Annotated in this window: 83 protein-coding genes and 1 pseudogene (2 of these 84 cut by a window edge); 39 read left to right on the forward strand and 45 right to left on the reverse strand. The window is 35.9% G+C overall.

Going from position 1 to position 115,343, the window contains the following annotated elements; all coding sequences use genetic code 11:
- On the reverse strand, positions 1 to 1,472 hold the 5' portion of the coding sequence (locus tag ABD692_RS11910) for a WG repeat-containing protein (protein WP_344767228.1). The gene continues 325 nt to the left of window position 1, outside the view; the window shows 1,472 of its 1,797 coding nt (coding positions 1–1,472); it begins with the start codon at positions 1,470 to 1,472; its stop codon lies beyond the left edge, outside the window.
- 90 nt (positions 1,473 to 1,562) lie between these two features.
- A complete protein-coding gene (gene kbl, locus ABD692_RS11915) occupies positions 1,563 to 2,753 on the reverse strand; it encodes a glycine C-acetyltransferase (protein ID WP_344767229.1) in 1,191 nt (396 codons plus the stop codon).
- 243 nt (positions 2,754 to 2,996) lie between these two features.
- On the opposite strand from kbl, the gene ABD692_RS11920 reads away from it, so the two are divergent.
- The 10 genes from ABD692_RS11920 to ABD692_RS11965 all read left to right on the forward strand — a co-directional run bounded on the left by ABD692_RS11920 (position 2,997) and on the right by ABD692_RS11965 (position 22,456).
- Positions 2,997 to 5,444: a DUF5686 and carboxypeptidase regulatory-like domain-containing protein gene (locus tag ABD692_RS11920; RefSeq protein ID WP_344767230.1), complete on the forward strand. Its 2,448-nt coding sequence runs from the start codon at positions 2,997 to 2,999 to the stop codon at positions 5,442 to 5,444.
- A gap of 60 nt (positions 5,445 to 5,504) precedes the next feature.
- Positions 5,505 to 6,458 carry an oxygen-dependent tRNA uridine(34) hydroxylase TrhO gene (gene trhO / locus ABD692_RS11925; protein ID WP_344767232.1) on the forward strand — a complete coding sequence of 318 codons (954 nt, stop codon included), beginning with the start codon at positions 5,505 to 5,507 and terminating at the stop codon, positions 6,456 to 6,458.
- A gap of 157 nt (positions 6,459 to 6,615) precedes the next feature.
- A complete protein-coding gene (locus ABD692_RS11930; protein WP_344767234.1) occupies positions 6,616 to 9,498 on the forward strand; it encodes a ligand-binding sensor domain-containing protein in 2,883 nt (960 codons plus the stop codon).
- 334 nt (positions 9,499 to 9,832) lie between these two features.
- A complete protein-coding gene (locus ABD692_RS11935; protein WP_344767236.1) occupies positions 9,833 to 12,862 on the forward strand; it encodes a SusC/RagA family TonB-linked outer membrane protein in 3,030 nt (1,009 codons plus the stop codon).
- A gap of 11 nt (positions 12,863 to 12,873) precedes the next feature.
- Positions 12,874 to 14,346 (forward strand): RagB/SusD family nutrient uptake outer membrane protein, encoded by a 1,473-nt coding sequence (locus ABD692_RS11940; RefSeq protein ID WP_344767238.1) that lies wholly within the window; start codon positions 12,874 to 12,876, stop codon positions 14,344 to 14,346.
- A 59-nt stretch (positions 14,347 to 14,405) separates the two neighbouring features.
- Positions 14,406 to 16,076, forward strand: coding sequence for a glucoamylase family protein (locus tag ABD692_RS11945; RefSeq protein WP_344767239.1), 1,671 nt, complete (start codon positions 14,406 to 14,408; stop codon positions 16,074 to 16,076).
- Between the two features lie 15 nt (positions 16,077 to 16,091).
- Positions 16,092 to 17,456, forward strand: a complete 1,365-nt coding sequence (locus ABD692_RS11950; RefSeq protein ID WP_344767241.1) for a glucoamylase family protein — start codon at positions 16,092 to 16,094, stop codon at positions 17,454 to 17,456.
- An 80-nt stretch (positions 17,457 to 17,536) separates the two neighbouring features.
- Positions 17,537 to 19,282, forward strand: a complete 1,746-nt coding sequence (locus ABD692_RS11955; RefSeq protein WP_344767243.1) for a discoidin domain-containing protein — start codon at positions 17,537 to 17,539, stop codon at positions 19,280 to 19,282.
- Positions 19,283 to 19,309: 27 nt separating this feature from the next.
- Positions 19,310 to 21,607 (forward strand): beta-glucosidase BglX, encoded by a 2,298-nt coding sequence (gene bglX, locus ABD692_RS11960; protein ID WP_344767245.1) that lies wholly within the window; start codon positions 19,310 to 19,312, stop codon positions 21,605 to 21,607.
- A gap of 66 nt (positions 21,608 to 21,673) precedes the next feature.
- Entirely contained in the window at positions 21,674 to 22,456 is a 783-nt protein-coding gene (locus tag ABD692_RS11965; protein ID WP_344767247.1) for a carboxylesterase family protein, read from the forward strand.
- A 298-nt stretch (positions 22,457 to 22,754) separates the two neighbouring features.
- Here the strand turns inward: ABD692_RS11965 and ABD692_RS11970 are convergent, their stop codons facing one another.
- Entirely contained in the window at positions 22,755 to 23,483 is a 729-nt protein-coding gene (locus ABD692_RS11970; RefSeq protein WP_316756724.1) for a YebC/PmpR family DNA-binding transcriptional regulator, read from the reverse strand.
- A 117-nt stretch (positions 23,484 to 23,600) separates the two neighbouring features.
- Positions 23,601 to 24,548: an NAD-dependent epimerase/dehydratase family protein gene (locus ABD692_RS11975; RefSeq protein ID WP_316756723.1), complete on the reverse strand. Its 948-nt coding sequence runs from the start codon at positions 24,546 to 24,548 to the stop codon at positions 23,601 to 23,603.
- 181 nt (positions 24,549 to 24,729) lie between these two features.
- On the opposite strand from ABD692_RS11975, the gene ABD692_RS11980 reads away from it, so the two are divergent.
- From ABD692_RS11980 to ABD692_RS12045, 14 genes are all read left to right on the forward strand, one after another.
- Positions 24,730 to 25,296 (forward strand): RNA polymerase sigma factor, encoded by a 567-nt coding sequence (locus tag ABD692_RS11980; protein WP_316756721.1) that lies wholly within the window; start codon positions 24,730 to 24,732, stop codon positions 25,294 to 25,296.
- Between the two features lie 97 nt (positions 25,297 to 25,393).
- Positions 25,394 to 26,413 (forward strand): FecR family protein, encoded by a 1,020-nt coding sequence (locus ABD692_RS11985; RefSeq protein ID WP_344767251.1) that lies wholly within the window; start codon positions 25,394 to 25,396, stop codon positions 26,411 to 26,413.
- Between the two features lie 192 nt (positions 26,414 to 26,605).
- The gene (locus ABD692_RS11990; protein WP_344767253.1) at positions 26,606 to 29,536 is read left to right on the forward strand and encodes a TonB-dependent receptor; all 2,931 of its coding nucleotides are present in this window, start codon (positions 26,606 to 26,608) and stop codon (positions 29,534 to 29,536) included.
- Between the two features lie 50 nt (positions 29,537 to 29,586).
- On the forward strand, positions 29,587 to 30,492 hold the full coding sequence (locus tag ABD692_RS11995; RefSeq protein ID WP_344767255.1) for a sugar phosphate isomerase/epimerase family protein: 906 nt from the start codon (positions 29,587 to 29,589) through the stop codon (positions 30,490 to 30,492).
- A gap of 277 nt (positions 30,493 to 30,769) precedes the next feature.
- Positions 30,770 to 31,354: a gluconate 2-dehydrogenase subunit 3 family protein gene (locus tag ABD692_RS12000; protein WP_316756713.1), complete on the forward strand. Its 585-nt coding sequence runs from the start codon at positions 30,770 to 30,772 to the stop codon at positions 31,352 to 31,354.
- Between the two features lie 26 nt (positions 31,355 to 31,380).
- Positions 31,381 to 33,081: a GMC oxidoreductase gene (locus ABD692_RS12005; RefSeq protein ID WP_316756711.1), complete on the forward strand. Its 1,701-nt coding sequence runs from the start codon at positions 31,381 to 31,383 to the stop codon at positions 33,079 to 33,081.
- An 83-nt stretch (positions 33,082 to 33,164) separates the two neighbouring features.
- A complete protein-coding gene (locus tag ABD692_RS12010) occupies positions 33,165 to 34,322 on the forward strand; it encodes a Gfo/Idh/MocA family protein (protein ID WP_344767259.1) in 1,158 nt (385 codons plus the stop codon).
- A 6-nt stretch (positions 34,323 to 34,328) separates the two neighbouring features.
- On the forward strand, positions 34,329 to 35,381 hold the full coding sequence (locus ABD692_RS12015) for a sugar phosphate isomerase/epimerase family protein (RefSeq protein ID WP_344767261.1): 1,053 nt from the start codon (positions 34,329 to 34,331) through the stop codon (positions 35,379 to 35,381).
- 30 nt (positions 35,382 to 35,411) lie between these two features.
- Positions 35,412 to 35,795 carry a c-type cytochrome gene (locus ABD692_RS12020; protein ID WP_344767263.1) on the forward strand — a complete coding sequence of 128 codons (384 nt, stop codon included), beginning with the start codon at positions 35,412 to 35,414 and terminating at the stop codon, positions 35,793 to 35,795.
- A 30-nt stretch (positions 35,796 to 35,825) separates the two neighbouring features.
- Positions 35,826 to 37,283: a Gfo/Idh/MocA family protein gene (locus ABD692_RS12025; protein ID WP_344767265.1), complete on the forward strand. Its 1,458-nt coding sequence runs from the start codon at positions 35,826 to 35,828 to the stop codon at positions 37,281 to 37,283.
- A 54-nt stretch (positions 37,284 to 37,337) separates the two neighbouring features.
- Complete coding sequence (locus ABD692_RS12030) at positions 37,338 to 38,018, forward strand: 3-keto-disaccharide hydrolase (RefSeq protein ID WP_344767268.1); 681 nt, start codon at positions 37,338 to 37,340, stop codon at positions 38,016 to 38,018.
- 110 nt (positions 38,019 to 38,128) lie between these two features.
- Positions 38,129 to 39,364 (forward strand): nucleoside permease, encoded by a 1,236-nt coding sequence (locus tag ABD692_RS12035; protein ID WP_316756699.1) that lies wholly within the window; start codon positions 38,129 to 38,131, stop codon positions 39,362 to 39,364.
- A gap of 71 nt (positions 39,365 to 39,435) precedes the next feature.
- Positions 39,436 to 40,308, forward strand: a complete 873-nt coding sequence (locus ABD692_RS12040; protein ID WP_316756696.1) for a sugar phosphate isomerase/epimerase family protein — start codon at positions 39,436 to 39,438, stop codon at positions 40,306 to 40,308.
- A 17-nt stretch (positions 40,309 to 40,325) separates the two neighbouring features.
- Complete coding sequence (locus tag ABD692_RS12045) at positions 40,326 to 41,195, forward strand: sugar phosphate isomerase/epimerase family protein (protein ID WP_316756694.1); 870 nt, start codon at positions 40,326 to 40,328, stop codon at positions 41,193 to 41,195.
- 52 nt (positions 41,196 to 41,247) lie between these two features.
- Here ABD692_RS12045 and ABD692_RS12050 read toward each other — a convergent pair whose 3' ends face one another.
- Entirely contained in the window at positions 41,248 to 43,848 is a 2,601-nt protein-coding gene (locus tag ABD692_RS12050) for a lamin tail domain-containing protein (protein ID WP_344767273.1), read from the reverse strand.
- 48 nt (positions 43,849 to 43,896) lie between these two features.
- Here ABD692_RS12050 and ABD692_RS12055 point away from each other — a divergent pair, with 48 nt between their 5' ends.
- From ABD692_RS12055 to dacB, 3 genes are all read left to right on the forward strand, one after another.
- A complete protein-coding gene (locus ABD692_RS12055) occupies positions 43,897 to 44,886 on the forward strand; it encodes an aspartate-semialdehyde dehydrogenase (protein ID WP_316756690.1) in 990 nt (329 codons plus the stop codon).
- A gap of 16 nt (positions 44,887 to 44,902) precedes the next feature.
- Positions 44,903 to 45,541, forward strand: a complete 639-nt coding sequence (locus ABD692_RS12060; RefSeq protein WP_344767276.1) for a CDP-alcohol phosphatidyltransferase family protein — start codon at positions 44,903 to 44,905, stop codon at positions 45,539 to 45,541.
- Between the two features lie 341 nt (positions 45,542 to 45,882).
- Complete coding sequence (gene dacB, locus ABD692_RS12065; protein WP_344767278.1) at positions 45,883 to 47,292, forward strand: D-alanyl-D-alanine carboxypeptidase/D-alanyl-D-alanine endopeptidase; 1,410 nt, start codon at positions 45,883 to 45,885, stop codon at positions 47,290 to 47,292.
- 155 nt (positions 47,293 to 47,447) lie between these two features.
- Here the strand turns inward: dacB and ABD692_RS12070 are convergent, their stop codons facing one another.
- Positions 47,448 to 49,811 carry a mechanosensitive ion channel family protein gene (locus ABD692_RS12070; RefSeq protein WP_344767280.1) on the reverse strand — a complete coding sequence of 788 codons (2,364 nt, stop codon included), beginning with the start codon at positions 49,809 to 49,811 and terminating at the stop codon, positions 47,448 to 47,450.
- A 637-nt stretch (positions 49,812 to 50,448) separates the two neighbouring features.
- Here ABD692_RS12070 and eno point away from each other — a divergent pair.
- Complete coding sequence (gene eno, locus ABD692_RS12075; RefSeq protein ID WP_344767282.1) at positions 50,449 to 51,744, forward strand: phosphopyruvate hydratase; 1,296 nt, start codon at positions 50,449 to 50,451, stop codon at positions 51,742 to 51,744.
- A 178-nt stretch (positions 51,745 to 51,922) separates the two neighbouring features.
- Positions 51,923 to 52,222 carry an FtsB family cell division protein gene (locus tag ABD692_RS12080; protein WP_010599472.1) on the forward strand — a complete coding sequence of 100 codons (300 nt, stop codon included), beginning with the start codon at positions 51,923 to 51,925 and terminating at the stop codon, positions 52,220 to 52,222.
- Positions 52,223 to 52,323: 101 nt separating this feature from the next.
- Here ABD692_RS12080 and ABD692_RS12085 read toward each other — a convergent pair whose 3' ends face one another.
- Positions 52,324 to 52,944: a trimeric intracellular cation channel family protein gene (locus ABD692_RS12085; RefSeq protein ID WP_316756673.1), complete on the reverse strand. Its 621-nt coding sequence runs from the start codon at positions 52,942 to 52,944 to the stop codon at positions 52,324 to 52,326.
- On the reverse strand, positions 52,931 to 55,015 hold the full coding sequence (locus tag ABD692_RS12090) for a hypothetical protein (RefSeq protein WP_344767286.1): 2,085 nt from the start codon (positions 55,013 to 55,015) through the stop codon (positions 52,931 to 52,933). Before ABD692_RS12090 ends, ABD692_RS12085 begins: the two co-directional genes overlap by 14 nt.
- A gap of 191 nt (positions 55,016 to 55,206) precedes the next feature.
- Between ABD692_RS12090 and ABD692_RS12095 the strand changes: the two genes are divergently transcribed.
- Positions 55,207 to 55,941 (forward strand): L,D-transpeptidase family protein, encoded by a 735-nt coding sequence (locus tag ABD692_RS12095; protein ID WP_344767288.1) that lies wholly within the window; start codon positions 55,207 to 55,209, stop codon positions 55,939 to 55,941.
- 218 nt (positions 55,942 to 56,159) lie between these two features.
- On the opposite strand, the gene fabG is transcribed toward ABD692_RS12095, so the two are convergent.
- The 22 genes and pseudogenes from fabG to truA all read right to left on the reverse strand — a co-directional run bounded on the left by fabG (position 56,160) and on the right by truA (position 83,050).
- Positions 56,160 to 56,903, reverse strand: coding sequence for a 3-oxoacyl-[acyl-carrier-protein] reductase (fabG, locus tag ABD692_RS12100; RefSeq protein ID WP_344767290.1), 744 nt, complete (start codon positions 56,901 to 56,903; stop codon positions 56,160 to 56,162).
- A gap of 114 nt (positions 56,904 to 57,017) precedes the next feature.
- Complete coding sequence (locus ABD692_RS12105) at positions 57,018 to 58,094, reverse strand: agmatine deiminase family protein (protein ID WP_344767292.1); 1,077 nt, start codon at positions 58,092 to 58,094, stop codon at positions 57,018 to 57,020.
- Positions 58,095 to 58,176: 82 nt separating this feature from the next.
- The gene (locus tag ABD692_RS12110; RefSeq protein WP_344767294.1) at positions 58,177 to 59,052 is read right to left on the reverse strand and encodes a carbon-nitrogen hydrolase; all 876 of its coding nucleotides are present in this window, start codon (positions 59,050 to 59,052) and stop codon (positions 58,177 to 58,179) included.
- A 439-nt stretch (positions 59,053 to 59,491) separates the two neighbouring features.
- Entirely contained in the window at positions 59,492 to 59,710 is a 219-nt protein-coding gene (locus tag ABD692_RS12115; RefSeq protein ID WP_316756661.1) for a cysteine-rich CWC family protein, read from the reverse strand.
- Between the two features lie 133 nt (positions 59,711 to 59,843).
- Positions 59,844 to 62,228: a ribonucleoside-diphosphate reductase subunit alpha gene (locus tag ABD692_RS12120; protein ID WP_316756658.1), complete on the reverse strand. Its 2,385-nt coding sequence runs from the start codon at positions 62,226 to 62,228 to the stop codon at positions 59,844 to 59,846.
- A gap of 139 nt (positions 62,229 to 62,367) precedes the next feature.
- The gene (locus tag ABD692_RS12125) at positions 62,368 to 63,339 is read right to left on the reverse strand and encodes a ribonucleoside-diphosphate reductase small subunit (protein ID WP_109931222.1); all 972 of its coding nucleotides are present in this window, start codon (positions 63,337 to 63,339) and stop codon (positions 62,368 to 62,370) included.
- Between the two features lie 455 nt (positions 63,340 to 63,794).
- Complete coding sequence (locus tag ABD692_RS12130; protein ID WP_316756653.1) at positions 63,795 to 64,175, reverse strand: septal ring lytic transglycosylase RlpA family protein; 381 nt, start codon at positions 64,173 to 64,175, stop codon at positions 63,795 to 63,797.
- Between the two features lie 119 nt (positions 64,176 to 64,294).
- Complete coding sequence (locus ABD692_RS12135; protein WP_344767301.1) at positions 64,295 to 65,269, reverse strand: DUF6624 domain-containing protein; 975 nt, start codon at positions 65,267 to 65,269, stop codon at positions 64,295 to 64,297.
- A 116-nt stretch (positions 65,270 to 65,385) separates the two neighbouring features.
- Positions 65,386 to 65,889, reverse strand: coding sequence for a methionine-R-sulfoxide reductase (locus ABD692_RS12140; protein ID WP_316756649.1), 504 nt, complete (start codon positions 65,887 to 65,889; stop codon positions 65,386 to 65,388).
- A 192-nt stretch (positions 65,890 to 66,081) separates the two neighbouring features.
- Positions 66,082 to 66,473, reverse strand: a pseudogene (locus ABD692_RS12145) (GxxExxY protein).
- A 272-nt stretch (positions 66,474 to 66,745) separates the two neighbouring features.
- A complete protein-coding gene (gene sucD, locus ABD692_RS12150) occupies positions 66,746 to 67,618 on the reverse strand; it encodes a succinate--CoA ligase subunit alpha (protein WP_290240883.1) in 873 nt (290 codons plus the stop codon).
- A 358-nt stretch (positions 67,619 to 67,976) separates the two neighbouring features.
- Positions 67,977 to 68,978 (reverse strand): 23S rRNA (adenine(1618)-N(6))-methyltransferase RlmF, encoded by a 1,002-nt coding sequence (gene rlmF / locus ABD692_RS12155; RefSeq protein ID WP_344767306.1) that lies wholly within the window; start codon positions 68,976 to 68,978, stop codon positions 67,977 to 67,979.
- Positions 68,979 to 69,234: 256 nt separating this feature from the next.
- On the reverse strand, positions 69,235 to 70,503 hold the full coding sequence (gene dctA / locus ABD692_RS12160) for a C4-dicarboxylate transporter DctA (RefSeq protein WP_316756643.1): 1,269 nt from the start codon (positions 70,501 to 70,503) through the stop codon (positions 69,235 to 69,237).
- 135 nt (positions 70,504 to 70,638) lie between these two features.
- On the reverse strand, positions 70,639 to 71,472 hold the full coding sequence (locus ABD692_RS12165; RefSeq protein WP_344767309.1) for a cyanophycinase: 834 nt from the start codon (positions 71,470 to 71,472) through the stop codon (positions 70,639 to 70,641).
- On the reverse strand, positions 71,472 to 72,497 hold the full coding sequence (locus ABD692_RS12170) for an isoaspartyl peptidase/L-asparaginase family protein (protein WP_344767311.1): 1,026 nt from the start codon (positions 72,495 to 72,497) through the stop codon (positions 71,472 to 71,474). The genes ABD692_RS12165 and ABD692_RS12170 overlap by 1 nt, the downstream gene beginning before the upstream one ends.
- Positions 72,498 to 72,505: 8 nt before the next feature.
- Positions 72,506 to 73,603, reverse strand: a complete 1,098-nt coding sequence (locus ABD692_RS12175; protein WP_344767313.1) for a cyanophycinase — start codon at positions 73,601 to 73,603, stop codon at positions 72,506 to 72,508.
- A gap of 69 nt (positions 73,604 to 73,672) precedes the next feature.
- On the reverse strand, positions 73,673 to 75,064 hold the full coding sequence (locus ABD692_RS12180) for a RagB/SusD family nutrient uptake outer membrane protein (RefSeq protein WP_344767315.1): 1,392 nt from the start codon (positions 75,062 to 75,064) through the stop codon (positions 73,673 to 73,675).
- A gap of 11 nt (positions 75,065 to 75,075) precedes the next feature.
- Positions 75,076 to 78,474: a SusC/RagA family TonB-linked outer membrane protein gene (locus tag ABD692_RS12185; RefSeq protein WP_344767317.1), complete on the reverse strand. Its 3,399-nt coding sequence runs from the start codon at positions 78,472 to 78,474 to the stop codon at positions 75,076 to 75,078.
- 70 nt (positions 78,475 to 78,544) lie between these two features.
- Positions 78,545 to 79,723 (reverse strand): FecR family protein, encoded by a 1,179-nt coding sequence (locus tag ABD692_RS12190; protein WP_344767319.1) that lies wholly within the window; start codon positions 79,721 to 79,723, stop codon positions 78,545 to 78,547.
- Between the two features lie 80 nt (positions 79,724 to 79,803).
- Positions 79,804 to 80,385 carry an RNA polymerase sigma factor gene (locus ABD692_RS12195; protein ID WP_344767321.1) on the reverse strand — a complete coding sequence of 194 codons (582 nt, stop codon included), beginning with the start codon at positions 80,383 to 80,385 and terminating at the stop codon, positions 79,804 to 79,806.
- A gap of 36 nt (positions 80,386 to 80,421) precedes the next feature.
- Entirely contained in the window at positions 80,422 to 82,188 is a 1,767-nt protein-coding gene (locus tag ABD692_RS12200; RefSeq protein ID WP_344767323.1) for an ABC transporter ATP-binding protein, read from the reverse strand.
- 109 nt (positions 82,189 to 82,297) lie between these two features.
- Positions 82,298 to 83,050 carry a tRNA pseudouridine(38-40) synthase TruA gene (gene truA / locus ABD692_RS12205; RefSeq protein ID WP_344767325.1) on the reverse strand — a complete coding sequence of 251 codons (753 nt, stop codon included), beginning with the start codon at positions 83,048 to 83,050 and terminating at the stop codon, positions 82,298 to 82,300.
- Between the two features lie 83 nt (positions 83,051 to 83,133).
- On the opposite strand from truA, the gene ABD692_RS12210 reads away from it, so the two are divergent.
- From ABD692_RS12210 to ABD692_RS12240, 7 genes are all read left to right on the forward strand, one after another.
- Positions 83,134 to 83,589, forward strand: a complete 456-nt coding sequence (locus ABD692_RS12210; protein ID WP_344767327.1) for a DUF4293 domain-containing protein — start codon at positions 83,134 to 83,136, stop codon at positions 83,587 to 83,589.
- A 7-nt stretch (positions 83,590 to 83,596) separates the two neighbouring features.
- On the forward strand, positions 83,597 to 84,385 hold the full coding sequence (locus ABD692_RS12215) for a hypothetical protein (RefSeq protein ID WP_344767329.1): 789 nt from the start codon (positions 83,597 to 83,599) through the stop codon (positions 84,383 to 84,385).
- 145 nt (positions 84,386 to 84,530) lie between these two features.
- Positions 84,531 to 86,465 (forward strand): DEAD/DEAH box helicase, encoded by a 1,935-nt coding sequence (locus tag ABD692_RS12220; protein ID WP_316756627.1) that lies wholly within the window; start codon positions 84,531 to 84,533, stop codon positions 86,463 to 86,465.
- A gap of 164 nt (positions 86,466 to 86,629) precedes the next feature.
- Positions 86,630 to 88,144: a peroxidase family protein gene (locus ABD692_RS12225; RefSeq protein WP_344767332.1), complete on the forward strand. Its 1,515-nt coding sequence runs from the start codon at positions 86,630 to 86,632 to the stop codon at positions 88,142 to 88,144.
- Positions 88,145 to 88,463: 319 nt separating this feature from the next.
- On the forward strand, positions 88,464 to 90,308 hold the full coding sequence (locus ABD692_RS12230) for an alpha-L-fucosidase (protein WP_344767334.1): 1,845 nt from the start codon (positions 88,464 to 88,466) through the stop codon (positions 90,306 to 90,308).
- Positions 90,309 to 90,377: 69 nt separating this feature from the next.
- The gene (bshC, locus tag ABD692_RS12235; protein ID WP_344767336.1) at positions 90,378 to 91,964 is read left to right on the forward strand and encodes a bacillithiol biosynthesis cysteine-adding enzyme BshC; all 1,587 of its coding nucleotides are present in this window, start codon (positions 90,378 to 90,380) and stop codon (positions 91,962 to 91,964) included.
- 105 nt (positions 91,965 to 92,069) lie between these two features.
- Entirely contained in the window at positions 92,070 to 93,155 is a 1,086-nt protein-coding gene (locus ABD692_RS12240; protein ID WP_344767338.1) for an Ldh family oxidoreductase, read from the forward strand.
- Between the two features lie 193 nt (positions 93,156 to 93,348).
- Here ABD692_RS12240 and ABD692_RS12245 read toward each other — a convergent pair whose 3' ends face one another.
- The 9 genes from ABD692_RS12245 to ABD692_RS12285 form a co-directional block, all read right to left on the reverse strand.
- Complete coding sequence (locus ABD692_RS12245) at positions 93,349 to 94,773, reverse strand: alpha-L-fucosidase (protein WP_344767340.1); 1,425 nt, start codon at positions 94,771 to 94,773, stop codon at positions 93,349 to 93,351.
- Between the two features lie 54 nt (positions 94,774 to 94,827).
- The gene (locus ABD692_RS12250; protein ID WP_344767342.1) at positions 94,828 to 96,423 is read right to left on the reverse strand and encodes a SusD/RagB family nutrient-binding outer membrane lipoprotein; all 1,596 of its coding nucleotides are present in this window, start codon (positions 96,421 to 96,423) and stop codon (positions 94,828 to 94,830) included.
- A gap of 18 nt (positions 96,424 to 96,441) precedes the next feature.
- Positions 96,442 to 99,678: a SusC/RagA family TonB-linked outer membrane protein gene (locus ABD692_RS12255; protein WP_344767344.1), complete on the reverse strand. Its 3,237-nt coding sequence runs from the start codon at positions 99,676 to 99,678 to the stop codon at positions 96,442 to 96,444.
- A 122-nt stretch (positions 99,679 to 99,800) separates the two neighbouring features.
- A complete protein-coding gene (locus ABD692_RS12260) occupies positions 99,801 to 100,991 on the reverse strand; it encodes an ROK family protein (protein WP_344767346.1) in 1,191 nt (396 codons plus the stop codon).
- Between the two features lie 140 nt (positions 100,992 to 101,131).
- Complete coding sequence (lepB, locus tag ABD692_RS12265) at positions 101,132 to 102,328, reverse strand: signal peptidase I (RefSeq protein ID WP_344767348.1); 1,197 nt, start codon at positions 102,326 to 102,328, stop codon at positions 101,132 to 101,134.
- A gap of 102 nt (positions 102,329 to 102,430) precedes the next feature.
- A complete protein-coding gene (dapB, locus tag ABD692_RS12270; protein WP_344767350.1) occupies positions 102,431 to 103,165 on the reverse strand; it encodes a 4-hydroxy-tetrahydrodipicolinate reductase in 735 nt (244 codons plus the stop codon).
- A gap of 31 nt (positions 103,166 to 103,196) precedes the next feature.
- Positions 103,197 to 103,916, reverse strand: coding sequence for a DUF5683 domain-containing protein (locus tag ABD692_RS12275; protein ID WP_344767352.1), 720 nt, complete (start codon positions 103,914 to 103,916; stop codon positions 103,197 to 103,199).
- Positions 103,916 to 104,821, reverse strand: coding sequence for a ParB/RepB/Spo0J family partition protein (locus ABD692_RS12280; protein ID WP_316756598.1), 906 nt, complete (start codon positions 104,819 to 104,821; stop codon positions 103,916 to 103,918). Before ABD692_RS12280 ends, ABD692_RS12275 begins: the two co-directional genes overlap by 1 nt.
- A gap of 8 nt (positions 104,822 to 104,829) precedes the next feature.
- Positions 104,830 to 105,633 carry a ParA family protein gene (locus ABD692_RS12285; RefSeq protein ID WP_056870038.1) on the reverse strand — a complete coding sequence of 268 codons (804 nt, stop codon included), beginning with the start codon at positions 105,631 to 105,633 and terminating at the stop codon, positions 104,830 to 104,832.
- 183 nt (positions 105,634 to 105,816) lie between these two features.
- Between ABD692_RS12285 and ABD692_RS12290 the strand changes: the two genes are divergently transcribed.
- Positions 105,817 to 106,338 carry an NADPH-dependent FMN reductase gene (locus ABD692_RS12290; protein ID WP_344767357.1) on the forward strand — a complete coding sequence of 174 codons (522 nt, stop codon included), beginning with the start codon at positions 105,817 to 105,819 and terminating at the stop codon, positions 106,336 to 106,338.
- Positions 106,339 to 106,783: 445 nt separating this feature from the next.
- On the opposite strand, the gene ABD692_RS12295 is transcribed toward ABD692_RS12290, so the two are convergent.
- Together ABD692_RS12295 and ABD692_RS12300 are read right to left on the reverse strand one after the other, a co-directional pair.
- Positions 106,784 to 107,854 (reverse strand): DUF2891 domain-containing protein, encoded by a 1,071-nt coding sequence (locus tag ABD692_RS12295; protein ID WP_344767359.1) that lies wholly within the window; start codon positions 107,852 to 107,854, stop codon positions 106,784 to 106,786.
- 91 nt (positions 107,855 to 107,945) lie between these two features.
- Positions 107,946 to 108,398: a substrate-binding domain-containing protein gene (locus ABD692_RS12300; protein ID WP_344767361.1), complete on the reverse strand. Its 453-nt coding sequence runs from the start codon at positions 108,396 to 108,398 to the stop codon at positions 107,946 to 107,948.
- Positions 108,399 to 108,607: 209 nt separating this feature from the next.
- Between ABD692_RS12300 and ABD692_RS12305 the strand changes: the two genes are divergently transcribed.
- Positions 108,608 to 110,077: an ABC transporter substrate-binding protein gene (locus ABD692_RS12305; protein ID WP_344767363.1), complete on the forward strand. Its 1,470-nt coding sequence runs from the start codon at positions 108,608 to 108,610 to the stop codon at positions 110,075 to 110,077.
- 86 nt (positions 110,078 to 110,163) lie between these two features.
- Here ABD692_RS12305 and ABD692_RS12310 read toward each other — a convergent pair whose 3' ends face one another.
- The 4 genes from ABD692_RS12310 to ABD692_RS12325 form a co-directional block, all read right to left on the reverse strand.
- Positions 110,164 to 112,590: a TonB-dependent receptor domain-containing protein gene (locus ABD692_RS12310; RefSeq protein ID WP_316756581.1), complete on the reverse strand. Its 2,427-nt coding sequence runs from the start codon at positions 112,588 to 112,590 to the stop codon at positions 110,164 to 110,166.
- A gap of 221 nt (positions 112,591 to 112,811) precedes the next feature.
- A complete protein-coding gene (locus tag ABD692_RS12315; protein WP_344767366.1) occupies positions 112,812 to 114,050 on the reverse strand; it encodes a class I SAM-dependent methyltransferase in 1,239 nt (412 codons plus the stop codon).
- Between the two features lie 17 nt (positions 114,051 to 114,067).
- The gene (locus tag ABD692_RS12320) at positions 114,068 to 114,871 is read right to left on the reverse strand and encodes a DUF1365 domain-containing protein (RefSeq protein WP_344767368.1); all 804 of its coding nucleotides are present in this window, start codon (positions 114,869 to 114,871) and stop codon (positions 114,068 to 114,070) included.
- A gap of 226 nt (positions 114,872 to 115,097) precedes the next feature.
- On the reverse strand, positions 115,098 to 115,343 hold the end of the coding sequence (locus ABD692_RS12325) for an NAD(P)/FAD-dependent oxidoreductase (protein ID WP_344767370.1). Its footprint extends 999 nt past the window's final position; only the last 246 of its 1,245 coding nucleotides appear in the window; its start codon lies beyond the right edge, outside the window; it ends in the stop codon at positions 115,098 to 115,100.

Raw genomic sequence — 115,343 nt, forward strand, 5'->3', positions numbered from 1 at the left:
ACTGAATTAAAACCTTGTATATGGAATAACAATCCATTTTTATAATCGACAATGAGTTTCAAAACGCAATAAGGCTTATAAATGTTTTCTTCAGTAATTTCTTTAAAAAACGTATTTACAGGAACATCGAACAATACATTTAAATCTTCAATTTTATAACATTCAAAACCTAAAGCTGATTTACCGTCCGTTTTGTAAAGACCAAATTTGTTGTTTTTTCGAATCAATAAAAGGTCAGTATAAAATTCAATAATCTCTTGGTAACCATCAATTAACACGAGTGCGTTATCAGAAATTAATAGATTTGCTGCTGCATTTTGATGCTTTTTAACCTCATAAACGATGGTTTCCTCCATCTCAATTACGTTGATGAGTTTTGGATCGTATCGCCCTAGTAAGAGAAACTGATGAGCATAAACCAAGCTATTCTCACTATCATTTTCCCTTACGTAGAAAAATTTGCCCGATTCATCAGCTTCAAATTTGTTATTAAAATCAAAGGGTAAAATGCTGTTACTATTAACATCAATAATTCCGTATTTCTCCTCTAACTTGGCGCAGTAAAATATGTTGGGAGCAGAAATAAGATATATATCGTTATATATTGGCGCCATCTTTATCTGCCCATCCAAATTGACTAAGCCAAATTTACCATCCAGTTTTACGATGGCGCAGTCACCCTCAAAATCAAAACCATCATCATAAGATAATGGAATAATTATTTTACCTGTTTTGTTGATGTAACCAAATTTACCAGCCTTACTTACAACGGCAGTAGTACCCTGTTCGAAACCATAAAATTCATCAAAAAAAGGTTCGAATAATACGTTTCCCTCTTCAGATTTTAAACCCCAAAGACCATCTATTTCGAAAATCTCTACATCAGCCTCTTCTTCAAATTTTTGCCAAATGTGAGCCCAACCATATTCGTAATCAGGATAATTCAACAGCGCTTTAAAGCTATCGAAACCTAGGGTAGCATTTTTATTAAAAGCATTAAAATCGATTAAAGAAACATCATCTGCTTCTAGTGCTCTGGTAAATACGGCATTGTTTTGTTTAATATCAAGAAGTAATTGCTTGGCTTGTGCTTCGTGACTTTTATTGGTCATGTTGAATACATCCCAGGCATCTAAGTGAAAATGAACCTCTTCCAACTTATCTAAATACGCGAATAATTTTTCTTTGGCCGATAGAAAAGTCTCCAAATTATCCACCAATCCATGATGCTGATTTTCGATAAGTAAGTAAATCTTTTTAATATGATCGATACAAGGTTTTGCATTGAAATACAAACCTTGGTTATTGAAGTTAACGTGGTTGTTGTAAGTATTATCATCAATAAAACCTCCATCTACCAGTAAGGCTTGCAATAAAAGTGGCACATCGTAACCCCACTCGCTAACCATTACATCAGTTTGCTGACTCTGAGTCGGCTTGGCGACATTATAAATATAGATTCTGTGCGACATTTTGATCAATTTTAAATTGATGTTGCAAAGACACAGATAACAATAGAGAAAAACGGAACATCGATTTACAATGTTCCGTTTGAAAAAATTTTATTTAATTACGCCAAGTTCTTTACCAACTTTGGTAAATGCGGCAATGGCTTTATCTAAATGATGTTGCTCGTGGCCAGCTGATAACTGAACGCGAATCCTTGCTTTTCCCTGAGGAACAACTGGATAGAAAAACCCAATTACATAAATACCCTCTTCCAACATTTTAGCTGCAAAGGTTTGTGCAATTTTAGCATCGTACAGCATAACAGGCACAATTGGATGAAAACCAGGTTTAATATCAAAACCAGCTTCAGTCATTTTTTCACGGAAGTATTTAGTATTGCTTTCCAACTTATCTCTTAAAGAAGTCGTTTCGCTTAACATATCTAAAACAGCGATAGATGCACCTGCAATTGCTGGCGCTAATGTGTTTGAGAAAAGATAAGGACGAGAACGTTGGCGCAGCATATCGATAATTTCTTTTTTACCAGATGTAAAACCTCCAGATGCACCACCTAAAGCCTTACCTAAAGTCCCGGTGATGATATCAATACGATCCATCACATTAAAATGCTCATGTGTACCGCGACCAGTTTTACCTATAAAACCTGAACAATGAGATTCATCAATCATGATCAAAGCTTCATATTTATCAGCTAAATCCGCAATTTTATCTAAAGGTGCAACCGAACCATCCATAGAAAAAGCACCATCAGTTACAATAATTCTATGTCTGCAATCTTTAGCAGCAATTAATTGCTTTTCCAAATCTTCCATGTCTGCATTTTTATAACGGAAACGTTGTGCTTTACACAAACGGACCCCATCAATAATCGATGCATGATTTAATTCATCAGAAATAATCGCATCTTCAGCGTTAAATAATGGTTCAAAAACGCCACCGTTCGCATCAAAAGCTGCCGCATATAAAATGGTATCTTCCGTACCTAAAAAAGTAGAAATTTTCGCTTCTAATTCCTTATGTACATCTTGTGTTCCACAAATAAAACGTACCGAAGACATTCCATAGCCATGATCATCAATTGCTTTCTTTGCCGCTTCGATCACCTTTGGATGAGAAGAAAGGCCTAAGTAATTATTTGCACAAAAATTTATAACTTCTGCACCACCGCTTACTTTAATATCTGCACCCTGTGGAGTAATAATTATGCGTTCACGTTTAAATAATCCTGCGTTTTCAATTTCTTCAAGCTCTTTTTGAAGAACAGGTTGTAATGTTTTATACATGGCTTTTTATTGGTTGATTTTGTTATCAAAGTTATAAAAAAAACTACTCACGGCTGTAATTTGAAGCATTTAATGCTGAAATTATGAAAACAAACGTTTGACGATTTGATAAAACCAAGCATTTTCAGAGGTAAAATCTGCAACGTACAGCGAATTTTTATTCACCTTAACAAACTTTAACACCTAACTATATGTATAGTGTAAAAACTTATTCGATATTTATAGCGTAACTAGTCAACACTCATGATCAGAATCTTCAGCCTCATAATCTTTTGTTTCCTTTATAATTTTGCCTCTGCACAACAATTTACCGTAAATGGTATAATAAAAGATATTAGTGGACAAGTTGTTCCTTTTGCTTCTGTTTCTATTAAAGGCACCACAAAAGGTACATCGGCAAATGTTGATGGTAAGTATGAAATAAAATTAAATAAAGGCGAAACCACCTTAAATTTTAGAGCAATTGGTTACAAACAACAAGAACATACCCTTAATTTAATTGCTTCAAAAGAGCTAAACATCTCTTTAACTTCAGAAAGTTACACGCTAAATAATGTTACTATTAAAGGTAATGCCGAAGATCCAGCATACGAAATTATCCGCAAAGCGATAAAGCAAAGAAAAATTCATTTGGAAGAAGTGAACGCTTTTACTTGTGATGTTTACATTAAAGGAGTACAACGCTTAAGAAGTGCACCTAAAAAATTTATGGGTCAGGATATTAGAAAGGTAATGGAGCTTGACACCAACAGACAAGGGATTATTTACCTTTCAGAGTCGCAAAGTAAATTCAGTTTCAAACGACCAAACGAAGTACACGAAGAAATGATTTCATCGAAAGTTGCGGGCAGAAACAATGCTTTCAGTTTTAACAAAGCATCGGATTTAATTATTAATTTTTACGATAACTATTTACTTGAAAACACATTAAGTTCGAGAGGCTTTATTTCGCCTATTGCAGATAATGCAATGTTTTATTACAAATACAAATATTTAGGCGAAACACGCGAAAACGGTGAAGTTGTTAATAAAATAGAGGTAATTCCCCGTCGCCAAAACGATCCAGTTTTTAGAGGTATTATTTATATTATAGAAGATAGCTGGAGAATTTACAATACCGATTTATACTTAACAAAAAGCGCTGGTATTAATTTTATTGATACTTTAAACATCAATCAACAATTTACAAAGGTTAAAGAGGTTTATATGCCTACGAGTATAAATTTCCAGTTTAATGGAAATGTTTTAGGCTTTAAATTTGCTGGTTATTACGTTGGCGTTTACAGCAATTACGACATCTCACCTGTTTTCCCGAAGAAATTTTTTAGTGGAGAAATTTTGAAAGTGACCGAAATGGTTAACAAGAAAGATTCAATTTACTGGACAAACAACCGCCCAATACCGTTAACACCTGATGAGAAAATTAATTATGTTGTTAAAGATAGTATTGCCAAAAGGAAAGAATCTAAAGCCTACTTAGATTCCCTTGAAAAGGATAATAATAAATTCGGAATCGGAAAACTCTTACTTAGAGGTTATAGTATTAACGATCGTTTTGATAAAGAATACATTTCTTTCGACCCAATTTTACGTTCTATATTTTACAATACTGTTGAAGGCTTTGCAATAAAATATGGTGTAACTTATCGAAAAGTGTTCGAAAATCGTCGTAATTATAGTATCCGACCTGAATTGAGATATGGGTTTGCTAATCAAAAGCTTACAGGAAGTTTAACGGGCAGTTATTACTACGACCCGTTAAAAAGAGCAACTGTTGGTGCATCTTTTGGAAATGGTATTTTCGATTTGAATAATCTCGGCTCGATGACCGCCTTGGGAAACACGATTAACTCTTTACTTTATGAAAAGAATTTCCCTAAATTTTATGAAAAAACCTTTGTTAATTTGAATACAACCCGCGAATTAGCGAGTGGATTACAAGGTTCTTTGAGTTTAGATTACGCTAGAAATCATACTTTAACAAACTCATCTGATTTTAAATTTTTCGATAACAAGGAACGAGAATTTACCTCGAATAATCCGTTTACACCGACAACCGAAACACCACTTTTTCCAACTTATACATCGGTTAGTGCAACCGCAAGCTTAACTTATACAATAGGCCAGCAATATATTACCCGTCCAGATGGTAAGTTTTATACCGAATCGAAATATCCAAGAATAACGGTACTTTATAAAAAAGGGTTTAAAGATTTATTAGGAAGTAATGTAGATTATGATTTCGTGAAAGCAGAAGTTTATCAGGATAGAATTAGCTTAGGCTTATGGGGCTATTCATCGTTTTTAGTTGGAGCTGGAAAATTTATAAATAATAATCAATTGTATTACCCAGATTTCAAACATTTTGCAGGTAATATTTCAACCATTTTCCCACCAAACTTAAGAAAGTTTCAATATCTCGATTTCTATCAGTTTAGCACCAACCAGCAATACTTCGAAGCACATGCAGAACATAATTTTGCAGGCTTTTTCTTAAATAAAGTACCACTTTTACGCAAGGCGAAGCTCGAAGAGTTTATTGGTGGTGGTTATTTATCTTCGCCAGAAAAGAGAAACTATAAAGAGTTTTATTTTGGCTTACAACGTTTAGTATTAAGAGTAAGTTATGGTTTTGCTTACGATGGTGGTAGAAAACTAACACAAGGGTTTAGAATTTCTTACGGATTTTAAGCTTAATTTCTTATCTTTGCCCCCGCTTTAAACGCCGTTTGCAACGGTATCAACAGCGTTATGAAAAAATATCAAACACTACTTTACTATTGCTATAGTTACATAGCAGAGGCAGAACAATTTGCTGCCGATCACTTAAAATTCTGTAAATCGTTAGGTTTAGTTGGCCGCATTATCGTTGCCAATGAAGGTTTAAATGGCACAGTTTCTGGCTCTGCTGAATCTTGTAAAGCTTATATGGAAGCCATTCATGCTGATGAAAGGTTTGCAAAAACAGAGTTCAAAATTGATGATGTAGAAGAACTTTCTTTTATTAAAATGCATTGTCGTTATAAATCTGAAATTGTGCACTCGGGTTTAAGAGATACCTCCATCATCAATCCAAACGAAAAAACTGGTAAGCATTTAGAACCTGTCGATTTCATGAAAATGAAAGATGATGAAGATGTTATTATTTTAGATGTTCGCTCTAACTATGAGCACAATTTAGGCAAATTCAAAAATGCAGTTACTTTGGATATCGAAAATTTCCGCGATTTTCCAGAGCAGATTAATAAACTTGCAAAATATAAAGACAAGAAAATTTTAACCTATTGTACTGGTGGAATAAAATGCGAAAAAGCATCTGCCCTACTTCTACATCATGGCTTTAATGATGTTTACCAGCTTCATGGTGGGATTATTAAATATGGTAAAGAAGCTGGAGGTAAGGATTTCGAAGGTAAATGTTATGTTTTCGATAACCGAATTGCTGTTGATGTTAATGAGGTAAATCCAACAATTGTTTCCGTTTGTTTTAATTGCGGAAAAACCACTCCAAAAATGATTAACTGTGCAAATCCAGAATGCAATGAGCACATTACCCAATGCGATGAGTGCGGAGATGAATTGCAAGGCTGTTGTTCAGTTCCATGTACAACTAATCCTCGTAAACGACAATACGATGGCACTGGTTACTACGTAAAAGTTCCCCAGCAAGTTAGTGCTAAACAAGTTAAAAATGCAGTGGTTTAGATAACAACTGCATTTTTAATTTTATTATTTCTTGTGCAGATAAGTATAAAAAATCAGCATTTGATAAACTTCCATTTTATCGCGAAATAATTCAATTTAAGATCTTCGATTTATTTTTCTTTAACTTCGTGTAAAAAAACGACTACCAAATTTACACATGCAAAAATTTTTACGCTGCGTTTTCTTCCTTATTATCTATACTTCTTTAAACTTATATGCCGCTGATATAAAAAGTATCGGAGTTCCGTATATAGAGAATTTTTCGAAAGCGCTTTATGCTTCTGGTAACCAAAACTGGAGTGTAGCAAAAGATAAGGATGGCGTAATGTATTTTGGCAATGCCGAAGGTTTGCTTACTTATGATGGGAAATACTGGCAGCAGTACAAAATGCCGAATAACCAAATTGTTCGCTCGGTTGCTGTAGATAATAATGGTAAAATTTATACTGGCGGTTTTGGAGCTTTTGGATATTGGTCTTTTAAAAAAAATAAACTAAAATATACCTCGTTAACTAATTTAATTCCAAAATCCGACCAACTTAAAGATGAAATCTGGAAAATCCATATTTATGGCAATAAAATCATTTTTCAGTCTTTTAGCACCATTTATATTTATGTAAACGGAAAGATTTCAATATTAAAAAATGCAAGTAATTTTTTATTCTCTTACAAGATAGGCAATCGCTTTATTGTAGAAAACAAAGGCCTATACGAGCTTAAAGGCAATAAATTAGAATTTATACCAGGTAGCGACGTTGTGTGCAAAACAGGGGTTTTATCGATTTTACCTTTTAAAGAAAATATCTTATTAATTGGAACGGGTAAAGACGGATTGTTTCTATTTGACGGGAAAACATTTACACCGTTTAATACAGCAGCAAATTCCTTTCTTTCGGCCTTTCAGTTAAATAATGGAGCAAAAATTCTCGATAAATATTATGCTTACGGAACCATTCTTAATGGAATTATCATTATTGATGAAAATGGTAAAATCATCCAGAGGATAAACAAATCGAGCGGTTTACAGAACAATACTGTTTTAAGTTTATATGCCGATAATGAGCAAAATTTATGGGCTGGGCTGGATAATGGTATCGATAGAATTGAACTCAACTCACCTTTGTATTTCTATCTTGATAAAACAGGTATTTTTGGAACAGTTTATTCTAGCGTAATCTTTCAAAATAAAATCTATTTAGGAACTAATCAAGGTCTTTTTTATAGCGATTGGAATCAAAACGACCAGTTTTCGAACTTAAATTTTAAACTCATACCAAATTCGCAGGGGCAAGTTTGGGAGCTTACTATAATCGATGGTCAGCTTTTATGCGGCCATAACAACGGAACTTTTAACGTTGTAGGCAATAAAATTGAAAAACTAACGGGTTACAGCGGCGGCTGGACAATAAAAAAGCTAAATAGCAATCCGAACATATTAATTCAAGGAACTTATACAGGTTTATTATTATTTAATAAAAATAGTAGTGGAAGATGGCAATTCTATAAAAAAATAGCCAATTTTAGCGAGCCTTCGAGATATGTAGAACAAGATAACAAAGGCGAAATATGGGTTAGTCATGCTTATAAAGGCTTATATAAATTAAAACTAAGTAGCGATTACAGCACCGTTATTTCGAACAAGTATTATGATGAGAAAAATGGTTTACCAACGAACTACAACCTTAATCTATTTAATTTAGAAGATAAAATTGTTTTTGCGAGTGAATCTGGATTCTTCACTTATGATAATATAAGCGATCGGTTTTCTAAATATAACGTACTCAATAAAACGCTTGGCTCTTTTGCCTCCTCTAATAAAATTATTAATGCTGGTTCTAAAAAATACTGGTTTATTAATCATGGTAAAACTGCTTTGGCTAATTTCGGTGAGGCAGGAAAAATCTCTATAGATTCAAATCGTTTCAGCATTTTGGATGGAAAGATGGTTCAGTATTACGAAAACATCAGCCGAATAAGTGATTCTATTTATTTAATAAGTGTTGATGATGGCTTTGTTTTTTACAATGCAAGTCAGAAAATCCAATCATCTTCAAGTAAGATTCAGCAAAAGGTTTTAATTCGTAGAATCGAAGATATTACAGATAAGTATTCCATAATCAGTGAAAATGGTAATGGTGGTTCTGAAATTGAAATTAGAAATAGCAGAAACAATATCCGCATTTCTTTCTCGCTACCGCATTACAGGCAGGCTAAAATCAAGTTTCAGTATTATTTAGAAGGTTATTCAAAAGATTGGTCTGATTGGAGTTATGCCACTCAAAAAGATTTTACCAACTTAAGCAGCGGTAAATACCAATTTAAGGTAAGAGCGAAAATCGATGATTCGCAAGTTAGTGATATTACGACCTTTGAGTTTACTGTTCTTAGGCCATGGTATCTGAGCAGCTGGGCTATAATCCTGTATTCGATTATGTTTGTGATTATTTTAATCATGGGTAAAAAAATCTATGAGCGTAAACTTCAAAAAGATAGTCAGAAAATAACAGATAAATTGCAAGCCGAGCAAGATGAAATTTTAAAGCAAGAATCTGAAGCGAACGAAAAAGAGATTCACAAGCTGCAAACAGAAAAATTACAAGCAGAGCTGGCTTCTAAAAACCGTGAGCTTGCTAATTCTGCTATGACGTTGGTTTACAAAAACGAATTACTTCAAAAATTAAGCGATGATATTTTAAAGCTTAAGGATGAAAATGGAAAAAAACTTGCAGATGAACAAATACGTAGAATTCAGAAAGTAATAAATGACGGGATGAATGACGAGCGTGACTGGCATTTATTTGAAAATAGTTTCAATGAAGCACACGAAAGTTTCTTCAAAAAGCTTAAAGCGGGCCACCCTGATTTGGTACCAAACGACCTTAAATTATGTGCTTATTTAAGAATGAATATGAGCAGTAAAGAGATGTCTTCTTTACTTAATATCACCCTGAGAGGAGTAGAAATTCGCCGTTATCGTTTGCGTAAAAAGCTTAACGTTCCACACGATAAAAACCTCACCGAATTTTTAATGGAACTGTAATTTTAAACTACACACGCTTGCCAGAAAATGTACATAAAATTGGTTTTTAACCATTTATTACTACTCACCACTTCTTCGGGACTACATCATTACCTCTCATAAGCAATATTTAACGTACTCAAAAAGCTTTGTGTAAATTATACACTTTGTGTGTACGTAATCATCTAGTTACAATTCAAAAAACTGCGTTTTCAGTCCAATTTCGCAATTGGTATGCAGCCTTGAGATACTACTCTTTTCTTAATGATGTATTAATGTAGAGGTAATACAGCTTGCACAAGAGCAAAAACAACCTCACATTAGATTAACAATTAAACTAAATTTATAATAAAGCATGAAAAGAATCTTTACAAGACTTTCTGTTCTAGCTGCTATTTGTCTACTAACAATTAACGTAGCATTTGCGCAAAACATTACTGTAAAAGGTAAGGTAATTGATGGAGGTGATAAATCATCTCTACCAGGCGTAACTGTATTAGTTAAAGGTACACAAACTGGTACGCAAACAGATGCAAACGGCAACTACTCCATTAGTGCGCCCGCAAACGCCACTTTGGTATTTAACTTTATCGGTTATGCAGCATTAGAGCAGGCTGTAGCAAATCAAACAACTCTTAATGTATCGTTAGCTTCACAAGATCAACAATTAGAGCAGGTTGTAGTTGTTGGTTATGGTACTCAAAGAAAAATCGATGTTACAGGTTCTGTAGCAACAGTTAAAGGAGAAGATATTTCTAAACAAGCATCAGTAAACCCAGTAAGTGCCTTACAAGGTAAAGTTGCTGGTGTTTCAATTACGAACGTTGGTACGCCAGGTGCAGCACCAACAATTACAATTAGAGGTACAGGTACTATTTATGGCAAAACTGGACCGTTATATGTTGTTGATGGTGTTTGGTATGATGATATTAACTTCTTAAACCCAGCAGACATTGCAAATATCAGTATCCTGAAAGATGCTTCTAGTCAATCTATTTATGGTATCCGTGCCGCAAATGGAGTTGTTCTAGTAACGACTACAAAAGGTAAAAAGGGTGATGCAGTTATTAACTATAATGGATCAGTTGGTATCCAAACAGTTACCAATGCTGTTAAAATGGCAAACGCAACTGAATACGCTTTAGCAGTTAACGAAGCTTACAAACTTCAATCTACTTTTTCAGGTTCAGGACCATCATTTCTTTTTGCTAACACAAACTTAGGTGAAGGTACTGATTGGTACGATCAGATTTTAAGAAATGCTATCGTTACTAATCATCAATTATCTGTAAGCGGTGGAACAGAAAAATCTACTTATAACTTATCATTAGGTTATTTAGATCAAGATGGTATTGTTAAAAACAACAACTACAAACGTTATACTGCAAGGCTATCTAACGATTTCCAAATTTTTGCTCCATTGAAAGTTGGATATAATGTTACTGCAACTTCAAGCAAATCTAATGATGCACCAAGTACAATTTTCAGAGCATTATATGCTGCATCTCCAGTAATTCCGGTATATAAAGCAGATGGTTCTTATGGAGATCCTAACGATTTTCAATTGGGTAATGGAAGTAACGTAAATCCTCAGGCTACTTTAGATTACTTCAATCAAAAAACAACAAATTACAAAGTAACTGGTAATGTTTATGCAGAATTAAAATTTGCAAAGGATTTTACTTTTAAAACTAGTATTGGTGGTGATTTTGGTCAGCAAGAAGTTCGCGGTTATGTACCAGTTTACAGAGCAAGTAGTACACAATTAAATACAAATTCTAAATTAGACATCGATAGAATCGAAGATAGAAACTGGATTATTGAGAATACTTTAACTTACGATAAAAAATGGAACGACCACAGCTTAACTGTTTTAGTTGGTCAAACTGCACAACGTAGAAAACAATATACATTAAATGCTGAAGCACAAAATGTACCTTATAGCTCGGATAGCGATTTATACCTTGCTTTAGGTGATGCTGCATCGAGAAGTGTAATTGATGCAGGTAATTTAAACACATTCTCTTCTTATTTTGCAAGAGCAAATTATGCTTTCAAAAACAGATATTTGTTAAATGCATCTTTTAGAAGAGATGGTGCATCTCAATTCTTTGGTGGCGATAACTTATGGGGTAATTTCCCTTCAGTTGGAGCTGGCTGGGTAATCAGCAATGAAGACTTCATGAAAGACCAGAAAATCTTCAGTAACTTAAAGCTTAGAGGTAGCTGGGGTAAAGTTGGTAATGGTGGTGTGCCATTCAACCCAACTACTTTAACGGTTGATCAATCTGCTGCTTTAATTGCATTCTTTGGTGGTTTACCAAATACTGGTGCAAGTATCAGAACAATAGTACCACCTTCTATTTTCTGGGAGAGAAGTGCAGGTACTGATGTTGGTTTAGAAATGGGTTTCTTAAATAATCGCTTAAGTATTGAAGCTGATTATTACAACAGAACAACAGAAAAAGCCATTTTTGACATTCCAGTTCTTGGAAGTATAGGAACGACAAACAGTAGTATTATTGCAAATCAGGCTGATATCCAAAACCGTGGTTTTGAGTTTATGGCTACATGGGCTGATAAAACTGCTGGTGGTTTAAGCTATTCAATCAGTGGTAACGTTGGTATCAATAATAACAAAGTTTTAAATGTTACTTCTGGAGATAATCCAATCTACAAAGGTGGAGCAGGTATCACTAGTGGATATGTTTCAACCAGAACTGTTAATAACAGACCAGTAGGTGAATTCTTCGGATACCAGGTTGTTGGTGTATTCCAAACCCAAGCTGAAGCGAGTGCTTGGACAAACAACAGTTTTATGGTTGGTGATTTCAAATACGCAGACACTAACGGCGATGGAACCATCGATTTACGTGACCGTGTTGTACTTGGTAATCCTAATCCTAAATTCACTTACGGTATAAATACAAACTTTGCCTACAAAAACTTCGATTTAACTTTAGATATACAAGGTGTTGCTGGTGTTGATGTATTCAATGCCAACTTAAGTAACAGATTTGGTAATGAAAACTATACGAAAGATTTCATCGATAACCGTTGGAATGGCGCTGGTACTTCAAATACTTATGCATCTGCAAGTTTAGCAAGTGGATTAAACAATGCTCCAAACTCATTTTATGTAGAAAAAGGCGATTATATCCGTTTGAGAAACATTCAGTTAGGTTACTCACTTCCACAATCTATTATGACTAAATGGAAAATGCAAAAACTTAGAGTTTTTGTAAACGCTCAAAATGCTGCTAACTTCTTTGGATACAAAGGTTTTAGTCCTGAAGTAGGTGGTACGCCAACCAATGCAGGAATTGATACGAATGTTTATCCATTGTATGCAACGTATAATTTTGGGGTTAATCTTACTTTTTAATCGAATTTAAAATGAAAAAACATATAAATATTCAGTCGTGTTTTACTGCTGCAGCGCTAAGTGCCATTTTACTTACAGCGTCTTGCAAAAAAGACTTTTTAAATGTTGCACCACAAGCACAGCAGCCAGCAACTGAGTTCTGGAAAACATCTGCGGATGCCACAAAAGGTGTAAATGCAATTTATGCACAATTGCGTAGCTGGGATAATGTTGCTTTTAATGCTTTATGTATTGAGAGTACTGGTTCTGATGAGGCCGATAAGGGCAGTACACCAACAGATGCAACCTTCTTCAATCTTTACGATACTTTCACAGTAACATCTACACAAGGTGCTTTACAAGGATTCTGGACTGGCCAATATCAAAACATCAATCTTTGTAATCAAGTTCTTGATAATATTCCAAACATTACGATGGATGCTACATTAAAATCAAGATATCTTGCGGAAGCAAAATTTGTTAGAGCTTATTCTTATTTCAGATTAGTTCGCGCGTATGGTAATGTTCCGTTAAGATTACATGTTCCTAAAGATGCTTCGGAATATAACGTTCCGCAATCAGATAAAACTGCGGTTTATGCGCAAATTGAAAAAGATTTGACAGAAGCTGCAGCTACCCTTCCAACTTCTTACGGAGCTACTGACTTAGGTAGAGCTACAAAAGGAGCTGCATTAGGTATGCTTGCTAAAGTTAGTATGTACGAGAAAAAATGGACAGAAGTTTTAGCACTAACCAACCAGGTAATGGGTTTAGGCTATGATCTTTTTCCAGATTTTGAAAAAGGTTTTAGAACACAGAATGAAAATAACATTGAATCTGTATTTGAAATCCAGGCAGAATTACTAGTTGGAAATGCTGATGCTTCGAACTCTCAGTTTAGCCAAGTTCAAGGAATTGCAGGTTTAATGGGATGGGGCTTCAATACACCATCAGCAGTATTGGCAGCGGCTTTTGAAACAGGCGATCCACGTAGAGACGCAACTATCCTTTTTAAAGGAGAAACAACTCCTCAAGGTGATCTAGTTCCTACAACTGTACCCAACGACAGGTATAACCAAAAATCTTATGTACCAGTAAGCATGAGAGTTTCTGGATATAACGAAGGTGCGCAACAGAATATCCGAGTTTTAAGATTTTCTGATGTGCTTTTAATGAATGCAGAGGCAGCTAATGAACTTGGTAACTCCGCTCAAGCTCTTACTTCTTTAAACAGAGTAAGAAAACGTGCAAGAGGTACAAATACCACAATATTAGCTGATGTTACAACTACCGATAAAGCAGCATTGCGTACAGCGATCTATAAAGAAAGACAGGTAGAACTTGCCATGGAAAGCGATCGTTACTTTGATGTTATCCGCCAGGGAAGAGGTGTTGAAGTTTTTGGAGTTAAAGGATGGAAAGCAAATAAAAACGAAGTTTGGCCAATTCCTTCGACCGAAATTGATCAGAGTGGTGGATTATTAGTTCAAAATCCAGGATATTAAAATAAATAACAAGTAATAAAGGTTGCCTTTAACAGGCAACCTTTATATTAAATTTTAACATGGCAAGAGTTTGTTTTTTTTTAGGAATAATAATCGCAACGCTTTTTTCATGTAAAAAAAGCAGTACACCTTCCCCAATAGAACCTCCTATTGTTCCTCCAACATCATTTCAATTTTCTGATTTAAAAGTTAACGGAAATTTTGCTGGCTTTACTTATTACGGATTGAATAACATACCTGTTGTAAAAATCACCTTTTCATCTCCCATCAATCTATCTTCCGTTGTAGGGAACATTACTTTTACCGATGCCGCGGGAACGGCAACTCCATTTACTCCAACTTTAGAAAACAACGATAATACGCTTGTAATAACGCCTTCAGCAGCATTACAACCAATTACAAAATATATTTTAACCACAAATACGGGTTTGCTTTCAAAAGCAGGCAACAAATTACAAAGCAGTGTTGCTGTAAATTTAATTACAGCTGTTGATGATACCGACAAATTTCCTCGAATTAGCGACGATGAGCTGTTAACATTAGTTCAAAAACAAACATTTAAGTATTTCTGGGATTTTGGTCACCCAACCAGTGGTTTAGCCCGAGAAAGAAATACATCTGGTAACACCGTAACTTCTGGTGGTTCTGGTTTTGGCATAATGGCTTTAGTTACGGGCATTAGTCGCAATTTCATTAGCAGAGCTGATGGGCTCACTCGAATGCAAAAAATTGTTTCCTTTCTTAAAACTGCTGAGCGCTTTCATGGTGCTTATCCGCATTGGTTAGATGGAAATACAGGAAAGGTAATTCCGTTTAGCACAAAAGATAATGGTGGCGATTTGGTAGAAACATCATTTTTAATGGCTGGTTTAATTACCGCTCGTCAATACTTTAACGGTGCAGATGCATCAGAAACTACCTTAAGAACAGACATTAACACAATTTACAATGGTGTTGAATGGAGTTGGTATCGTAAGGATAATGGCAATGTTCTTTATTGGCACTGGAGCCCTAATTACAATTGGGATATGAATTTGCCAATAAAAGGTTGGAATGAATCTCTTATTACTTACGTTATGGCTGCAGCCGCTCCTACTTATTCTATACCTAAAACCGTTTATGATAGTGGTTGGGCACAAAACGGTGCATTGAAAAACGGAAACTCTTACTATGGCGTTCAACTTCCTTTAGGGCCAGCTAATGGTGGACCTTTATTTTTTTCGCATTATTCATTTATGGGCATTAATCCGAAAGGCTTAACAGATACTTATGCCAATTATGAAACACAAACCAAAGCGCACGCTCAAATAAATTATAATTATTGCAAAGCAAACCCGACGGGTTATTATGGTTATGGGGAAAATTGCTGGGGCTTAACTGCTAGCGACATCAAAAATGGTTATACAGCAAGTTCTCCTGGTAATGATGTCGGTGTAATAGCACCTACCGCAGCACTTTCATCTTTTGCATATACACCGACTGAGTCTATGGCAGCTTTAAAATATTTCTACTATAAATTAGGCAACAAAACCTGGGGTAATTATGGTTTTTACGATGCTTTTTCACTTCAAGATCAATGGTTTGCTACTTCAACTCTTGCAATAGATCAGGGCCCGATTATCGTTATGATAGAAAATTATCGTACAAATTTAATCTGGAATTTATTTATGAGTGCTCCAGAGGTTAAAGCAGGAATGCGCAATCTGGGATTTAGTAGCCCAAATCTTTAATTACAATTTTACATAATGAAACTAACATTCCAAATCCTTCTTATTATTTCAATTACTTCTGGTCTAAATTGCACTAGCAATGCACAAGATTTCGAAGTTATAAAATTAGCTCCGCCGATAAAAAAAGGCTTATCAGATAATCAACTGCTCGATGTTGTACAAAAACAAACTTTCCAATATTTTTGGGATGGTGCAGAACCTGTTTCTGGCTTAGCAAGAGAGCGTTATCACGTAGATGGCGTATATCCAGAAAATGATAAAAATATAATTGCAACTGGAGCTTCAGGTTTTGGTTTAATGTCTATCCTTGTTGGTATCGATCGTAAATTTATCACTAAAAAAGAAGGCTATAATCGTTTAAATAAAGGTTTAAGCTTTCTGGCAAAAGCAGAAAGATTTCACGGCGTTTGGCCCCATTGGATGCTTCCTTCTGGAAAACCCAAAGCATTTGGAAAAAACGATGACGCTGGAGATTTAGTGGAAACTTCTTTTCTTGCACAAGCTTTACTTTGTGTGCGCCAATATTATGCTAACGGAAATACAGAAGAAAAAGCATTAGCAAAAAAAGCAGATGAGCTTTGGAAAGGCATTGAATGGAATTTTTATAGAAAGAATAACGAAAATGTATTATACTGGCATTGGTCGCCAACGGCAGGTTGGAAAATGAACTTTGCAATTACGGGCTATAACGAATGCTTAATAACTTATGTTTTAGCGGCATGCTCCCCTACCCACGGTGTACCAGCTGAGGTTTATCATCAAGGTTGGGCAAAAAATGGAGCTATTAACACAAATATTTCTTTATATGATCATCCAATAAAATTAAAACATAATGTTGTTGGTGAAGGCGTTGGACCTCTTTTTTGGGCTCAATATTCTTATTTAGGTTTAAATCCGAAGGGCTTAAAAGATAAATATGCCAATTATTGGGAAGAAAACAGAAATCAGGCATTAATAAATTACGATTATGCTATCGCTAATCCTAAAGGCTTCAAAGGTTATGGAAAAAACTCTTGGGGTTTAACAGCTAGCTACTCCGTAAAAGGATATGCTGCTCATAATCCTCAGGAAGATGAAGGAGTGATCAGTCCTACTGCGGCTTTATCATCGTATCCATATACTCCGAAAGAAAGTATGCAGGTAATTAGATATTTATATGAAAAATTAGGTGATAAAGTATGGGGTAAATATGGCTTTTACGATGCATATAGCGAAACTGAAAAGTGGTTTCCTGAGCGATATATAGGTATAGATCAAGGGCCGATTGTGGTGATGATAGAAAATGGAAGAACAGGTTTATTGTGGAATCTATTTATGAGTGCACCTGAAGTGAAAACTGGATTAACTAAGCTAGGATTTGAGAGTCTGGCTATAAAATAATTATCATTTCGAGTTGCAAAGTAATCTCATTTGTTGATTAGATTCTTTTGTACCTCGAAATGACTTTTCAAGTTTAAAACATGAAAAAAACAATACTTACAATATTAATATTAGGTTACATTTCTGCAGTTTTTGCGCAGAAACAAAAAACTTATTGTAACCCTATTAATGTTGATTATGGTTACACACCATTTGAATCCTTTACAGAATGGGGTAAACACCGTGCAACCGCTGATCCAGTTATAGTAAATTATAAAGGCGAATTCTTGTTATTCAGCACCAACCAATGGGGTTACTGGCACAGTTCTGATATGCTGAATTGGAAATTTATAGAACGTAAATTTCTTCGTCCGTGGAATAAAACCAAAGATGAACTTTGCGCACCAGGTGTCGGCATTATTGGTGATACAGTTGTCGTTTTTGGAAGTACTTATACTAAAAACTTCACCTTGTGGGGCAGTACAGATCCTTTAGGCAATAAATGGTTCCCATTAGTCGATTCGTTAGAAATTGGCGGCTGGGATCCTGCATTTTTTACCGATGATGATGGCAAGTTTTACATGTACAACGGAAGCAGCAACAATTATCCAATGTATGGTGTAGAACTAGATAGAAAAACATTTAAGCCAATAGGAACGCGTACACCGATGTACTTACTTCAAAGCTGGCGTTATGGCTGGCAACGTTTTGGCGAATATATGGACGATACTTTTCTTGATCCTTTTGCTGAAGGTGCGTGGATGACCAAACATAATGGCAAGTATTATTTTCAATATGGTGCGCCGGGCACAGAATTTAGTGGATATTCGGATGGCGTAGTAGTTGGATCCAAGCCGCTTTTTTACGATAGTCCCTATACACCTCAATCAGATCCACTAAGTTACAAAGGCGGTGGTTTCTCTCGCGGGGCTGGTCATGGTGCAACATTTCAAGATAATGCTAAAAACTATTGGCACATTTCTACCAGTATAATTTGTGTTAAAAATACTTGGGAACGTAGAATGGGAATCTGGCCTACTGGCTTCGATAAAGATGATGTGATGTGGACAAACACTGCATTTGGCGATTATCCGTTATATCTTCCATCTGAAAGAAAAGAGAACGGTCCTGCTGGCCCAGGATGGATGCTGATAAACTATAAAAAGCCTGTTACAGTTTCATCAACATTAGGATCATTTAATGCGAATAATGCTGTTGATGAAAGTATTAAAACTTATTGGAGCGCAAAAACAGCCAACAGCGGCGAATGGATTCAAACAGATTTAGGAAGTTTAGCAACAGTTAATGCCATTCAAATTAATTACGCTGATCAGGATGCGGAATTTATAGGAAAACAAACAGGAATCTTTCATCAATACAAAATTCTTTCATCGGTAGATGGCCAAAAATGGACTACTCTTGTTGATAAGAGTCAAAATAAAAAAGATGTTCCTCACGATTACATTGAACTAGAAAAACCTGTAAAAACAAGGTTTATTAAACTGGTTAACATACACATGCCAACGGGGAAATTCGCGATCAGTGGATTACGAGTTTTCGGAAACGGTAACGGACAGAAACCAGATGCTGTTAAAAACCTAATCGTATTACGAACCGAAAAGGATAAACGGAGCGCCTACATAAAATGGCCTTCGGTAGATAATGCTTTTGCATACAACTTGTACTATGGTACAGCGCCAGACAAGCTTTATAACTGCATTATGATACACGATTTTAACGAGTATTGGTTTAAGGCCATGGATAGTCAAAAAGCTTATTATTTCTCTATTGAAGCGATAAACGAAAATGGCGTATCGGCAAAAACTGAAGTTAAAAAAGTTGATTAATTTTTAAAAGAATAATACACACATATAATGAACAAAGCGAAATTCCTTTTTATTTTACTGACAATTATAGCAGTAAGTTCGAACGCACAAACGAAAAAACCTGTTTCTACCGATGAAGCAAAAATGAACACCTTTATCAGTAATTTGATGTCAAAAATGACTATCGATGAGAAAATCGGTCAGTTAAATCTGCCAAGTTCAGGTGACATTACAACTGGGCAGGCAAACAGTAGCGATATTGGTCAAAAAATAAAAGATGGTAAAGTTGGAGGGCTTTTCAATATTAAGGGCGTTGAAAAAATTAAAGCGGTACAAAAAGTAGCCGTGGAAAATAGCCGAATGAAAATTCCATTGCTTTTTGGTATGGATGTTATTCATGGCTACAATACAGTATTTCCAATTCCACTAGGTATGAGCTGCGTTTGGGATATGAACCTTGTTCAAAAATCGGCAAGAGTTGCAGCGATTGAAGCAAGTGCAAGCGGAATTAACTGGACATTTTCTCCGATGGTTGATATTTCCCGCGATCCGCGTTGGGGAAGAATTTCAGAAGGCAATGGAGAAGATGCCTATCTAGGTTCTCAAATTGCTGCTGCAATGGTTAAAGGTTATCAAGGCAAACTTCAAGCTAATAACGAAATTTTAGCATGTGTAAAACACTATGCTTTATATGGTGCAGCAGAGGCTGGAAGAGATTACAATACAACCGACATGAGTAAAGTACGCATGTACAACGAATACTTTCCACCTTACAAAGCTGCTATTGATGCTGGCGCTGCAAGTATTATGGCTTCATTTAACGAAGTTGACGGTATCCCTGCAACTGGAAGTAAATGGTTAATGACTGATGTTTTACGTAATCAATGGGGATTTAAGGGTTTTGTGGTAACCGATTATACTGGTATTCCTGAAATGATTGCACATGGCATGGGCGATTTGCAAACTGTTTCTGCTTTGGCTTTAAACGCTGGTATAGATATGGATATGGTTGGCGAAGGTTTCCTTGGAACATTAAAAAAATCACTTGCTGAGAAAAAAGTAAGCATCGATCAAATTAATAGAGCTTGTCGTTTAGTACTTCAAGCTAAATACAAATTAGGTTTATTTACCGATCCGTATAAATTCTTAAACACAGAAAGAGCCGAAAAAGAAGTTTTCAATGCAGAAAACCGTCAGGTTGCACGCGAAATTTCGGCAGAAAGTTTTGTATTATTAAAAAATAACAACAACATTTTACCACTTAAAAAAACTGGAACCATTGGTTTAATTGGTCCATTGGCTGATAATACTGCTAACATGTACGGTACCTGGAGTGTTGCTGCTTTATTTGATAAGTCGGTTACGGTTTTACAAGGTTTAAAAAATGCATTAGGAAACGATGCTAAAATTTTAACCGCTCGTGGCTCAAACTTTTTAGCCGATTCGGTAGCCGAACATCGTTACGTAAATATTCACAATCCTACTTACAAACGCGATTCTCGTACAGAAGAGGAAATGATTAAAGAGGCTTTAAAAGTTGCCGAAAAATCGGATGTTATTGTTGCTACAATTGGCGAAGGTTCGGAATTTACAGGCGAGGCAAGTAGTGTTACGGATATTCAAATTCCTGAAACACAAAAAAACTTGTTAAAAGCATTAGCTAAAACTGGCAAACCAATAGTTTTAGTATTGTTTACTGGTCGTCCATTGGCTTTAAAATGGGAGCAAGAAAATATTCCTGCAATTTTAAACGTTTGGTTTCCAGGTAGCGAAGCTGGAAATTCGATTGCCGATGTGCTTTTCGGAAAAGTGAATCCATCTGGTAAACTGAGTACAACTTTCCCACAAAACGTTGGTCAGGTGCCGCTTTATTATGCACACAAAAATACGGGTCGCCCGTTGGCTGAAGGCAAATGGTTCGAAAAATTCCGTTCTAACTATTTAGATGTAAGTAACGATCCGCTTTATCCTTTCGGATTTGGTTTGAGTTACACCACATTTGGCTACAGCGATGTTAAATTAAGTTCAAACACCTTAAGCAAAGGGAAATCCATTACCGCATCAATTACCTTAAACAATACTGGAAAATATGAAGGTAAAGAGGTTGTTCAGTTATATATTCAGGATTTAGTAGGCAGTATAACTCGTCCCGTTAAAGAGCTTAAAGGCTTCCAAAAAGTGAGTTTAAAGCCAGGTGAAAGCAAAAACATAACATTTACCATCTCAGAAAACGACTTGAAGTTTTATAATTCTGATTTGAAATTTGTTGCAGAACCTGGAGATTTTAAAGTTTTTATTGGTTCTAATTCGAGAGATGTAAAAGAAGCATCTTTCTTATTAAAATAAAAGTTAATATTGGTTGGTTACACCCCAGACTATTGCAAAGTAGCTGGGGTTTTTTAATTTTGCTTTATGAAGAAGATCATTCTAACCATATCCCTCGTTTCTTTGATATTGGCCTTAAAAGCTCAAGAGTTTAAACAATTTGAGAAAGGAAATTTCATAAAAGGTAGAGATTCAATTTATTACAGAATTCTTTTTCCCGAGAATTTTAACCCTGCTCAAAAATACCCAATCGTTTTCTTTTTGCATGGAAGTGGAGAAAGAGGAAATGATAACGAAAGCCAATTGGTGCACGGAGCTAAATTGTTTCTAAAAGACGAGAACCGTAAAAAATTCCCTGCAATAGTTGTTTTTCCACAATGCCCCGCTAATGATTATTGGGCAAATGTAAGCATTGGCCCTAACGAACAAGGTAAAAGAAGCTTTAGCTTTGTAAATGGTGGCGAACCCACAAAAGCTATGCATGCTTTGGTTGGCATGGTAAAAGATTTCTTAAAAAAACCATATGTAGATAAAAAGCAAGTTTACGTTGGCGGCCTTTCTATGGGTGGTATGGGTACATTTGAATTGCTGAGAAGAAAACGCAACACATTTGCCGCTGCAATTACCATTTGTGGTGGAGACAATACCAACAACATTAATAAATACAAATCGGTTCCGCTTTGGATATTTCACGGCGGCAAAGATGATGTAGTTGACCCAGCTTATTCAATTGCCGTTTCTGAGCGTTTAAAAACTCTTGGCGATGAAGTTAAATTTACACTTTACCCAAATGCAAACCATAACAGCTGGGATAGTGCATTTGCCGAGCCAGAGTTGTTGCAATGGTTATTTTCGCATAAAAAGAATTAGAAAAGCAGGTTTCAGTAATAATCGGCTTCAATAGCCCCGCCATTTGCTTTACTTGCCTCATAAAAATTCGGCTACGTGTTCGCTCCTGTCGGGTTTAACCAATTTAGGTTTACCTAAGTAACCTAGACCCGACAAAATGTAAAGCCCGGAAACCGAGGAACGAGGTTGAGGACTTGAAATGGTGGCGGGACTGATGAGAGCAATGAGCACAGGTTTTGCTCTTCAAATAAAAAATGATGAAAATAACAAAGGCCTGAAGAAAAATCTTCAGGCCTTTGTTATAAATAATAATTCGATTTTATTCGGCCATATTGTGATAAACCGCTTGCACGTCATCGTCTTCCTCTAATTTGTCAATCAGTTTTAAAACATCGGCAGCTTGTTCTTCTGTAACCTCGTGGTGCGATAAAGCAATACGCTCTAATTTTGAACTTTTTAACTCAATGCCTTTTTCTTCTAATGCTTTTTGTAAAGAACCAAAGTTTTCGAAAGCAGCTTGAGCAACAGCAATATCATTTCCTTCTTCATCGGCTTCAACGTATAATTCTTCCAAACCAGCATCGATTAATTCAAATTCTAATTCTTCCAAATCTAAGCCCTCTGCAGGCACAAACCTGAAAATAGATTTACGGTTAAAAATAAAATCTAGCGAGCCTGTTTTACCTAAAGAACCATCCGTTTTATTGAAGTAACTACGTACGTTAGCTACTGTACGGTTGGTGTTATCGGTAGCTGTTTCAATCAATACAGCAACACCATGCGGTGCGTAACCTTCGTAAACAATTTCCTCATAGTTAGCCATCGATTTATCCGAAGCACGTTTAATTGCTGCTTCTACCCTATCTTTTGGCATGTTTACAGCTTTTGCATTTTGCATGGCCGTACGTAAGCGAGAGTTGGTTTCTGGATGAGGCCCAGATTCCTTAACTGCCATCACGATATCTTTACCAATACGCGTAAATTGAACGGCCATTTTGGCCCAACGCTTAAATTTTCTTTCTTTTCTAAATTCGAATGCTCTTCCCATTTTTAGTATCAAGTATTTAGTATCAAGTATCAAGACATTGGTCTAGGATTTACTATCAACCTTATTTATTTTTTATTTTGCTTTGGTCTTTCAGCTTTTACTTTTTGCTTCAGGCCTTTAGCTTTTCTTTAAATTATTTAACATATCAATTGTAAGTTTCGATAAATCGAACTCAGGTTTCCAGTTCCAATCTTTTGTAGCATAACTATCATCAATAGAACGAGGCCAGCTATCTGCAATTTGCTGACGAGGATCTTTATCGCCGTAAGTTAATTTAAAATCAGGAATATGTTTCCTGATTTCTGCAGCTAAAATTTCTGGCGTAAAACTTACACCACCAAAATTATAACTGCTCCGAACCGAAATCTGATCCGCTGGGGCATCCATTAATTCAATTGTTCCTCTAATGGCATCATCCATGTACATCATTGGCAACTCAGAGCTTGCATTTAAAAAACTCTGGTAACTACCTTTTTTTAATGCATCGTGAAAAATATGAATGGCGTAATCTGTTGTTCCGCCACCTGGAGCAGCCTTCCAACTAATTAAACCTGGGTAACGAATACTTCGTACATCCAAGCCATATTTTTGATGATAATATTCGCACCATCTTTCTCCTGCTAATTTGCTAATTCCGTAAACGGTATTTGGATCCATGGTGCAATATTGCGGCGTATTATCTTTTGGCGAATTTGGACCAAAAACGGCAATAGAACTTGGCCAATAAACTTTTGCTGTTTTATACTCAAGTGCTAAATCCAAAACGTTTAATAATCCGTTCATATTTAAATCCCAGGCAAGTTTAGGGTTTTGTTCGCCAGTTGCCGACAACAAAGCCGCTAGTAAATAAACTTGTGTAGGCTTATATTTATGAAAAATGCCTTTAATCATTTCCTTATCGAGTACATTAACGAACTCAAAAGGTGCGGAGTTTTTGATATCATAATCGGGTCTGCGAATATCGCAGGCAACAACATGATCATCACCATAAATTTTACGTAACATGGTAACCAATTCAGTACCAATTTGTCCGTTTGAGCCTAAAACAACTATATTTTCTTGCATATTTTTTGTAGAGATTGAGCAAAGGTAAAAAAATGAGATAAAAGGGCTGTAAAATATTTAAACTAAGTGAATAGCTTTAAAAAGGTAAACCATAATAACACACTTCAATAGTATTTATGCGCTTGCAAATTGAAGCTAAAAGAAATTAATTATTACATTTACTTCTATTCCAAATATAAATATGGGTTCCATTCAGCCAGAAGAATCTCTTGATTTAATTAATCGCCTAAAACTGGGTGATGCGGCTGCGTATGAAAAAATTTATAACGGTTTTAGTAAAGAACTACTAGCGCTTGCTTACAAAAAAACGAGTGATAAAGTTATTGCCCAGGAGCTGGTTCAAAATATCTTCATATCCCTTTGGGAAAAAAGAGCGACTGCAGATATAAAAGATTTACGTAATTACCTTTTTGGTTCGTTAAAATTTGGTGTTATCAATCATATCCGTTCGGAAGTAGTTGCAAACCGATATATTGAATATGAACAGATTACTTATAGAACTAACTCAGAAGATACATCGAGTATGGTAGGCTTAAAGGATTTATCAGAAATTATTGAGAAAAGCCTAAATTCTTTACCCGAAAAAACTCAAGAGGTTTTTAGATTAAGCCGATATAATCATCAATCTACTAAAGATATTTCTAACGGTTTAAACATATCAGAAAAAGCTGTAGAGTATCACATTACGCGTTCCCTAAAACGCATAAAGGAATATCTTAAAAATTTTTACATATTTTTCCTACTGTAAATCAATTAATTACAATTATTTCAAAACAATTAACACTTTAGCTTTAGGGTATCACCTCAGTTAGGTTACTTGTATATATTAACCAAATATTTCTTTTATGAACAAACAATCGTTTTACGATTTACTTACCCGATACGAATCTGGAAATTGTACTGAAAGTGAAAAACTTTGGCTTGACCAATGGTATGGTTTATTAGGAGATAAAAATATTAGCAATCTTTCTTCAGCTGAATTAGATGAAATGAAAGATAATGCTTGGTTAAAATTAAAACAGAATACTCAACAGCCCAAAAAACGAAACACTTTAAAATTAATTTGGGTAAAAACTGCAATTGCAGCATCTGTAATTATAGCTTTTATTATTTCTGGAATTTATGTTTTCAGCGATCATGCCGAAAGTTCATTTATGAATGATAATAGCGATTTAACCTTAATCTCTAAAACTAACGAAACATCAAAACCAATAATTATTTCTTTAAACGATAATAGTGAAGTTACGCTTCAGCCGAAATCGAATATTATTTATCCAAAAGTTTTTGCAGCTAATAATCGTAAAGTTTACTTAAAGGGTGATGCTTTCTTTTCGATAACTAAGAATGCTAAAAGACCTTTTTATGTTTATAACAATAAATTAATTGTTAGAGTTTTAGGCACAAGCTTTTTCGTAAAACAATCGTTAAAAAACTTGCCTGCAGAAGTTGCAGTTAGAACTGGTAAAGTGCAGGTTAATGAAAATACTTGTAACGATATTATTAATTTACCTGGAGAGAAAATAGCAATTCCTGTTTTGCTAACACCAAATCAGAAAGGCTTATTTAAAGCGCATAATATAAAAACCACTTTGGTTGAAAAACCAATTCCTTTAGCCGAAGCTTATAATATAAAAAACAGCATCAATTATAACTTCAAGGAAGAAAATTTAAAAGCCATTTTTAAAACCCTTACAGATGCGTATGGCATTGAGATAAAATCTTATAATGAGGAGATTTTAGCTTATACGTTTACAGGTGACCTAAGCAAAAAAGGACTTTATGAGCAACTAGACCTGCTTTGTGGTTCAATATCGAGCAAATACCAAATAGAAGGAACCAGCATTGTGGTTTCAAACAAAAACTAACCAAACATATAAAATTATGAAGATAGAAATGATATCAAACAGCCCATAATCTCGGCTCAACTTCCATAATATATTCTTAAAAAACAAAGCCGACAATGTGGGGCATTGCCGGCGAGTTAAATACATCTGAATGTATCTATGGTATTTCCATGTCCAATAAATCCAATCATTTAATGAACAATAACCAAATTTATGAAAAAAAATCAACTTATTTCGCTGGCAATTTATGCAATGAGAGTTTCGATTTACCAATTACTTGCAATAACTATTTTTACTTGTTCTGCGTTCGCTAAAAATGCAGATGCTCAAGACTTTCTGAACAAACAAATTTCAATTAAAGCCGATCAAACGGATATTAAAACTATTATAGAGAAAACGGAGTTTCTTGCAAAAGTTAAATTCGTTTATAGTCCTCAATTAATCAATTCTGATAGAAAAGTTTCTATCAACGTTGTAAATCAAAAATTAAAATATTTTCTTGAGAATTCGCTAAAACGTTATGATGTGGGATATAGGATAGTTAAAGATCAGATTTTGCTCTATTCTATTCCCGCTAATAACAACTTAGAAATTCTAAAAGCTTTTGAAGGTGTTGTAACAGGTAAAGTTACCGATGGAAAAGGCAATCCACTTCCTGGCGTATCTGTATCAGTCAAAGGCAAAACTATAGGCACAACTACTGATGAGAACGGTTCATTTTCATTGAAAGGCCTAACGGTAGATAGTCGCATATTAGTTGTAAGATATGTTGGCTTTATTTCTAAAGAAGTAAACTTATCTCCAGGCAATGCAGACGAGAACTTAACAATTAGCCTATCAGAAGATAATCTTCAGTTAGAAAGTGTAATGGTTACAGGCGGTAATCCGAAGAAGAAATTAGAAAGTAGTGTTGCATTAACTTCAGTAAGCAGCAAAGATATTACCAACAGAGCACCTTTAAACAGTACCGATTTATTAAAAGCAATACCAGGCTTAACTGTAGAAAGTACAGGTGGTGATGGTCCGGGTAATGTTTGGGTAAGAGGGTTTCCTCAAGCAGGTGGCTACATTTTCTTAGGTATTCAAGAAGATGGATTACCATTACTTCCAACAGGATTTAACACTACACCATCAGTAGATCAATATTATAAAACGGATTTAACAATCCAAAACATCGAAGCCATTAGAGGTGGTAATGCTTCAATTATTCAGGCAAATACACCTGGAGCGGTAGTTAACAATCTAAGTTATGTTGGCGCTGATAAACAATATGGTCAGGTTAAATTTACAACTGGTTTTTCTCAAGGCTTATATCGTTTCGATGGAAATACTGGAGGCAAAATCAGTGATAATGTAAAATATAACATTGGTGGTTTTTACCGCACAGATAATGGTGTAGTTGATCAAGGTTTTAATCCTGCTAACCGCGGAGGACAAATTAAAGGTAACATGACTTTTAATTTCAAAAACAATAAAGGCTTCATTCGTGTGTATGGTAAATACTTAAATGATAAGGTTCAGTTTCTGTTAACCAGTTATTATCCTTATGATGGAACTGGAAAACCAACAACTTACCGCGATTATAATATTGCTACCCAATCTATTGTTCCAGTTCAAACGGAATGGAGTTACAACGACCCGGCAAATGGCATGCACAATTTTAGCCTAACTGATGGTATGCATACTAAATTGGGTTCGGGTGGTTTCCAGTTTAATTACTTAACCGATGGTGGATGGCAAATCGTAAACAACTTCCGATACCAAAATACCCATACCAATGTTACCTACACAGCACCTGGAGGAATTGCGGCTAGAACAGCAACAACACCATATTATTTACCAGGCGGTACAGTTTCTCCTTTTGTAGCTGGAGATCAAGTAATTACATCAAACGCACAAGGACAATTCAATACTGATGTTCAAATTATTGATTACTTAGATTTAAAGAAAACTATAAAAAATCATAGCTTAAACATCGGAGGTGGGATACATCAATATAATCGCGATGATTTACGTTATGCTTTTAGATCATTTACAGAATTCAAAGAACATCCAAGTATTATTTTACAATCTCCTACTGCTTTAGAAAGAACAATTACAACCAAAAACACATTCATTGGCGATACTAGAACATTATCTGTTTACGCAGGAGATGAAATTAAATTATCAGATAAATGGCGTGTAGATATTGGCGCCAGAATTGACAACCAAAATGTGCAAGGTGACAGACCTTACTATGCATTAAATGCTGATGGCACGGTAAATATTAGAGCAGCCGCTTCTCCAACTATTTTAGGTTATACCAGCTACGATGAAACATTAACTAACTGGGCTGCATCAATTGGTGCTAATTACAAAATCAGTTCAACATCGAGCGTATTTGCCAGAGCAACGAAAGCTTACAATGCACCAAACATTGGCGATTATAATGCATCGGCATATAATGGTGCTAACATTAAAAAACGCCCAGTTTACTTAGGTGAAGTTGGTTTTAAATATGCTAAAAACAACTTAGCAATTTTCGCATCGGGAAGTTATTCAGCAATTAAAAATGTATCGTTAAGCATTAATGTACCTACAGCAGCAGCTGGCCAACAGGCTTTGGTAGCCTTCGGTTCTACCCGTACATTTAGTGCTGAATACGAAATTTCATACAAAATCGCTAAACCTTTAAGTTTACGTTTTACGGGAACTTTACAAGATTCGAAATACACAGATTACGAAGCTAATACAAGTGGAAACGCAGCTGTTGCGGCAGAATTTGGTAACCGTGTTTACAGCTTTACTGGAAATAGAACTGAGCGTGTACCTGTTTTAAATACAGAACTAGGTGCTAACTACGATTACAAAAACTTTAATTTATATGTTGCAGCTAATTACGTAGGATCACGTTATACTTCACCAAGCGATAGTTACAAATTACCTTCTTACGTGGTAATGAAAGCAGGTGCAGGTTATAACTTCACTAAAAAATTAGCATTAAGAGTTTGGGCAGACAACTTGTTAGATGCAAAAGTGTTAACCGAAGGCGATGTTCGCGGAGATCAATTTAGAGACTTCGCAAATGTAGCTCCAGGTCAATTAATGATAGGCAGAACTTTACTACAACGTACTTTCTGGGGATCATTAGCTTATTCATTTTAACAATTAAAGCCGGGGTCTATGCTCCGGCTTTTTAATTAAAACATTTCATTATGACAAACAGAAGAGCATTTTTACAAAAAGCCGGCTTGGCCGCAGCAGCAGCTTATTTAAGTCCATCGTTTATTTCATCAGCATTAGCTAACCCAACAAAGATTTCGAAAATAGGCATTGGCCTTTTTACACTAAGAGATCAATTAGCAGCTGATGTAAATGCAACAATTCAAAAAGTTGCCAGCATTGGCTACAACCAGGTAGAAACTTATTACGGCTACCCGGGCAAATACGAAGTAAAAGGTTTTTGGGGTTTAGAAGCAAAAGACTTTTCCAAACTACTTAAAAACAATAATCTCACTACACCGAGCGGGCATTATAATGTTTCCGATTTCTTATCGGGAAAAGGTGATACCGTTCTAAAATCGCACATTGAAACGGCCGCAAGTGTTGGACAGAAATACTTTGTTATTCCTGCATTGCCAACTGAGGTTAGAAGTAATGGAACTTTAGATGATTATAAGAGAATGGCAGGTTTATTTAATCAGGCAGCAGAGTTATGCAAAAAATCTGGTTTAAAATTAGCTTACCATAACCACAACTTCGAGTACAAAGATCAAGGAAATGGTGCAACAGGTTATAATATTCTTTTAAATGAAACTGATGCAAAACTGGTCAGTTTTGAATTAGATATTTTCTGGGCCGTAAATGCAGGCTTAGACCCAGTTGAAATGTTTAAGAAAAATCCAGGTCGCTATAGCATGTTTCATGTTAAAGATATGGATAAAACAGACAAAGCAGTTTTTGCAGAAGTTGGTTCTGGTCAAATAGATTTCAAGAGCATTTTTAATGCTTCGAAAACAGCAGGTTTAGATTATATTTTTGCAGAACAAGATTTAGTTAAAAAAGACGTTTATCAAAGTATTACAGAGAGCTACAAATACATTAAAACTAACCTAATATAAAGCCAATTACTTGGAGCCAAGGTGATGGTTATTCAAATATAAATTTAAAGCTTACCAGTAAAAATACTTGAAAGAATTTAAATTTTATCAGGTTTAAAAAAACGTTTTAGTAAACTGGAAATGAGCATTAAAGATTATTATTTAGAATAATTCCACCAAGTAACAATCACATTGCATAGTGTTATTTATACACTGTTGATTTAATATTTACCGCAGATTTTTCTAATATTACTAATTCAATATATTATAACCAAAATATATAAAATACACAAAGACGATGCATAGAAGAGAAGCACTAAAAAATGTTGCATTCTTGCTGGGCGGAGCAATCTCAGCGAGTACAATGGGCGTTTTATTTGAAAGTTTTACGCTCCCAGAAAACGAAAAAAACTTCGTATCATTCTCTCTGCAGGATGAAAAGATTTTTGCCGAATTTGCTGATATTATTGTTCCGACTACCAAATCGTCTGCTGGTGCAAAAGCTGCAGGTTTAGGCAAGTTTATTCCAATGATGATGCAAGATTGTTATCCTAAGGAAATGCAAACCTCATTTGCTAAAGGTTTCAAAGCGCTTCAGGCTAAATCACTGGCAGATTTCAAGAAAAGTTATGTAACCTTGACTACCGCCGAACGAACTAAACTAATGGTCGATTTAAGAACGATGTCTTTAGCTCAGAAAGAAACTAAATCAGAAGAAAACAAAGATTTGGTATATTTCTTTATTACCGCCAGAGATTTAACTTTACTAGGCTACTACTCTTCGGAAATTGGTTGTACCAAAGCACGCGAATATGTTCTTATACCAGGAAGATATGACGGCAATGCGCCTTTAAAACCAGGCCAAAAATCTTGGGCAACTTAATTTCTAAACCTCAACTACAAAACATCATGAATTTAAATACAAATTTAAAAGCAGAAAATACTTACGATGCTATAGTTATAGGCTCGGGTATTAGTGGCGGCTGGGCTGCAAAAGAATTAACAGAGAAGGGCTTACGCGTTCTAATGCTCGAAAGAGGCATGAACATTGAGCACATTACAGGTTACGAAACTGCAATGAAAAATCCTTGGGATTTTAAACATGCGGGTAAGTTAACTGAAGAGCAAAAACGTACGCATCCTGTTCAAAAGAGAGATTATCCGTATAGCGAAGCGAACGAAAAATGGTGGGTTAACGATTTAGAATGCCCGTATACCGAAGATAAACGTTTCGATTGGTATCGTGGTTTTCACGTTGGAGGTAAATCTTTAATGTGGGGTCGCCAGAGTTACCGATTAAGCGATCACAATTTTGAAGATAATGCAAAGGACGGACATGGTTCTGATTGGCCTGTACGTTATGCAGAACTTTCACCTTGGTATGATTATGCAGAGCGATTTGCAGGCATCAGTGGTTCTAAAGAAAACTGGTCGACTTGTCCTGATGGAGAGTTTTTACCTCCAATGGATTTAAATATTGTAGAAAAATCAGTAAAAGCTCGAATTGAAGAGCACTATAAAAGAGAGCGTATTATGATGATTGGCCGTGTTGCCAATTTAACGGTACCTCATAAAGGTCGTGGTAATTGCCAGTACCGTAACTTGTGTAGCCGTGGTTGCCCTTTTGGAGCATATTTCAGCACACAATCTTCTACCCTACCAGCTGCAATGGCAACTAAACGCCTAACAGTAAGACCGTACTCTATCGTAAATCATATTATCTACGATAAGGATACTAAGAAAGCTAAAGGTGTAATGGTAATTGATGCGGAAACAAACAAAACGATGGAATTCTATGCGAAAATTGTTTTCGTAAACGGTTCTACTTTAGGTTCTACATTCATTTTATTAAACTCAACTTCAGAAGCGCATCCAAATGGATTAGGTAATGGAAGCGGCCAGTTAGGACATAACTTAATGGATCACCATTTCCGTTGTGGAGCATCAGGCGATGCCGAAGGTTTTGATGATAAATACACTTATGGCCGCCGTGCCAATGGTATTTACGTTCCTAGATATCAAAATATAGGTAACGATAAACGTGATTACTTGCGTGGCTTTGGTTATCAGGGTGGCGCAAGCAGATCGAATTGGCAGAATGATGTTGCTGAGTTATCATTTGGTTCTGGCTTAAAAGAAAAAATGACTAAACCAGGTAAATGGAGTATGGGCCTAGGCGGTTTTGGAGAAATGTTACCTTACTACGAAAACAAAGTTTACATCGATAAAACCAAAAAAGATAAGTGGGGACAGCCTGTATTAGCAATTGATTGCGAATACAAAGAGAACGAGAAAAAAATGCGTGTAGATATGATGAATGATGCTGCTGAAATGTTAGAAAAAGCAGGTATGAAAAACATCAAAACTTACGATAATGGTTGCTATCCTGGTATGGCTATCCACGAAATGGGAACTGCAAGAATGGGTAACGACCCTAAAACTTCTGTTCTTAATAAATGGAATCAAATGCACGAAGTTAACAACGTATTCGTAACAGACGGTGCTTGTATGCCTTCTATCGCATGTCAAAATCCATCATTAACATTTATGGCTTTAACCGCCCGTGCTGCAGATTATGCAGTAAAAGAATTAAAGAAAAATAATATTTAAATAAAAGGTTAAGCTAAAAGGTTTAAGGTGAAAGGTTACAACCCTTCCGCCTTAAACCTTTTAGTATATATCCTCTAATCGATATGCAAAGAAAACTAAGAATGGGCATGATAGGTGGCGGTAAAGACGCCTTTATCGGTGCTGTACATCGCCTTGCGGCAAACATGGATGGTTTAATCGAATTATCTGCGGGTGCTTTAAGTGTAAATCCGGAAGTTGGATATGAATCTGGGAAACTTCTATTCCTTCCAGATAACAGAATATACAAAAATTACGAAGAAATGTTGAAGGCAGAAAGTGAATTACCTGCCAACGAAAGAATAGATTTCGTAACCATCGTTACTCCAAATTTTGCTCACTTTGCGCCTGCAATGTTAGCGCTCGAACTTGGTTTTAATGTTGTTATCGAAAAACCAATGACTTTAACCTTAGAAGAAGCTAAACAGCTTAAAGCTAAAGTAGAAGAAACAGGTTTAACCCTTTGCTTAACGCATACTTATTCAGGTTACCCGATGGTTAAGCAAGCTAAACAAATGATTAGCGAAGGCGCATTGGGTGCTGTAAGAAAAATTATAGTAGAATACCCGCAAGGCTGGTTAAGCACACTTTCTGAAAGAGAAGGCAATGCTCAGGCGGCTTGGCGTACAGATCCCTCTAAAACTGGTAAAAGTGGAAGTATGGGCGATATCGGTACTCATGCAGCTCACCTTGCCGAATATATTTCAGGTTTAAAAATTGAAAAAATTTGTGCTGATTTAAGCATTGTAGTTCCTGGAAGAGCAATTGATGATGATGGAAATGTCCTTCTTAAATTCGATAATGGCTCAAATGGCGTATTGATTGCATCGCAAGTTGCAGCAGGCGAAGAAAATGCTTTAAAAATCAAAATTTATGGCGAAAAAGGCGGTATGGAATGGCATCAAATGGAACCAAATACATTAATTGTAAAATGGAGCAACGAACCTGCTCAAATTTACAGAACTGGAAACGGCTACATGGGTAGTTTTGCGAAACACAATACTCGTACACCAGGAGGCCATCCCGAAGGTTATTTGGAGGCTTTCGCAAATATTTACAAAAATTTTGCTCTAACAGTTGATGCTAAGCTGAATAACCAAAAACCAACTGCAGAAATGCTTGATTTTCCAAATGCTGAAGATGGGATTCGTGGAATGGCGTTCATCGAGAATGCGGTAAATTCAAGTAATTCTGATCAAAAATGGTGGGACTATAAAATTTAATCAACAATGACAACGATAAAAGGACCAGCGGTATTTTTAGCACAATTTATTAGCGATGAAGCGCCATTTAACTCTTTAGATAGCATTTGTGAATGGGCAAAAGGCTTAGGCTTTAAAGGGATCCAAATGCCAACACTTGATAACCGTTTTATTGATTTACAAAAAGCAGCGGAAAGTAAAACTTATGCTGATGAGTTAAAAGGTAAAATTGCATCATACGGATTAGAGATTACAGAACTTTCTACTCACCTACAAGGTCAGCTGGTTGCAGTTCATCCTGCTTATGACGATTTATTTGATGCCTTTGCACCAAAGGAAGTTCATAAAAACTCGAAAGCAAGAACCGAATGGGCTGTACAACAAATGAAGTATGCGGCTAAAGCTTCTCATAATTTAGGCTTAAATGCGCATGCTACTTTTAGCGGCTCGCTATTGTGGCAATACTTTCATCCATGGCCGCAACGGCCTGCTGGATTAGTTGAGGAAGGTTTTGCAGAATTGGCCAAACGCTGGACACCAATTCTAAATGAATTCGATAATTGCGGTGTAGATGTTTGCTACGAAATTCATCCAGGTGAGGATTTATTTGATGGCGAAACTTACGAAATGTTTTTAGCTGCAGTAAACAACCATCCTCGGGCATGCTTATTGTACGATCCATCGCACTTTGTATTACAGCAATTAGATTATATTCAGTATATCGACATTTATCACGAAAGGATTAAAGCCTTTCATGTTAAGGATGCAGAATTTAATCCAACTGGTAAGCAAGGTACATTTGGAGGTTACCAGAGTTGGGCAGATCGTGCAGGCAGATATCGTTCTCCAGGAGATGGCCAAGTTGACTTTAAAACCATTTTTAGTAAATTAGCTCAATACGACTTTAAAGGTTGGGCTGTTATGGAATGGGAATGCTGCATTAAAAATCAGGAAGATGGAGCAAGAGAAGGCGCAGAATTTATTAAGAAAAACATCATCAATGTAACAGATAAAGCCTTTGATGATTTTGCTGCATCGGGAAGCGATGCTGCTTTTAATAAGAGAATATTAGGATTATAATACAATAACAAAACACAAATAAACACACACATGAAAAAAACATTTTTAATTTTAGGCGCTGTAGTCATTTTTATGGCGTCATTTTCGAAAGCCGATTTAGAGAAAGAGAAAGTTGTTACAGCAACTGCAACTACAAGTAGCCATGCATTTTATCAAATATCTGCAGGTGAAAAATTAATTAACAAATCAGATTGTTTAGGATGCCACAACAAAACCAATAAAATCATTGGTCCTGCGTATGTAGAGGTTGCTAAAAAATACCCTAACAACGAAAAAAACATTAATTATTTAGCTGATAAAATTATTAAAGGCGGAACAGGAGTTTGGGGCACAATGCCAATGACTGCACATTCCACTTTGAAAAAAGAAGATGCTAAGTTAATGGCAAAATATATTTTATCGTTAAAAAAATAAATCAGAGTAACATCTAAACCTTATCTAATAATGAAAACAGAGCAAGAAAATAAAAATGCGAGTAACCGCCGTGATTTTATTAAAACCAGCGCTATTGCTGCCGCTGCATTTATGATAGTTCCTCGCCATGTACTTGGCGGAAAAGGATTTTTAGCACCAAGTGATCGCTTGCTTGTTGCCAGTATTGGTGTAGGTGGTAAAGGAGAAAGTGATGTAGCAATGTTTGCTAAAAGCGGCAAAGCAGATATAGCTTTCTTGTGCGATGTTGACGATCGAAGAGCTGCTAAGAGTGTTAAAGCTTTCCCAAAAGCTAAATATTATAAAGATTGGAGAGAAATGTTGGATAAGGAACATAAAAATTTCGATGCCGTTTCTGTTTCAACACCTGATCATAACCATGCGATTCAAACTTTGGCAGCAATGCAGTTGGGAAAACACGTTTATGTTCAAAAACCATTAACTCACGATATTTATGAGGCCAGAATTTTAACTCAGGCGGCAAAAAAATATAAAGTGGTAACTCAAATGGGTAATCAAGGTGCATCGAATGATGGAGCCCGTCAAATGAAAGAATGGTATGAAGCTGGTTTAATTGGCGATGTACACACCGTTTATGCGTGGACTAATCGTCCAGTTTGGCCACAAGGTATTCCCTGGCCAACAACAAAGGCCGAAATTCCGAAAGAATTAGATTGGAATTTGTGGTTAGGTACAGCTCCAGAAAAAGATTTCGTTGATAAATTGGTTCCTTTTAACTGGCGTGGATGGTGGGATTATGGAACAGGTGCTTTAGGCGATATGGGATGTCATTTAATTGAAGCTCCGTTTAGTGTATTAAACTTAAAATATGCCAAAGAGGTCGAAGCAAGTGTTGGCTCTGTATATGTTGATGAATTTAAACGCGGCTACTTCCCAGAAAGTTGCCCGCCATCAAGCCATGTAACTTTGAAATTCCCTAAAACCAACAAAACCAAAGGCGATGTAACTATGCATTGGATGGATGGTGGCATTCAGCCAGGACGCCCTGAAGAATTAGAAGCTAACGAAACTTTTGGCGATGGGGGTAATGGAACTTTATTTATCGGAACAAAAGGCAAAATGATGGCCGAAACTTATAGCGCTAACCCAAAACTTTTACCATTAAGCAGAAATAAAGACATTAAAGTTCCTGAAAAATATGCTCGTGTAAAAGATGGCGCTAATGGCCATTACGCACAATGGGTAGATGCTGCAATTGCAGGTTATGGAAAGCAAGAAGTGAGCTCTCCGTTCGAAATCGCTGGTCCGTTAACCGAAGCTTTATTAATGGCTAACCTTGCAATTAGAAGTTTCGATATTCAAAAAACGGTTAATGGTAAGGTTACTTACCCAGGCAGGTACACAAAAATGCTTTGGGATAATGATAACATGAAAGTAACCAACTTTGATGAAGCAAACCAGTTCGTAAAACGCGAATATCGTAAAGGCTGGAATAATTTAACTCTTTAATTAAAATCAAACCTCATAGGCTTAAAAACTGTGAGGTTTATTTATAAAACCATAATGAAAAAATACATCCTTTCTGCCTGTATTTTACTAGCAGTTACTCAAATATCACAAGCCCAAAAAGGATTTAAACCCTTATTTGATGGTAAAACGACTACAGGTTGGCATACCTACAATAAAACTACAGTTGGTAGTGCATGGCAAGTTCAAGATGGTGCACTTCATTTTGATTTAGCTGCAAAGGGCAAAGATGGCGGTGGCGATTTGGTTACCGATAAAGAATATGGCAATTTCCACTTAAAATACGATTGGAAAGTTGCACCAAAAGCAAATAGCGGATTAATTTTCTATGTGCATGAAGCCCCACAATATGGAGCTACTTATTCAACTGGCCTGGAAATGCAGGTTTTGGATAATGATGGTCATCCAGACGGAAAAATTACCAAACACCGTGCAGGAGATTTATACGATTTAGTAAAAAGTTCATCAGAACCTGTTAAACCAGTTGGCGAATGGAACAAGGCAGAAATCATCAGCAATAAAGGTAAATTAACATTAATTTTAAACGGTGTTACGGTTGTAAAAACTACCCTTTGGGATGATAACTGGAAAAAACTTATTGCAGGAAGTAAATTTGCAACCTGGAAAGACTGGGGAACTTTTAAAACTGGAAAAATTGCCTTACAAGACCATGGCGACGAAGTTTGGTACAAAAACATTTCAATTAAAGAACTATAAAATATGGATGATGTAAAAGGAGAAATGTGTAATGTGAATTACAAAATCCTCTTAACCGTTATACATCATCCACCTTACATCCTACATTTTACATATAACCAAATAAACTAATGAATAGCACAACTCGCTTTAAACTCTCTTTCATGATGTTCCTTGAATTTTTCATCTGGGGCGCATGGTTTGTAACACTGGGAACTTTCCTAGCTAACAACTTAAAAGCTTCTGGTTCTGAAACTGGAGCTGTATTCTCAACGCAATCGTGGGGAGCAATTATTGCACCATTTATTGTTGGCTTAATTGCAGATCGATATTTCAATGCAGAAAGAATTTTAGGTGTTTTACACATTGTTGGCGCAATTTTAATGTACCAAATGTATAATGCAACTGATGTAAGTGTGTTTTACCCTTATGTTTTAGGCTATATGATTTTGTTTATGCCAACACTGGCATTGGTAAATTCGGTTTCATTTAACCAAATGAAAGACCCAGAGAAAGAATTCGCAAACATCAGAGTTTTTGGTACTATAGGTTGGATTATCGCAGGTTTATTAATCAGTTTTGTTTTTCATTGGGATTCTCCAGAAGGAATTCAATCTGGTTTATTGAAAAATACATTCTTAATGGCTGGAATAGTATCTCTTGTTTTAGGTTTGTTTAGCTTTACATTACCAGCTACTCCTCCAAAAGTTTCAGAAGGTGGTGTAAAAGTTAAAGATATTTTAGGTTTAGATGCATTAAAATTACTTAAGGATAAAAACTTTGCAATTTTCTTCATTTCATCTATTTTAATCTGTATTCCATTGGCATTTTATTATCAAAATGCAGGGCTATTCCTGGCTGATATAAAAGTTTCTAATCCAACAGGTAAAATGGCAATAGGTCAGGTTTCTGAGGCCTTGTTTTTACTGGCAATTCCAGTTTTCTTCTCTAAATATGGATTTAAGAAAACTATTCTTGTTGGTATGTTGGCTTGGGCTTTACGATATGTGCTTTTTGCTTACGGAAATGCAGATAATTTAAGCTTTATGTTAATCATCGGAATTGCACTTCACGGCGTATGTTACGATTTCTTTTTCGTTTCTGGCCAGATTTACACAAACTCGAAAGCTGGCGAACAAGTTAAAAGCGCTGCACAAGGTATTATAACATTAGCTACCTACGGTGTTGGCATGCTTATTGGTTTTATGGTTGCAGGACAAATTACAGATATGTATAAATCTGGAGATATGACTGATTGGAAAATGGTTTGGATTATCCCGGCAGGAATTGCTGCTGTTGTTTTCTTACTTTTTGCATTACTATTTAACGATAAAACTAAATCCGAAGTTGAAGCTAAAACAGCATAATTCTAATTAAAAAATAAAATACTTACTAAGCAGGCTCATAAACAGCCTGCTTAGTTGTTAAAACAAAAAATATGTTAAACAGAAGAAAATTTTTAATTAATAGCAGTATGGCAACAGCGGCTGCTTTTTTAATTCCATCGTTTGCTTTTGCAGCTGATGAAAAAGTAGTTGGTTTACAGTTGTATTCTCTTCGCGATTCTCTTCCGAAAGATGTTAAGGGTGTTATAGAAAAAGTTGCTCAGGCAGGCTTTAAAGAAGTAGAAACTTATGGTTTTTCAGTTAAAGATCAATTCTGGGGATTAACTCCTCAAGAATTCAAAAGTATTTTAGATGCTAACGGTTTAAAAGCAGTTAGCGGACATTACAGTTTAGGAAGCTATTTGGTTGATGACAATACGGATGAATTGAAAGCTGCCATTGCTGCTGCAAAAGTTTTGGGTAGTGAATATGTAACTATTCCGTGGTTGGATCAGGGCATCAGAAAAAATGCTGATGATTACAAAAAACTGGCCATCAAAATTAATAAAGCTGGCCAAATGTGTAAAGATGCTGGAATAAGACTGGCTTATCACAACCACAATTTCGAATTTGATAAACAAGGCGATAGTAATGGTTATGAAATTTTATTGACAGGAACAGATAAAAGCTTGGTTGATTTTGAATTAGATTTATACTGGGTAGTTCGTTCGGGAAGAGATCCAATAAAATTATTTAAAGAAAATCCAGGGCGTTTTACCATGTGGCATGTTAAGGATATGGATAAATCGAAAAAGGAATTAAATACGGAAGTTGGAAAGGGTTCGATTAATTTCAAATCAATTTTCGCTGCGGCAAAACTTTCTGGTATGAAACATTTCTTTGTTGAGCATGAAACTAATTATCAGCCAAACCCAATCGAATCGGTAAAGGCAAGTTGCGAATACATCAAAAAAGAATTGATTTAAACCTAAAAATTTTTAACATGAACTCTAGAAGATCATTTATAAAACAAGCAGGGTTAGCAGCGGGTGCAGCACTTTTAATTCCGTCGTTTGCTTTTGATAAAGTAACAAAAAACGTTGGTATACAGCTATATTCTTTACGCAAAGATTTACCTGGGGATGTGAAAGGCATAATTGCTAAAGTTGCAGAAGCTGGATATAAAGAGGTTGAAACCTATGGTTTCGCTAATGGCAAATTTTGGGGATTAACACCGAAAGAGTTTAAAACTTTATTGAAAGATAATGGATTGAAAGCTCCAAGCGGCCATTATGGTATGGATGAATTTAGCAAAACGGGTAAAACCGATAAGTTGAAAGCAGACATAGAATCATCTGCAGCAATTGGCGGAAAGTATTTTACAATAGCTGGTGCCCATGTAGATATGGATAAAGGTGTAGATGGCTTTAAAAAAGTAGCTGATGATTTTAATAAAGTTGCCGAACTTGCAAAAGCCTCTGGTTTAAAATTTGCTTACCACAACCACGATTTTGAATTTAAAAAATTGGGCGATACTACTGGGTATGATGTTTATCTAACTGAAACAGATAAAAATCTGGTAAATTTTGAGTTGGATTTATATTGGGCTGTTCGTTCAGGCAACGACCCTATTGCATTGTTCAAAAAATATCCAGGACGTTTTCCAATGTGGCACGTAAAGGATATGGATAAAGCTAAACCAGAATGGAATACCGAAATAGGAAAAGGTTCAATTGATTTCAAGTCTATTTTTGCTGAAGCAAAACTATCGGGCATGAAGCATTTCTTTGTTGAACACGAAACAAATTACAACCCCACTCCTATCGAATCAATAAAAACAAGTTACGATTATATCAAAGCAAACTTAATATAGTTAGATCTCCCACAGATTAAATGAGAATACAATATTTAATCTGTGGGAGTATTTAATTCAACTTCGTAGCAATTACACAAGTATTTTTAAATCGTTTGGTGTTACCCTTTAAGTCAAAAACATCAAAAACCACTACATAAATACCCACCTTAGCAACATTCCCGCTATCAGCTAAACCATCCCAAATAATATTTCCGCTCGTTGCTATTGTTTGGTTCTTTAAAAGTTTCTTTATCAAAACGCCCTCATCCGAATAAATATTTATAGTTGCTAGGCTCGAGTTTTCTGCAAACTGATAATCCAAAGCTAAAACATCTTCAAATCCATCACCATCAGGAGAAAATGTTTTCGATCTTAAACTTACAACGTTTTCACTTCCTGTTAATTCCTGAGAGTTTTTATAAGTTGGTGTTGCAAAACCAACAGATGCTGCTGCCGATTTAAAATTATTAGGTTCATTTGTATCAACAGAAAATGAAACTCTTTCTATAGAAATTCCATCTTCATGTTGGATTAATGGATGATGGATTTTAGCATCGTAATTTAACCGATCAATCACCTCATTGCTACTCAAAAGAATTAAACTTCCCTTATCATTATTATAAGCGGATAATGAGCTTACTTGAGTAAAATGATCTGGATTTAAAGCAAAATAATTTTGTTTAATGTTTGAAGTATTACTGGTAATTACCCAATAAGTTTTTGGATTTAAAAGAAAACCTTTGGTAGAAATCGATTTCAAATTTGCAATCGCTCCTTTCGAATCTACACTTGCAACTTGCAAATCTTTTAAATCTAAAGGCTGAGTAGAATTATTGTAAATCTCTATAAAATCGACACCATTAGGTTTAGGATTAAACAATACCTCTGAAATAAGAATATCGTTCTTTAATATTTTCTTAGCAATAAATAATGTTACATAGTTTGCTGAAGCAGCCAGTTGCTTTCCAGCACAATCTGTAACATTATTTATCTCCGTAGTGCTTGTTACACCCCTTGATAATGAATTACCTAATTTTAAAGTTACTGATGAAAACTGAGGTGAAATTATTACTTCAGAAGGATTACCGATACCATTGTTTATCTTATAATTTTGAGTCTGATCAGCCGATAAGCTATCTAAAGCTTTTGAAAAATCAATTAAGATTGTCACACTATCAATAACTGTAGCATTAATAATTTTCGGAATTTCGGCACTTAATTGAGTACGGTAAATAGAATTTCTCTTCCCTGGCGTTCCGCCGCTGGCATCTAACGTTGCAGCCCAGTTCTGACTTCCTTTACATAAATTTTTTGCATCAATTAATTCAAGAGTAAAACCGCCTTTGGTTTTTAAATCATCTTTATACCAGCTATCATTATAACCTACTTTATCAATTAATAATCCTTTTTCATTGCTTAAGGTAAGTACATCTTTATCGTTATTCAAACTTGGCCAAGGCGCCAGTCCAATGGTTTTACCAAATGGTTTAAACTGATTTGTATCTGCGCTTGCGCACAATATAATATGCTCATTTGGTTTTATTGTGTCCGATAGAAATGTGTAAGTTGACGTTTGGTCAGCATATTTCCATCCTCGTGTTAATATATATTCATTAGAAGTATTCCATAATTCTACAAACTCCTTTTGCGGCAAACCAGGACTTCCTGGAGGGTTTGCAAAAATTTCATTAATTACTACATCACCATAATTGGCTAAGTAAGGCTTGATATAGAAAAAATTAATTAAGGAGTTAGGAGCAATAACATTATCCTTTTTATCTTTTACATTATTAATCACCAATGAATAATTATCTGAAATTAAAGGATTTTGAAACGTTAACTTACAACTACTTTGATTGTAAACCACAGACTTTGGATTACCGAAACCATTTGATATACTATAATTCAGCAAAGATGAGCTGGAAGTTTCATCAAGCGGTTCGGAGAACATGACTTCCAAATTATGTCCATCGATAACTGAAATTGCCTTAATGGTTGGTGGTGTAATATCAGCTGCTAAATCCTTTACTTCAAAATCATCGAAAAAAAAAAAAGTATTTCTTGATGCAGTGGCATATCTACAATAAACACCTGAAAATGCAGACGTTGTGTAAGTTTTATCAGTAACTGAACCTTCTAAAGTGAAACTCTGCCCGCCGTTAACATCGGTAAATAAATGCCATAAACCATTTTCGTTTCTTGTTACTTTAACTTTTGCGGTTAAAACGTTAGCATTTGCTCTGCTTTTTTGTGCTCCTGTTATTATTCTGGTTGTAGAAGTTCCTGTTTGTCTATATAAATGAAAGCCGTCTGTAGAGCCTGTTTCACCAATTTGGACAAAATATCCTCTCAAAGCAGATTTTAAATCGGCATTATCAGATGTTAAATAAACACGAGCATAATTAGTTGTAGTAGGGTTAAAATTTAACCTAACATAAAACTCCCAACTTGCATTTAAACTAGCCGAATTTACTGTAGACAATGATAAAATCTGCGACGCAACTGGTGGTCCATTTGCTTGTAATTGCCTTTGAGCGTTTACCAAAAAATAATTGCCATCGCCCTGCCACACAGGATTTCTAGAAAAATCTGCGTCATCAAAACGATCGGAAAACTGGGAAAATGCAATTTTAGAAAATAACAATAGGGATATAAGCAGAATTTTCTTCATATTTGGCTTATATCAAATGTTTAATAAATATAATAATTAAAAATTAAAATGAAAGTAGCAGTAGTAGGTGCAACCGGATTGGTTGGTACCGTAATGTTAAAAGTATTGGAGGAAAGAAATTTTCCCTTAACAGAGTTGATTCCCGTAGCATCAGAAAAGAGTGTTGGTAAGGAAATTACTTTTAAGGGTAAGAAGTTCCCAATCGTTAGCATGGATACTGCAATCGGAATGAGACCAGACATCGCTTTGTTCTCGGCAGGCGGAAATACTTCACTAGAACATGCGCCACGCTTTAAAGAAGCTGGGACAACAGTTATCGATAATTCTTCGGCCTGGAGAATGGATCCAGCTGTTAAATTAATTGTTCCAGAAGTAAATGCACACGAGCTTTCTATCGATAATAAAATTATTGCTAACCCGAACTGTTCTACTATACAAATGGTAGTGGTTTTGAAACCTTTGCATGATAAATACAAAATCAAACGCGTTGTTGTTTCTACCTATCAATCAGTTACCGGAACCGGTGTTAAAGCGGTAGAACAATTGATGAACGAACGTAAAGGCATTGACGGGCCAAAAGCGTATCCGTACGAAATCGACTTAAATGTTCTTCCTCATATTGATGTTTTCATGGATAATGGCTATACCAAAGAAGAAATGAAAATGGTTAAGGAAACGAACAAAATCATGAGCGATGACAGTATTAAAGTTACTGCTACTACCGTTCGTATTCCAGTTATGGGCGGTCACTCGGAGTCCGTTAACATCGAATTTGAAAACGATTTCGATTTAGCTGAAGTTCGCAGCATTTTAGAGAAATCGCCAGGCATTATCGTTGTTGATGATGTGGCTAATTTGAAATACCCAATGCCGAAAGATGCACACGAAAAAGATGAGGTTTTTGTTGGTCGCATTCGTAGAGATGAATCGGCTCCCAAAGCTTTAAACCTTTGGATTGTTGCCGATAATCTGCGTAAAGGGGCCGCAACAAATGCAGTTCAAATTGCAGAATATTTAATTCAGAAAGAATTAGTTTAAAAAAATTAAGCCTCCGATGAAAATCGGAGGCTTTTTTATGCGCTCTTCAATTATGAAAAATATTCCGATTGCATTAATATATTCCAGATTAATAATTGGTTTCCTTATTATTTTCATCAGTATTCTTCAGGTAAATCATTATCCAACCTACGCTATTTCATTGCTTTCTATTGGATTATTAACTGATATTTTTGATGGAATCATTGCCAGAAAGCTAAATATTTCTTCAGAAAAATTGAGGCGGCTGGATTCTAGCATCGATCAGATTTTCTTTATCTCTGTTGCTGTTGCCACTTATATTCAGTGTCCAGATTTTTTCAAAAATAATTTCATTAAGCTAGCCATTTTAACTGGCGCTGAAGTAATGATCTACTTAGTGAGTTACTTAAAGTTTAAAAAGGAGATTGCAACACATTCTATCGGCGCAAAAATTTGGACGATAATCTTATTTGCCACACTGATCGAAATCATCGTTCATTGCGAATCAGTTATATTATTTGAACTCTGCCTATGGGTAGGACTGATTACCAGACTGGAAATTTTAGCCATTGTTTTCACTTTAAAAAAATGGGCGAACGATGTACCAACAATTTACCATGCTGTAAAATTACGCCAAGGAAAAGAGATCAAACGCCACAAACTCTTTAATGGATAGTTTAAGCTACAGCAGATTTTATTTCAGATATTTTTTTGGAAAGCAATTTCAGTAGCTTTTAGGTAATATCAGCCCCGCTCCCGCTTCTGCCGATAGAAAAAATCGGCATCTCGCTTTGATCGGGTTTAAGTGGCTAAAATAGTAGCTCGAAACCGCGTAAACTAAACCCGACCGACTGGCAGCGGTATCCTGATCTTTCCATCAGGATTTGGCAAAAGGCGGGGCTACATAAACATGAAACCCACAGGTTTTGCTTTCCAAATAAAAATAGTTACAATCCATTATTATTGGTCAGGGTTTTCAAATAATTTTATATTTGTTCATCATCAAAAGATAAATCTATGCGTTTAAAAATACCTTTGCTTTTCATATCGATTCTTGCAGGCAACATCGTTGGTGCTCAAAACAGAATTCAAAACCTCGAAAAAGCATTTAATAATTTACTGGCTGATGAACAGGCAAAACACGCCATTACCTCACTTTGTGTTTTGGATGCCAATACAGGAAAAGTTCTGTTTGCCAAGAACGAGCAGATTGGCTTGGCTACAGCATCAACTTTAAAAACGATTACTGCAGCAACAGCATTCAGTATTTTAGGTAAAGATTTTCAGTTTCAAACTACATTAGCTTATACTGGAAATATTACGCCTGATGGAACTTTAAAAGGAAATTTAATCATCGCTGGTAGTGGCGATCCAACTTTGGGTTCTCCACGTTACCAAAACAAAGAAAATGCAGTTTTAACACAATGGGTTGCCGCAATAAAAGCAGCTGGCATTAAAAAGATTGAAGGCGCCATTATTGGCGATGATCGTATTTTTGGTACGCAAACCACTCCCGAAGGTTGGGTTTGGCAAGATATTGGTAATTATTACGGTGCTGGAACTTCGGGTTTGGCATGGAGAGAAAATCAATTTGATATTTATTTAAAACCAGGAACAGATACAGCTGATGAAGTTAGAATCATTAAAACCGTTCCTGAAACACCATATATTCAAATTGTAAATGAATTAAAAACGGGCAGTTCAGGAAGCGGCGATAGAAGTTATGCGTTTCTTCCTCCATACTCAAACGTGGCATATTTACGGGGCAGTTGGGGCATGGGAATTGGCAAAACAGGAATTTCTGTAGCGTTGCCTGACCCTACTTTTGATTGTGCTTATCGTTTGCAAGATACTTTGAAAAGATTAGGCATTTCGACCAATCAACACGCTACAACCACAAGGTTAATGGAATTGAATAAACAGGCAATCCCAGCAATTACTCAAAAAATAAGCACCATAAGCTCACCAACTTTGAGTGAAATTACTTATTGGTTTTTGAAGAAAAGCATTAATTTGTATGGAGAAACGTTGCTAAAAACCATTGCCTTAAAATCTGGGAAAACAGCCACCACCTCAAAAGGTGCCGAAACGGAAATTAATTATTGGGCAGCAAAAGGAATCGACAAATCGGCTTTAAACATTATTGATGGCAGCGGTCTTTCGCCTGGCGATCGGATAACAACATCGGCAATGGCTAGTATTTTATTTCAAGTTCAAAAAGAAAATTGGTTCTCTGATTTTTATAAAGGGTTGCCAGAATATAACGGTATGAAAATTAAAAGTGGTACTATAAATGATGTTTCGGCCTTTGCAGGCTATCATACCGATGGCGCTGGGAATAAGTATGTAGTAGTAATTAACATTAATAATTATAGCGGAAGTGGAATCAACAAAAAACTTTTTAAGGTTTTAGATGAGTTGAAATAAGTTTTAGGCAACTCGAATATCAACTATGGCTATTTTGCGTTAACGATGGAAGCGGCATCCTTTTTGGCTGTAATGCGGAGCGTAGTCGAAGCACAGCCAAAAAGATAGAGCGTACAGCGTGTTAAAACGCCCAAATCATCTTGCGGCATTTGTGCTTAACCTAAAGGCCTAACCTGAAGTTTAATTCCCGCTTCGGTTAGAACCGTTTTAACATCGTTCATTGCTTCAGTACGAACTTCGCCAGCAACTGATAAATCCGCAACCCATAACAATGTTCTAATACTAATTGCGTATTCGCCAAAATCTTGAATAATAATTACAGGCTTAGGTAATGATAAAACCCTTTCGTTTTTCGCCAATTTATCTCCTATTATTTTACGGGCAACCTCTATATCCGTTTCATAAGGTACGCTGATGTTAAATTCTATGCGTTTACTTCTGTCTTGCATGGTCCAGTTGATCAGATGCTGAGATAATAAATCGCCGTTTGGAACAATAATATCAGAACCTTCAGCACTGTGAATTTTACTCGAGCGTACTCCAATTTCTTTAACCACACCCGATTTTGTTCCTATTTCGATCTGGTCGCCTATTTGTATCGGGCGCTCAAAGGCGATGATAACACCCGAAACCAAATTATTTACAATATTTTGTAAACCAAAACCAATACCAACACCCAATGCGCCAAGCATTATAGAAAGTTTATCAATAGGGATACCAGCGGCCGCCACGGCAATAAAGAAACCGATTGTCCAGATAGCCAATCGAATCAGTAACATCATGGAATTTAATCCACTTCTCTTACCACCAGAAACTGCTTTCTCATGGCCAAAAAAGAAACTGATGAAACTTGAAATTACTGAGGAAAGCCAAAGAATACAGATAAAAATTGCAATGCTTGCAAAGGTGAATTTGTAACTGCCAATGCTTCTTGTTTCGTTAAAGAAATTAGATGTAGATGATGTAAGTAAATCGTATAGTGTAATGTTTCTAACAAAAGACACAAAAAATACCAATGCAGCAATTACCCATAAATAACGTTGGAGACGAAACTGCAATTCTTTATAATTGATAAAATCGGAAAACCTACTCGATTGATATGCTTCCGTTTGTAAATAAATGGCCTCTAAAACCATTGTACAAAAAACTTTTAAACTAATACCCAGCATTAAACATTGAATAGCACTAACGCCAAATATTTTTGCAAGCGATAATCTACCTGTGAGGTTGAATAATAATGATAATGCTACCTGAATAATGGTAAAGATGATTAAAGCCTTTGTTGCTGATGAGGATTCTAACTGAATAAATAATTTTGTTTTATTTCGAAGAACACCTAAACATATAACGATAAGCAAGATTCCAGCAATAAATAGTGTCCATCTTTCTCCATAGGATGAATCTAATAAAATATCATCCAGTGCATAAAAACACCACATAATAATTAAAGAATACCACATCAACTTTGCTTCTCGAGTTAAAAACGGAGGAATCAAGAAACATAATGCGGCAAGCCGAAGTAACTCAAATGTATGCAAGAGCGACATAGTCGGGTTGGCAAAAAGAAACGGAATGTATGTAAAAAATGCAAAAATTGAACTAATCAAAACACTACGTTTTAAGAAGTTTACTTGGTTTAAAATACTATCCTTATCCTCAAGCTTTTTAACTCTCCGCATGTTCGAGATCATCCAGGCGGTTAATAAGCCAAAGATAAAAAGGCCCAGTACCACAATTGATATTTTACCGCCCAAGAAAATTATAAGAATTCTACCTGAACGTTCTAATGCTTTAATTACCGTTTCAAAAAAGGAGCTATCATACTGACTTTGTTTAGAGCTAAACAATGGTGCTTCCTCTTGCGACCACATATTTATCCTTTTCGAAATTGATAAATAAACCATATCTGATGATAGGTTTTTGGTTTGCAAAAGATTAACAGATATTCGACTGCTTAATAAGTTAAGTTTAGTAAGAACTTGTTTTTGGGAAATATTAAGTTTTTTCCCATCGTTTAAAACTTCTGAAAGTTGGGTTTTAAGCGTCGAATCGGCAACCTGAGCTTTTAAGCCAGCATCGTCGAGCATTTTCTTTAAATCGCTGTTACTTTTATTTAATTGAGTTACGTATTCTGTTAAAACTGTTTTGTAACTAAGTAAATTATCAGAAACCTCTGCCAGCATAATTACGGCACTATTAAGACTCCTCAGGTTCATGTTTGCTCCGTTTTTTTCGAAGCGGGTTTTGAAACCTTTTACCTTCTTCGTTATATCTGGCAATGCGTTTTCGATTCGGCGAACATCATAACCTCGTTGTAATAGAAATTTATCTCGATCTATTTTAAAGTTGTAAGTCTCGATTTTTGTAACCAATAATGGAATTTGAGATTCATCAAGTAGCTTAATTTTTTTAACTGTTGTAGAATCTTTAGTTTGTGCAGATAGCAGTTGAACAGAAAATAAAACTGTTGCAAATAAAAGTATAAAAAAGCTTTTTTTATGGAGGCCAACGGAAGACATATTTATGTATTACTGTAAATTTTAAATAAAGACTGCAAAACTTTGGATTGGTTTGAATAAGGAACGATAAAGTTAAAGTTTTATTCGCATTTTCATCTAAATCTTATCAAGTCGATTTCGTTGTTTGGGTAGCCTCCAAGATTATGAAACTTGGTTTAGTGATTTGCTCATCAGGTAAGTTCCTTATCTGGCAATTTATATTTTATGTGATTTACATTTTTGGCTACCTTGAATTCCCCTCCTTTGGAGGGATGCCTGAAACACCCGGTGTTTTTTCTCTTGCAAAATTTAAGTTCTTTAAACCCGATTGAAGTGGAATACTTTTTTACCGCATTGCACTAGAATATATTGTCATGCTGAAGAACGAAGCAACCGATGAAAAAGATAATTTGTGCTTCAATATGACAGAATTTGAAAAAAGATTGCAACGAAAAGCGGGACAACAGGGATCGAAAAGCAATTACAATTGCTTTCCAAAAATTCTATATTAATTTAAAATTAACGCCAAATTACTAACGTAACATTAACCTCGAAAACGCTTTATTTATTTAAAAAATATATTAACTTTGATGTTACGCTTAGTAATTGTACTTTGTACACTAAGCGGGTTAAAAAATCAACAAAAAATCAAATAGAAATGAGCATAATTGTTAATGTCCATGCGAGACAAATCCTCGATTCAAGAGGCAATCCAACAGTAGAAGTTGAAGTAGTTACAGAAGCAGGCGCATTTGGTCGTGCAGCTGTACCGAGCGGTGCATCTACTGGCCAGTATGAGGCTGTTGAGTTACGTGATGGAGATAAATCTACATATTTGGGTAAAGGCGTATTAAAAGCTGTAGAAAATGTAAACACTAAAATTGCTGATGCATTGAGAGGTGTTGATGTTTTTGAGCAAAACGCAATTGACAAATTAATGTTGGAGCTTGATGGTACTGAAAACAAAGGTAATTTGGGTGCTAACGCAATTTTAGGTGTTTCTTTAGCTGTTGCTAAAGCTGCTGCTGATGAAATTGGTCAGCCTTTATACCGTTATATTGGTGGCGTTAACGCAAACACTTTGCCAATCCCAATGATGAATATCATCAACGGTGGTTCTCACTCTGATGCGCCTATCGCTTTCCAGGAGTTTATGATTATGCCAGTTGGCGCACCATCTTTCTCTGAGGCTTTACGTTGGGGAACTGAAGTTTTTCATAGCTTGAAGAAAATTCTTCACGATAGAGGTTTATCTACTGCTGTAGGTGATGAAGGTGGTTTCGCTCCAACTTTTGATGGTACTGAAGATGCAATTGAAACGGTTTTAAAAGCAATTGAAACTGCTGGTTACAAACCAGGTTCTCAAATTTGTTTAGCCTTAGATTGTGCTTCATCTGAGTTTTACAAAGATGGCAAATACGATTATACTAAATTTGAAGGCGCTACTGGCGTAATTCGTTCTAGCGAAGAGCAAGCACAATATTTAGCTGATCTTTCTGCAAAATATCCAATTATCTCTATCGAAGATGGTATGGATGAGAATGACTGGACGGGTTGGAAAAGCTTAACTGATAAAGTTGGAGACCGTGTTCAATTAGTAGGTGATGATTTATTTGTTACGAACGTTACGCGTTTACAACGTGGTATTGATGAGGCTACAGCAAACTCAATCCTGGTAAAAGTAAACCAAATCGGTTCTTTAACTGAAACGATTAATGCGGTAACCTTAGCTCAAAACAACGGCTACACTTCGGTAATGAGTCACCGTTCTGGCGAAACTGAAGATGTTACTATTGCTGATTTAGCGGTTGCTTTAAACTGTGGTCAGATTAAAACTGGTTCAGCTTCTCGTTCTGACAGGATTGCAAAATACAATCAATTATTACGTATTGAAGAAGAATTAGGCGAGAACGCTCGTTTCATCGGTTCGAAATTCAAATACGCTAAGAAATAACCCCTACATCCCCTAAAGGGGCTTAAGGAACTGCCATTAGCCCCTTTAGGGATTTGTGGTGTTAAAAAGTTGAAAAACTTATTTGCAGAACATCTGGAGATTTTAAATCTTCGGATGTTTTTTTATACATTTACGTCATTGCTTCGTGCCTAGCAATGGCGATTTTTTGAGAAAAATTATGAAACGTTTAATAGACCTTTTCCGCAACAAATACTTTCTTGCAACAGCGGCCTTTGCTGTTTGGATGTTATTTTTTGACAAAAACGATATGATGTCGCAATACGAATATCGTAGCCAGGCGAATAAATTGCAGGAAGAAAAGGAATATTTCGAAAAAGAAACCGCTCAGGTTAAAAAAGATTTAAACGAATTAAACACCAATTTAAACACTGCTGAAAAATTCGCTCGCGAAAAGTATTTCATGAAAAAGGATAACGAAGATGTTTTTGTGATTATCCATGAAGAGAAAAAAGATTAACCAGGATTTTTAAGGATTGAAAGATTTTAGGTTCGATTGTAAATAAAAATGGTAAAGTATATGCGATTTTTAGGATTTATAAAGTTAAAAACCAAAAAATTTTAATACTCAAATTTCGGAAGTGAGAGCTTAAACCTTACCGTTACTATCCTCAAAACAAAAATAAAAGCTACTACCGCAAGTTTTGCAACAACACTCTCCACATCTATTTGAATTAAAAAGTAGTAAAGTAAACCACCCAAAATACAAGCGGTAGCATAAATTTCTCTTCTAAATACTAATGGAATGGTGTTGAGCAAAGTGTCTCTAATAATTCCTCCGAAACAACCCGTGATTGTTCCCAATGCAATGCAAATACCAGGATTTAAGCCAAAGGCTATGCCTTTTAATATTCCAACCATTGTAAATAGGCCCAAACCCATACTATCAAACAAGAATAGTGTAATCTTTAATTTCTGCACATGCGTTTTAAAAAACATGGTTGCCAATGCAGTAAACAAAACAATTAAGCAAGTTTGCATATCCCGCATCCAAGCAACAGGTGTATCGCCAATGAGTAAATCTCTAACCGTACCTCCACCAATTGCAGTTACAAAAGCAATAATTAAGACTCCAAATGGGTCGAGCTTGCGTTGCATTGCAGTAAAGGTGCCCGAAATTGCAAAAGCAATTGTTCCTAAAACTTCGATTACTTCTGATGTAGAAATATTATAATTCTCCATTGCGCTTACGTAAAAACCATTCTGTGGTCAGTAAAATTAAAATCAATCCGAATAACCATTTCATGTTAATAAGCTCATCATATTTGCGGTCTTCGTAGCTAATGGTTTTAATATTTTCGTTTTTAAGAATCTCATCAGCAATTTTCAGCAAATCAGCTGGCATAAAAAGCTTTCCATTACTTTGTTTTGAAATGGTATTAAGCAATTGATGATTGGCAGTAGTTTGCTGGTATTCAGCAATTAACGCATTTACATAGAAACTTCCAGATGCTGTGAATTTTTTACCGCCCAGAGAGGTACTTGCTGTATAGCTGTAGTTTCCTGCAGCCATTGTTCCAGCATCGAGTTGGTAAGCAGTTTCTGTTTTCGAAAAAACATAATTGAAATATTTCCCTGCCTCATTTTTAACCTGTAATTTCACTTCAGGTTCATTTACCGCTTGATAGCTTTCATTGTAAAGCGTTCCATTGAATTGGATAGATTCATTTTCATCATATGCAGATTTAGAAGTAAACACCTTAAATCTTCGCTTATCATCTTTTACTGAAAGATATTGTACGGTTTTAGAAATCAAATCATTTAAGCTTGATTGCTCACTTTCGTTTTCAGCTTCAGAAAGTTTCCAACGCCATAAGCCCTCTCCCATTAAATAACCTGCTTTTTGGCCATTATCATTAATAAAGAATAATAGAGGTTGTGAGGTACTTACCTTTCCGATACGTTGGTTAAAAATTGGTGTTGCACTGGCGTTCACTGTTAACCTACCAAAAGGCATCAATAATGGGTCGAAAGTAGAAAACCGCTTCTTATCTTCTTCGGATAAATTAAAGCTCGTAAAACCATTAGCAAAATCGGGATAAACTTCTTGAATGGAACCATTGGCCGCACCTAAATTAACTTGGTTCTGGATTTGATTGAAAGCATTTACATTACTTTGTGCACCCAAAACATACCATATGGGTTTCTTTAAAGCTTTTACTTTTTGTAAAAATGCAGTCGAGATATTCTGAACATCTGGCAATTGATACAGTACAATCAAATCAAACTTGGATGGGTCTGTTGCATTTAAATCATCCGCTAAAGCAAGTTTTGCCTCATAATGTTTATTTAGTGAAACGGCTTCTTTCAAAACCGCTAAATCGGGATGCGGAGCAGCAGCAGCGAGCAATACTTTTTGTCTTCCATCGATCACTTCCACATAAAAAGTTTGTGAATTATTTTTCGTTGTGATTTCGTTTTGTAGTGCAGTAAGTTGAACGGTATATTTTTGAATACCGACTTTACCAGCATGTAATTTTACGGGAATGGTTTTCACAAAAGAATTTCCGCTAATGGCAATACTTTGTTGCTGAACCTTTGCACCATTTTGATTCACTGTTAACGCCGTGCTTTCTCTATCACTTTGAAATGCCTGAACCTGAACTTCAATCGTAAAATCGTCATCTAAATAAACGATGTTGTTATAGTTTACATTTGAAATTAAAACATCGCGTTTCGGAATGCTATCGCCCAAAGCAACAGTATAAACTGGTGTATTGATTTGGTTAATGCTATACAATGGATTACCGCCATGATTGAAAATACCATCAGTAGCCAAAATAATAGCTCCCACGTTTCTATTGGCATATTCATCTTTTATTTTCTGGAAAAATGACGATGCATCAGAAAGTTTACCTTGGTTTTTAAAATCTAAACCATCATTTACTTTATCTGAAAAATTGTAAGCTTTAACTTCATATTTATCCGAAAGTTTATCCTGTAAAGTTTTAAGGTTTTGTTCGTAAAGGTTCTGGTTAAAACCTGGCGCTTTAACCTGACCAACAGATAGCGAATTATCTTGCCCGATAATGATGACAGGTTTATCTAAAGTATAGTTTAGCGTTTTAATTAATGGTGCAAACAACAGCCAGGCTATAGCGGTAACAGCAATTATCCTGATTGTTGCTAAACCATACCGCAGTTTTTTATCCAGATTTTTATTCCCACGATACAGCAAAAACGCATACAAAATACCCAAAGCAAGGCAACCTAAAAAATACAAAATAGAAGTACCAGCAAAAAAGCTATTCATATTTTATAAAGATGCTAATTTTGTGTTTAACCGCAAAGAAAGGTGCTAAAGCTTTTACCACGGAGATTTTTGAATTTTAATATTTACATATTTTGCCTCGGAAACTCGGAAAACGGTTTTCTTCAGTGTAAATCGGTGTTTCCGTGGCATGCTTTACAAATAAATATTTAGCTTTAACCAAACCAAATTTTATGAAGTTAATCTATTTAACGTTTTTATTATCCCTCAATATAATGGCCAGTGCCCAAAACAATTTCAAAGCAACCCAAATAAAATTCGAAAGAGTAGAAAAAGCTTACAACGAAAAATGGGGAACTTTAGAAAAATTTGTGAAAGCTGCTGGTTTTGGTAACTATTTTTCTATGATGATTAACGCCTATAAAGCTGAGGGAAAGTTAGAGGTTTGGTTGAAAGGCAATTCGGATCAGCAATATAAACTATTTAGAACTTACGATTTCTGTGCGCATTCTGGCACATTAGGCCCGAAAGTTATTGAAGGCGACGGACAAACGCCTGAAGGTTTTTATTACATTAATGTTTTCAACCCGATGAGTAGTTTTCACTTATCACTCGGTGTTAATTATCCAAATTCGGTTGATTTAGCCAGAACTGGAAAAGATAGAAAACCTGGTAACGATATTTACATCCATGGCAATTGCGTAACTGTTGGTTGTATTCCACTTACAGATGAAAAGATTAAAGAAGTTTACGTTTTAGCAGTTGAAGCTAGAGATTCTGGTCAGGAGAAAATACCTGTTAACATCTATCCTTTCAAAATGACAGCTGGAAATATGAAAAGGTATGCGCTACAATTCCCAAATCAAGCAAGCTTTTGGAAAGCTTTGCAACCTGGATATTTGGCTTTTGAAAAAAACAAAAACTTAGCTAACATTAGGGAAGTGAAAGGAAAGTATGTTGTAAAATAAAACCTGCTAAACTTTTCGCTTTAAGCCTGCTTGCTGGTCGAGATTTATAATCTCGATCAATTGATTTATGGATTTGTAATCCATTTAAAAAGACGGGATTGCAAATCCCGACTAACGAGTAGAACGTGAAGGAAAAGTACTTTGTAAAATAAAACCTACTAAACTTTTTTGTCTAGCAGGTTAACTTTTATCTTTTGCCTTTAAGCTTTCAGCTTAAATTACAGCATTCCACCACAAACAGAAAGCGTTTGCCCAGTAACGTAAGCGCTCATATCTGATGCTAAAAACACACAAACATTAGCAATATCTTCCGTTTCACCAGCACGCTTCAACGGAATATCTTTTTCCCAACCCGCAACAACAGCAGGGTCTAAAACCTCTGTCATTTCTGTACGGATAAAACCCGGAGCAACCACGTTAGCACGAATATTTCTAGATCCTAATTCTTTAGCCACAGATTTTGTAAAGCCGATAATACCTGCTTTAGATGCAGCATAGTTTGCTTGTCCTGCGTTACCTGTAACACCAACCACCGAACTCATATTAATGAAGACGCCTTTACGGGCTTTCATCATCACTTTCGATGCAGCTTTAGTTACATTGAATATAGATTTTAAGTTAATGTTGATAACATCATCCCAATTTTCTTCGCTCATACGCATTAACAAACCATCTTTGGTAATACCTGCGTTATTTACAACAATGTCTATCGTTCCGAAATCGGCAACAATATCATTAATTAATTGTTCAGCCTGATCAAATTTTGATGCATCAGAGCGGTAACCCTTAACCTTTGTTCCAAAGCTTTGCAATTCTTGCTCTAAAGCTTCGCCTTTCTCAACTGATGATAAGTATGTAAAAGCAACGTTGGCACCTTGCTCAGCAAATTTTTCAGCTATTTTACGACCAATACCTTTCGATGCTCCAGTAATTAATGCTGTTTTTCCTTCTAATAATTTCATAACCCCTAAATCCCCTAAAGGGGACTTTTATATAATGTGTAAAAAATTTAAACTGTTGTAAAGTTAATACTTAAAACGAAATTGACTAATGGCTTTCGACTTAAGTCTAACGACTTAAACCGCCGGTTCCTGCTGACTCAAACAATGGAAACTGCCTAAGCCCCAAATTAGATCAACTGAATTGATGCCGATAACTTTTCTATCTGGGAAACAACCTTGAATAATATCTAAAGCTTTTTGGTCGTTTACATCATTAAAAATTGGCACAACAACTGCAGCGTTTGCGATGTAAAAATTAGCATAAGATGCAGGTAAACGTGTATCATCAAAAATTACTGGTGATGGCATCGGCAACTCCACAATATTCAATGAACGACCATCTTTTAACTTCATTGCTTTCAAAGCTTCTAAATTCTCCTGTAACAAAAGATAATTTTCATCCAAAGGATTGCTTTCAACAACCGTTAAAACAGTGTCTTCATTTACGAAACGTGTAATATCATCAATGTGACCATCAGTATCATCGCCTACTATTCCATCGCCCAACCACAAAACCTGTTCTTGTCCGTAATATTCAAGCAAATATTGCTCAATCTGCTCTTTCGTTAAATGTGGATTGCGATTTTCGTTCAACAAACACGCGGTCGTGGTTAAAACCGTACCAGCTCCATTAAATTCTACAGAACCACCCTCCATCACAATATCTGGAGTAAATAAAGGCAAATCGAAATGCTTCGCAATTTTAGTTGGTACCACATCATCTAAATCAAAAGGAGGATATTTTCCACCCCAGGCATTGTAACCCCAATCTATTACCGCCTTTTCGTTCCCTTTAACCACAAATGCAGGTCCGTGATCACGGCACCAGGCATCGTTAGTTTCGTTAAAATAAAATTCAATTTGCGATAAATCTGCATCAACTTTTGTTAATTCAGCAACAGCAAACGCTTTCATTTCTTCATCTTTAACATTAATGCGAACTTTTTCGCCTTCGGCAACAATTTTAATAAATTCGCAATATGGCTTGTAAATCGTTTCAATTTTCCCTGGCCAGCTCGCTTCCTTGTGCGGCCAGCTTAACCAGGTTGCCTCATGCTTCGCCCATTCAGCAGGGAAAGCATAACGTTGTTGTTTCGGCGAATAATCAAATTGATTAATATTTAAATGTTCTTTTGGTGGGAAATTTGACATCAATTTTTGTTTTATAAAATGAATGGTTCGTGAGGACACGAACCATGGATTTTCAATTAGGTTTTCACTTTAAGTTTTAGCCTTAATCTTCATCAATATATCTTTTCGTAATCGGCTGATAAGAATCAATCCTTCTATCTCTCAAAAACGGCCAATGCTTACGCATGAAGTCACTTTGGTCTAAATCCAGCTCTACCACTTCAGTTTCTTCTTGATCATGCGAAGCTAAATAAAGCAATTTACCTTGCGCATTCGTAGCGAAGCTTCCACCCCAGAATTTCATTGCACCATCTTGCTCAAAACCAACGCGGTTTACACTCACTACTGGAACGCCATTTGCAACCGAATGCGAACGTTGAATGGTTTGCCAAGCATTATATTGATCCTCGTTGGTTTCTTCATCCTGTGTTGTATCCCAACCAATTGCCGTTGGATAAAACATAATATCAGCACCCATTAAAGCTGTAATTCTTGAAGCTTCTGGATACCATTGGTCCCAACAAATTAAGATACCGATTTTGGCGAATTTCGTTTCGAAAACCTTATAACCTAAATCGCCTGGTGTGAAGTAAAATTTCTCGTAAAAAGCCGGGTCATCAGGAATATGCATTTTGCGGTATTTACCTAAATAAGAGCCATCAGCATCTAAAACAGCAGTTGTATTGTGGTAAATACCAGCAGCACGTTTCTCAAATAAAGAAGCAATAATTACAACCTCCAATTCCTTAGCTACAACCTGCAAAGCATCAGTAGATGGACCAGGAATAGCCTCAGCTAAGTCGAAATTTGCATAATCTTCCACATCGCAGAAATACAATGAAGTAAAAAGCTCTTGCAAACACACAATTTGTGCACCTTTTGCGGCCGCTTCTCTTACTTTTACAATCGCTTTATCTAAATTTTCCTGCTTATCTTTAGTACAACTCATTTGTACCAAGCCAACTTTTACTTTCTTCATTTCTTAAAATTATTGGATGAAAGAACAATAGAATGAGTGAATTGCAAGCATTCAACCGTTCAAAATTCTTTCACTCTAAATTAAGTTGCAAAGTTACTATTTTGTTTAAAAGTAGAACGGCATAATTGTGTAATTGTTTTTTTTGAAAAGCAAAGGCAGTATTTAAATCATTGTCAGTCGGGCTATCCGTTAAATCTTTTTTTGTTACTGTCACACTGAGCCTGTCGAAGTGCAACAAAAAAAGGATATCACTTCTATCCCGTTTAGGTAAGAAAAGATATTGCTACTATTTTGGATTGCAACATTTATAAATTCGGCTAAAGCCAGTTTAGAATTTTTAATATTCAGGCAGCTAAAGCAGCCTGCAATGAACACCCCATTTAATAGCCACATATCATTTCATTGCCCCCCAGCTTCAGCCAACGGTTCGCTAGAAAGATTACACCCCAATCTCTTCCCTGTACTCTTGTTGTAACTCGAAAAGACATTTTGCGCACAAACAACCATCATACAATTCAGAAATGTATTGAACTTCGTTGATGCTGAGTTGCACTACGCTACACTGGCATTTGGTGTAAGAATTTGCCTTACATTCTATAGCCGTTCCACATCTTTCGCAGGGAATGATTTCGTGTTTGCTATGTGGAATGTTAGACATTTAGCAAAAGTAAGGACAAAAAATAAGGTTTTGAGCGTTTGCTCAAAACCTTATCTATTTTATTGCTTTAAGATTGCTTCGTGCCTCGCAATGACGAGCATGATGGCAAGCTTTTCACTTTAATCTCTCGGCTTTAACCTGAGCAGCTAATACAGCCTTCTTCCATTGAACAAACTGGTCCGTCAACGATTTCTTCTGCAACTTGGTCTTGAGTCATTTCAGCAGGAATTACCGCTTCGATAGCTTTACCACCCTGGTTTTCAACAGTGAATTTAACTGCTTGAGATGCCGCTTGAGTACGTAAGTAATACATACCAGTTTTCAAACCTTTTTCCCATGCGTAGAAATGCATTGAAGTTAATTTCGAAGTGTTTGGTGCATTTACAAACAAGTTTAACGATTGCGATTGACAGATATATGCGCCACGGTCTGCAGCCATATCGATGATGTTACGCATCTTAATCTCCCAAACAGTTTTGTATAATTCTTTAATGTAATCAGGAATTGCAGCAATACCTTGGATTGAACCATTTGCCAATATGATTTGATTTTTCATATCGTTATTCCACAAACCTAGTGCAACTAAATCTTTCAATAAGTGTTTGTTTACCACTACAAACTCTCCACTTAATACACGACGGGTGTAAATGTTTGAAGTATATGGTTCGAAACATTCGTTGTTACCTAAGATTTGAGAAGTAGATGCAGTTGGCATTGGCGCAACCAATAATGAGTTGTACACACCATCTTTAACAACTTTCTTGCGCAACGCGTTCCAATCCCAACGGCCGCTATCTGGAGTTACATTCCATAAATCAAACTGGAACTGTCCTTTTGATAATGGCGAACCTTTAAACGTTTGGTAAGGACCATTTTTCACAGCTAAATCGTGAGAAGCTGTCATCGATGCGAAATAAATCGTTTCGAAAATATCTTTGTTCAAACGTTTTGCTTCATCGCTTTCGAAAGGTAAACGTAATAAGATAAACGCATCAGCCAAACCTTGCACGCCTAAACCAACTGGTCTGTGGCGCATGTTTGAGTTTTCAGCTTCCTGAACTGGGTAATAGTTATGGTCGATGATTTTATTCAGGTTTAAAGTAGCCTGATAAGTTACATCGTATAATTTTTGGTGGTCGAAAGCACCATTGATTACGAAACGAGGTAAAGCTAATGATGCCAGGTTACAAACCGCAACCTCATCTTTAGAGGTGTACTCAATAATTTCTGTACATAAGTTAGAAGACTTGATTGTACCTAAGTTTTGTTGGTTAGATTTGCTGTTCGCTGCATCTTTAAACAACATATAAGGTGTACCGGTTTCAATTTGCGAATCTAAAATGGCAAACCAAAGTTCTTGTGCTTTAATGGTTTTACGACCACGACCTTCAGCTTCGTATTTAGCATAAAGTTCTTCAAATTCTTTACCGAAACAATCTGCTAAACCTGGTGCTTCGTGTGGGCAAAATAATGTCCATTCGCCATTATCTTTAACACGTTGCATAAACAAATCGTTTATCCAAAGTGCATAAAATAAATCACGGGCACGCATTTCTTCTTTACCGTGGTTTTTACGCAAGTCTAAGAATTCGAAAACATCTGCATGCCATGGCTCTAAATAGATTGCGAAAGCACCTTTACGTTTACCTCCACCTTGGTCTACATAACGAGCCGTATCGTTAAATACACGTAACATTGGAATAATACCGTTACTTGTACCGTTTGTACCACCGATGTAAGAACCTGTTGCGCGGATGTTGTGGATACTTAAACCAATACCACCAGCACTTTGTGAAATTTTAGCCGTTTGTTTTAGCGTATCATAAATACCCTCGATGCTATCGTCTTGCATGGTTAACAAGAAACATGATGACATTTGAGGTTTTGGCGTAGCTGCATTAAACAATGTTGGCGTAGCATGCGTAAACCAACGCTCGCTCATTAAGTTATACGTTTTAATTGCACTCTCGATATCTTCTTTGTGGATACCAACAGAAACACGCATAAATAAATGCTGAGGGCGCTCAACAATTGCACCGTTAACTTTTAAAAGGTAAGACTTTTCCAAAGTTTTGAAACCGAAGTAATCAAAACCAAAATCACGATCGTAAATGATCGAACTATCTAAAATATCTTTGTTTTTTTCAATAATCTCATAAACATCATCAGCGATAAGCGGTGCCGCTTTCTGTGCTTTCGGGTCGAAATATTCGTACAACATTTTCATCGTACCCGAGAATGATTTTGTAGTGTTTTTATGCAAGTTAGAAACCGCAATACGCGATGCTAACAAAGCATAATCAGGGTGTTTTGTAGTTAACGAAGCCGCAGTTTCTGCAGCAAGGTTATCCAACTCTGATGTAGTTACACCATCATATAAGCCTTCGATTACCTTTTTGGCAACATCGATTGGGTCTACAAGGTCTGAATTTAAACTATAGCACAACTTTTGAATACGGGCTGTGATTTTGTCAAATTGTACCGCTTCTTTGCGGCCATCTCTTTTTAGTACGAACATAATTTATGAGATTTATTTTTTAGTATCTAGTAGCGACATCAAGTATCAAGACTTAACCTTTCGCGTTTATAATTCTTGTTTATTTTAGTATTAAGTACAGGTATCAAGACCTCAAGCCTTTCGCCTTAAACCCTCAACCTTAAAAGTCTTCGTCTAAAGAAAACGCTTGTTTGTTGTTATCAGCAGAGGTTAAAACACCACTTTTTTGATAATCCCCTACACGTTTCTCGAAGAAATTTGTTTTTCCTTGTAATGAAATCATTTCCATAAAATCGAATGGATTGGTTGCATTGTAGATTTTTTTGTAACCCAATTCTTGTAACCATCTATCAGCAACGAATTCGATATATTGGCTCATTAATTTTGCATTCATACCAATTAGGGCAACTGGCAATGCATCGGTAATAAATTCTTTTTCGATTTCTACTGCATCGCTGATAATACCGTGAACTTGTTCTTCACTTAATTTATTGCTTAACATGCCGTATAACAAACAAGCAAATTCACAGTGAGAACCCTCATCTCTCGAGATTAATTCATTACTGAAAGTTAATCCTGGCATTAAGCCACGTTTTTTCAACCAAAAGATAGAGCAAAAACTTCCGCTGAAGAAAATACCTTCAACTGCTGCAAATGCTACTAAACGTTCTGCAAAACTTCCGTTTTCAATCCAACGAAGTGCCCATTCTGCTTTTCTTTTTACTGCGGGAACAGTATCGATAGCGTGGAATAAACGATCTTTTTCTTCAGGATCTTTAATATAAGTATCGATCAATAAAGCATAGGTTTCAGCATGGATATTTTCCATCATAATCTGGAAACCATAGAAACAACGAGCTTCTGGCAATTGCACTTCACTCATGAAGTTTACAGCCAGGTTTTCGTTAACAATACCATCACTAGCAGAAAAGAAAGCAAGGATATGAGAAATGAAATGTCTTTCGCCATCATTTAAATTATCCCAGTGTTTTTGGTCGTCAGAAAGGTCAATTTCTTCTGCAGTCCAGAAACTAGCTTCGGTCTTTTTATACATTTCCCAAATTGCCGGATATTTAATCGGCAAAAGCACGAACCTATCTTTGTTTTCTTGTAGTAATAATTCCTGTTCCATAAGCTGATATTTTTTAATCTTCGTTTTAAACAGAGCCGACAAAACCACGCATCCATCAATTTTATATGATGATTGTAATGTTTTTTATCAAAACTCTAGAGTGAAAGTGCTAACCTCGTCGCCTGGCAAACAACGTAGTTTTTAGTTAGGTAAATTTAAAATTATTATCAGAAGGATATCTTTATAAATTACTAAAAACTAAGCTTTTATATTTGTTTCTAAGCGCAAGAAGTTAAAGAACTTTGTTGAAACAAATATATATACGATAGCCATTTTTAGTGAACCAAAGTTGTTAACACTACCATAATTTCAGTGGAGAAACTCATCAGCCAAATATCATTTTCGAGCGAAAAAAAAGCTAATCATTTCTTTTTAAGGGTTTAGTAAACAAATTTAAGTGTTAATAACTTAAATTTTGGGGGTAAAAGCACGTAAAAATAGAGCTAAAAAGAGTATTACTCTAATGTGTAACTCAACCTTACTTTTGCTATACCTTTACGATAGATACCGATCTGTTTAGCAGCACTTTCCGACAAATCAATTGCTAATCTTTTTGAAAAAGGACCTCTGTCATTTACCTTCACAACAACTGATTTTCCATTATCAGGATTAGTTACTGTGATCAATGTGCCGAATGGCAAAGTGCGGTGTGCAGCAGTTAATTTTTTTGCTCTATATTTTGCGCCGCTAGTGGTTCGGCGGCCTTCGAATTTTCTGTGGTAATAAGTTGCGAGAACTGTTTTTTTTATACTATCTGGCTCATTTGATGAATCAGAATTTTGTGCTTTACCTTGTAAAAACAGGAAACAAAAACTTAATAACAGAAAATACTTCATAGGCTAAAATTTCTTTATCGAGCCTGCAAATATAAGCATTTAGTTTATAATCAATAAATTGTAGAAAAACCATGCAAAAAAGGGAATAGAAAGAACGTTATTTTACTAGATAAATTAACCTACCACTTAACCCTACTCGCCCATTCTTCATACTGTGGCAACATCTTTTTATAGGTCTCAATATCCCAAATAATATCCCATTGTTTAACGTAGTCGGCTAGTGGTTGCAAACCTACTGAAGCTCTTCTTTTATCAACATTATTTGGATCAATTAAGGGAGATAAATAGTATTTATCAGGTTGATCAGGGACTGAACTTAGCTGGCTACCATAAATTTGTTTTTTACCTTCTCTAAGCGCAACACGATCTTCTAAAAGCGCTAGAGAACTTGCCCTAGCCTTATCATTTCCAACTGCTTTTCTCAGCATTGGCAAATACTTTTGTTGAGTTTTCAAATTTGCATGTTGAATCACTAAAAATAAAGTAAGATTTCCTTTTGCACCAACTTTATCTTCACCAAGCCAACCATACTGATCTAAAATTTGAGTGACGGTAATGGTGTTTAAACTATCGTGATAAACCATGAGTTTGCGCAAGCTATCTACTTTTGAACTGGCATGTCCATTGTTTTTTTGAGCAGCAATAAACTCCTGCCTTATGCCTTGATCAGTCTTGTAAACTTCTTCTAACTTAGTTTTTGCATCCTTATTATAATTCGATTCAATTTGATTAATTTTTGTCTGCAATTTTGCTATTAGTTTATTCCACTCAGGTTTATTATGAAGCGCACTTAAATCTGAGTCACTTTTAAAATGCGCTAGATCTACCCAACCGTTTTCTATGCTTAAATCTAAAAATTTAAAAGCACTGATCTGGTCTCCTGCAAGTGTTGCAGAGCAAGCAGCATTGTAAAAATCATTATTATCTTTTTGTTTATTTTTAAAAGCCAACAAATAAATCTCATTAGATTTTACGTAATTTTTCGATTTATACAAATCTTCCGCTTGTGAGATTAACTGCTTATAATTGCTTTGTGCGAGTGCATGAATCGTAAAATTTAAAAGCAATAAAACTAACAGGATATTTTTTTTCATAATGATGAATTTTTATCAGGCATTAACAAAACTAATCAATTAGTTCTAAAATATAAAGCACAAAAAAGGTGTACAGCTTATTGCCATACACCTCTACCTAACCCAACTATATCCACCTATTTCTTATCAGGCACGAAGTTCATAGAAATAGAATTTACACAGTGACGAGTGTCTTTATTGGTAAATCCTTCTCCTAAAAATACATGACCTAAGTGTGCACCACAATTAGCACAAACAATTTCTGTACGAGAACCATCTGCATCTGGAATACGCTTTACAGCACCTTTAATTTCATCATCAAAAGCTGGCCATCCGCATCTTGCATCAAATTTACTTTCTGATCGATACAATGCCGCATTACAACGTTTGCAAGTATAAGTACCTTTATCTGTAGTATGCTCGTATTTACCTGTACCAGGATATTCAGTTCCTTTATTTACAATTACTCTTTCTTCTTCGGGTGTTAATGGATTCCAGTTCATTTTCTTTTTTGGTATTATCTGTTCTGTTCCCTGCGATTGCGTTACAACTTTCTTATCTTGCTTTTGAGCGCAAGCAGAAAGCCCAGTGACTAAAACAACAGCAGAAATCAAAAATAGTTTATTTAACATTGTTTTCATACATCAATATACGTTATAGATTTCGTTTTGGTTTACTGGTTTAGCGGTTTGGTTTAGTGTTTACAAAACAATGATAAATCGTAATCCTAATACCTTACTTAAACAAGAAAGTAAAAGAAAATTGCCACGGAAACACGGAATACACGGAAAAGGTGCGAAAATGCGACATTCAAATTCCACATCGATTATCAACTAGAAAACAACGCGTCTTATTTCAAGTGTTGGCTTGCCAAAATTCAATACTAAAGCAACTTTACAATCAGCACATTTCAAGTAATTTATAGTTTGGGCTAAATCTTCGTTTGCAATTCCACTTTTTGATTTTATTTCCAGTGTAACCGAATCGAAAACCATAAAATCAGCATAGAAACTATGTGGCAACAAAATATCTTTATAATAAAGGGATAGTGCTTTTCACGTTCATAATGGTAACCCCTACTTTCCAATTCAATACAAAGTGCATCTTTGTAAACAATCTCTAGAAAACCGCAGCCCAAATCTTTATGAACTTCGATTGCAGCATTAATAATTAAGTTAGTTTCATTTTTATAGGGAAGATTATCTTGTCTTATTTGATAATCCATAAAAGATAATTTTAACTAATCTAATCAAATTTCTCCACTCCCTTTAATTTTTAAACCTTTCACTTTTTCTTTTTCCATTTTCTTTCCCCTTTTTAAATTTCCGTGTTTTCCGTGTTCCGTGGCAAATAATATTCACCCAATTATTAATTCCTTAACAACCAACATCTCCTCGAATTTCCATGTCTTCCGTATTTCCGTGACAAAAAACCCAAAAACAAAAAAAGCGTCTCGAAATTAATCGAAACGCTTTCATTTATCTAAATTTTAAAATCTTATTTTGCTAATTCTTCTGCCATTGCAGCACCAATTTCAGCAGGGCTTTCTACTACACGAATACCACACTCACGCATGATTTTCATTTTAGCAGCAGCTGTATCATCAGCACCACCTACAATTGCACCAGCGTGGCCCATTCTACGTCCGGCAGGAGCAGTTTGACCAGCGATGAAACCAACAACAGGCTTAGTACCGTTTTCTTTAATCCAACGAGCAGCTTCAGCTTCCATTCCACCACCAATCTCACCAATCATGATGATACCGTGAGTTTCAGGATCGTTCATTAATAATTTAACCGCTTCAACAGTCGGGGTACCAATAATAGGGTCGCCACCGATACCGATAGCAGTAGTAATACCTAAACCAGCTTTAACAACCTGATCTACCGCTTCGTAAGTTAAAGTTCCTGATTTAGAAACGACACCTACATGACCTTTTTTGAAGATAAAACCTGGCATTATACCAATTTTAGCCTCATCAGCAGTGATTACACCTGGGCAATTTGGGCCGATAAGCGTAACGTCACGGTCAGAAATATATTCTTTAACCTGAATCATATCCTTAGTTGGGATACCTTCAGTAATACAAACAATCACTTTAATACCACCTTCGGCAGCTTCCATAATCGCATCAGCAGCAAAAGCTGGTGGAACGAAAATGATAGATACATTTGCTCCTGTTTTATCAACAGCATCTTTAACAGTATTAAAAACAGGCTTATCTAAATGCAATTGCCCACCTTTGCCAGGCGTTACACCACCAACTACGTTTGTACCATACGCTAACATTTGTTCTGCGTGGTAAGTTCCTTCGTTTCCGGTAAAACCCTGAACGATAACCTTAGAATCTTTATTTACTAAAACGCTCATGTATCAATATTTTTTTGTGCAAAGCTAATATTATTGACTGGAAAGTCAAGCCTAAAAACACATTATTTCCGCCATTTTTTCATGAAAATGTAAGGAATACCACTGTGGCCGTTTCAACCAAGCTCTAAACTTCAATCTTTTTTAAATCTATTAATTTTTTAAACCTTCGGGATTTCTTTCGCGGGATAAAAAAACCTTAAATAGAAGCAGATTCTAGTTGATTTAAACTGGATTGAAGTGGTATACTTTTTTGTTTCAGGTTTCTGACAAGTACAGACTGACTTCAACAAAAAAGATACAAACAAAAAGCCAGACTAACTTTAAAATTTAGTCTGGCTTTGCTTTTCAAATATTTTATCTATTTAGCTTCTACTTTCTCTGATTTGGGCGTAGTTTCAACTTTCCATTTTTTTGCCCATTCCGCCTGTTCAGCTTCATCATGGAACGTCCAGGCCACAAAACGACTTATTTTCTGTCCCTGACTCATTTGAACCGTACGTACTTCGAAGGCATTTGCATTAACCAAACTGTTATAAATGCTTTTTAAGTTAGCACTTTTAGACACCAAAGAGCTAAACCATAAACATTGTTTAGGGATTTGAGCGCTTTGAATAATCATTTGCTCTACAAAGGCACGTTCTCCACCTGGGCACCAAAGCTCTGCTTTATTTCCACCAAAGTTTAAAACATGTTTTACTTCTTTTTCATTACCGCCCAAGTTGCGCCATTTTTGACGGGTACCTTGTTCTGCTTCCTTTAAAGAAGAGTGGAAAGGAGGATTACAAACTGTAAGGTCAAACTGCTCTCTTCCGCCAACAATACCTCTAAAAATACCCAATTTGGAAGATTGCAAACGTGCTTCAATAGCGCCTTGCAGCGGTTTGTTTGCATCTACAATACGTTGAACCGATTCAATTGAAAGCGGATCAATATCTGAAGCCACAAAATTCCATCCGTATTCCTGATGACCTATAATCGGGTAAATACAGTTTGCACCAACACCAATATCTAATACCTTAACGTTGCTTCCTTTCGGGATTTTACCCTTATTACTCGAGCCTAATAAATCGGCAACGTAATGAATATAATCTGCCCTGCCTGGTATAGGTGGACAGAGATAATCTTTAGGAATATCCCACTGTGGAATGTTATAAAAGTGTTTCAATAATGCCCTATTAAGCGCTTTAACGGCATTTTGATCGGCAAAATCGATTGAATCATCGTCGTGTTCGTTCTTAAAAACGAAACGTTTTAATTCTTTTGAGGAAGCGATAAGTTGTTTGAAATTGTAACGTGAACGATGTTTGTTACGTCCGTGTAACTCGCTTTTTTCGGAGCGGTTATTTTCTTTTTGAGCCAATGTGATTTGGTTTAATTAAACAAGCTGTGTTGCTTGTTTCTAGTACAAAGGTATGATAATTAGTTTGGAGTTTATTATTTAACCACAGATAGACAGGATAAACACCGATAAAAGTTTCTCTGGTTTAAGATCCAAACGATAAATCTTATAAGTCTTAGTGACAAGACTAGTTTTTAAATTTAACCACAGTGGATCGGATGAATATTGATAAAGTTTTAAAGATTAAAATCTGTGTTCATCCGTGATCAAAACTATATTATTCCTCCTCGTTTTTTTCAATCATTGCTGGCTGAATTGCCTTTAAATATTTTGCCTGATCGAATTGGTTTTCGCTTTTAGCAATTACAATTGTTGCTACACCATTGCCAATAACATTAGTTATTGCTCTGGCTTCGCTCATAAAACGATCTACACCAATTAGGATGGAAATGTGTTCTATCGGCATAATTTTAAGCGCCGTTAAGGTTGAAACTAGTACGATAAAACCACTTCCAGTTACACCTGCAGCACCTTTAGAAGTTACCATTAGTACACCCAAAACAGTAATCTGCTGTCCAAGTGATAAATCGACATGAAAAACCTGACAAAGAAATATAACAGCCATAGCCAGGTAAATGGCTGTTCCATCTAAATTGAAAGAATAACCCGTTGGAATAACCAAACCAACTACTGATTTATCGCAACCAATAGCTTCCATTTTTTGCATCATACTTGGTAGAGCCGATTCGGAAGATGAAGTGCCAAGAACAATTAATATTTCCTGGCGGATAAACTTAAGATATTGCCAAAGGCTAAAATTGTAGTATCGGCAAATGCCATTTAAAACTACAAAAATGAATAAAATACAGGTTAAGTAAACAGAGCCCATAAGCTTTGCCATACCTACGATACTTTGCAAACCATGTGTACCAATACTGAAAGCCATACCACCGAAAGCACCAATTGGAGCAAGGCGCATAATGACCTTCATTATTTTAAAGAGCACTTTTGATATTTTATCAAAAGCGTTTAAAACCGAAGTACCTTCGCCTCCCAATTTATTTAAGCCATAACCAAATAGAATAGCAAATAGTAAAATTTGTAAAATATTACCTTCGGCAAATGCAGCAATCACATTGTGTGGAATTATATGAAGAAAAAACTCTGCCCAGTTCATATCTTTTGCCTGCTCTGCATAGCCTGCTATTTTGGTTGTATCACCTGCTTTTGCAACCATACCTGCACCTGGCTTAAGAATATTAGCAACTAATAAACCAATAGCTATGGCAACCGTACTCACAATTTCAAAATATAAAAGTGCCTTGCCGCCAACGCGTCCAACTTTTTTCATATCGCCCATGTGTGCAATACCTAAAACGATGGTAAAAAAAATAATTGGTGCAATTAACATACTAATCAGGTTAATAAAACCCTGACTGATTAATTTTGCAGTTGGCGCAAAACCTGGAAAATAGGTACCCACAAATATACCGACTGCTATTGCAACCAAAACCTGAAAGGTTAAGTTGGAAAGGATTGATTTCATTTATATGTTTTGAAAAATGAAATATAGGGTAATTTTTGTTTCTGATAAAATACACCACAAAAAAACATACAACCTACAAAAACCGAAAGCCTATTTAGAAAAATCTAAATAGGCTTTTTAACTGGTTTTATTTTATTAGGGCATTATATCGATTACATCGCCAGCGGCAAATATACCAAAATCTGCCTGATTGAATTTTAATAGTCCTTTATCGGTTTTAGTTAATTCTTTAGGATGTGCTAATCGAATAACCTGACTATCGCCCGCAACAGTAGCTTTATTACCATGAACAACAATAGCCGTACTTTCATCAATTCCAATACAAATCAAATCGGGGTGTGCAGCCAAAGCAGAAATTAAGCGGTTGTAGCGATTACGTTTTAGAAAATGTTGGTCGATAATTGTGTTTTCCAACAACCCCATTCCTTCCTCAAATTCTATGTTTTTATCCCAAAGCTTATTAAAGGTTTCCTTATAAACGGTATCTAAAAGTTGTTTTCCAGTAATCATGTACTTGCTCATTACGGCAGCGCCAGCGCTTGTTCCTGCTATTGTAGAACCGTTTTTATAAGCTTTATGTATTGCTGCATAAACAGGTGTATTTAAAACCGATTTCATAAAGCGGCTTTGATCGCCACCTAAAATGTAGATCAACTTTGCAGAAGCTAATGAATCAAGCCATTTTTTATCATTTACATTGTGTTTGCTAAAATTAAAGTTTTTAATATCATGCTTACCAAGCTTCTTCATTTGGCCAGACAAAGTTTTAAATCCAGAATCGGGAATTGCGCTTGCCATTGGCAAAACAATAATGTAATCTGTCGATTGTAAATTTGCAGTTTGTATCATTTGTTTCATCAAAGCATCAGAACGCTCTCCACCCCCAATAATGAATAGATTACCATTATTTTGAGCTTGCACGAATTGCGAAAGGCTCGCGATTACAAACAATAAAAATAATTTTCTCATTATTTATAGATACTTACTTCTATTTTACCATCAGCTGTAATTGCACCACGGTACATCCCTTCGGTATTAAATGGCATGGCAACATTTCCTTTTTTGTCCAAAGCGATTAAACCGCCATCGCCACCCATTTTACCAACTTTATCTAATGCGATTTTAGATGCTTCGACAACTGATAAGCCTTTATATTCCATTAAATCGGAGATGGTTTTCGCTACCACATTACGGATGTAAAATTCGCCCCAGCCTGTGCAAGAAATGCCTGCGGTTTCGTTATTACAATAGGTTCCTGAACCGATAATTGGCGCATCGCCAACGCGACCATATTTTTTATTCGTCATTCCGCCCGTTGAAGTTCCAGCTGCTAAGTTCCCTGCTTTATCTAAAGCCACACAACCCACAGTTCCGAATTTATAATCGTGGTTTTTTGATCCCAATAATTCTGATTTCTTACTTCCATGATCCAAAACGGCTTTGGTCGAATCCTCTTTAATGGCTTGCTGCAAACCATCCCAACGCTCTTTAGTCCAATAATATTTCGGGTCTACAATTTCCAGACCTGCTTCTTTTGCAAACTGATCTGCACCAGCACCAACCATCATTACATGTTCAGATTTTTCCATTACTGCTCTAGCCGCCGAAATCGGATTTTTAACTGTTGTAACTCCTGCTACAGCTCCAGCCATCTGAGTTTTGCCATCCATAATTGCAGCATCTAGTTCGTTACGACCATCGTGCGTAAAAACAGCACCTTTACCAGCATTAAAATGTGGGTCGTTTTCTAAAACATGAATGGTTGCTTCTACAGCATCCAAACTGGTTTTACCTGCTTGAATTTCTGCATAACCTGCTTTTAATGCCTGTGTTAAGACTGCAATATAAGCAGCCTCCATTTCAGGAGTCATGTTCTTTTTTAAAATTGTTCCGGCACCGCCGTGAATAACCATAACATATTTTTTCTGTTGTGCAGAAACGTTGATTGCTAACACCGCAAGTGCTAGTACAAAAAATAATTTTAATGCCTTCATTCTTCTTTCTATTGATCTTTTTTATTTAGAACTCCATTATCAATCCACCACCAATACCATTTTCCACCTGTGGCTTCTGTAGGGTTAAAGTTAGCAACATTAAAATTACCACCACCATTTACCGAGGCAGGAATTTCATAAACTGAAAGTGCCTTTTCGTTATTATTCCAGATTGCTTTTTTATTTGCTTCCATTTGTTCAGGTTGTTTACCTCCATCAGAAATTATAAAATAAGCATAACTATATGGACGAGTCGTAGAAAAATCGCCAAAAACCTGTGCTTTTCCATCTTTATCAATACAAACAGCCGTTCTTTCATCAGCAGCAATAGCCTTAGCTGCTACTTTCCAATCTTTATTTATTCTGCCCAAAAAAATTACAGATCGACCTTCTCTATCACGAGTTAAATAATGCTGATCGGTAATTACATTTTGCAGATATGGTGCTTTTAGAAAATCATTGTTGTAAAGTGTAACATTCGAATCGTAAGGATTTGCCAAAGCTTGTGAAGAAGTTAAACCACCAGTTTCGCCACTGTAGTAAAAGCCTCCTAAAATTGCACAACCAGCACTCGTTCCACCTACCGGAGCTTTCTTATCATTTAAAAGATAATTTAATGCTTTCTCCGTTTTTGTTCCCTTCCAATAGCTCATATAGTCAGATTGGTCTCCACCTGCAATAAAAACCATTTCAGCATTACGGATAATGTAAGCTACTGTATCGTTATTTGCCAATTCTTTTGAGTTGATTAATAAAGTTTCAACAGAATTTACTGACCCTAAACCATTGATATATGGATTATAGGCATCGGTTCCGCTAGCACGTAAAATAACTACATCACCTCCGCCACTTTTATCAATCATCCATTTAAAAGCAGCATCAACATCGGTTCCACCACCCATTAAAACCATGCCTCCATTTGTTGGTTGTACTACATTGCTGCTATCACCAATTAGACCAATTGATGCAGGTCTGCGTTTTGCGACTGGCGTTGTTATTGCGAAACCGCCCACGATTGTAGGTGGCGAAGGCGAAACCGATGTTTTGCCACAACCCATTACCGAAACGCAATAAGCCATCAGCAGAATCAAGAATGTATGTTTCATATTTGGAATATAAGAGGCTTTATCAAAATCATTTAAAAGCAAATGTTAACGATAAAGCCTGATAATTTATTAGTAACCTGAATTTTGTACGGTGTTTTTATTCACCGAAATTTCTAATGCAGGAATTGGAAACGAATACTGCGCTTGTGTAACTGGCAGCGTTACAGCCCCAGAAGCATTTACAGCATCAGCAGCCAGCCTAACAATAGGCAAGTTTCTTCTTTTTAAATCGAAAAAACGATGTCCTTCGAAGGCCAGTTCTTTGTAACGTTCTTCTAAAATAGCTGCTATCAAGGTTGGTTTATCGGCGAACGTAGCATTAACGTAACCATTGATGCGAGCATTACGCAGAGCATTTAAATCGCCTGCTGCATCTCCCGTAGATTCTGCTTCGGCTTCAGCTTTAATCAAATACATTTCGCCTGTTCGGAATAATTTAATATCGCTTAAACCTGGCGCTGTTGATGTTCCGCCGATGTATTTATTAACTAGATATTGAGATCTTGTACCCGTTCTGGTTGCATCAAACCTAATGTATGCAGGGTAACGTAAATCGTTAACCTTATCAAACGTATTAATCAATTTAAAAGCAGGCGCATACAATACAATTCCACCAGTTTGGCGGAAATAGAAATCGCCCACTCTCGAATCAGTTGTTCCAACACGTTTTGCTTTCCAAATTACCTCATTATCATTCGCATCAGTCCAAATCCCGGGGAATTGAGCCTTTGTAGCCAATGGAAATGCTGTAATAACTTCACTAGCATAACTAATAGCCTCACTCCAGTTCTTTTCATACAAGGCAAGTCTGGCTTGAATTGCAGAAACCGCAGCCTTCGTAATGCGTGTCTTATCAGTAAAGGTTGTTGGAATTAAGGGTTTTGCTGCAACTAAATCTGCCTTTGCATTTGCCACAACAACTTCGAAATTATCTCTTGCAGGGTAAATGATAGCAGAAGCTTGCATATAAGGCACCCCTAATGCACCTGTTTGATAAGCTGATGCGTAATTGCGCAAAAGTTCGAAATGGAAATATGCACGTAAGGCTAACAATTCTCCGCGATAGCGAGCACCTATCGCAACATCAGCTCCTGTTAAAGTTAGGGCGTCCAAACCTGCAAGTGTTCTATTTATACGGTCAATTGCAACATAGAAAGTATAATATTGAGAAGTTACAGAGCCACTACCAGCATTGTATAACCATCTAAAGGCATCGCTATTTCCAACGGTGTTTTCGGTTGGAAATGTTGCTTCATCAGAAACAGTGGAAACCACACCTATTGTACCACCGTCTAAAAGAGCATAAGCACCTAAAACACCCAAATTGATGTCGTTAATGTTTCTGTAAGCCTTATCTGGCGATATTGTATCAGTTGGAGTTAAATCCAATTTTGCACATGACGATGTTAAAGCTAACAACGAAAATATAAGGATGTATTTTTGATATATTTTATGAATCATTGCTGTAATTATTAAAAGTTAACATTTAAACCAGCGGTATAAGTTCTGGTGTTAGGATACTGGAAACGACCATAAACGGCATTATTCTCCGGATCTAAACCTCTCCATTTTGTCCAGGTAAATAAATTTTGACCCTGAACGAAGATTTTGACACCTTTTATAATTTTAGTTTTTTCTAATATGCTTTTAGGTAATGAGTAACCAATATTTAAATTTCTTAATCTTAAGAAAGAAGCATCCTGAATATCTTTTGATGTAAAGTTTCTTGGAAGATCAAATTTTTGAAGAATTGCATCATTACCAGAGTCACCAGGAACCTGCCATCTATTTTCAAGCATTCTAACACTTTGGTTACTGGTTGCATAACGTTGATTTTCGTTATAAAAATCTTCGTTGTTCCAACGCATAACATTAGATACGAATGAGAATAAAGCTGATGCAGTGATTCCTTTATAACTTAATGAAGTATTAAAACCACCTGTAAAAGTTGGATATAAACTTCCTGAATTGGTATTACTTTGTGTGTTTACATTATAAGCAGTTGTTATCGACCCATCAAGGTTGTAATACTGCGGTTCACCAGTTTGTGGATTTACGCCCGCCCAATCTGGCGCAAAATAAGTTCCGTAAGGTAAACCAACTTTCAAAATTCTCGAATCACCATCGGGATAAGAATCTACTAAATCGGTGACATGAAGAATTTTATTTTTGTTATAACCAGCGTTTACACCAATTGTCCATAAAAATTCTTGATTTTTAATCACATCGCCGCTTACCTCAAACTCAACACCTCGGTTCTGCATTACGCCTGCACTTAGGTTTAATTCGCTAAATCCAGAAGTTGCCGAAAGTGGTTGATTGATAAACATGTTAGTGGTTTTTCTGTTGTAATAATCGGCAGTAATACGTAGTCTGTTTTTGAATATTGCTAAATCAAAACCTGTGTTAAATTCTTTTACATATTCCCAATCAAAAGCATCATTACCTGGTGTGGTTGCTCTTAAAGCTGGAGCACCACCATATGATGAATTTACTGCATAAGTCGGTAAATAGAGAAAATCTCCTCCAAACGGACTTGCCGTAATACCATAACTACCTCTCACGCGTAAATCGTTAATTAGCTCGTTATTCTTTAAAAATTCCTCTGACTTGACATTCCAATTTGCACCTATTGAATAGAAACCATGCCATTTGTTTTCTGTAGCAACTCTCGTCGAACCATCATAACGGTAACTTCCGGTTAAGGTATATTTGTTATCATAAGTGTATCGAGCTACACCCATAATTGATGCTAATGCATTTTTGGTTTTCCCACCAGTGATACTTGGCAAAAATGTTGCGCTACCATTTGTTGCACCAGCTGGTGTTTCCGGTAAACGACCATCAATACCATAAGCGCTGAAACCAAATGAATTGTAGTTGTTGTAAACATATTCATAAAAAGCTGAAGCTTCGAAATCATGAAGACCATTAAACTTTTTGGCATAAGTTAATCCAGTTGTCGAAATGATGTTGAAGTTTCTTCTGCTCGCATCAGTTAAACGACCTTTTCCACCTAAAGTATTGGCAACACTTCTCGAACCGTAGTAAGAATCTGGATTAACAAATTGTTGATCGGTTGACTGGCGATAATCAATACCTGCTCTGGTTGTTAATTTTAGCTCAGGCAAAATCTGATAGGCGAAAGCCGTACTGATGATAGATTTTAATTGGTCTGTTTTATCTGATGAATTTAATAAACGTTCCAAAGCCTGACTGCCTTCTCGTTGATCTAAAATAAAATACTGAGATCTGTTTCCAGGATGAACCAAAGTCCCATCAGAGGCATAAGGATTTTCGTATGGCAAAGCGTAATAAACTGATGCCATTGCTGTTCCTGCTCCTGTTCCACCTTCACCTTCAGTAAAGCTCGATTCAGAATAACCCAATGATAAGTTTACACTACCGCTGAATTTATCATCTTTAAAATCTAAATTACTTCTTAATGAATAACGATCTAAACCAGTACGTTTAGCTACACCTTCCTGACTGTAATAGTTTAATGAATTGTAAAAGCGTAAGTTTTCATTCCCACCGCTAATGCTTACTTGCTGCTCCTGGAATTTTCCCCTTTGGAAGAAAATATCTCTCCAATCTGTATTAATTTTCTTCAAACTATCGATGATGAAATCTGCTCTTGCTCTTGTGGTAGCAGTTCCAGCAGCGTAGGTTGGGTTTTTAGAAGAGTATGTCCAGCCTGGGCCGATATTACGACCAAAGGTTCCACCAATTTCTTCTTCAAACTGCAGACGCTGCTCGGTATTCATCATGGTAAAGTTTGGTCTGCTTAAGTTTGAGAAACCATACTGTGATGTATAATTTACTGCCAACTTACCGGCTTTACCCTTTTTGGTGGTTAATACAATTACACCATTAGAACCCCTTGAGCCATAAAGCGCTTTCGCTGATGCATCCTTTAAAACCGTCGCCGATTCAATGTCTTCTGGATTGATGGTTTGAAAATAACCTGCTTCGATTGGCACACCATCTAAAACAAATAATGGTGTAGATGAACCATTTACACTCCCAATACCACGAATTACAACTGCTGCACTCTGACCTGGCTGTCCAGAGGTTGAGATTACACTCATTCCTGGAACACGACCTTGCAAAATCTGGTCAACCGTTAAGCCTGGAACTGTGTTAATTTTTTCTGAGGTAACCAAAGAGCTAGATGCAGCAGATTGAGTTTTAGTGTAATTGGTATATCCCGTTACAACTACATCGCTTAATGTTCCGGCAGATGGTGTTAATTTTAAGGTGCCCAATTGTGCTTTAGCAACAACTTCCCTATCGGCATAGCCGATATAAGAAATAACTAAAATGGCGTTTTCATCAACATTTCTGACGGCGAAATTACCGCTATTATCTGTTGCATAACTAGCAGCCTGACCTTTAATGCGAACAGAAGCACCTGGCATTGGATTTCCGCTTTCATCAACAATTTTACCCGTAACATCAATAGCTTTTAACGGCTCGGAGTTATTTGTCGGAAAAATCAAGATTGTGTTTTCTTTAATTTCCCAACCAAAAGGTTGAGCTTTTAAGGCTTGAGTTAATACATCAGCAAGTTCTGCATTTTTTAAATTTATCGTTACTGGTTTCGATTTTTGCTGAATCAAATCAGTATCATACAAAAAGAAATAACCTGTTTGGCGTTTAATTTCTTTTAAAATTTTTACCAGCGGGGTATTTTTCTGACTAATATTTATACGCTGAGAAAATGCACTTGCACTTACTTGTAGGCATACTACTGTCATTAAAACGATAAAAATTTTCATAGCCCTAAGAAATTGATGGTTAGAATGATCTGGAGCTAAATCCTTTGTCTTATCCACATCGGATTTACTACTTCGAGTGTAAAAATTCATACATTCAGTTTGGTTTAATGGTTAAATTGATTAGTTGATATTTTGGCTTTACACCGTTTATTTGGTTAGTTTATTGTTGTGATAAAATCTTGAGTTTTCGTCCTTCTTCAAGTTCAAACTTGATGTTTCCAGTCTTTTCGAGCATTTTTAATACTTCTGATAATTTAGACGTTCTAGATACCATTCCATTGTATCGCTTTGCTGGAATATTAGAATAGTCGATTTTAATATCGTACCATCGTTCTAATTGATTTAGGATAACTTTTAATTCCGAATCGTTAAATTGGAATAGTCCGTTTTTCCAGGCGGTTTCATCATCGGTATCCACATCAGTAGCTACTTTGATAGATGATTGTTCTCCAATACCGCTAACTGCCTGTTCGCCTGGTTTCAAAATCTTCGAAGACTTTGAATTACTTATCTGAATGCTACCTTCTAATAATGTTGTTTTGATTGTCTTATCGTCTAAATAGCTATTAATATTGAAATGCGTACCCAATACTTCTACGTGTTGGTTTTGGCTCTGCACCCGAAAAGGCATCGACTTATTCTTTGCAACTTCGAAATACGCTTCACCTGTGAGTACAACCAAACGCTGTTTTCCAACAAATGCCTCAGGATATTTTAGTGACGATGCAGCATTTAGCCAAACCTTAGTTCCATCTGGCAGGATAACCTGATATTGACCACCTTTTGGGGTTGAAATTGTATTAAAGGCTATGCTTTTATCAGCATCTAATGCCTTACTGTTCAAAATTGTATAAATCAACTGTCCATCTTTTTCTTTGGAAATTTTGATGCCATCTTGGTCGCTAATATCTGATGATGTGTTTTCATCCAGAATTACTATAGAACCATCGGCTAATGTTAATGTTGCCTTGTTTTTACCAGGCAGTATGTCCAAACTATTTTTCTTTGTTTGAGCAAAACTTGCTGTCGTAGAAGAATTTTGAACTTGAAAATAATAGACCCCTCCAAATACAATCGCCAAAAGTGCTGCTGCAACTGAAATGTATTTAAATAGAGGTTTTATTTTTGATTTTCTAGTTGAACCTATTTTCGCCTGAATGGCTTTGAAATTTGATGCTTCAAAATCTTTTATTTCCTCCGAAGGATTTCCATCTTCATTTTTTTCGCCAAGAAAATTATAATATCCTTCAACAAATTTTATTTCATCGACATTTGCTGTGCCAGATAAATAACGTTCAATAATTTTCTCTAAATCTTTTCGGTTAGGAAACGAATTCATTTTTCTGGTTTTTATATACTATGTACCAGAAGTTGGGAAATCTCCCAAAAAAAAATACTGAAATGATATATGAAGAGAAGTTATCTAAGAAAGGTAAAACATATTGATATCAAAAGCATATGCGTAAGCCTAAATTTTAGTGCATGTGTAGCCGTCGTTAATTGGTTTTGTACAGTTTTTTGAGAAACATTCAGCTCAACAGAAATTTTAGTTGTGGATAAGCCCTCGAAATAATGAAGCAGGAATATTTTCCTCCGCTTTTCTGGTAAGGCCTTAATAAAAAGTTCTATTAATTCTCTAACTTCTTTTTCCAATAATTCTCCGTCGGTTTGTAAGGGAGAAATTAGTTTCTGCTCAAAAACCTCGCTAAGCGAATTGTTTTTACTGCTTTTTTGAATGTGCTTTAAAACCTGAAAACGTACAGCCGTATGTAAATAAGCTAAAGGTTTCACCAAATCAAGCTCCGCTTTTCTGTTCCACAAATCGGCAAAAACATTTTGAATAACATCCTGGCATTTTTCCTTTTCGGGTAAGCGCTTGTAGGCAGCGTTGTAAAGTTCAGGCCAATAAATTTTGTAGATTTTGCTAAAAGCCTCCTCATCTCCTTGCTTTAATAAGTCAAAGAGGTAAAAATCTTTTTCACTATTTCCTGTGGTTGCCAAAAATTATACTAGTTGAGAAACCAAACATAATCAATTTCAAGAACTTTTAGCTATCCCTTCTGATGAGAATTGCAAATCGTAAAGCTTTTTGTAGTAACCATTTAACTTAAGCAATTGCTGATGCGTACCTTTTTCTTTGATTTCGCCTTTATCTAATACAATAATCTGATTGGCCTTTTGAATGGTTGATAAACGGTGAGCAATTACAATCGAAGTTCGGCCATCCATTAAGTTATCAATTGCCTTTTGAATCAGTAATTCGGTTTCGGTATCTACGGATGAGGTTGCCTCATCCAAAACCAGTATTGCAGGATTGTGCACCAATGCCCGAATAAAGGAAATTAGTTGTGCCTGGCCCGCTGAAAGTGTAGAACCTCTTTCCATTACATTATATTGGTAGCCACCTGGTAAACGTTCGATAAAATCGTGTGCACCAACTTTTTTCGCGGCATTTACTACTTCTGCAATCGTAATTTGAGGGTTATTTAAGGTGATGTTGTTAAGAATTGTATCTGAGAACAAAAACACATCCTGCAAAACCGTTGCAATATTGTTTCGTAAATAATCAAGCTTAAAATCTCTAATACCTATTCCATCAACAGTAATTTCTCCCTTTTTAACTTCGTAAAAACGGTTTAAAATATTTATGGTTGATGATTTCCCTGCGCCAGTTGCACCAACCAAAGCAATGGTTTCGCCAGCTTTTACGTTAAAGGTTAAATTTTTTAAAACATAATTCTCTTCGTTGTAAGCAAACCAAACGTTTCTGAATTCGATATTTCCTTCTAGCCTTGCTGGCTCTATCGTTCCATTATCAATGGTTTTCTCGTCTGTATCCAAAACTTTAAAAACACGTTCTGCACCCACCATGCCCATTTGCAAAGTGTTAAATTTATCCGCCAGTTGGCGAATTGGCGTGTAAACCATGGCCAGATACATGATAAATTGATTGATTACACCAGGCGTAATCGAGCTACTGAAAATGCTTTTACCTCCATACCAAATCAGCAACGCTAAAGACATGGCCGAGATTAACTCTACAATTGGAAAAAAGATAGAATAATACCAGTTTGAGCGAATATTTGCATTGCGATAGCGTTTATTAATATTGTAAAATTTCTTATACTCCTGTCTTTCTCTGGCAAAATATTGCACAATAGAAACACCGCTAATGTGCTCTTGCAAGAAAGTATTTAAGTTAGCAACTTCAGTTCTTACTTCCTGAAAGGCAGCTTTAATAGACTTTTGAAATTTTCTTGTCGCTATGATTAACAGCGGAACAGGAATTAAAACTACCAACGTTAACTTCCAATCTATGGCTAGCATTACGCCAACGATTACAACAACTTGCAAAGAATCACCAATCATGGAGATTAGTCCTTCCGAAAAAATATCAGCAATGGTTTCCAAATCAGAAACCGTGCGGGTAATTAACTGGCCAATAGGCGTTTTATCGAAATACTTTAATCTTAATTTTGTAATGTGATTGAATACATTTATTCGCAAATCTCGAATTACCGATTGACCTAAAGTATTGGTTAAAAGTGTTTGACTGTATTGAATGATGGTTTGCAGTACCAACATTAAAATCATAAGCATAGTCATGGTAACCAAGCCATTATAGTCGCCTTTTAAAATAAAGTTATCTAGTGTATAACCTATTAAAAACGGACGTACAGGAGAAATTGCAGCAAGTAAAACCGTAAGAATTACTGATAAAACAAAGACAGCACGATAAGGCTTAACGTACTGAAAAATACGCTTCAGCAATCCTGTGTTATATACTTCGCCTGTTACTGCCATTTTTATGGGTTATGGGTTTAGAATTTACTTAAGCAAAAGCTTAATTGGTTACGAATTTTTATTATTTTTTTTACAGCCAGATCAATAACTCAAAACCTGTAACTTTTAACTAGTTTATAAATGGATATTCTACCTTAACTAAAAATAAACCACAAGCAGGTACCGATTGCCCAGCGTTGCTGCGATTTTTACTATCTATAATTGCTTTAAAATCATCAATATTAATTTCGCTTTTCCCTACACGAACCAATGTACCAACAATTGCTCTAACCATATTTCTTAAAAAGCGGTCGGCTTCTATTGTAAAAACAATACTTCCGTTTTGTTCTTCAACAATAGCCTGCACAATTTTGCAATTATTGGTAAAGGTTTGAGTATTGGATTTACTAAAGCAAGAAAAATCAGTATAATTTAATAGTTCAAATGCAGCTTTATTCATCAAATCTATATCTAATTTATCTTTTACCAACCACGAACGGTTAAGTTTAAAAGGATCTTTTTCGAAATGAATATAATACTTATAGGCTCTGGCTGTAGCATGGAAACGAGCGTGCGCATCCTCACTAACAGAAATAACCCTTTTTGCTGCTATTTGATAAGGCAATAGGGCATTTACACCCGCTATTGAGTTTATTACTTTACTTTCTTCAATATTTTCTACATCAAAATGAGCAAAAAACTCTGTTGCATGTACACCAGCATCGGTTCTGCCACAACCTAAAGTTTCTATTGGCTGTCTAAAAAAGGTAGACATAGCCTTATCCAACAACTCCTGAACGGTTATGGCATTAGGTTGAATTTGCCAGCCATGATAGGAGCCGCCATCGTAAGCGATTTGTATGAAATATCTTTTTTTACTCAAAGTGATGCAAAAATACTTTTTTCCTTTTATTCATGATGTTGTAAATCGGAATTAAATATATTTGTCGGAAATATTTGATTAACATGATACAGAGAATACAATCGATCTGGCTTTTACTGGCAACATTTGTTTTAATTTTAATGTTGCTTTTACCCATAGCAACAAATGTTGGAGGTAAAGAATCAGTGGTTTATATCAAAGGAATGCAGCAATCTTTTAGCGGAGATGGATTACTAGTGAAAACTAATATTCCGATGTTACTTACAGGAATAGTTATAACATTAATATGCTTTGTAAACATCTTCAACTTTAAAAGAAGAAGTTTACAAAAGAAGATTATTGTTTTTACAATCGCTGCAATTATTGGTTTTGCTTTTTGGTGTAGTATATATCTTAAACAACTTCCAACTGGTATTGAAGGTGCAAGTTTTGGCGTTGGTGCTTATATGCCTGCTCTCGCCATCTTATTTCTTGTTTTAGCAATTTTCGGTATCAATAAAGATGAAAGATTAATCCGTTCGGCAGAAAGGTTAAGGTAACTACCGAATGTCGAATTCCATTAAACAAACTTATTTTACAAAATTCAAAACTCAAATAGACCATCAAATTATTCCTGCAAAGTTTAATTTGATGGCTAATAAACCACACGAGCTTTGTTTAATAGCGGCAGATGAATTGCAGCATTATTTAAGCAAACAAACAGATTGGGTTCACAATTTTGGTTTATCTCATCAAGGTGAAGGTTTAATTATTGGAAAAATGTTCGGCGTTCTGGTCGTTCAAAATCAAGAAAATGAAATTGGCTATCTTTCAGCATTTTCGGGTAAATTAGCTGGCAGTAATAATCACCTCAAATTTGTACCCCCTGTTTTTGATTTATTAGCGAAGGATGGCTTCCTTAATAATGGAATGCAAGAACTTAGCCGCTTAAATCAGGAAATAAGAGATTTAGAAACAGTAAACCAAAAAGAGCACCATACATTAATTAAAGATTTAAAATTAAATCGAAGAAATCACTCTGTAGGCTTACAAAATAAAATTTTCGATCATTATCATTTTTTAAATCAAGCTGGAGAAGAAAAAAGCTTGACCGAAATTTTTAAAGAAGAAGGCCATAAAAACCCACCAGCTGGCGCTGGTGAATGCGCTGCTCCTAAACTTTTGCAGTATGCTTTTCAACATAAAATGAAGCCAACTGCGCTTGCAGAGTTTTGGTGGGGGCAATCGCCAAAGTCAGATTTCTGGAAACATGGCCATTTTTATGCTTGTTGTAAAGAAAAATGCGAACCTATTTTTAAGCACATGCTTAACAAAACTGACGTCCAAAAAGGTTAACCAGAACCTGCAATCAAGCTTATTCCCATCAAAAAAAGCTTAAGCATTAATTTACAGGCTTTTACATTAAAAAACTATTTCGTTAACCATCAATAAAATACGGATTATTAACCGTACCTTTGCGGCTTAAATAAATAAAAGACGAATGACAAACCCATTTCAATTATTGGGGATAAGTGATGACGTCGTTAATGCCGTAAAGGACCTTGGATTTGAAACTCCAACGCCTATTCAGGAGCAAAGTATTCCTGTACTGTTAGAAGGCACTAATGATTTTGTTGGTTTGGCCCAAACAGGAACAGGAAAAACAGCCGCATTTGGTTTGCCGCTGTTAGAACTAATCGATTTTAAACTTAATAAACCACAGGCATTAATTTTATGCCCAACTCGTGAGTTATGTTTACAAATCGCTAACGACCTTAAAAACTTTTCTAAAAACGTTGCTAATGCCCACGTTGTTGCCGTTTACGGTGGCGCGAACATTATGCAACAACTACGCGAAATACGCCAAGGCGTTCAAATCGTAGTGGCCACGCCCGGCCGTATGTTGGATATCATTGGCCGTAAGGCAATTGATTTTTCTTCAGTTAAATATGTTGTGCTTGATGAAGCTGACGAAATGTTAAACATGGGTTTCCAGGATGACATTAACGACATTTTATCAACTACTCCTGATGACAAAAAAACCTGGTTATTCTCGGCCACAATGCCTGCAGAAGTTCGCCGTATAGCTAAAAACTACATGGATAACCCTGTAGAATTAACCATGGGCACAAAAAATACAGGTAACGTAAACATCGAACACGAATATTATATTGTTCGTGCCCGTGATAAATACGCAGCCCTAAAACGTATTGTAGATTTCAACCCTGAAATTTTTGCAGTAGTATTTTGTAAAACCAAATTGGATACACAAGATGTTGCTGAGCATTTAATTAAAGATGGTTACAATGCTGATGCTTTACACGGCGATTTATCGCAACAACAACGTGATAAAGTTATGCAACGTTTCCGTGAGCGTAACATGCAATTATTAATTGCTACTGATGTTGCTGCTCGTGGTATCGATGTAAGTGGCGTAACTCACGTAGTTAACTATTCTTTACCTGATGAGATTGAAAGTTATACCCACCGTTCTGGCCGTACTGGTCGTGCTGGTAAAACGGGTATTTCAATCTGTATTATCAACTCTAAAGAGTTAGGTAAAATTCGTCAGTTAGAGCGTATTATTGGTAAACAGTTTACTAAAGCTGAATTACCTACCGGATTTGATGTTTGTGAAAAACAATTATTCTCGTTAGTACATAAAGTACACAATGTAGAAGTTAACGCAGAACAAATCGAACAGTACATTCCTCGTATTATGGATGAATTTGCTGAATTGAGCAAAGAAGAAGTAATTAAACGTTTTGCATCTTTAGAGTTTAACCGTTTCTTAGATTACTATTCTAAAGCACCTGATTTAAATGCAGCTGTTGGTGATGATCGTGGTGAAAGAGGCGAACGCGGCGAAAGACGTGGACGTGGTAGCGAAGGTTACACTCGTTTATTTATCAACTTAGGTTCGGTAGATGAGTTTACCCGTGGCGATATGTTATCTTTTATCTGTAACAACGGTAAAATTGCTGGCAAAAGCGTTGGTAAAATCGATTTAAAAGGTGTTTTCTCTTTCTTTGAAGTTGAAGATGATGTTGCTGATAAAGTTTTTGAAGGCTTTAAAGCAGTTGAATTCAACGGTCGCCAGGTTCGTATCGAAAAGAGCGGAGATGGTGGTCGTGGTGAAGGTGCAGGCGAAAGACGCGGTGGCGGTGAAAGACGTAGCGGTGGTTTTGGTGGCGAACGTAGAAGCGGCGGTGGCGGCGGTTACCGTGGAAACGGTGGCGGTGGCGACAGAAGAAGTTCTGGTGGTAGCGGACGTAGAGAAGGCGGAAGTCGTGAAGGTGGTAATAGTGGTGGCGGTTTCAGAGATTTCTCTGGACGTAGCCGTGAAGATAAAGGCGGAAGTCGTGAAGGTGGAAGCGGACGTAGAGAAGGTGGAAGTCGTGAAGGCGGAAGCGGCGAACGTCGCAAAAAATGGTAAATTACTAAACCAAATATTTTACAAGCCGTTCCAATTTATTGGAGCGGCTTTTTTGTTAAAAATCATACCGTAAAAAGCGTATAAAACGCAGAAAAACACCTAAATACCATATAATCAATTCATTAGTAATTATATTTAATAACCTAAAAACCAAATATAATACTATGAGCAGACATGGAGCACTTTATCAGGACATCGTTCCTTTCACATCCCGCTATTATGACAAAGGAAAATTTGGCAGAATTTTCCCATCGTTACCATCCTTCGCACCAGACACAACAAAAGTTAGAGAGGCGCTGAAGGATATTGGTAAAAAAGGTGGGATTATGGATGCAAAGGATGATTTAAGTCAAAACCCAATTGATTTAATTACAAACCCTGCATTACAAGTAAACAATCCGAATTCGCCAGTTATGAGTGCTGGAATGACCTTTTTGGGTCAATTCATTGATCATGATATTACTTTTGATCCAACTTCGAGTTTGGAGAGACAATCAGACCCTGAATTTATTGAGAATTTTAGAACCCCGAGTCTGGCATTAGACAATGTTTATGGTAGCGGCCCAGGCGCATCACCTCATCTTTATGATCAATCGGATGGTATGGGTATTAAAATGTTATTACACTCATTAGATTCAAAAGGGAAAGATGATATCGATAAATTTGATGTGCCAAGAAACAATCAGAATACAGCGCTAATTGGCGATCCTCGAAACGATGAAAACCTAATTGTTTCGCAACTCCAGGTGCTATTTTTAAGATTTCACAATATTTTAGTAGATGCCATTAAAGTAAAATATCCTACAAAATCTCCATCGATTATTTTTAATGAAGCACAAGAGCTAGTGCGGTGGCACTATCAATGGATACTTCTCCATGAGTTTCTCCCTTTACTTTGTGGACAAGATATTGTTAATGATGTATTGTTAAACGGTAGAAAATTTTACGGCTGGCATAACCAACCTTATATTCCTGTAGAGTTTTCTGTAGCTGCATATCGTTTCGGGCATAGTCAGATTCGTCCATCCTATCGTGCTAACTTTGGCATTGCCAATAAACCGAATCCGACTCCATTTTTTGCAGATATTTTTGATTTTAATGCCGATCATACTCATCCAGATCCTAATGATTTACGCGGGGGAAAACGGGCGGATAGACGATTTTTAGATTGGCATACTTTTTTTAATCTCGGCGATGGGAGCATCCGGCCTAATAAACTGATTGATACTAAACTTTCATCACCATTATTTCAGTTGCCAGGCTTTGCTTCAGCAGATGTTATTTCTTTAGCGAGCCGTAATTTATTAAGAAGTTTAACTTTCAGTTTACCATCAGGTCAAAGAGTTGCCCATGCTATGCGCTTACAGCCATTAGGTGCGGATATATTTGATGATTTAAAACATTACAAAGTTAACTTTGAAAATAGCACCCCACTTTGGTTTTATATTTTAAAAGAAGCAGAAGTACAACAGATGGGCTTGCGCTTGGGTGATGTTGGTGCACGTATTGTTACAGAAGTTTTTGTAGGACTATTGGAGGGAGATAATACTTCTTTCCTGAGCCAAAATCCTTTTTGGAAACCAACATTACCTTGTTGGGAGCCTTATCGCTACAAAAAAGATTTTACAATTGCTGATTTAACAAGGGTGGCAGAAGGAAAGATACCAGTGATATTGTAATTGATGATACAGTTTTTATTAGAAATTCAAGTTTAATCTTGTAAACACATAACGACCAAGGAAACCAAATTGTGGAGCCTGGTTTGGATACAAAATTCCAGATGTGCCTTGACTAGCTAACAAAAGTTCTTGTTTGCTAGGTTGTAACCTAAGCCTAAATCTGTAATTACACGCCCTGTTAATTCTTGCCTGTTTGCCACACTACAACATCAGTAGTATTTAACTTTTTAGATACAATTTATTCAGAATCGTTCTAAAGGACTATCCTATTAGCCTTGGAAGAAAATTAGGTTATATTTACTCTTAAAAAATTTTATAAATGTTTTCTAAAAATTTAACCTTAATACTTATTCTTTTACTTTTTGGTTCTAATGTTAATGCGCAACAAAAAGCCGATTTAAACAAAATGCAATGGTTTGCTGATGCAAAACTCGGCGTTTTCATCCATTGGGGCATATACTCGGTTAATGGCATTTCCGAATCGTGGGCTTTTTACAACAATTATATCAACCACGAAAATTATATGAAACAGCTTAGTGGGTTTACTGCTACAAAATATAATCCACAAGATTGGGTAAATTTAATTAAAGAAAGTGGTGCCAAATATGCAGTTATTACAACCAAACACCACGATGGTATTTCGCTTTGGAACACCAAAGCCCCAAAAGCAACTACAACATTAAATAATAGTGCTGCAAAGAAAGATTTGATATCACCGTTCGTTACCGAACTTAAAAAATCGGGGTTAAAAACTGGCTTATATTTTTCACTTCCCGATTGGAGTTATACTGATTATGATGTTTTTACCAGAGAAAGAAAACGCTACGATTCAAAAGCAGATTTGCAGAGGTGGAATAGATATTTAAATTATTATCAAAGCCAGCTGAAAGAACTTTCTTTACAATATAATCCAGATTTATTATGGTTTGACGGAGATTGGGAACATACACCAGAAGAATGGCAAAGTGATAAAGTTCACAGTTTATTGAAAGTTAAAAACCCGAACATAATCATTAATTCGAGATTAGATAAACATGGCGATTATGATACGCCCGAACAAGGGGTTCCTGTAGTAAAACCAAACGCCAAATATTGGGAGCTTTGTTATACCATGAACGATTCCTGGGGATTTCAACCTTATGATAACCATTACAAATCATCTAATATGATTATCAGAACTTTAGTTGATTGTATTAGCATGGGTGGAAATTTATTGTTGGATATAGGTCCGAAAGCAGATGGAACAATTGCACCAGAACAAGTTAAAATTTTAAAAGATTTGGGCCGCTGGACTAATAAACACAGTGAGGCAATTTACGAAACGCAGGCAGGAATTGCAGACGGACATGTCAATGCAAAAACGGCTCTATCGAAAGATAAAAAACAGCTTTACATTTATGTTGATTTCAAAACCACAAAAGGCATTGTATTAAAAGGCATTAAATCAACAATAAAAAAAGTAGAAATTATTGGAAGCAAAGCTGAAGTTAAATCGACAAAGTTTAACGATACAGATTATATTTTTGATGTTAAGGAAAATGATTTTGATAATGATGTTACCGTGATAAAAGTTTTATTCAACGAAGAAATTCAATTATCAGATAAGAAAGAAAATCCACTTTCTTTACAAGCATTATTTGAGATTACCCATGCAATGGATTTTACGAATTTAAACTTTAGAACCCTTGCTGGCGATATAAATAATGGAGTAAATATTTTTAATAGCACCAATCTTATGGCAGATGGCGTAGGGTTTAAATCAGGAATACAAAATGCAAAAAATAGTGTAAATGCCTGGGTGGTTAAAAATGCAGAAGCTTTGTACAAAACTACATCTGGAATTCCTTTTGGTCATTACACAGGAAACACAGCTTTATCCGCAGATAAACAAACGCTTTATCTTTTTGTAGAGGGAACGCCAACAGGTCCAATTGCTATTAAAGGATTAAAAAATAACATCAGCAGAATTAGAGTTGTTGGCGAAGGCACCATGCTACCGCACGAAATTTATAACAAATTATACTGGAGTAAAGTTCCTGGAATTATTTACATCGATATCCCGAAAGACAAATTGGATCGGCAATTAACTGTTATCGCTGTGCTTTTAGATGGGCCAATTGATTTGTATAGAGAAAAAGTTGGAGCTATTGAAAGCAACCTGTAATTATTTAACAATTGTAAAATAGTTATTCGACTTTATAATTATCCTCAAATTGAGTTACTTTCGCTGATTATGCAGGCAAAATATATTTCCTATCAGGAAACTGGTTCGTTTTCGAAACTGGTTTTAGATTATATTAACAATGAAGAGCAGCTAAAGGCTTTTTACAGTTATCGCCCTGATATGGCTGGCTTAGCCGAAGCATTAGAAAAAAGACATTTCATGGGCGATAGAAACACCCTTGTTGAGGTCTTGAAAGATCAATACCAGCATTTAACGCCCAACAAATCGGTTAGTAAAAACATCGAACTTTTAGGCTTAGATAATACTTTTACAGTTACAACGGGGCACCAACTAAATCTGTTTACAGGGCCGCTATATTTTATCTACAAAATTGTAACAACAATAAATCTTGCCATTGAGCTAAAAATTGCACATCCAGATAAAAACTTTGTGCCAATTTATTGGATGGCTACCGAAGATCACGATTTTGATGAGATCAACCACGTAAGTGTTGATGAGAAAAACATCAGCTGGATTCAAAATACAAATGGTGCAACAGGAAGATTAAGCACAAAAACTGTTGCCGCAGCTGTTACTGCTTACAAAGGTTATTTGGGCATTTCTAAAAATGGAAAACGAATTGCAAAATTGGTTGAGCAAGCATATTTAGAACACGATAATTTAGCAGATGCAACACGGTATCTGGTAAATAATTTATTCGAAAAATATGGTTTAGTAATCGTAAACGCAGATAATCCTCAATTAAAAAAACAGTTTTCGAATATTATAACAGCCGATGTTATTGAGCATAATAGTGCTAAAAACATTAATCAAAGTTCCAAAAACTTAGAAGATTTAGGTTACAAAACTCAGGTTAACGGTCGGGATATAAATTTTTTTTATTTAAAAGATGATTTACGCGAACGCCTGATTTTTGAAAATAATAAATATTCAGTCAATCATACTGAAATAAGTTTTACAGAAGCCGAACTCAGGACTGAAATAGAAAGCCATCCAGAACGTTTTAGTCCAAATGTAGTAATGCGCCCGATGTATCAGGAAGTTATTTTACCAAACATAGCTTATATTGGTGGTGGCGCAGAAGTAGCTTATTGGATGCAATTGAAGGCTAATTTCGATTATTACAAAATTGATTTTCCTGTGTTACTTTTACGTAATTCGGCTTTGCTGGTAGATAAGCGTAGTGCACAGAATTTATATAACCTTGGTTTTTCTTTACAGGATGCATTTTTACCTGTTGAAGAATTAAAAAATATTTGGGTACAAAGAAATTCTACGGCTCAATTAAGTTTAGCTGATGAAACAAGAGCCATCAATAGTATTTTTGACCAGATTAAACTGAATGCATATAAAATAGATAAAACACTTTCTGTTTCTACTGATACCGCTAAACAAAAAACCAATCATTTACTTGCCAACCTCGAAAAGAAACTATTTAGAGCTGAAAAGCGCAAACATGAAACAGCTTTAATTCAGATTGACAATGTAAAGAAAAGGCTTTTCCCCAATGGAACGTTGCAAGAGCGAATTCTAAATATAGCGCCAATGTATGTAAATTATGGTGAGGATTTTCTTTCATCATGCATAGAAAACTTCGAACCGCTTGGCGGAGACTTTACTTTATTGTTACCTTAAAAACTCTGTTGTTGCGAAGTAAAAAGCAATTTTAAAAATAATGCAAATAAACAGTCGAATTTTTAGGATTGCTTCGTAACTCGCGATGACAACAAATTGCATAAAATGAATTTCATAACCTTTACCGAATCTAATCTTCGAACATTTACTTTCAACGTTTTCAAAAAAATGGGCTGTTCTGATGAACATGCTGAACTTGCAGCTGATGTTTTAATCCGTTCTGATTTACGCGGAATAGATTCTCACGGTGTGGCTCGTTTAAGCGGGTATGTTCGTCTTTGGGAGAAGAAACGGATTAATGCTACGCCAAACATTAAAATTGTTCATGAAACACCAACTACAGCAACTATTGATGGCGATGCTGGCTTAGGTTTGGTTGTTGCGCCTTTTGCCATGAAGGTTGCAATAGAAAAGGCTGAAAAATATGGCAGTGGCTGGGTTTCAGTAAAAAACTCCAACCACTTTGGTATTGCAGGTTATCATGCTTTAATGGCAGTTGAAAAAGATATGATTGGTATCAGCATGACGAATGCAAGCCCTTTAGTTGCACCAACTTATGCCAACGAACGGTTGTTGGGAACCAATCCGATGTGTTATGCTTTTCCAGCGGGAAAATATCCGCCTGTGATCGTAGATATGGCAACTGCAGCAGCTGCCAATGGAAAATTAGAGATTGCCCAAAGGGCTAATAAAGATATTCCCGATGGATGGGTTCAGGATAAAGACGGTGTAAATTCTAACAACCCGAACGAATTAAAAACTGGTGGTTCTTTATTGCCATTGGGTAGCGATAAAGACCATGGTAGCCATAAGGGTTACGGTTTGAGTGCTACGGTTGACATTTTATCAGCTGTACTTTCTGGGGCGAATTACGGCCCTTGGGTGCCTCCTTTTGTTGCTTTTTTAGAACCATCGGCCAACCCTGTCGGCGAAGGTTTAGGTCATTTTTTAGGTGCGATGCGTGTAGATGGTTTCCGCCCTGCTGAAGACTTTAAAAACCACCTTGACAATTGGATAGAGCGTTTTAAAAGTGCAAAAACAATCGATCCTGAGAAGAAAGTTATTATTCCGGGAGAACCAGAACACGAATTTGAGCAAGAAAGAAAAACCAACGGTATCCCTCTAATCGATGTTGTAGTTAACGATTTAAATGAGCTAGCCGAAAAATTAGGAATTGAAGGACTGAAGTAATCGCATAAAAAAGCCGTGGATATAACTAAAATCCACGGCTAAAAAAACTAACTAATACTTATGGTTTAACCTACCATAAAAGGCAAAATCTTTTATAATTTACCTGTTAAAGGGAACGCATTTTCAGAAATATTGCGGTTCTAGATTTGCTCGAAATACCATAACCTTGAGCCACAACACTAATCTGTAAAGTTTACTGAGGTGTAAATTCGAAAGCTAAAGCTGCACTTTTTTCAATGTTTGATAAGGATAAAACCGTTTCGCCATTTACAATTTGCCATTTCACCTTTTTACCTGTTGATAAAAGAATAATTTCAGTTCCCTTTTTAGGAAAACTTCCCTTCCATTTTACCGCTTTTATATTGGCTTCATCTTGTTTTAAGCAATATATAGCAAATTTCTTCTTAGCATCTTTACTTTGTGTAAACCAAAATTGACCATCATGATAATCTTTTGTGATTCGGGTGTTGTAAATAGCCTTTCCGTTTTTAGATGTCCATTTACCAATCTCGTTTAATTGATTAGTTACCTCAGTTGGTAAAGTTCCATCAGGTTTTGGTCCAACTCCAAGCAATAAACTTCCACCTTTGGCTACAATTTCCACCAATTTATGAACCACTTCTGCGGCTGATTTATATTGATCATTTGGTACGAAACCCCAGGCACCTCCTAACGTCATGCAGCTTTCCCAGGGATAATCCAATTGTTTTTCTGGAATTCTTTGTTCAGGGGTTTGATAATTCTCGTAGGGTCCATGAACTGTTCGATCGACCATTAGTAAACCAGGTTGTGCATTTCGGGCCATGGAAGCAATTTTTGGCATATCGATATCTTGGCTCCATTTTGGTATGTTTGCGCCCCACGATAAAACTTCTTCATTTACCGTTTCCAGCGGACGAACCCAACCTCCATCAAGCCACAAAATATCTACACTACCATAATTATGCATTAACTCACTGATTTGATTGTAGGTAAAATCTTTAAATTTGTTCCAACGCCAGGGATACTTTTTAATGTCATAATTGTTATTTCGATCTGCCGTAGCATATTTTTGCCACCAGTAATACTGCGAGTGCCAATCGGGTTTAGAAAAGTAGGCGCCTATCATAAAGCCATCTTTTCTAAAAGCATCAAAAACGTATTTGGCTACATCTGCTTTAGGGTTGCTGGCAAAAGGACCTTTAGCAATACTAAAGTCGCTTTGTTTGGTATCAAACATCGCAAAGCCATCGTGGTGTTTAGTTGTAAAAACGAGGTATTTCATACCTGCTCGTTTACCCGCTGCCGACCATTGTTCAGGGTTAAATTTTGTCGGATTGAATTGTTTACTAAAATCCCAGTACCACTTTTTATAATCATCATAAGAAATAGTCGAATCTCTTTCTATCCAATCTTCAGAGCATAAAGTCCAGGATTCTATAATTCCAGGAACTGCATATAATCCCCAATGGATGATCATTCCAAATTTCTTGTCTTGCCAAGTTTCTAATTTTTCCTTTACTAATGGATCTTTTGGCCATTCGTAAGTAGTTGACTGTTGTACAATATCATTCCGTTGTGCGTATGATAAAATGGAGCAACAGCCAATTAAAAGAGATAGTAGGAGTTTTTTAGTCATGATTTATAAAAGAAAAATCCCAGCCTAAATGGCTGGGATTAGTAACTTATTCGTTTATGGCATCCAGAAAATCTTAGTTTTTCTAGTGTCTTTTGATTGAACTGCTTGATAATTTACACTATTCAATGTTTTTTCCTTTGCAGGATAGATTAATCTTGTTGGCGGTGTATCAAATCCTGATAACTTTCCTGCTGTTGGGAATGTTAATACAGGGAAACCTGTTCTTCTATACTCCGACCAAGCTTCTGTTGATTGTAAAACACCGTAGTGAATCCATTTCTGATTGTAGATTAAGGCTAATTTGGCTGCAGACGCACCTGCATAAGTTGCAGTTGATGTATTTACCCAAGTATCAACTACTGTTGTTGCAGGAGCTGCTACATTTTTAAAGCCACCGCCCTGATTTAAATTGTTAAGGTAATGGTAAAAAGTCACCGATTGTCTTAACGCATTATCATAAGCTGTTTTTGCATCTGCTGTGCTTCCCCATCTTTCGTAAGCTTCAGCTTTTAAGAAGTTAACTTCAGAAGCCGTAATTAAAATTCCAGGTAGTTTTTGGTTATACAAAAACGTTGCAGAATCTAAAACTGAATAATCTGCAAAGCTGTTCTCTTGTTGTGTAGTAGTAAAAGTAACTGGCATTGCTTTATAGTCTGCATTTTGAACAAATTTACCACTTACTGTGCGGCCAAATTTATCGTAAATTACAGGAATACGAGGATCGTTCGCAGGCAACATTACGGTATTTAAAGCATAGTCTGTTGCATACCAGGCACCTTCAAAAAATGCATCATGCAAATCGCTTGTGCTATTTGTTAAAGTTTGCAGTAAAACATCTGAAGTTGCAGGGTTGTAAGTACCTAGATTTCCACCATCCACTAAAGGTGTGGTTGTTTGATTTCCTAACATGGCTAAAACCGCTGTTCTGGCTGTAGTTTCATCTGTTTTAGAAATGCGCATTAACAATCTTAAACGTAATGAGTTTGCATAGCGAGCCCACATATTCATACTTCCCTTTAATAAGATATCTGATTTAGAAAATGCTGCTGTTGTAGTATTGGTATTAAAATAAGTACCTGCAGAGGCTAAATCAGCAATAAAGGTTGTATAAAGTGCCTTTTGTTCGTCGTATTTTGGATTATTAATTGTACTGGTAGAGTTAAGACTACCAGCCGCTGAATATGGAATATCGCCCCACAAATCAACCATTTTAGCAGCTTGCTCAATTAAAACAACTTTTGCAGCTTGCATAATTGCTTTCTGATTAGCCTGTTCAGCAGCTGACAAAGAATTGTATTTCAATTCCATTACACGGTATTGTGCCATAACGCCACTACCGTTACCGCCAGTGCTATAGAAATCATCCCAATATTGCTGAGAATAACCATCGCTCTGCTGATAAATGGTATTTCCATTCGATATGTAACTCGTTTGTGCATATACACCTGGCATCTGTGTTAAAAAGGTACGAACATTCCAGTATTTAGCTGCTACTCTATCATTATTTAACATCCCAGTAAACAAGCCTGGTAGATTTGGGTCTAAGACTTTTTCTGGGTTATTGAATTTGTCTTCAAGATCCTTTTTACAACCAACCACGGTAGTTATTGCAATTAAAAGAAAGCTTGCTTTTATAATTAACTTTTTCATAATTCTTTTCTTAGCTGATTAAAAGTTTGCGTTTAATGAGAATCCAAAATTTCTCGATGCTGCTGTAGAACCTACGTCAACACCTTGCGACCACCATTTATTGCCTAGAGGTGCCTCAGGATCTAAATCTTTTAAAGTACGGTGGATGTAAAACAAGTTACGTCCGATTAATGAAAAACGAAGATTTGAAATACCAATCTTTTTTGTAAAAGTGGCTGGGATTTTATAAGTCAAGGTAATTTCACGCATCTTAATATAATTATTTTTAAAGATTTCAGCCTCAGTTAAAGATCCTTCACCCCAATTAAAAGTTGTTAAATAGTAATCAGCTGCAGAAAGAACTTTTGTATTTGGCAAACCTGTAGTTTGGTTAACACCTTGTAAAAGCACCCCATCATTGTAGGTTTTTCCATTACTGGTGTAACTAATACCACCGCTAGCAGCATCTCTAAATTCCATCGAGTTTTCGAGCATACCTGCGCCACGCATATATTTTAAGTTAGGTGCAATCATTTTGCCACCAAAACGATAATCAATTGTAAAATCTAAAGCAATGTTTCCATAGCTAAATGTATTCGAAAATCCACCGACTGCTTTAGGCATGATATTACCCGCTTTAACATAAACAGAGTTATCCATTACATAAAAACCGTCATCATTAATTAAATTGTTTCCGCTAGCATCTGTTTTTCTAGGACGGATATAAATGTTACCCAATTCTTCACCTGCTCTTGCAACAATTTTAGCTGTAGATTGATCTGAATTATAGAAATTGATTTCAGAATCTGCGTCCTTTAATGAATTTACTTTTGATTTGTTAGTAGAAAAGTTAAACCTTGTATCCCATCTAAACTTCCCTGCTATCGGAGTAGCATTTAAAGCTAATTCAAAACCTCTGTTTCCTATTTCGCCAACGTTTACAATTTGGGTTTGGGCACCGTTTGTAGAACTTACATCTAATGGTAAAATCTGGTTTTTAATTTTGTTATCGTAATAACTTACATCTAAACCTAATCTACCGTTAAGAAAACGTGTTTCCAAACCAAACTCAGCCTCATGTTTTTTCTCTGGCAACAAACCTAAGTTTCCGTAAGATCGTGCTGAAATAATTGAAGGAACGGATCCGTTTATCGTTTGCAAAGAAGTTTGAGTATAAGAGATATTTGATTCATATACTGGAGGCGCGTTACCTACAACACCGTAAGATGCTCTTAATTTACCATATGACCAGAATTTAGGTAATTGCCACAAATCGCTGAATACAAAACCACCATTAACCGAATAGTAAGAATATTGATTATTTGCAGGAGGTAGTGTAGATACATACTCCTGACGTGCTGTACCCTCTACAAATAAGAAATCTTTATAGCTTAGGTTTAATAAACCTAAGTAAGCGTATTTTAATTGCTCTTTACGAGATTCTGTAGTTTCAGCTACACCGAATGAGTTTGATAAAGCAAAGAAGTTTTCAGTTACCAAACCGTCTCTTGTATTTGATCTCAAGTCTTTATAGGTTTCTTTTCTACCTTGATAACCACCACTTAAGGAAACATTAAAATCTTCTCCAATTTTATTAGAATAAGTTACCAATGCATCTCCGTATAATATCGAATACTGACCTTGACTAGTTGTATAAGAACCAGTGCTTGTATTGCCATTTAATGCGCTTGGAATTTCAGTAAACTGACGATTTTCGGCTTTAACACCTGTATAGTCATTACCAATACGACCTCTGAATTTTAAATTTTTAGCAAAATCATAATTCAAAGTAAAACTAGATAATAATCTGTTTTCATTCTCGTCGTAAGTATTTTTTAACTGTTGCCAGTAAAAGTCTAATAAGTTTGTTGCTCTAATATTATAAACAAATGGCTCAGGGCGAGCTGTTTGATCGAAAGTTGAATATTTATAACCGTTACTCGTTTGGTATTTTTCTTTCATTAAACCCATATCTTCAGCACGGCTAAAGAAACCAGCAAATGAACCTAAAACTTGTCCCAATTGATATGGTCTGTTTCTGGTTTTAGTATTAACATAACTAACAATAACATCAGCAGATAATTTAGGTGCTAACTTAACTGTTGAGTTTAAGTTGAAAGAATTTTTAGAGCCTGTATTTCCTGGTTGAGTTCCTTTGTAATCGAGTCTTGAAGCCGAAAAACGATAGTTTAATGCTTCAGTTTGATTAGATATTGCAACATTCGCATTCGAAGTGTACCCTGTTTGATAAACATCTCTATAGTTGTTTGGCTGAGGAGAATAAGAACGAATAGAACCATCCCACCATCTTACCTGCTGGCCATCCATTTTAGGACCAAAGTTAGCGTAAGCTCTGAAATATGGTCTTAAACCTGTTGGAGAAAGTGGATCTGCAATCCATCCTTCTTCATTTGCACCGTTAGCAACGTTAGTTTCTCTATCGTAACCAGGACCGTAGGTGTTTTGAAAATTAGGTAGAAAAGCAACTTTGTCCATAGAACCTTGATAATTGAAATCAATACCAAGACCTCTGTTTTTTGAACCTTTCTTTGTGGTAATAACAACAACGCCACTTCCAGCATCGGAGCCGTATAGTGCAGATGCACTTGCGCCCTTTAATACCGTTAAGCTTTCGATATCTGCTGGGTTAATATCCAAAATACCATTACCACGAACACGTTGATCATCCCAATAGTTATTGTTATTTGCTCCAGCTGCACCATTCTGCCCATCATTTCTGATCATTACTCCATCAACAACATAAAGCGGCTGTTGATTATAGTTAATTGAGTTAATACCACGAATTTGAACATTTACAGCGCTACTTGCACCACCTGGTGCAGTTGTAATTTTAACACCAGCAGCTTTACCATATAATGCAGAGGCAAAATTGGTATTACCAGCTTCCGTTAATTGTTTCGCTGTAACCGTACTTACTGCGTAACCAAGAGATTTTTCTTGTCTCTTAATACCCAAAGCTGTAGTTACAATGTTTACATCATCAAGTTGGTTAGCACTTTCCTTTAATACAATATTTAGTGTTGATTGATTGGTAAAAGGAATTTCTTGTTTAACATATCCAATTGCGGTAAAAACAACTATTTCGTTCGAGTTTACAGAAATGGTGAATTTACCCAGAGCATCCGTTTGCGTTGCTTTGGTTGTTCCTTTAATAGAAACACTAACACCAGGTAGTGATCCCGATGCATCTTTCACTGTTCCAGTGATATTCTTCTGTGCAAAAACTGTTATTGTTGATAAGACTAACAATAACATACTTAAGCATCTTAAGTACATTTTTTTCATATTTAATTAGGTTATTGTTTGATTAGTTTTGTTTAAGGGGGTATTCATTGCGGTTTTTTATTTCTCCATATTTTATTAATTAAATTATATTATCATTCAAATTGACTGTATTCTACTATTAAACTTGCTGCCGCTAATAATTCTGCTTCATCAGTAAGGGTTGATAATTTGATCGTTGTTAATTCTGATATCCGTGGCATGCAAAATTGGTTTATAGCTTGTTGAATTGATGGCAATAACATTTTTCCAACTTTAGCTCCTCTTCCACTTAAAACAATGCATTCCGGATTTAAAATATGCATCAAGGTTGCCAACCCTTTTCCAATTTGAAAGCCCGCTTGAGAAGCTATGCTTATAGCCAGCGGATCTTGCGCATTAACGGCATCTAAAAAGTGATCTCTGGGCTGCTTGCTTTTATCCTGAAAAAGAATCTTCATGCTTGATGCAGCACCTTCTGACAAGGCTTTCTCTGCCTTTTCTGCCATCACCAATAATGAAGTATCAACCTCTAAGCAGCCTCGTTTGCCACAAGAACATAAATTATTACTATCTGACAATGGAATATGACTGAATTCACCTGCATAACCGCTACTTCCTCGGTATAATTGCCCGTTCACAATAATTCCCAATCCAGTTCCCCAGCCAATGTTAACAACCATCACGTCTTTTAGATCAACAGCTTCACCAAAATTCAATTCTGCTAAAGCAATTAAACTCGAGTCATTATCAATATAAACTGGAAGTTTTATTTCTGTAGTAAGGTATTCGCGTAATGTAGAGCCATCCTTTACAGGGAGATAGGATGAATTAACGCCTAGCTCAGCATTTACGAAACCAGGCATCCCAACACCTACACCTATAATATCTTTTCTGCTGATATTTGATTCATTAATGCTTTTGTTTACGAAATCGATAAGTGTTTTTACATCACTATTATCTTTAGACATGTTAAAATCCAAATACTGCGTTGGAATTACCACATTACGAGATAAATCGTAAATGTTTAATCTGGTAATTAACTGATCCATTGCTACTGCAACGATAAACTTTTTATGATTCGGATTAAGCAGGTAAATTGACGCTCTTCGGCCACCTGTTGATGGCGCTAAGCCTTGCTCGATGATATAATTCTCTGCTATTAAACCGTTTACAATAGAGGTAACCAATGGCAAGCTTTTTTTGGTAAGCTTACTCAAATCCGTTAACGATAACGTTCTTTTGTAATAAAGATGCTTGATAATATCTGCCCGAAGACGTTGATTTTTTTCAATTATTACAGACATTTTTATTTGGTTTATTGGCAAACTTAATAATTTTTAACAAAAGAATGGCATACTTAATAATTTTTTTTAAAAGTTTTTTCCAAATAAAAAAGGCTTAAATCTCTTTAAGCCTTTTTGTTATGTTTTTTTGTGGTTAATTCTTAATGAATTCCTCTAAGCAATCTACTCCAGCGTATTTTGTGCAAGAAAGACCCTTCACTATCCCAACTCATCCAAATAAATAACGCTTTACCAACAATGTGATCTTCTGGTACAAAACCCCAATAACGAGAATCTGCTGAATTATGGCGATTATCACCCATCATCCAATAATAATTCATTTTGAAAGTATAAGAAGTCGCTAGTTTATCATTGATATACCAATCTTTACCCTTCTGTTCTACCTTATTACCTTCGTATGTTCTAATAGCCCTGTAGTATAAAGGCATTGTATTGCTATCAATATTTACGGTCCATCCTTTTGCAGGTATTTTTATTGGTCCAAAATTATCTCTATTCCAAACACGATTTGGATCGTGAGGGAATGTACCACCTGGTTCAATTTCAGTTGCTGTTGCAGCCGTCATTTTCACCGACTTAACAAAATCAAATGCCCTTATTTCATCAGCCATTTCTGGCGATATTTCTACACTGTAAGTATTTGCAGCAATCGGCTGCATATCTCCCATTTTCAAATTCAAATCATCAAAAACGTTGTAATTGAAATCCATGGTTTTGAACTGAATAATATAAGGCATCATGCCTGTATTTTTTAACGGTTCATCCTTGCCATTAACATTGGCTATACCGTTCTTCATACTGATCACATCACCTCCAATGCCAATACAGCGTTTAATAAAATTTTCTCTTTTATCAACCGGCCTGCTAATTATAGTAAACTGGCTATGAATTGAAGCCCTTCCGTATTGCCGAACTAAATCGTAATAGCTTGGAACCTGATTTTCGACCGCAACGGTATCTCCTTCTGGGAAATTGAATACCACAACATCATTTCTTTTAACTTCTGATAAACCTGGTAAACGACGATATTTCCACTGAACTCCATCCCAATAAGCTTTTGTAGAGGTTGTTAATGGCATAGTGTGATGAGCAAAAGGAAAAGCAACTGGAGTCATTGGCACACGAGCACCATAATTAACTTTACTTACGAAAAGAAAATCCCCAATTAACAAAGAACGTTCCATCGAACCAGAAGGAATTGTGTAAGCTTCAATAAAAAACACCCTGATAATTGTTGCAGCCACAACTGCAAATACAATTGCGTCTACCCACTCGCGGGTTTTGGTTTTTTTCTTTTTATCGGCATCCTTTTTCTTCTGCCAGAATTTGTAATTCATATATATTAATTTTAACGGTTTAAATTAATTAAACCGATTAACGTTTATCTGATTCCATTTTAGATTTCAGCATTTTTCTTTTCCGCCGCAATCTTTAACTTTCTATTCAAAAATATCAGTAATACTGAAAAATCCTTTTTTGTCCTTCAACCACTCGGCCGCCACAACTGCGCCTAAAGCGAAACCAGCTCTGCTATGCGCTGTATGCTTAATTTCAATCTCATCAACTTCGCTACTGTAAATTACGGTATGTGTGCCTGGAATATTTTCTATTCTGTGCGATTCGATAAGTAATTGTTCTGCCTTAGGAAACAAATCTACATCTGTACCTACAACTTCATTTAGCCATTCCGATTTTCTATCCAGATGATCTACTATACCTTCTGCAATTGTAATCGCTGTACCGCTTGGTGCATCTAGTTTTTGGGTATGGTGAATTTCTTCTACCTGAACCTCATAAGCTGGATAATTATTCATCAGCTTTGCTAAAGTTTGGTTCAGTTTAAAGAACAAATTAACGCCAATACTAAAATTAGACCCATAAAGTAGCGTATTGTTACTACTATTACATTCATTTTTAACTTCCTGTAATTTACCATACCAACCAGTTGTACCTACCACTACTGGCACATTTGCATCAAAACAAATATTTATATTATTCAGTACAGAATCTGGTGTGCTAAAATCTATCGCAACATCGGCTGCTTTTAAATTTTGACGGGTGAGTTCTTCCTGATTATCGATTGAAATTTTTAAAACGATTTCGTGACCGTGTTCCAGAGCAAATTTCTCTATAATCTGGCCCATTTTACCATATCCTAAAAGCGCAATTTTCATTGAGTAATATTTTAGTTTTATTGTTATTGGTTTAAAATCTTAAAGATAGTTTTAATGCAGGAGATCCGTTAAAACCATACATCATATTTGGATTATTTATTAATGTCGGACTGATTTTAAATGAGATTGTATCGTCAATATTAAAATAATTCAACCTTGCAGCAACATAAGCATCAACAACATTTACCGCATAAACTGCAAAGTAAGAAAATATTACAATTTGGCTATTTCTTTTGTAAATGGATTGAGCATTTAACACATTCGTATCATCATATCTTGCTATATCTGGATTTTCCTTTTGCCCTGGATTTCTAGCTCTAAACTGCGCTTCTTTTAAGAAAATATTATAATTTTTACGGCTTTCGATATAAGATAAGGTTAGCGCCGTAAAACCGCCATAAATTAACCCAACTTTACCTAAGGTATAGGTTCTTTGCCAAAAATGGCCTGTTTTTTCGCCTTTGGCATTCAACTTTTCATTTAAAAGCTGGTTGTTATATAATTGCCCCCATCCTGGAATAATTAGAGATCTGAAAATCGCTTTCCTCCCTGCAACCTTACCTGGATTTACATATTTCTGCTTTATCGTATCGGCTTTTTTATTAGAAGAATCTATTCTAACTGCTCTTATCGGAGTAGTTTTTATTGTATCTGCAGGCCTTAATAATGTATCTTTAACCTGGCCCAAAGCCAGATTTGCCATACAGAAAGTAAGTATAGAAAAAATTATTAAACGCTTTAATTTCAGCATTACCAATCTAATAACTCTAAAATTCTATTTAAGTCATCATCGCTTACAAAAGGAATCTCAATAGCACCTTTACCATTTTGAGTAACCTTTAATTTTACACGAGTTGCAAATTTAGAAGCCAAATCATCTTGTAATTTTTGATATTGAAATGAAGCTGATTTTTCTTTAGGTTTTTCAGTTTTCAAAGGCAAATGATGCAAGTTACGAACCAACTCTTCGACTTTACGAACCGACAAACCTTTTTCTAAAATCTCTTGATGAATAAATAACTGTTTATCTACGCCATCTACATTAATTAATGCTCTTGCGTGCCCCATAGAAATTCTTTGATCGCGAATAGATGCCTGAATTACTGGTGGAAGCTTTAATAAACGAAGGTAGTTAGTTACCGTTGTACGGTTTTTACCAACTCTTTCGCCCAATTGCTCTTGTTTTAATCCAACCTCATCAATCATTCGCTGAAAACTTAAAGCAACTTCTATTGCATTTAAATTTTCACGCTGAATATTTTCGATAAGAGCCATTTCCAACATCTGCTGGTCGTTAGCACTTCGAATATAAGCTGGAATTTGAGTTAAACCTGCCAACTTTGAAGCTCTGAACCTACGTTCGCCAGAAATTAACTGATACTTATTTGCACCAAGTTTTCTAACCGTAATTGGCTGAATTAAGCCCTGCACTTTAATCGAATCTGCAAGCTCGTTTAATGCAACCTGATCAAATTCGGTACGTGGCTGGTATGGATTGGTTTCAACTTCCGTTAAACTTACGTGACTGATATTACCAATCTGCTCGGTTTCGCTAACAGCATTTACCTGCTGTTTCGGCGGATGAGAAGATTCGCTATCATCTAAAAGCGCACTTAACCCTCTTCCTAAACCTGTTTTTCGCTGAAAAGATGTCATCTATAAATTTATAAAGTTGCTGTATCTATGTTTTCTTCTTCTTTTAACAAACCGTTTTTCTTAACAATTTCGCGGGCAAGATTAAGGTAATTAATGGCTCCTTTACAATTTGCATCATGCATAATTACCGATACACCATAACTAGGTGCCTCGCTTAAACGGGTATTACGTTGTATAATGGTATCAAAAACCAATTCATGGAAATGTGTTCGTACTTCTTCTACAACCTGGTTCGATAAACGTAAACGAACATCGTACATCGTTAATAAAATACCTTCTATCTCCAATTCAGGATTTAAACGGTTTTGTACAATTTTAATTGTATTCAGTAATTTACCCAAACCTTCCAATGCAAAATACTCGCACTGAACAGGAATAATTACAGAATCGGCTGCTGTTAGCGCATTTATGGTAATTAAACCTAAAGATGGAGAACAATCGATTATAATGAAATCATACTGATCTTTAATTTTCTCTAAAACCGCTTTCATTTTATACTCGCGATTATTGAGGTTAATCATCTCAATTTCTGCACCTACTAAATCGATGTGAGCAGGAAGTAAATCTAAATTCGGTGTATCAGTTTTCTGAATCGCCTGTAAAGGGTCGATATCATTGATGATACATTCGTAGATACTATCTTTTATATTTCGTGGATCAAAACCGATGCCTGAAGTTGAATTTGCCTGAGGATCAGCATCTACCAATAAAGTTTTGTATTCTAATACGGCTAAACTCGCAGCCAGGTTTATAGATGAAGTTGTTTTACCAACACCACCTTTTTGATTTGCTAATGCAATAATTTTGCTCATCTATATATCCGAAATTTACTCTACGTTTACGTTGGACGTTTTTATTTCATGCCTTTTAATCGGCAAAAAGTTCTATTTTTGCGTTGTTTACGCCCTTTTTCTCAATCAGCTAAGATACAAACTATATGGTAATTTTAGCAATAAGGGCATTCGGGTTTTGCACATCTTATTAACAATTTAAGCATGATTACTATAATTGCCGCCACCAACAGACCCAATAGCAATACGCTGAAAGTTGCTAAATATTACCAGCAGCAACTTAAACAAAAAGGCGTAGAATCTAACTTGTTCAGTTTGGAGCACTTACCTGTTGATGTTTTAAATACAGATATGTTCGGTAAACGGTCTACAGCTTTCCAAAAAATTCAGGATTTAATTTCGAATACGGATAAATTCCTTTTCGTAATGCCCGAATATAACGGCAGCTATCCTGGTGTTTTAAAAGTACTTATCGATGCCTGCAATTTCCCAGATAGCTTCTACGATAAAAAAACGGCCCTTGTTGGTTTATCATCTGGCAAATATGGCAATATCCGCGGCGTAGATCATTTTACAGGGGTTTGCCATTACATCCATCTTCACATTTTACCTTTACGTATTCACATTCCTAATATCAAAACCGAGTTAGATCCAGATGGCAATTTAATTAAAGAAGATACCATTAAATTTACCAACGAACAGATCGAGAAGTTTATTAAATTCTAACCGCATTCAATCTTTCATTCAAGTCAATCGCTTCTTAATCATTTGAAAAGCACAGCCTGCATTTCATTTTATTGTTAGTCCCGTTTTTCGCTTGTACGCTTCGCTTCGTCGTGCCTCCTTGCTGCAGGGTACCGCTTCAACCGTGTTTAAAAACTCAGTTTTCTGCATTAAATAAAAATTTTAAAGGTTTAGTATGTAAGGAAAAAGAAGGGTTTTTTATTCTGAAAAACAGTCTTTTATAAAATAAACTTGGTAGCAGCGAACACGAAGCCCGATTTTTTCATGGGCGAGTAAAGCGAATAACAGGACTTTCGAAACCGATGAGCACCGAAGCTTGATTTTCAAAACAAAAAAATATTTCGGTGTGTGCGGTTACCGACCAAATAATAAGAAATCTTTAAACAAACGCATTCCGAAAAGCTCAGAAAGACATGATTATTATTGGCTATTCAAGCGCATATACCGCAAAAGATGCTAACCAATGGTCGCCACCATAATTACCCGCAAAAACCAGGGGTAAGGCGTTAGCTAAAAACTTGTCAGCAGTTACTTCAAAATGTTTCTTTAATTTATGGTTTTTGGGTAAATCTTTCGCAATTCCTTTCATACACCAGGCTCTTGTAAACGACAAACCCACCAAATGAACGCCTTGATAATCATTAATATCACTAATAACAGGCAAATCGCTGATGCGTTTTAGGCTTCGCTCCTCGTAGAATTTATTAAGCCAGCTTACAAATTGTGCATTCGGTAAAACCCGACGCATTAAATCGGCTATTTCTAAACTTGGCGAAAAGAAATCAGAACCATCGGGTTCTAAATAGGCTGGAGTTGAGGTATTGTCTAAATAAAATGCTTTTGCTTTATCTTCAATTTGTTTTTCGAAAGCCGTGTCTTTGAAGGTTCTGGCCCAATCTAAGGCGAACACCAAACCAAATGCAGTATTTGGATGCACGCCAGTTCTGTTCGGATAGGTTTGTTTAGGTAAATAAGCCTTCCAAAGTGTTAAAATTTGTTTAGTTAAAGGCTGTAAAGCGGCATACCATTTCTTGGCATCTGGATTATCCCAGGTATATAATTCCTGATCTAGCTTTAGTAACCACGCCCAGCCATAAGTGCGTTCGTAAGTATTTGCAACCTGATATTTGGTAAAATATTCGGCCTCTGCAAGCATTTTTTCTGGCGTAAAAGTTTTATTTAACTGCGCAATTATTTCTGCTTTATTTTTAAGATCAGGGATTGTCTTCAACAACCTCAAAAGCATCCAATGTCCATGAACCGAACTATGCCAATCTAAGCAACCATAAAATGCTGGATGCAATTCGCTTGGCAGCAACCTTCCATCAACTGCTGTATTAGCTACGTGCGATGTTTTATTTGGAAATTCTTGAATAATACAACCCATTGGCATTTTCGAGAGCTTTTCTGCGACTTCAGCAGTTAAAGTTGGTACAACCTGCGAATGGACAAATAAAAAGGAAAATAAAAGCGTAGAGATAGCAAAGAACTTCTTCATTGTTGACTGGATTATTAATTTATTATTCTTTATGCTGAAATTTAAATGATGTTTTCTTGAATGACAACTTCAATAAGCAACAAACATTTTATCAGGCTCCAAACCTAATCCATTTATCCCCTTCGTGACCAAAGATAAAAGAACCTGGGTGAAGCATTTCGGCCATATCTTCTATTAAGGAAACTGCATTTTCGGCAGAGCGTTCGCGATTAACATCATCGTTTAATAATATAATACGATTATTTTTTACTGCCTGCCAATCGGCATCTAAAACTGATGGCACTTCACGCATTAAATCGGTTAGTGTTTTTCCTGGTTGGTAATAAATAACAAATGCAGCACTTAAAATATCTGATTCGATCATTCCACCTGCAAGGGCAATTTCTTCCGACAAAAAATAGTTTGGATTGTTGCTAACATCGAGTAAGGCAACAGGCATTTTATCCATAAACTTAATTTTGTGCTCAACAATATCTAAACGTTCCTGTAAATCTTCTTGCTTGCTGGCATCCAAGCCAATAAATAAATCGTTTAAAAAAGACATCTGCATTAAATTTATTAATTTGTGCAAAAATAACAATCCTTTTCATGCTAGGCTCATTTAAGTATATATTTTGGTTTTTTTGCAGTATTATTTTCATTTCGTGCAAAGAGCCAACAAATAATAAAGATAAAAAAACCTTTAATATTAATCTGGATCAGGGCTTAACTTCTTTAGATCCTGCTTTTGCGCGTAATCAAAATGCGATTTGGATGACCAACCAAATTTTTAACGGCTTGGTACAAATCGATTCTACTCTGCAAACCGTTCCTTGTATTGCAAAAACCTGGCAAATATCTGATGATGCTTTAACCTACACTTTTAATCTTCGAAATGATGTTTACTTTCAAGACGATCCTATTTTTAAAAACGGTAAGGGAAGAAAAGTTGTTGCCAGCGATTTTGCATATAGTTTTTATCGTTTAATCGACCCAAAAGTAGCTTCATCTGGAGGTTGGATTTTTAGCGATAAAGTAAAGGATCAAGGGAATTTTATTGCCGTTAACGATACCACATTTCAAATAAAACTAGTTCGCCCATTTCCGCCATTTATGAGTTTACTAACTTCTCAATACTGTTCTGTAGTACCCAAAGAGGTAGTAGAACATTATGGTAAGGATTTTAGAAGTCATCCAGTTGGAACTGGTCCGTTTAAATTTAAGTACTGGAAAGAAGGTGAAATATTAGTGCTTTTAAAAAACGAAAATTATTGGGAAAAAGATTCAACTGGCACCCGACTACCATATATCGATGCCCTAAAAGCTTCTTTTATTACCGATAAGCAAAGCGGTTTTATGAGTTTTTTGAAAAAGGATTTAGATTTTTACTACAGCGTTGATGGTAGCTATCGCGATGATATTTTAACCAAAAGCGGCAAAATGACATCAAAGTATAAAGGCAAATTTACATTAAGAAAAGGGCCTTATTTATGTACAGAATATGTTGGAATTTTAGTTGACACAACTTTAAAGGTTGTAAAAAAATCGCCATTAAGATTTAAGAAAGTTAGGCAGGCCATTAATTATTCCATCGATAGAGATAAATTAATTAAGTATTTAAGAAATGGAATTGGAATTCCTGCAACATCTGGTTTTATACCAAAAGGAATGCCTGGTTTTGATAGCGCTGTTGTACGTGGATATTCTTACAACCCTAAACTTGCAGCAAAATTATTAGTAGAAGCAGGTTTTCCCGAAGGAAAAGGCTTAACGGAAATTACCTTGAATACCACCACAACTTACAAGGATTTAATCGAATTTATTCAAGGTGAATTAAACGCCATTGGTATCAAAACTAAAATAGATGTTAGTCCGAGTGCCAGTTTAAGAGATTTAATGTCGAAAAATAATGTAAACTTTTTTCGAGGAAGCTGGATTGCCGATTACGCAGATGGCGAAAATTATCTGTCGATGTTTTATTCTAAAAACAAGGTTCCATATGGGCCAAACTACACTGCTTTTTACAATAAAGATTTTGATAAACTATTCGAAGAAAGTTACTACGAGCCCGATAACGAAAAAAGATTTAAACTCTACCGCCAAATGGACCAAATGGTAATGGATTATTCACCTGTTATACCTGTTTTCTACGATCAATCGGTTGTAATGTTGCAAAACAATATAAGTGGCTACCCAATGAATCCGCTGAGTTTAATGATATTGAAAAAGGTAAAGAAAAAATAAATTGTTTTTCTTGAATTATAGATTTATGCCATAAAAAAAGCCTTCGATAAAAATCGAAGGCTTTACTTTTTATATGATTTGGGTATCTATTGTTGAACACCGCCCATTCCACCTTGCTGTTGATCTTGCTTAGTATCGTCGTTTTTAATTTTTTTCTTCTCTGTAAATTTAAGCTTACCGAAAGAATAACTAAAGTTAACACCAAAAGAACGAAGTGGGTAGTAAATATTCTGACTTTGATAAACGGTACCTGTTGCAGTAACCGAATTATTAACAGTTTGAATATGTAAATCGCGGTTAAATGGATTCAAAGTATTAATACCAATGCTTCCTTTTTTCTTTAAGATTTCTTTCTTAAATGATGCGCCGTAGAAAATCATCGCATCCGTTTTACCTTGATAGGTTCTACGTGGAGAGTTTACAACACCAAATAACTCAAAGTTATAACCTTTACCAAAACCATAAGCCGAACGGCCGAAAATGTTATAATTCAAGAATGTTCCAGTACTAATATTTAATACTGTATTGGTAACCTCATATGTGTTTAAACCAATGTTAGTCATTAAAGTCCATTTTGGTTTAGGATTGTAAGATGCAAAAACGTTCATTCCGTAAGTTTGCGCTGTACCAACGTTAATGTATGAAGTATAAGTTTTGTTCGTACCGTTTTCAGATATTGGCGAAATTGAACTTTCGATTACGCCACCTGTACGACGGTAGAAGACAGATGCATTGATAATTGAACCTTTAATATAAGTATTGTAGCCTAATTCAAAGTTATCACTAAGTTCAGGATTTAACTGAGGGTTACCTTGCATGATATTAAACTGATCGCTTTCGTTACGGAACGGATTTAAATAGGATTGACCTGGTCTTTGTAAACGACGGTTATAGCTTAATTTTAAAGTTGCATTACCTTTTAAAGTTTGCGATAAAATTGCACTTGGGAACAAATTAAAATAATCATTTTTCTGAACACCACTATTTTGTGTGTTGAAATCAATCTGCGTGTACTCACCTCTTACACCACCTTTAAATTTCAATTTTTTAGTAAGCTCGAAACTAACTACACCATAAACGGAAGAAACATCCTGGTTATATTCAAAATCTTGTGCAGCATTATCAAACTGACTTTTAATATCACGTAAGATGGCTTTTGCGCCAACCTCTAAAGTTGTGGTTTTAGTAAACGGATAGGTATAATCTGTTTGGAAGGTATATTCGTTATTTTTACCAGTATTATTACTGATGGTTTGGAAACCCGCAGGGAAAGCTGCAGAGGTAAGAATATTACTAAAACTTGTTGGTGTACGACCGCTAGATAACTGAGCAGAAATCGAAAATTCTTCTCCTTCTTTTTTGCTTGTTTTTCTGTAATCTACGTTCCAATCCAAGTTATTAAAAGTCATATCCATATCACTAACATTAGTTGCTGGCAAACCATTAATTATGTAATTCGATGCACCAGGACCGCCGTTAGAAAAACTATTCATTTTAACATTAGTACTGATGTTGTTATAAGCATTGAAATCGTAATCTAAACCTAAGCTACCATTATAACCCTGACGGCTCCATTTAGAATAACCATCTTGCGATACGCTATTTAAACTTCCGTTATTTAATGTTGTTTGATTTAAAATAACTACTCTCGAATTTTGAGCGTATGCTAAATTTGTACCCAAGCTTGTATTTACACTTAAACGACCAGTTTTAGCCGTTAAGTTGAAAGAGCCATTGTTTTGGCGGGTTCCAGCAGAAGCATTTACCGTACCACTAACCCCCTGAGCATTAGATTTTTTTGTTATGATATTGATAATACCACCAGAACCTTCAGCATCATATTTTGCTGATGGACTTGTAATTACCTCAACACTTTTAATCTGCTCTGCAGGAATCATTTTTAGAGCATCAGCAACGCTGCTTGCCATTGTGCCAGAAGGTTTTCCGTTAATTAAAACACGAACGGCACCACCACGTAGCTGAACGTTTCCGTTCATATCTACCGATAACATCGGTACTTTACGCATCACATCTGTTGCATCGCCACCAGCATTTGTTCCATCCGCTTCGGCGTTATAAACCATTCTATCGATTTTATTTTCGATAACTGCTTTTGTTCCTGTAACCTGAACTTCTGCCAAACTATTTTCTGTTGATGATATAAAAACATTACCGAGGTTAAAATCGGGTTTGGCTGGTGTAGTGCTTACCAAAACAGTTTTTGTTTTGTAACCCATAAAACCAATTAGCAATTTATAATCGTTTGGTGCAATGTTTTGTAGCACCAATTTTCCTTTAGCATCGGTTACACCACCGTTAACAGATTTTGTTGTTTTAACAGAAATCAAAGAAATTGTTGCGTAATCTATAGGCGCTTTAGTTACCGAATCTAAAACAGTAATAGAAACACGGCCTAAAACGGATGACTTTTGAGCGCCACCCATGCCAAACTGTGCGTTTGCGTTAAAAAATATTCCAAGAATGATGAAGGTTAATAGTAGAATTCGTTTCATTTTAATAGTAGTCTTTTGTAATTAGTCTACGCAAGGTGCATTTTGTTACATAGCTGGAAAATACTTTTTATGCCACCGCGTTAATTTGGTCGGCAAAGGTGAGGTTTTTCTCGGTAAAAAATACCAGAATTTGAAAATGAATCATTTATAAACAAAAAATGGGTAACAAACTTTTAGTTCATTGCCCATTTTATATTTTTTTTTGAATTATTGAATCTTAACTATCTTGAGGTATTATTCGGTCTAGAATAAACCAATTGCATTACATTAATATTCCGCATGGCGAAAGCAGCCTCACAGTAATTTAAATAATAGTTCCATTTGCGAATAAAGGCTTCATCAAAACCCAATGCTTTTGCCTTATCTAAATTCTTATTAAATTCTAAAAACCAAAGATGAAGTGTTTTGGCATAATCCAAACCCATATCTTTCAAATCAACCATAGTTAAATCGCCTGTATTGTTAATGGCATTATTAATTGCAGCAACAGAAGGCAACAACGATCCAGGAAATATGTGTTTCTGAATCCAATCTACTCCATTTCTTAATTTATCATAGCGAGAATCGGGAGCAGTAATTACTTGAAAAGCAAAAATTCCGTTGGGCTTTAACAATTCCTGGCATTTTTCGAAATAGGTTTCTAAATATTGATGTCCGACAGCTTCCAGCATTTCTATTGAAACAATCTTATCAAATGTGCCGTCAATTTTTCGGTAATCCTGAATTATGATCGAAACTTTATCTTCTAAGCCTTCTTTCTTAACACGCTCAATAGCCAGTTTTTGTTGTTCTTTTGAAATGGTTACCGAAGTAACTTTGCAACCATAGTTTTTGGCCAGAAATATTGCATTTCCACCCCAGCCACTCCCAATTTCCAAAACATGATCTGTAGATTTAACTTTTAACTGCCTGGCTAATCTATCGTATTTTGCATATTGAGATTCTTCTAAATTTAAATCATCGTTTAAAAAATAACCACTTGAGTAAGTCATGGTTTTATCTAAAAAAGTAGCAAAGAAATCATTATTTAAATCGTAATGTTCTGATATATTTTTTTGAGAGCCTGCCAAAGTATTCGCTCTGCGTATATGAGTAAGTTTATTAACCCACTTAAAAAGATTAAGGGCTACAGATTTTACCTTGCTTCCAGTAACTGATGGTGCATTTTCGATATTTAGAATTACCCATTTAATAACATTGGTAATGTTGTTGGTATCCCAAAGACCTTCGGTATAACCTTCTCCGAAACCAATATCGCCATACAAAGCTATAGATTTAAAAAAATCGGGATGATTTACCTGAATATTTGCCGAAATTTTATCCTCACCGTTGCCAAAAACTAACGTTTCTCCGCTTGGAAGCGACATTTCAAGTTTACCTAAAGGCATTTTCGATAATGCATTGATTACAATTCTTTCGAAAAAACCAGTTGATGTTTTGGTAGCGACTAGGGAATTCATATTTCTGGAAGCGTTTGTTAAGGTTTATATGGTTTATATACGTTACGTTGTAGCTCAGGGTTTTCGGCTTTTGGATGAAAAGATAGTTTTTTTAACCAAAGTCTAAAAGCTTGCCAATGGATCATACCCATAATTTGCAATGGAATTAATGGAATTGAGAAAAAACACTTTAACAAACTAACATTATTTAATGTTTTTTGTTCACCCTTTAAAGTGCTGATAAAAAATCGATTACCCTGTTTATCAATATCATCGATCTTGATTTCTAATTTATCCGTCGGTATTTTTAAGTTAAAATCAAATACATCATCATGATCGATAAAGGGAGAAACATAAAAGTATTTAGTTGTTATTTTTTTAAATGTATCGCCATCCAACTCCTCTTTTCCGAAGAAAAAAAGTTTCATTTCGCGGTAAGTATTACTAATTTCAGCAACACAACAAACTGGATTTTCAACTTCATCGAAACAATAATAAAACGAAACGGGATTAAAATTATAGCCTAATACATTTAAATTGGTTAAAAGCTTAATTTTTAAACTATTTCCATCAACGCCGTTCTCTTTAAGGTAAGTTTCCAGGTGTTGTCTGGTATTTTTGGTTTGGTCAGGATTTTCCTTTGGTAATTGAAGATGTTCTTGATCCCTAAAAGAAAACAAATTAAACTTATTCCGACTAAACCAACGAAGTTTTTTACCCAATAAATCTATTTCATCCAAATCGATATAGAACATATACACGTTGTACCAAAAAGAATGTTTTTTTGGCGCCAGGCGATGGTGCATTACTTTTGCAGTATATATGGATGATTTTAATGGCATTTATTTCAATTTACAAAAAAAAAATACTTTATCGGTGGGTTGAAGTAAGATGGCAGTGATTAACAGCTTTGTCATTCTGAGCGCCGCGAAAGAATCTAAAGGATATTCATCAAAACGAAAATATCTTTTTATACACTAGCAAGTATTATCAGCAGTATTCTATCGGCATCAGATTCTTCGTGCCTCAGAATAACAAAAAAACTACGGCCGAAATTACCACAACCTTTTACATCATTAAGCACAAATCTACCGCACTTTTATATGCATCTTCATGAAAACCATATTTAAAATAACTGCCACAATAATAAATCGGACCACTTTCATTTAACTCATGCAATCGCTCTTGTGCCTGCATTGCTGGTACATCAAACAACGGATGATGATAATCGATTTCCTTTACAATTTTACTTGGGTTTAAAGTTTCCGTTGGGTTGATTGAAACAAAGTAATTTGTTTTTTTAGAAACACCTTG

This window comes from Pedobacter ginsengiterrae, from assembly GCF_039537385.1.
In the GTDB taxonomy this organism is placed as follows: Bacteria; Bacteroidota; Bacteroidia; order Sphingobacteriales; family Sphingobacteriaceae; genus Pedobacter; species Pedobacter ginsengiterrae.

What these genes read in the sequence shown, in the direction of transcription:
- fabG (WP_344767290.1), bottom strand. Translation starts at nt 56,903, where the DNA reads ATGAAATTATTAGAAGGAAAAACAGCATTAATTACTGGAGCATCGAAA.
- ABD692_RS12040 (WP_316756696.1), top strand. Translation starts at nt 39,436, where the DNA reads ATGTTAAACAGAAGAAAATTTTTAATTAATAGCAGTATGGCAACAGCG.
- ABD692_RS12110 (WP_344767294.1), bottom strand. Translation starts at nt 59,052, where the DNA reads ATGAAGAAAGTAAAAGTTGGCTTGGTACAAATGAGTTGTACTAAAGAT.
- ABD692_RS12220 (WP_316756627.1), top strand. Translation starts at nt 84,531, where the DNA reads ATGACAAACCCATTTCAATTATTGGGGATAAGTGATGACGTCGTTAAT.
- sucD (WP_290240883.1), bottom strand. Translation starts at nt 67,618, where the DNA reads ATGAGCGTTTTAGTAAATAAAGATTCTAAGGTTATCGTTCAGGGTTTT.
- ABD692_RS12135 (WP_344767301.1), bottom strand. Translation starts at nt 65,269, where the DNA reads ATGAAAAAAAATATCCTGTTAGTTTTATTGCTTTTAAATTTTACGATT.
- ABD692_RS12295 (WP_344767359.1), bottom strand. Translation starts at nt 107,854, where the DNA reads ATGAAGAAGTTCTTTGCTATCTCTACGCTTTTATTTTCCTTTTTATTT.
- ABD692_RS12230 (WP_344767334.1), top strand. Translation starts at nt 88,464, where the DNA reads ATGTTTTCTAAAAATTTAACCTTAATACTTATTCTTTTACTTTTTGGT.
- ABD692_RS12130 (WP_316756653.1), bottom strand. Translation starts at nt 64,175, where the DNA reads ATGAAGTATTTTCTGTTATTAAGTTTTTGTTTCCTGTTTTTACAAGGT.
- ABD692_RS11970 (WP_316756724.1), bottom strand. Translation starts at nt 23,483, where the DNA reads ATGGGAAGAGCATTCGAATTTAGAAAAGAAAGAAAATTTAAGCGTTGG.
- ABD692_RS11990 (WP_344767253.1), top strand. Translation starts at nt 26,606, where the DNA reads ATGAAAAAAAATCAACTTATTTCGCTGGCAATTTATGCAATGAGAGTT.
- ABD692_RS12030 (WP_344767268.1), top strand. Translation starts at nt 37,338, where the DNA reads ATGAAAAAATACATCCTTTCTGCCTGTATTTTACTAGCAGTTACTCAA.
- ABD692_RS12190 (WP_344767319.1), bottom strand. Translation starts at nt 79,723, where the DNA reads ATGAATTCGTTTCCTAACCGAAAAGATTTAGAGAAAATTATTGAACGT.
- ABD692_RS12290 (WP_344767357.1), top strand. Translation starts at nt 105,817, where the DNA reads ATGATTACTATAATTGCCGCCACCAACAGACCCAATAGCAATACGCTG.
- ABD692_RS12035 (WP_316756699.1), top strand. Translation starts at nt 38,129, where the DNA reads ATGAATAGCACAACTCGCTTTAAACTCTCTTTCATGATGTTCCTTGAA.
- ABD692_RS11935 (WP_344767236.1), top strand. Translation starts at nt 9,833, where the DNA reads ATGAAAAGAATCTTTACAAGACTTTCTGTTCTAGCTGCTATTTGTCTA.
- ABD692_RS12255 (WP_344767344.1), bottom strand. Translation starts at nt 99,678, where the DNA reads ATGTTATTGTTAGTCTTATCAACAATAACAGTTTTTGCACAGAAGAAT.
- ABD692_RS12085 (WP_316756673.1), bottom strand. Translation starts at nt 52,944, where the DNA reads ATGGAGAATTATAATATTTCTACATCAGAAGTAATCGAAGTTTTAGGA.
- ABD692_RS12115 (WP_316756661.1), bottom strand. Translation starts at nt 59,710, where the DNA reads ATGTCTAACATTCCACATAGCAAACACGAAATCATTCCCTGCGAAAGA.
- ABD692_RS12215 (WP_344767329.1), top strand. Translation starts at nt 83,597, where the DNA reads ATGTCGAATTCCATTAAACAAACTTATTTTACAAAATTCAAAACTCAA.
- ABD692_RS11985 (WP_344767251.1), top strand. Translation starts at nt 25,394, where the DNA reads ATGAACAAACAATCGTTTTACGATTTACTTACCCGATACGAATCTGGA.
- ABD692_RS12080 (WP_010599472.1), top strand. Translation starts at nt 51,923, where the DNA reads ATGAAACGTTTAATAGACCTTTTCCGCAACAAATACTTTCTTGCAACA.
- ABD692_RS11975 (WP_316756723.1), bottom strand. Translation starts at nt 24,548, where the DNA reads ATGCAAGAAAATATAGTTGTTTTAGGCTCAAACGGACAAATTGGTACT.
- ABD692_RS12125 (WP_109931222.1), bottom strand. Translation starts at nt 63,339, where the DNA reads ATGGAACAGGAATTATTACTACAAGAAAACAAAGATAGGTTCGTGCTT.
- ABD692_RS12050 (WP_344767273.1), bottom strand. Translation starts at nt 43,848, where the DNA reads ATGAAGAAAATTCTGCTTATATCCCTATTGTTATTTTCTAAAATTGCA.
- kbl (WP_344767229.1), bottom strand. Translation starts at nt 2,753, where the DNA reads ATGTATAAAACATTACAACCTGTTCTTCAAAAAGAGCTTGAAGAAATT.
- ABD692_RS12025 (WP_344767265.1), top strand. Translation starts at nt 35,826, where the DNA reads ATGAAAACAGAGCAAGAAAATAAAAATGCGAGTAACCGCCGTGATTTT.
- eno (WP_344767282.1), top strand. Translation starts at nt 50,449, where the DNA reads ATGAGCATAATTGTTAATGTCCATGCGAGACAAATCCTCGATTCAAGA.
- ABD692_RS12285 (WP_056870038.1), bottom strand. Translation starts at nt 105,633, where the DNA reads ATGAGCAAAATTATTGCATTAGCAAATCAAAAAGGTGGTGTTGGTAAA.
- ABD692_RS12250 (WP_344767342.1), bottom strand. Translation starts at nt 96,423, where the DNA reads ATGAAAAAGTTAATTATAAAAGCAAGCTTTCTTTTAATTGCAATAACT.
- ABD692_RS12275 (WP_344767352.1), bottom strand. Translation starts at nt 103,916, where the DNA reads ATGCTGAAATTAAAGCGTTTAATAATTTTTTCTATACTTACTTTCTGT.
- ABD692_RS12015 (WP_344767261.1), top strand. Translation starts at nt 34,329, where the DNA reads ATGACAACGATAAAAGGACCAGCGGTATTTTTAGCACAATTTATTAGC.
- ABD692_RS11930 (WP_344767234.1), top strand. Translation starts at nt 6,616, where the DNA reads ATGCAAAAATTTTTACGCTGCGTTTTCTTCCTTATTATCTATACTTCT.
- ABD692_RS12070 (WP_344767280.1), bottom strand. Translation starts at nt 49,811, where the DNA reads ATGTCTTCCGTTGGCCTCCATAAAAAAAGCTTTTTTATACTTTTATTT.
- ABD692_RS12240 (WP_344767338.1), top strand. Translation starts at nt 92,070, where the DNA reads ATGAATTTCATAACCTTTACCGAATCTAATCTTCGAACATTTACTTTC.
- ABD692_RS12020 (WP_344767263.1), top strand. Translation starts at nt 35,412, where the DNA reads ATGAAAAAAACATTTTTAATTTTAGGCGCTGTAGTCATTTTTATGGCG.
- ABD692_RS12305 (WP_344767363.1), top strand. Translation starts at nt 108,608, where the DNA reads ATGACCAACCAAATTTTTAACGGCTTGGTACAAATCGATTCTACTCTG.
- lepB (WP_344767348.1), bottom strand. Translation starts at nt 102,328, where the DNA reads ATGAATTACAAATTCTGGCAGAAGAAAAAGGATGCCGATAAAAAGAAA.
- ABD692_RS12175 (WP_344767313.1), bottom strand. Translation starts at nt 73,603, where the DNA reads ATGAAACATACATTCTTGATTCTGCTGATGGCTTATTGCGTTTCGGTA.
- ABD692_RS12245 (WP_344767340.1), bottom strand. Translation starts at nt 94,773, where the DNA reads ATGACTAAAAAACTCCTACTATCTCTTTTAATTGGCTGTTGCTCCATT.
- ABD692_RS12200 (WP_344767323.1), bottom strand. Translation starts at nt 82,188, where the DNA reads ATGGCAGTAACAGGCGAAGTATATAACACAGGATTGCTGAAGCGTATT.
- ABD692_RS11945 (WP_344767239.1), top strand. Translation starts at nt 14,406, where the DNA reads ATGGCAAGAGTTTGTTTTTTTTTAGGAATAATAATCGCAACGCTTTTT.
- ABD692_RS11940 (WP_344767238.1), top strand. Translation starts at nt 12,874, where the DNA reads ATGAAAAAACATATAAATATTCAGTCGTGTTTTACTGCTGCAGCGCTA.
- trhO (WP_344767232.1), top strand. Translation starts at nt 5,505, where the DNA reads ATGAAAAAATATCAAACACTACTTTACTATTGCTATAGTTACATAGCA.
- dctA (WP_316756643.1), bottom strand. Translation starts at nt 70,503, where the DNA reads ATGAAATCAATCCTTTCCAACTTAACCTTTCAGGTTTTGGTTGCAATA.
- ABD692_RS12320 (WP_344767368.1), bottom strand. Translation starts at nt 114,871, where the DNA reads ATGCCATTAAAATCATCCATATATACTGCAAAAGTAATGCACCATCGC.
- ABD692_RS12095 (WP_344767288.1), top strand. Translation starts at nt 55,207, where the DNA reads ATGAAGTTAATCTATTTAACGTTTTTATTATCCCTCAATATAATGGCC.
- bshC (WP_344767336.1), top strand. Translation starts at nt 90,378, where the DNA reads ATGCAGGCAAAATATATTTCCTATCAGGAAACTGGTTCGTTTTCGAAA.
- ABD692_RS11955 (WP_344767243.1), top strand. Translation starts at nt 17,537, where the DNA reads ATGAAAAAAACAATACTTACAATATTAATATTAGGTTACATTTCTGCA.
- ABD692_RS12170 (WP_344767311.1), bottom strand. Translation starts at nt 72,497, where the DNA reads ATGAAGGCATTAAAATTATTTTTTGTACTAGCACTTGCGGTGTTAGCA.
- ABD692_RS12310 (WP_316756581.1), bottom strand. Translation starts at nt 112,590, where the DNA reads ATGAAACGAATTCTACTATTAACCTTCATCATTCTTGGAATATTTTTT.
- ABD692_RS11995 (WP_344767255.1), top strand. Translation starts at nt 29,587, where the DNA reads ATGACAAACAGAAGAGCATTTTTACAAAAAGCCGGCTTGGCCGCAGCA.
- ABD692_RS12300 (WP_344767361.1), bottom strand. Translation starts at nt 108,398, where the DNA reads ATGTCTTTTTTAAACGATTTATTTATTGGCTTGGATGCCAGCAAGCAA.
- ABD692_RS12180 (WP_344767315.1), bottom strand. Translation starts at nt 75,064, where the DNA reads ATGATTCATAAAATATATCAAAAATACATCCTTATATTTTCGTTGTTA.
- bglX (WP_344767245.1), top strand. Translation starts at nt 19,310, where the DNA reads ATGAACAAAGCGAAATTCCTTTTTATTTTACTGACAATTATAGCAGTA.
- ABD692_RS12210 (WP_344767327.1), top strand. Translation starts at nt 83,134, where the DNA reads ATGATACAGAGAATACAATCGATCTGGCTTTTACTGGCAACATTTGTT.
- ABD692_RS12060 (WP_344767276.1), top strand. Translation starts at nt 44,903, where the DNA reads ATGAAAATCGGAGGCTTTTTTATGCGCTCTTCAATTATGAAAAATATT.
- ABD692_RS12055 (WP_316756690.1), top strand. Translation starts at nt 43,897, where the DNA reads ATGAAAGTAGCAGTAGTAGGTGCAACCGGATTGGTTGGTACCGTAATG.
- ABD692_RS12105 (WP_344767292.1), bottom strand. Translation starts at nt 58,094, where the DNA reads ATGTCAAATTTCCCACCAAAAGAACATTTAAATATTAATCAATTTGAT.
- ABD692_RS12260 (WP_344767346.1), bottom strand. Translation starts at nt 100,991, where the DNA reads ATGTCTGTAATAATTGAAAAAAATCAACGTCTTCGGGCAGATATTATC.
- ABD692_RS12045 (WP_316756694.1), top strand. Translation starts at nt 40,326, where the DNA reads ATGAACTCTAGAAGATCATTTATAAAACAAGCAGGGTTAGCAGCGGGT.
- dacB (WP_344767278.1), top strand. Translation starts at nt 45,883, where the DNA reads ATGCGTTTAAAAATACCTTTGCTTTTCATATCGATTCTTGCAGGCAAC.
- ABD692_RS12165 (WP_344767309.1), bottom strand. Translation starts at nt 71,472, where the DNA reads ATGAGAAAATTATTTTTATTGTTTGTAATCGCGAGCCTTTCGCAATTC.
- ABD692_RS12010 (WP_344767259.1), top strand. Translation starts at nt 33,165, where the DNA reads ATGCAAAGAAAACTAAGAATGGGCATGATAGGTGGCGGTAAAGACGCC.
- ABD692_RS12315 (WP_344767366.1), bottom strand. Translation starts at nt 114,050, where the DNA reads ATGAATTCCCTAGTCGCTACCAAAACATCAACTGGTTTTTTCGAAAGA.
- ABD692_RS12225 (WP_344767332.1), top strand. Translation starts at nt 86,630, where the DNA reads ATGAGCAGACATGGAGCACTTTATCAGGACATCGTTCCTTTCACATCC.
- ABD692_RS12185 (WP_344767317.1), bottom strand. Translation starts at nt 78,474, where the DNA reads ATGAATTTTTACACTCGAAGTAGTAAATCCGATGTGGATAAGACAAAG.
- ABD692_RS11980 (WP_316756721.1), top strand. Translation starts at nt 24,730, where the DNA reads ATGGGTTCCATTCAGCCAGAAGAATCTCTTGATTTAATTAATCGCCTA.
- ABD692_RS11965 (WP_344767247.1), top strand. Translation starts at nt 21,674, where the DNA reads ATGAAGAAGATCATTCTAACCATATCCCTCGTTTCTTTGATATTGGCC.
- ABD692_RS12140 (WP_316756649.1), bottom strand. Translation starts at nt 65,889, where the DNA reads ATGAAAACAATGTTAAATAAACTATTTTTGATTTCTGCTGTTGTTTTA.
- ABD692_RS12120 (WP_316756658.1), bottom strand. Translation starts at nt 62,228, where the DNA reads ATGTTCGTACTAAAAAGAGATGGCCGCAAAGAAGCGGTACAATTTGAC.
- ABD692_RS12000 (WP_316756713.1), top strand. Translation starts at nt 30,770, where the DNA reads ATGCATAGAAGAGAAGCACTAAAAAATGTTGCATTCTTGCTGGGCGGA.
- ABD692_RS12280 (WP_316756598.1), bottom strand. Translation starts at nt 104,821, where the DNA reads ATGACATCTTTTCAGCGAAAAACAGGTTTAGGAAGAGGGTTAAGTGCG.
- ABD692_RS11950 (WP_344767241.1), top strand. Translation starts at nt 16,092, where the DNA reads ATGAAACTAACATTCCAAATCCTTCTTATTATTTCAATTACTTCTGGT.
- ABD692_RS11920 (WP_344767230.1), top strand. Translation starts at nt 2,997, where the DNA reads ATGATCAGAATCTTCAGCCTCATAATCTTTTGTTTCCTTTATAATTTT.
- ABD692_RS12005 (WP_316756711.1), top strand. Translation starts at nt 31,381, where the DNA reads ATGAATTTAAATACAAATTTAAAAGCAGAAAATACTTACGATGCTATA.
- dapB (WP_344767350.1), bottom strand. Translation starts at nt 103,165, where the DNA reads ATGAAAATTGCGCTTTTAGGATATGGTAAAATGGGCCAGATTATAGAG.
- ABD692_RS12090 (WP_344767286.1), bottom strand. Translation starts at nt 55,015, where the DNA reads ATGAATAGCTTTTTTGCTGGTACTTCTATTTTGTATTTTTTAGGTTGC.